The organism is Pseudomonas sp. CF161 (genome assembly GCF_000416215.1).
GTDB lineage: Bacteria > Pseudomonadota > Gammaproteobacteria > Pseudomonadales > Pseudomonadaceae > Aquipseudomonas.
Map to the genome: position 1 here is coordinate 1 of NZ_ATLP01000043.1, position 98750 is coordinate 98750.

The window sequence follows — 98750 nt, forward strand, 5'->3', positions numbered from 1 at the left end:
CTTCAACTGCACCTGAGCCAGGACCCGCCCCAGGTGGGCCAGGCGCGCCTTGGGCAGCCAGGCAATCTGCACCAGGCCATTGCTCTCGCGGGGGCCGTGGGCCACATGCATCTCCTGCAGCGGCCCGAGGATCAGCGCCTGGGCCGCGCAATTCACCGCCGCCGCGACCTTGGCCGCCGGCAACAGCGGCAATTCCAGGCTGGTCAGCAGGCTGTCCTGGGGGTGCAGGAAGCACTCCAGCGCCAGCGCCTTGTGCGCCAACCCCAGCTGCGCCAGGCTGCCCTGGCCCTCACGGCTGACCTGCCCGGCGCGGTCCAGCCAGGCAAACTGCACCAGGCTGTCGGCGCTCAGGTGTTCCAGGGCCGGCAAGGCGACCCGCAACCGGCTCATGCCCCCACCCGCGACCAGATCACCCGTGGCAGGCGGTCTTCGGGCCGATTCAACAGCGCCTGAAGATGCAGCCGGCGCTGCTCGCGGCGAACCTGGCCCTGCAGCTGAAACCACTCGCTGGTGATCCCCACCTGGACCTGGTCCAGGGCCAGCCCCTGCACACGCAGGCGGTTGAAAAAGTCCCCGCGGTTGATAAACCAGCGACCGCCGTCACGCTCGGCCACCAGGGCCCGCGCCTGGGGCAACCCGAGGCCCGGCACCACCGCGCTGAGCACCTCGGCACTGGCGGTGTTGCCGTTGACCCAGGTGTTGCTCGGCAACAGGCTGATATAGGCCGCCAGTCGCTTCAGCCGGGGTTCGTCCAGCCCTTCCAGGCCTCGCAGGTCATCCAGGCTGCGCAGCATCGGCTGCCTGGCCGGCAGCACGCGTGCGGCACTGCCCGGTGAGGTTTCACGGCCGCTGTCGAAGCCGTTCTTCAGCGGCACGGGCGCCAGCCGCTCAGGCAGCAGGTCATAGGAGGCGATCACCCGCTGGCTGATGCGCCGGCCAAGGCTGGCGTCGATGCCGAGCAGCGCGCACAGGCGCTGGAAGTTCTGCAACTGGGCGGCGTCCGGCTGCTGATTGAGCACCAGGTTGCGCAGGTTGAACTTGCCCTGCTCATCCTCCAGCCGCCCCTCGAACACGCCGCCAAGGTTGCTCGCCTGGATCCCACCCAGGGGTTGGGCCCACGCCTGGTCGAGGCGGGTCAGGACCTCATGCTGGCGCGCCTCCCACAGCAGTTGGCGGCTCAGCTCCAGGCTGCCCTGCAACTGCCAGTGGCCCTGGATCCGCAGTTGCTCGGCCTCCAAGGTGCGGGTGAACAGGGTCTGCCGGGTGAGCATGCCACCGGCAATGACCGCGACCACGGCAGCAATCAGCAAGGCACTGATAATCGCCATGCCGCGCTGCTTCGCCGGCTTCGGCGAATGGGCTTTCATGGTCGCCCTTACAGCTGCCAGGAGCCGATATCGGCATTCACGCCGTCACCATCGGGTTGCCCGTCGGCGCCCAGGGAAAACACATCGACCTCGCCGTTGGCGCCCGGGTTGAGGTAGTGATAAGGCCGGCCCCAGGGGTCGTTGGGCAGGCGCTCCAGGTAAGAACGCCAGTTGCTGTTCTTGGCCTCGGCCGGGCGCTCTGCCAGCACCTTCAGGCCCTGGGTCATGTTCGGGTAGCTGCCGTGGTCGAGGCGGTAGAGTTTCAGCGCCTGCATCAGCCCGCCAATGTCCTGCTTGGCCGCCGTGGCCCGCGCCTGGTCCGGTCGATCAAGGACCTTGGGCACCACCATGGCCGCCAGGATCCCGAGAATGACCACCACCACCATGATCTCGATCAGGGTGAAGCCACGCTGGCCGCGAGGGCCTCGGGGCGGGGACGTGAAGTGCGCGATATCCATCTCGACATTCCTTGGCTTGATTGCGATTCGTCGCGCAGTGTTGCAAGAAGATATGTCAGTGGTATTGAAAATCCTCGGGTGTTTCGGTCGCCAATCGGTCAAGCCCGAAGGCTAGTCTGCGGGCCTGTTTCCCGGCCCGAGCACGCCATGCCACGCCTGCGTAATGAGCAAGGTTTTACCCTGATCGAAGTGCTGGTGGCGCTGGCGATCATCGCCGTGGCCATGTCGGCGGCGGTGCGCGTGGCCGGGGTCATGACCCAGAGCAACGGCCTGTTGCGGGACAAATCCATCGCCATGCTGGCCGCCCAGAGCCGCCTGGCCGAGGTGCGCCTGGAGGGCCGCCCGAGCCTGGGCAGCCAGGTGTTCGAGTGCGACCAGGGCCGCCTGCAATTGCGTTGCGAACAGGTCATCAGCCAAGGGCCGCAGGCGCGGCTGTTCAAGGTCAGCGTGCAGGTGCTGGATCGGCGCCACGAAGGACCGCCCCTGGCGCGCCTGGAAACCCTGGTGGGCCGCGCCCTGCTGAAGAAGTTGCCCTAGGCCGCTCTAGGGCCGGGTGAGGATCGGCAAGGCCGGCGGCGCCGCTTGCCTGGGCAGGCTCAGGCGCGTGGTTTCGCCGCCCCGCTCGATCAGCACCGCATCGCCTTCGATCGCCGCCAGGCGCACGCCCTGGCTCAGGCGTTCGCCCTGCATGAAACTGCGCGGCGGGCCGTCGTTGAGGCTGAGGATCGCCACCGCGCCGTGGGCCCCGCTGAGTACCCCGGAGACCTTGATCTGCACCGGCGCCGGGCGATTGGAAAACCACTGCAGCGCCGGGTTGTCGTTGCGCGCCGCCAGCACCTGGGGCGCCATGGGCGGGGTGTGGGACTCGGCGGCGGTGAGCAGCACTGATGACCAGGTCGCAACCCCGGCCAGGGCGGCCAGCAAGGCCAGGGCCTGGACCGCGTGCGCAGCTGAAATACGATGGGCGAATGCCATGGATGGGACCTCCTGATTGTCCGTGCCGACAGCCTACAGGCCAATTCTCACGTTTTTATTTCACACGCCCATCATCTTCGCCGTGCAGCATCGGATCGACGCAAAGGAGCGCGAACATGAACAGCCTCAAGCAACAGGGCTTCACCCTGATCGAGCTGATGGTGGTGCTGGTGATCATCGGCATCGCCAGTGCGGCCATCGGCCTGAGTATCAAGCCCGACCCGCTGCAATCGCTGCGCAAGGATGCCGAGCGCTTGAGCCAGTTGCTGCAAATGGCCCAGGCCGAGGCGCGGGTCGATGGCCGTCCGATCACCTGGCGCGCGGACGCCAAGGGCTATGGCTTCAGCCGGCGCAGCGCCGATGGCCAGGGGCTGGAGCACTTCGAGGGCGACCCGCAATTGCATGCACGGCCCTGGGACAGCACGCCGCTGCAGGTGCGCATCGAGCCCCGGCAAACCCTGGTGCTGGACGCCGAGTGGATCAACCCGCCGTTGCGCCTGGTGCTGTCCGACGGGCAGCGCAGCCTCGGTCTGCAGCGCGATGCGGATGGCCGGTTGCGGCTGGTGAACCAGCCATGAAGCGGGCACAGCAGGGCTTTACCCTGATCGAAGTGATGGTGGCGATCATGCTCATGGCGCTGGTCAGCCTGATTGCCTGGCGCGGGCTGGACAGCGTGACCCGCGCCGACCGGCATCTGCAGGCCAGCACCGAGCAGACCGAAGCCTTGCTGCGCGCCTTGAATCAGTTGCAGCGCGACATCAGCCTGCGGGCCGGGATCGAACTGGCGGAACCCGAACAGGCCTCGGCCGAACCTCGGGAAGACCCGCCACGGACCGCCGCGCCACCGGCCCTGAGTGTGCGCAGCTCGGACAGCAAGGGTTTTCGCCTGGACCTGATCCGCAGCGCGGCGGTCCCGGGTGCCGGCCTGCAACGCGTGCGCTGGTGGCTCAAGGGCGACACCCTGTACCGCGCCGCCGCCCCCGCCGGCGACCGCTACCCCCTGCCCGCGCCGAAACAGGCGGTGGCAGTGCTGAGCCAGGTCAGCGACCTGCAACTGCGGGTCTGGGACCCCGACAAAGGCTGGCGGCAACTCAGCGGCAATCGCCAGGACAACCCACCCGGCCTGGAAATCAGCCTGGTGCGCCAGACACCCCAAGGCGTGGAACGCTACCGACAAGTGCTCGGCCCCCTGCAATAACAACTTGTAGCCGCTGCCGCCAGGCTGCGCTGGCCGGTATTGTCGCCGGAGTACAACCGGGAGGAATGCGTGAGGTTTTAGGGCGAGCCTCCAAACACGGCCCGAGCCTGCGGCAGCCGCTACGGACTTAACTGAGCAGGACCACGCCGCCGGGGAGTTCGGTGCATTTGGCGCCGTAGGCGTCGCGGATCAGCAGGGCCACGCCGGCCAGCTGGTTGAGGCTGAAGCGCGCCTGAACCTTGCGTTTGCCCAGCTCGGCGTTGAGCAGCACCAGCATCCCCGGGCGATAGCGGTTGATCTCGTCGATCACGGTGTTGAGGCTGGCGTTGTCGAACACCAGGACCTGCTCGCGCCAGGCAACCACCGCCTGGGTGTCCACCACCTGTGGTTGGCCGATGCCCCGGGCGTCGTAGATCAGCTGGCGGCCCGCCTCCAACGCCATACTGCGCCCACCCACCGCCACCGACAGCGAGCCCTCGATGCAAGTCACGCAGACCCGGCTGTCGGTGTTGCGCACGTTGAACCGCGCCCGGGTCGCACTCAGCCAGCCGGCGCCAGCCTGGACCTGGAGCGGCCGAGCGGCCTGGGCCAGAACCTCGACTTCGCCCTGCAGCAACTCGATGCCCTGCTCGCCCTCGGCCAATGCCCGGCGGTTGATGCGGGTCTGGGTGTTGAGTTCGAGGCTGACGCCCGCGGCCAGTTCGACTCGCCGTTGCTCACCGACCTCGGTGCGGTAGTCGGCGGTCAATCCGGCAAAGCCGCCGGGCACCGTGAGCCGCACCATAAACAAGGCCGCCGAGGCGGCAATCGCCCCACCCAGGAACGCCCGCCGCCCGAAACGCCGGGGTTGCGTCGCCTGCTGCCAGTGCTCGGCGGCGGGCGCCAACTGCTGCCACAGGGCCTTGGCCTGCTCGAAGGCCCGGGCGTGCTCCGGGCTCTGTGCGCACCATTGGCGCAAGGCCCTGGCATCGGCCACGGTGGCCTGGCCCGAGGTCAGGAGCAGCAGCCAGTCGCGGGCCTCGCTGTGCAGTTGGCTGTCTGGCGTATCCCGAGCAGTGGAAATGCTAAAAATGTTCAAGCGCGCAAATACTCACGGATTAATCAGGGACTCGTTGACTAAGACGGTTTTCCGGCCCCGGGACCGAACCGCTGGATGACTTTTCTTTCCAGGCGCAAGGCGCAGTGCCCCAGGGCGGCCTTGAGTTCCTTCTCTACCATGCGCGTGGAAATGCCGAAGCGCTGGGAGATTTCCAGGTGCGGCGCCTCTTCCAGGCGCGCCGCGATAAAAATCTTGCGCCGCCGTGCCGGCAGTTCGTAGAGGGCCTTGAGCAGGGTCTGGATTTCTTTCTGGCCGCCCACCACCCGCGACGGGTCCTGGGCTTCATCGGCGACCTGCAACAGTTCTTCGACTTCGCTGCCGGTCAGCAGCCGGGCATCGGACTGGCGCCGGTCGGCGGCAATGTTCAGGGCCATGCGGTACAGGTAGGCATTGGGTTGCAGCAGGTTCGGCGGGACCTCCATGCGGTCGACCCGCAGGTAGGTTTCGTGGAGGACATCGTTGGCCAGGTCCTCCGAGCCCAGGCGCCGGCGCAGACGCACCTTGAAATCCTCATAGGAGGTCAGGAACAACCTGACCATCGGACTGTGCCCGGTATTTTTCATACCCCGGAAGCTCCTTCCCGTGCTGTGCATTCCATGCGTGTTCCTGTGGTGTCCGGCATCAAAAGTAAGGTCAGCGGCTGGCGCAACGAACTCGGCGCCAGGCGTTCGACCCGGGTACTGCCCAGGCTGCGGACCAGCGCTTCATCGCGCTGGGCATCACCCGTGGAACTGACCAGACGGCTGTGCTCAATGCTGCCGTCAGGGCCGATCCAGACCTGCACCAGCGCCCGGAAACTGCCCGGACGGGTCAATGGCGAGCGGCACAAACTGCGCTCGATCGCCTGCTGCAACGCCGTGGCGTAGCTGCTGTTGATCCGTGCCGCCGCGCGTGGCCCCTTGGGTGACAGCGGCTGGCTGGCCTCGGGCACTTGCAGGGTGAACGCATCGCTGCGGGCATAACGCGCCACCAGGCCGCTGCCGGTGAGCAACAGGCCCAAGGCTTCGCGCGCGCTGTAACGACCGTGCACCCCAATCGAGCGCCGGCTCCGGGTCAACTCACGGTCCACCAGCACCGCCATCCCGGTCGAACGACTGAAAGCTTCCAGGGCGTCCGCCAGGTTTTGTGCCGGCAGGTCCAGCGCCAGCAATTGCGGCGAGTCGATCTGCGGCGGCCCCGATGGCTCGGCCCGCAGCAGGCCGGGCATGGCCAGGCCCAGCAGCAACGCCAGGCAACAGCCCGCAAAACGTGGGTGCACCCAAGACCGCCGCTCGACCTCTGCTCTGCATTGCTGCACGGCTGACGCGTCCCTGAAAACCGTCATCCTGAGGCCAGTTTATGAATCTGATGTTACGGTGATAGCAAAAAAAACATCACCTTTGGCCCAGGGCCCCTGCACTACACTCAGGCCCCATACCGGCCCATTCCTTCGGGCCCGCCAGGAGGCCCAGATGAAGCTGTTTCCGACCCTCGCCAGCCTGTTGCTGTGCGCCGCCCTGCCTCTCGCCGCCCAGGCCGAAGAGCCCGCCACCGGCTGCGTCGACGTCAGCGTCGGCGGTTACAAGGCGCCGGACTACGGCTGCCTGAGCCAGCAGATGGGCAGCAACCCGGACGCCGCCAAAGCCGCGCAGCACAACCAGCAGGCACAGACAGTGCCGGTCGAGAAACGCCCGCCGAACCAGGTCGGCCTGTCGACCCCGGCCGCCACCAGCGTGCGCATGGGCAATACCTTCGGCACCTCGGTGAAGCCGCAACGGCCATAAGACACGGCACAATGCCATCGCCGCGAGCGTCAGGCTGCCAGCGGCGCTACACCCGCTGCGGGCATGGGAGTAACCTTGCGACCATTGCCTTGCTCAGGATGTATCGATGGAACTGCATGTCGTCATCAACGGCCGCAAGGACCTGGCCGACCAGCTCTACCAGCAATTGCGCAGCGCCATCGAATCCGGGCGCCTGGCCGCCGGGGCGCAGTTGCCGCCCAGCCGCCTGTTGGCGCAACAACTGGGCATTTCGCGCAAGACCGTGTCCGACACCTATGCCCTGCTGACCTACGACAACCTGCTGATCGGCAAGATCGGCCGTGGCACCTTCGTCAATGCCCGGGCGGTCAAGGCCGAACGCAAACAGGCGGCCCAGGACCTGGCCTGCGCCGCCAACCTGGAGAAATGGCAGAACCTGCCCTGGCCCCTGCGCCACCCCTCCCTGGAAAGCACCGCGCGCTATGAATTCATCGGCGGCGCGACCCGGCGCAATCAGTTCCCCCAGGAAGAATGGCGGCGCTGCACCCAGGAAGCCCTGCGGCGCATGGCCGAACACGGCGGGTTCTACAGCCAGCCGGAAGGCCTGCCGGCCCTGCGCAGTGCCATCGCCGGGCACGTGGCGTTTTCCCGGGGGGTGGTCTGCACTGAGCACGACATTGTGATTTGCAACGGCGCGCAACAGGCCCTGGACCTGATCGCCCGGGTGGTGCTCGAACCCGGCAGCCTGGTGGCCATGGAAGACCCCGGCTACAGCCCGGCGCGCATGCTGTTCAGTGCCCAGGGCGCAACGGTGATCGGGGTCCCGGTGGATGAACAGGGGTTGCAGGTGGCGTTGATCCCCGATGGCGTGCGGCTAATTTACGTCACCCCGTCGCACCAGTTCCCCCTGGGCATGCCCATGAGCCAGGCACGGCGCGAGGCCTTGTTGCAGCGGGCGCAGCAATTGGGGGCGATTGTCATCGAGGACGATTACGACTGCGAGTTTCGCTACGAAGGACGGCCCACCGACTCGCTGCAAAGCCTGGACAGCCATGGGGTGGTGGCCTACGTCGGGACCTTTTCCAAGACCATGCTGCCGCAGCTGCGCCTGGGCTATGGGGTGCTGCCGCCGGCGATCATCGGCGCGGTGGTGCGAGCCAAGCACCTGACCGACTGCCACACCTCGACCCTGGCGCAGTGGGCCCTGGCCAAGTTCATCAGCGACGGCTGCCTGCTCAAGCATATCCGCCGCTGCCACACGGTCTATGCCGGGCGCCGCGAGCGTATCCTGCAGCGCCTGGACGGCGACCTTTCGCCCTGGCTGCAAGCCATCCCCTCCACCGCCGGCTTCCATATGGCGGCCCTGTGCAAGGTGCCGGTGAACCTGCCGTTGTTGCTGGAGCGGGCGAAACAGGCCGGGATCGGGCTGTACTCCCTGGACGGTTTCTTCAACGACACGCCGGTCAGAAGCGGGTTGTTCATCGGCTTCGGCGCCATTGAAACCCTGGACATCGATCCGGCCCTGGACCAGGTGCGCGACATCCTGCGGCAGATCGCCTGAGCAGTGGTCTGCCCTTCTTTGCCGGGATTGGCCATAGGTCGGGGCGCTGAGCGGGATTAGTCTGGGTCGGTCTTTTCATTGAGCACGAGAACCCGACCATGACCCCATTGAACGCTGCCCTCGCCGCCCTGGCGCTGCTGACCTCCCTGGGCGCCGCCGCCCATGAACCGGTGTACGGCCAGGAAAAACTGGCGATTCTCCAGGAACAGGCCCTGAGCAATCTCCCCGGAAAAAAAGCCCTGATGCTGACCGTCGACTACGCCCCGGGCCAGGCCACCGTGCCCCATCGGCATGCCGGCGCGGCCATGGCTTATGTGCTGCAGGGCGCGATCACCTCGCGGGTCAATGACCAGCCAGCGATAACCTACAAGGCCGGGCAGTCCTGGTTCGAGCCCGCCGGCTCGCGGCACCCGGTGTCGAGCAATGCCAGCCAGACCGAGCCGGCGAAGCTCTTGGTGTTCATGCTGATGGATGAGCAGGACGCGGTGTTGACGCCGCTGGAGAAGTAGCGAGGGGGATGGTGAGGTTGGGCGCTGCCATTACTGGGTGCAATAAAAAAGCCCCGTATCTCGCGATACGGGGCTTTTGGGGTTAACGCTCGATCAGGCCGTTACAGGCTCGATTGACCGCTCAGTGCCAGGTCCAGCAGTTCACGGTTGGCCACCGCGTACATGGCGTAGTCAGTGCCGACTGCGGCACGGATTTCCACCATCATGGCGCGCCAGCGATCGGCCATGCTCGCGTTCTGCTCCAGCCACAGGGCCACGCGGGCTTCCATGTCGTCCGGCGCATCGGCCATCTGCAGCACCTTGATGGTGATCGCCCGTTGCTGCCAGTCCACGTCGTCGCGGAAGGCTTCGCGGGCCTGGGCCTGCCAGTTGTTGCCCACGGGCAGATCGCTGATCTGCTGCAGGTACCACGGCAGGTCCAGGGCGCTGCCCACGGCGAAGTAGGCCTTGGCCACATCGGCCGCGCTCTGGCCGGTGACGTCAGCGGCTTCGATGATCGGCAGCAGGGTATACAGGTGGGTGGTGCCTGCAACCATGCGCGCCAGCAACTCCGGCACACCGGCTTCGACATACGCTTGATAACGGTTCTGCCAGCCTTCGCGGGTCGGGCCTTCCAGCAGTTCGTCGAGCTTGAGGCCCAACGCCGCCAGGTGCGGACCGAAGTGGGCGACGTCGCGCGCTGCATCCTGCTCGTTGCGACGGCTGCGCAGGAACCAGCGCGTGGCACGACGGCCCAGGCGCATCAGCTCATCCATCAACGCCAACTGCACTTCAGCCGAAACCTGGTGGTCCAGGGCTTCGATCTGACGGAACCAGTGCGGGAGGTGGAAGATGTCACGCACGATCACATAAGCACCGGCCACGTTCGCCGGGCTCATGCCGGTGGACTCCTTCAGGCGTTGCACGAAGGTGATGCCCATGTGGTTGACCAGGTCGTTGGCGATCTGGGTGCTGACGATTTCGCGCTTCAGGCGGTGACGACGCATGGCCTCGGAGAACTTGGCCACCAGGCTTGGCGGGAACGCGGTCTCCATGTCACGGGTCAGGTAGTCGTCATCCGGCACCAGGGACTTGAGCAGGGCTTCCTTGAGGTCGATCTTGCTGTAGGAAATCAGCACCGACAGCTCTGGACGAGTCAGGCCCTTGCCCGTCGCGGCGCGCTCGGTAAGCTGCTCCTCGGTCGGCAGGTACTCGATGGCGCGGTCCAGCTTGCCCCGGCCTTCCAGGTCGCTCATCAGGCGCTTGTACTCGGCAGCACGCTCGTAGGCACGGCGCGCGGCCAGGGACAGGGCCTGGGTCTGCTTGTAGTTGTTGCCCAACACCAGGCTGCCGACTTCGTCGGTCATGCTCGCCAGCAGCTGGTTGCGCTGCTTGTCGGTCATGTCGCCGGCCTGCACCACTTCGTTGAGCAGGATCTTGATGTTCACTTCGTGGTCGGAGCAGTCCACGCCACCGGCGTTGTCGATGAAGTCGGTGTTGGAACCGCCGCCACTGAGGCCGAATTCCACACGACCCAGCTGGGTCATGCCGAGGTTGCCGCCCTCGCCCACCACCTTGCAGCGCAGCTCGTTACCGTTGACCCGCAGTGCATCGTTGGCCTTGTCGCCGACATCGGCGTGGCTTTCGGTGCTGGCCTTGACGTAGGTGCCGATACCGCCGTTCCACAACAGGTCCACCGGTGCCTTGAGCAAGGCATTGAGCAGTTCGGTCGGGGTCAGCTTGTCGGCCTGGATGTCGAAGCGTTCTTTCATCTGTGGCGAGATGGCAATGCTCTTCGCGCTGCGCGAGAAGATACCGCCGCCTTCGGACATGATGCTGGTGTCGTAGTCGGTCCAGGCCGAACGCGGCAGGTCGAACAGGCGCTGGCGCTCGACGAAGCTGTTGGCCGGGGTCGGGTTCGGGTCGATAAAGATGTGCAGGTGGTTGAAGGCGGCCACCAGCTGCAGCTTGTCGGACATCAGCAAGCCGTTGCCGAACACGTCGCCGGCCATGTCGCCGACACCGACCACGGTGATGCTGTCTTGCTGGACGTTGATGCCGCGCTCGCGGAAGTGGCGCTGCACGCCGACCCACGCGCCCTTGGCGGTGATGCCCATTTTCTTGTGGTCGTAACCGGCCGAACCACCGGAAGCGAACGCATCACCCAGCCAGAAGCCGTAGTCGATGGCGATGCCGTTGGCGATGTCGGAGAAGGTTGCGGTGCCTTTGTCGGCCGCGACCACCAGGTACGGGTCATCGTTGTCGTGACGCACCACGTTGGCCGGTGGCACCAGGGCGCCGTCTTTCAGGTTGTCGGTGATGTCCAGCAGGCCGGAAATGAAGATGCGGTAGCAGGCGATGCCCTCGGCCGCGATCTCGTCCCGGCTGCCGCCCAATGGCAGGCGACGCGGCAGGAAGCCGCCCTTGGCGCCCACCGGCACGATCACCGAGTTCTTCACTTGCTGGGCTTTTACCAGGCCCAGGACTTCGGTACGGAAGTCTTCTTCACGGTCGGACCAGCGCAGGCCGCCACGGGCCACATTGCCGAAGCGCAGGTGCACGCCTTCAACCCGTGGCGAGTAGACGAAGATCTCGAACTTGGGCACCGGTTTCGGCAGCTCGGGAATCGCGTGCGGGTTGAACTTGAAGCTGAAGTACGACTTGTTCTGGCCGTTGGCGTCGGTCTGGTAGAAGTTGGTGCGCAGGGTGGCCTTGATCAGGTCCAGGTAGCGACGCAGGATGCGGTCTTCGTTGAGCACCTGGACGTCGTCCAGGGCGGTGAGGATCGCTTGTTCCAGGCGCTGCTGCTTGTCTTCCAGGTCGTCGCTGGTGAGCTTGCGCGCCAGGTAGAAACGGGTCTTGAACAACCGGGTCAACTCGCGGGCGATGTCGGTGTGGTTGTTCAGGGTGCTGGCGATGTAACCCAGGTCGAAGCCCAGGCGGATCTGCTTCAGGTAACGGGCGTAGGCACGCAGCAGCGCGACGTCGCGCCATGGCAGGCCGGCCGTCAGCACCAGGCGGTTGAAGGCATCGTTCTCGGCATCGCCACGCACGATGTGGACGAAGGCGTCCTGCAGCGTGTCGTTGAGCTGCTGGATATCCAGGTCCAGGCCTTCGGCAGCGGTGAAGGCGAAGTCGTGGATCCAGAACTCACGGCCGTTGTTGTGACGCAGGCGATACGGGAACTCGCCCAGCACACGCAGGCCGAGGTTTTCCAGGATCGGCAGCACGTCGGACAACGCCAGCGGGGTGTCGGCGTGGTACAGCTTGCAGTGCAGCTCGCGCTGGCCCGAAACCTGGCCCAGGGGCTGGTAGAAGCTCATCACCAGCGGGTTGGCTTCGGTCAGGCTCAGCAGGTGCTGCATGTCGACCACGGCCGAGTGCGCAGCGAAGCGCTCGCGGTAGCCGGCAGGGAAGCCTTTCGGGAAGTCCGCCAGCACGTTGGTGCCGTGGGCCTCGCCGAAGCTTTCGACCACCAGGCTGGCGTAGTCGTCCTGCCAGCTGCGGCAGGCCTGGACCACTTCTTTTTCCAGCAGCAGCGGGTCGATGTCGATGCGGTTCTTCGGGTCGACCCGCAGAATCAGTTGGACGCGGGCCAGTACCGACTCGGAGAAGAAGGTCCAGAACTCGCAATCCGACGCTTGCAGGCGATCCATCAGCACTTGCTGGATCTTCTGCCGCACTTCGGTGGAATAGATGTCGCGCGGCACGTAGGCCAGGCAGTAGCAGAAACGACCGTAGGGGTCTTTGCGCAGGAACACGCGGATCTTGTTGCGTTCCTGGATCTGCACGATGGACATCACGGTGCTGAACAGCTCATCCACCGGGGTCTGGAACAGATCGTCACGGGGCAGCACCTCGAGGACCTGGGCCAGTTCCTTGCCCAGGTGCGCCTTGGCCTGGAAGCCCGAGCGCTGCTCGACGATTTCCACCTTGCGCCGGATGTACGGGATGACCCGCACGCTTTCGCCGTACACCGACGAGGTGTACAGGCCCATGAAGCGGCATTCCTTGATCACTTTGCCGTCGGCATCGATCTGGCGGATCGACACGTAGTCCGGGTAGGCCGGACGGTGCACGCGGCTTGGGTGCGCGGCCTTGGCGAACGACAGCGGAGTCGGTTCGCGCAGGTAGTTGACGGCGTAGTCTTCGATGCGCAGGTCGTCGGCGGTGAGGCCGGCGCGCAGCAGCTTGGTCAGGCCGAGGAACGAGTTGGGGTCATATTCGATATGCCCGCCGTCCTGCTCTTCGCGAACCACAAATTCTTCATAGCCGAGGAAGGTGAAGTGGTTGCCCACCAGCCATTCCAGGAAGCTCTTGATTTCGGTCTTTTCATCCGCCGCGATGGCGAACTGGCTGTTGTCGATGCCGTCGATCAGTTCCTGGACCTTGACCTTCATCGGTTCAAAGTCGGCCACTGCGACGCGCACTTCACCCAGCACCTGCTCCAGTTCCTTGCTCAGTACACTGAGCTCGGCGGCATTGGAGCAACGGTCGATTTCCAGGTACATCAGCGATTCTTGCTGGATGCCTTCGCCGTGGGTGCCCTTGGGCAGGATTTCCAGCAACTCGCCCTTGCTGCCGCGACGCACGCTGAGCACGGTGGTTTGCAGGGTGTGGATGCTGTAGCCGCGACGGTTGAGCTCGGTGCGCACCGAGTCGACCAGGAACGGCAGGTCATGGTGCAGAACCTCGACCGCGGTGTGGGTCGACTGCCAGCCGTGGCGTTCGTAGTCGGGGTTGTAGACGCGCACTTGCGGTTGCGCGTGATCGAAGCGCTCAAGCAGGCGCCAGGCAGACAAGGTGCAGCCCGCCAGGTCGGACAACCGACGCTGGGTGAGTTCGTCCAGGGAAATGATGCCGAAGAATTGTTCAGCGAACAGCGCCACTTGTGGCAGTGCCTGTTCACTGATGTGCTGCGCCAGTGCCGCTTGCAGTTGGTGCTGGAAGTCGGCTTTGCTGGCTGCGGTGAAGAACGCCATCTGTGGTACTCCGCTTGGGCTTGTTATTGATGGAAGCGTCGCGTGCAATCCCCTTGCGGGGTCAAGCGTCACCCTGCTCCTGATCTCGGGCAGAGGTTGCAGGATGACAAGGTGGTGAAGCTGGACGGGACACTCGGGTCACATTCACCTTCGCTGCGATGGGCATCTGCAAAAACGACTGACGCATCACGCGCACAATGCCTTTACAGGTGTCCATCCGTTGCGCAGCTTAACGAGTGCGGCAAGGCCGCTGCTTGCGATGCTGCGACATATTCGGTCATTGGCACGCACCCGGCGCGCCGCCCCCCGCACAACACTAGCAGGCAGCGGGCCGAACCGTGGCCCGAACCGTGGTTTTCGGGGTACTGGCGTACCAGAAATGACCCGCTGGGGCGACTGCGGTCACGACCTGTTCTCTGACACACAAACCAGCAGAAATTCCCCAGGGCTGGCAGAATTGCGCTTTGCCTGCCCCGCTGTGGGTCCGTGCAGCCACTCTCCAGGAACCGCCCGATGCAACTGACCACCGCCCATTTGATCGCCAACCCCTGCGATGACGAAGAAGACAACATGGCCATGCTCTGCTGCCACAGCAACCAGGGCGAGATGTTCCTGATGAGCCGCTACCCGGATGAGGACGAGCTGGAAATCACCCTCGACGGCGAGCCTTCGACCCTGGACGGGGTGAAAGTCACCCTGAGCCCGACCCGCCTGCTGATCGAAATCGCCGCGGCCGACGCCGACGCCCTCAACGGCGACGACCACCTGGAAATCCACCACGCCACCGCCGCCAGCGACCTCGCCGAAGTCGAACTGACCCTGCAAAACATCCTCAAGGGCACCGGCACCTATATAAGCCAGCTGTAACCCGTAGCCCTGTAAGCCTGTAGCCGCTGCCGAGTTGCACGAGGCTGCGCTGGCCCTCAAGACCGCCGCAAGGGTGTCAGACACACCCCCACCGCCCAAACAGGCCTGCGGCAGCGGCTACAGCGCTACGAGCCGATTTTTTCGACTAAATCGGCAATTCCGGATTTCCCCGTTAGTCGGCACCCCCTGCTATGGATTAAAGTATCGCCCCCAGCCCCGGCGTTACTCGAACACCCGGGCTCCCCCTCTCCAGGAACAGTCATCGATGGAACATCGTGAAGCGCTGCTTGCGCTGCGAACCTTTCTTTCAACGCAGATTCTCGGCCAGGAAAAACTCATCGAGCGCCTGCTCATCGCCCTGCTCGCCGACGGTCACATGTTGGTCGAAGGCGCGCCGGGCCTGGCCAAGACCAAGGCCATCAAAGAGTTGGCCGAAGGCATTGAAGCGCAGTTCCATCGCATCCAGTTCACCCCCGACCTGTTGCCGGCCGACATCACCGGCACCGAGATCTACCGCCCGGAAACCGGCAGCTTCGTGTTCCAGCAGGGCCCGATCTTCCACAACCTGGTGCTGGCCGACGAAATCAACCGCGCCCCGGCCAAGGTCCAGTCGGCCCTGCTGGAGGCCATGGCCGAGCGTCAGGTCAGTGTCGGGCGCAGCACCTATGAACTGTCGCCACTGTTTCTGGTGATGGCGACCCAGAACCCCATCGAGCAGGAAGGCACCTACCCCCTGCCCGAAGCCCAGCTCGACCGCTTCCTGATGCACGTGAAAATCGGCTTTCCCGACGCCGCCGTCGAACGCCGCATCCTGCAACAGGCCCGTGGCGAAGCCTTGAACGGCGAAACCAAGCCCGAACGCCGGGTCAGCCAGCAGGCGATCTTCGCCGCGCGCAAGGAAATCCTCGGCCTGTACATGGCCGACGCCGTGGAGGAATACCTGGTGCAACTGGTCATGGCCACCCGCACCCCGGCCAAGTTCGACCCGGAGATGGCCGAGTGGATCGCCTACGGCGCCAGCCCCCGGGGCTCGATTGCCCTCGACCGCTGCGCCCGAGCCCACGCCTGGCTGGCCGGGCGCGATTTCGTCAGCCCGGAAGATATCCAGGCCGTGCTGTTCGACGTATTGCGCCACCGCATCATCCTGTCCTTTGAAGCCGAAGCCGCAGGCATCGACCAGGACCGGGTGGTCCAGCGCATTCTCGACGTCGTTGCCGTCGCTTGACCCCCATGAGCCCGAGCCCCAAGACCGCCGAACCCGGCATCCGCATCAGCCTCGCCGAGCTGATCGAGATGCGCCATCGGGTGCGCGAAGTGCAGCTGTTCTCGACCCCGAGCCAGCGCAGCCCGCTGATCGGCCTGCACCACTCGAAACTCCGCGGACGCGGGGTCGACTTCGATCAGGTGCGGGTCTACCAGGCCGGCGACGACGTGCGCACCATCGACTGGCGCGTGACGGCGCGCACCCAGGAACCGCACACCAAGCTGTTCCATGAAGAACGCGAACGGCCGATTTTCATCATGGTCGAGCAAAGTCGCCGGCTGTTTTTCGGCTCCGGGCTGATGTTCAAATCGGTGCTCGCCGCCCAGGCCGCGAGCCTGATCGGCTGGGCCGCGTTGGGTCACAACGACCGGGTCGGCGGCTTGGTGTTCGGCGATGACGAGCACTACGAAATCAAGCCGCGCCGCAGCAAACAGAGCCTGTTGCAGTTGCTCAACCGCCTGGTGCGGGTCAACCAGTCGCTGCACACCGAGACCGAACCCGAGCGCGACGCCCTGGGCACCGCCCTGCGCCGGGGCCGCGAAGTGCTGCGCCCGGGCAGCCTGGTGATCGTGATCTGCGACGAGCGCGCCCTGTCTGACGCCGCCGAGCAACAGCTGAGCCTGCTTTCACGCCATTGCGACCTGCTGCTGATGCCGCTGTCCGATCCCCTCGACCACGCCCTGCCCGCCGCCGGCCTGCTGCGCTTTGCCGAGCGTGGCGCGCAGCTGGAGCTCGACACCCTGAATTACGACCTGCGCCAGGCCTACCGTGCCATGAGTGAGGCACGCATTGCCCGTTGGGAACTGCTGGCGCAGAAGCTGCGGGTACTGCTGATGCCCCTGAGCACCCAGAGCGAGATGGTCGAACAACTGCGCGAATACCTGAACCCGCAACGCCCGGGTAAATCCCGATGAGCAGCCTCGAACAACTGCAACCCTTGATGGCCCCGCCCGCCATCGGCTTCTGGCCGCCCGCCCCGGGCTGGTGGCTGCTGCTGGTGTTGCTGCCGTTGCTGGGCTTGGGCCTGTGGCGGCTCAAACGCTGGTGGCCGCGCAAGCGCCCCATCGTGCGCGCCGAACTGCCCCTGGACCCGGTGCGCCTGGCGGCCCTGGCCGAACTGGCGCTGCTGCCCAAGCCCTATGACGGCGCGCCGGCCGGGGCCTGGCTGCAACAGCTCAATGCGCTGCTCAAGCGCCTGTGCCGCAACCACTACCCCTACAGCCAGAGCCATACCCTGAACGGCCGCAAATGGCTGGCGTTTCTCGACAACCGCTGCCCGGCTGCGGGGCTGACGCGCTGGATGGTGCTGGTGGAAGGCGCCTACAAGCCCGAGTGCAAGCTCGACGACAAAGCCATCGCCGGCCTGACCCAGGCGGTCGACACCTGGATCCGCAAACATGTTTGAGTTCGCCTGGCCCTGGGTCTTTGCCCTGTTGCCACTGCCGTGGCTGCTGCGGGTGCTGCTGCCGGTGGCCGACAGCGGCGAGCCGGCGCTGAAGATCAGCTTCCTCACCGAACTCGAAGGCCTGGCGCGGCGCCGGGCCCGGGCCAACCTGCCGGCCTGGCGCCAGCAGGCACCGTTCATCCTGCTATGGCTGTTGCTGCTGCTGGCGGCGGCCCGTCCCCAATGGCTGGGCGAACCCCTGCCCGTGGCGGCCAGCGGTCGCGACCTGCTGGTGGCGGTGGACGTGTCCGGCTCCATGGACTTCCCCGATATGCAATGGCTGGACGAAGACGTCAGCCGCCTGAGCCTGGTGCAGCACCTGCTGGGGGACTTTCTCGAAGGCCGCGAAGGCGACCGCGTGGGCCTGATCCTGTTTGGCAGCAAGGCTTACCTGCAGGCGCCGCTGACCTTCGACCGCCGCACGGTGCGCATCTGGCTGGATGAAGCGAAGATCGGCATCGCCGGTAAAAACACCGCCATCGGCGATGCCATCGGCCTGGCCCTGAAACGCCTGCGCCAACGCCCGGCGCAAAGCCGGGTGCTGATCCTGGTGACCGACGGCGCCAACAACGGCGGCGAAATCGACCCGCTGACCGCTGCGCGCCTGGCCGCTGAAGAAGGGGTGAAAATCTACCCGATCGGCATCGGCGCCGACCCCGAGCAAAGCGGCACCCAGGGCCTGCTGGGGCTGAACCCGAGCCTCGACCTGGACGAGCCGGCCCTCAAGGAAATCGCCTCAGTCACCGGCGGCCGCTACTTCCGCGCCCGCGACGGCCAGGAGCTGCAAGCCATCAAGGAAACCCTCGACCAACTGGAGCCCGTGGCCCAGCAGCCGACCCAGGCGCGCCCGGCCCAGGCACTCTATAGCTGGCCGCTGGCCCTGGCGCTGATGTTCAGCATGCTGCTGGTGGTGCGCGAACGCTGGCCGGAGAACCCGCTGCAACGGTTCTTCACCAAGGCGCACTTCCTGCAACCGGCCCATGACTGGCGCGAGCGTCTCAAACGCCTGCGTCTGCGGAGGCGTCGATGATCGCCGCGCTCTGGCCGCACTGGTTTCGCCCCGCCTGGCTGCTGCTGTTGCTGCCCCTCGGCTGGCTGCTGTGGCACCTCTGGCACCGGCAAAAACGCGCCGGGCGCTGGCAGATGATCCTGCCACCGGCCTTCCATGCCGCCCTGCTCAGCGGCGGCAACGGCCGCGAAAGCAAAATGCCCTGGGTGGTGCTCGGCCTGGCGTGGCTGATCGCGGTCCTGGCACTGCTCGGCCCCAGCTGGCAGCGCGTAGAACAAATCAGCCAGAAGCCCGCCGACCCGCTGGTGGTGCTGCTGGAACTGACGCCGCAAATGCTTGCCAGCGACGTGCCGCCCAACCGCCTCGAACAGGCGCGGCGCAAGCTGCTGGACCTGCTGCAACTGCGCAGCGACGCGCAGACCGCCATCGTGGTCTACGCCGGCAGTGCCCACACCCTGGTGCCGCTGTCGGACGACCTGGCCACCAGCCGCAACCTGCTCGAAGCGCTCAAGCCGTCGATCATGCCCGAGGCCGGCCAGCGCGCCGACCTGGCGGTGCACAAGGCCTTGCAACTGCTGGACCAGGGCGCCCTGGGCCAGGGCCGGATCCTGCTGATCGCCTCGTCCCTCAGCGAACAGGAACGCCAAGGCATCCGCCAGGCCCTGGGCGGCCGCGCACCGCAACTGTTGATGCTGGGGATCGGCAGCCGTGACGGGGCGCCGGTGACCCAGGAAAACGGCAGCCTGCTCAAGGATGACCAGGGTGCGATCCTGGTGTCGCGCCTCGACAGCCCGAGCCTGAAAAGCTTCCTCGGCGACCTCGGCGGGCGCTATCGCCAGGTGCGCCTGGATGACAATGACCTGCGCGGCCTGGGCCTGCTGGGTGGCCCGCGCAACCTGCGCGACGACGGCCAGACCCTGCAACTCGACACCTGGGCCGACCAGGGTTACTGGCTGCTGTTGCCGCTGTTGCTGCTGGCGGCCTGCGCCGGGCGCCGTGGCTGGCTGTTCTGCCTGCCCCTGCTGTTTATGCTGCCGCAGCCCAGCTACGCCTTCGAGTTCAACGACCTGTGGCTGCGGCCCGACCAGCAAGGCCAGCGCCTGTTGCAACAGCAGCGCCCCGCCGACGCCGCGCGGCACTTCCAGGACTTGCAATGGCAGGGCGTGGCCCTGTATGAGGCCGGCGACTACGCCGCTGCCGCTCAGCGCTTTGCCGAAGGCAGCGACGCCCGCGCCCACTACAATCGTGGCAACGCCCTGGCCCGCAGCGGTGAGCTGGAAGCCGCGGTGGACGCCTACGAACAGGCCCTGGAGTTGCAGCCCGACCTGCAACCGGCGCTGCAGAACAAGGCTCTGGTCGAAAGCCTGCTGCAAGAACAGCAAGTGACCACGCCCGAGGTCCCGGACCAGGAACAGCCTGGCGACAGCAACGAAACCGACAGCTCGGCGCAATCGGGCGCCGCCAACCAGGGCTCCCAGGCACCCGGCGAGCACGACAACCAGGACCAGAACCCGCCAGCGGGCAATGGCCAGGGGGACGAGGAGCCACCTGCGGACACCCAGGCGCAGTCCGGGCAGTCCGATGTGCCGGGGTCCGAATTGGGTGACGAGCGCACCACCACCCCGCCCCTGCGCTCTGGCGCAGAGACCCTGGACGGCGAGCGGCGGCAGGCATTGGAGCAATGGCTGCGCAAGATTCCGGACGACCCCGGCGAATTGCTGCGGCGCAAATTCTGGTACGAACAGCAACAACATCAGGATCAGGGAAAAACTCGATGACCCGCTTCACCGCCCTCTTGCTCACATTCCTTCTCTGGACCTCCCTGGCCCAGGGCGCCGGGCTGGTCGCCAGTGTCGACCGCAGCCGGGTGAACTCCGGAGAAACCGTGGAGCTGACCCTGGAATCCAACGACGTCACCCTGTTCGGCAAACCCGACCTGGCGCCGCTGGAGCCGTCGTTCGAGGTGCGCGGCACGCGCCAGGTCAACCAGTTGACCACCCTGAGCGATGAAAGCCGCGCCACCACGCGCTGGATCATCACCCTGCTGCCACGCCAGACCGGCGCGGTGCTGATCCCGGCCCTGCAGCTGGGCGAGGTGCAGAGCCAGCCGATCACCCTGCAGGTGATCGAGAGCGCCGCGCAACTGCCCGACAGCCGCATGGAGCCGGTGTTCATCGACGTCAGCCTCGACCAGGACAGCGTCTACGTGCAGGCCCAGGCCCTGTTGACCCTGCACATCTACCATTCGGTGGCGCTGTACGACGACAGCAGCCTGACCCCATTGCAGATCGGCGACGCCCGGGTCGAACAGCTCGGCGAGCAGCGCACCTTCGAGAAGGTCATCAACGGCGTGCGCCACGGCGTGATCGAGATGCGCTACGCCATCTACCCGCAACACAGCGGCGCACTGCTGATCCCGGCGCAGACCTTCAGCGCGACCATGGTCGACGTCAAGCCAAGCCAGGAGCCCGCGCCCCTGGGGCCCAAGCCGGGCAAGCTGATCCACGTCAGCTCCGCCGAAATGCCGCTGTCGGTCAAGGCCAAGCCCGCCGCCTACCCGGCCGACGCTCCCTGGCTGCCGGCCCGCAGCCTGAGCCTGAGCGAAAGCTGGAACCCGGAGCCGGACAATCTGCAGGTCGGCGACTCCGTAACCCGCAGCCTGACCCTGCGCGCCGAAGGCCTGTCCAGCTCGCAGCTGCCGCCCCTGCCCAGCAGCGAAGTCAGCGGCCTGCGCAGCTACCCGGACCAGCCGCAGCTGAGCAACCAGAACAGCGAGCGCGGGCTGATCGGCATTCGCGAGGACAGCCAGGCCCTGGTGCCCAACCGCAGCGGCAGCATTGAACTGCCGGCAGTGGAAGTGGTGTGGTGGAACACCTTCGAAGACCACCTGGAACGCAGCACCCTGCCCGCCCGTACCCTGCAGGTGGCGAACAACCCGAGCCTGGTGGTCGACACCCCGGCCGGCAACCCGACACCGAGCAGCAGCGTCGACAACTCCAGCCTCTGGGCCTGGCAACTGAGCACGCTGCTGCTGGCCTGCACCACCCTGATCGGCTTCGGCCTGTGGTGGCGCGCGCGCTGGCAACCGGCGATCCTGCGGGCGGCGCAAACCGGGCCCAGCCCGCGCACGCTGCTCGACGACCTGAAACGCGCGAGCCTGGCCAACGACCCCCAGGCCACCCGCCAGGCCCTGGATGCCTGGGCTCGCCAGCAACCGGAAACCCTGGCCGACATGGCCGCCCGCTTCGTGCCGCTGTCCGATGCCCTCGACGGTCTCAACGGCGCGCTCTACAGCGAAACCGGCCAATACTGGCAAGGCGAAGAACTGTGGCGCGCGATTCGCACCATCCCCATCAATGAGCGGGTCCAGGCCCCGGTGGCCGACACCAGCAGCCTGCCGCCCCTTTACCCTAAGTAGGGCAGCGGCAAGCTTCAGGCTTTTAGCCAGAAGCTTGCCGCTGCTTTCTGGAGCTTATTTTGCGCCTGTTCCACACCTCCGACTGGCACCTTGGGCAGAACCTCCACGGCCAGGAACGCGACTTCGAACATTCCAGCTTTCTCGACTGGCTGCTGCGCCAGCTCAAGCAGGAGCAGCCCGATGTGCTGCTGATCGCCGGCGATATCTTCGACACCGTCAACCCGCCGGTCAAAGCCCAGGAAGCCCTGTACGACTTTATCGTCAGCGCCCACGAGCAGCAGCCGCTGCTGACCATCGTGATGATCGCCGGCAACCACGACTCCGGGGCTCGCATCGAGCTGCCCGCGCCCTTGATGCGGCGCCTGCGCACCCACGCCCTGGGCCGGGTGCTGTGGCTGGATGACGGCCAGCTCGACGCCGAACGCCTGCTGCTGCCATTGCCCAACGCCAGCGGCGCGATTGGCGGCTGGTGCCTGGCGCTGCCCTTTTTGCGCCCGGCCGAAGTCACCGGCGCGCAACTGGGCGACGACTACCTCAAGGGCATCGGCCAGGTGCATGAACGCCTGATCGCCGCCGCCGAGGCCAAGCGCGAGCCGGGCCAGGCCCTGATCGCCATCAGCCACGCGCACATGGCCGGCGGCTCGATCTCGGAAGACTCCGAGCGCAGCCTGATCATCGGCAACGCCGAAGCCCTGCCTGCCAGCCTGTTCGGCCCAAGCATCAGTTACGTCGCCCTCGGCCATTTGCACAAGCCGCAGAAGGTCAATGGCGAGGAGCGCATCCGCTACAGCGGTTCGCCGATCCCGCTGTCGTTCTCGGAGATCGACTACAAGCACCAGATCCTCGATGTGCGCCTGGACGGCGAGACCCTGATCAGCGTTGAACCCAGGCTGATTCCCCGCGCGGTGCACCTGCAACGCCTGGGCCCGGCGCCACTGGCCGAGATCCTGCTGCAACTGAGGCAACTGCCGGACATCGACCTGCTGGCCGACGAACAGCGCCAGCCCTGGCTGGAAGTACGGGTCCGGCTCGATGAACCCCAGCCCGACCTGCGCCAGCAAGTGGAAACCGCCCTGCAGAACAAAGCCGTGCGCCTGGTGCGGATCGCCGCCGAATACGCCGGCAACCGTACTGGCGACAACAGCGAGGACGGCGCGCAACTGATCGAACTCGACCAGCTCAGCCCCCAGGAGCTGTTCAGCCGCGCCTGGCACGACAACTACGGCAGCGAGGTCGACGAACAGACCCTCAAGGACTTCGCGGTGCTGCTGCAGGACGTGCAGATGGAGACCGAACAAGCATGAAGATTCTTGCCATCCGCCTGAAAAACCTGGCCTCCCTGGCCGGCCCGTTCGAGATCGACTTCACTGCCGAGCCCCTGGCCAGCGCCGGCCTGTTCGCCATCACCGGCCCTACCGGCGCCGGCAAGAGCACCCTGCTCGACGCCCTGTGCCTGGCCCTGTTCGGCGCCGTGCCGCGGCTGAGCAATATCGGGCGCGAGACCAAGGTCCCGGAGGTCGACAGCGAGATCCTCACCAGCGACCCGCGTACCCTGCTGCGCCGTGGCACCGGCAGCGGTTATGCCGAGGTCGACTTTGTCGGCATCGACGGCCGGCGCTACCGCGCGCGCTGGGAAGCCAACCGCGCCCGGGACAAGGCCAACGGCAAGTTGCAGGGCAGCCGCCAGAGCCTGACGGACCTGGACCAGGAACAGCTGCTGAGCAACCAGAGCAAAAGCGAATACAAGCAACTGATCGAAGCCAAGCTCGGGCTCAACTTCGAGCAGTTCACCCGCGCGGTGATGCTGGCCCAGAGCGAGTTCAGCGCCTTCCTCAAGGCCGATGACAAGGACCGCAGCGAACTGCTGGAGAAGCTCACCAACACCGCGATCTACAGCCAACTGGGGCGGCGCGCCTACAGCAAGAGCAAAGAAGCTGAAGAGCTGCACAAGGCGCTCAAGGCCCAGGCCAGTGGCATCGTTCCCCTGGAGCCCGAGGCCCGGGCCGAACTGGGTCAGCGCTTCAACGAGGCCCAGCAGCAGCTCAAGACCCAGCAGGCCCAACTCAAGCAGCTCGAACAGCAGAACACCTGGCTCAAGGAACTGCGCCAGTGGCAAGAGGCGCAGCACAGCGCCAGCGAGCAGTTGCACGCCGCCGAGCACGAGGGGCAAACCCTGGCCCCGGAACGCCTGCGCCTGCAACGCCTGGAACAACTGGCACCGCAGCGGCATCAGTTCCTGCGCCAGGTTGAACTGAGCCAAGCCCTGGAACCGCTGCGCCAGCAGATCGGGCAACAGGCCGCGCAGCAGATCGACCTGCAACAGCGCCACGAACAGCTGCAACAGCAGCTGCTGGATGCCGGCGCCGCCCTGACCCAGGCCCAGAGCCAGCACAGCGACAGCGTGCCGTTGCTGCGCGAAGCCTTTGCCGAACAAGGCAACCTGAGCCGCCTGAGCCAGAGCCTGGAGGATGCCGGGCAGCAGCAAAGCCGCGCCGAAACGGCAAGCGTTGAGGGCCAGCAAAGCATTGCGCAGCTGCTGGAACAGCAGCGCCTGGTGGGCGAGCGCCTGGAGCGAATCGCCGGGCAACTGGCGCAAAGCGCCGCCCTCGCGCCCCTGGGCGAGGCCTGGAATGTCTACCGCGAACGCTTGCAGCAGCTGATGCTGATCGGCAATCGCCTGAACCAGGGTCAAGCAGAACTGCCGGCCCTGGAACAGCAATCCAGTGCCGCCGCCCAGCAATTGAGCGAGCAGCGTGCGCACCTGGAATTGCTCTACCGCGAAGCCGGTGCCGAACCCCAGGCAGTGGCCGAGCAGATCGAACTGCTGGACGGCCTGCTCAAGGACAACCGCAAGCAGCAGCGCGCCATCGAGGACCTGGCACGGCTCTGGGCCCAGCAGCAGGAACTGGACCAGCGCGCCCAGGCCCTGCTGGACAAGCAGCAGGCGGTGGCCACCCAGCGCGAAGAACTGAACAAGGTCGGCATGCAGGCCAAGGCCGACCTGACGGTGGCCGAGCAGACCCTGAGCGTCACCCAGGCCCTGCTCGAGCGCCAGCGGCTGGCCCGCAGCGCCAGTGTCGAAGAGCTGCGCGGGCAGTTGCAGGATGACCAGCCGTGCCCGGTGTGCGGCAGCGCCGAACACCCCTATCACCAGCCCGAAGCCCTGTTGCAGAGCCTCGGTCGCCACGACGAAAGCGAAGAGGCCAACGCGCGCAAGACCGTGGACGGCCTCAAGGAGCAACTCAACGAACTGCGGGCCCAGGTCCAGGGCCTGATCGCCCAGCAGAAGGAGTTTCTGCAGCAGCAGGAGCAACTGGCGGTCCAGCAACAGGCCCTGGCCCCAAGCTTGCAAGCCCACCCGCAGAGCGCCGCCCTGCTGGACCAGGACCCGGCCAGACGGGACGCCTGGCTGCACCAGCAACTGGAGCAGTTGCAGCAGAGCATCACCCAGGATGAAAGCCGTCAGGGTGCCCTGCTGACCCTGCAAAAAGACGCCGCACGCCTGCAACAGCAATTGCAGCACGCCGTCGAAGCCAGCCAGCAGGCGACCCAGCACCTGCACAAACAGCAGGAGCAACTGGGCGCCGACCAGCAGCGCCTGGAAGAAGAACTGGCCAGTTTCACCCAGCTGCTGCCGGCCGAGGTCCTCGACGGCCTGCGCCGCGACCCGGCCAACACCTTTGTGCAGCTGGACCAGCAGGTGCTGCAACGCATCGAGCAGTTGCGCGAGCACAAGGACGAAGCCGAGGAACAGCAACAGCGCCAACTGACCCTGGAGAAAGAACAGGACCGCCAGCTGACCCGTCAGCAGCAACTGGCAGACGCCCAGCAGCAGTTCGCCGGGCTCAGCGCGCAACAGCAGGCCTGCCAGCACAAGCTTGGCGAGCTGCTGGGGCAACACAGCAGCGCCGAGCACTGGCAACAACAGGTGGATCAGGCCGTGGAGCAGGCGCGCAGCGCCCAGGCCACAGCCCAGCAGCAACTCCAGGACCTGCATCAGCAACTGATCCAGCTCGGCGCCGAACTCAAGGCCCGGGAGGAACGGCGGCTGGCCCTGGAGGATGGACACCAGCAACTGGCCGCCAGCATCCAACACTGGCGCGCCGGGCACCCCGAACTCGATGACGACGGGTTACAGCAACTGCTGGCCCTGGATGAGCCACAGGTCCAGCAGTTGCGCCAGCGCCTGCAAGCCAATGACAAGGCCATCGAGCAGGCCAGGGTTCTGCTGCAGGAACGTCAGCAGCGCCTGGAACAGCATCAGGCCCAGCACAACGGCAATCTCGCGGCCGAGGAACTGACCCAGGCCCTGGAGGCCTTGCAGCAGCAGGCCCTGGCCAGCGAGCAGCAGGTGGCGGAACTGCGCGCGCAACAGAGCGAAGACCAGCGCCGCCAGGACGCCAACCAGGCCCTGGGCCAGCGCATCAGCGACGCCTACAACGAATGGCAGCGCTGGGCGCGCCTCAACGCCCTGATCGGCTCGGCCACCGGCGACACCTTCCGCAAGATCGCCCAGGCCTACAACCTCGACCTGCTGGTGCACCACGCCAACGCCCAGTTGCGGCAACTGGTGCGCCGCTACCGCCTGAAACGCGGCGGCAGCATGCTCGGCCTGCTGGTGCTGGACACGGAAATGGGCGATGAACTGCGCTCGGTGCACTCGCTCTCCGGTGGCGAGACCTTCCTCGTGTCCCTGGCCCTGGCCCTGGGCCTGGCGTCCATGGCGTCGAGCACGTTGAAGATTGAATCGCTGTTTATCGACGAGGGCTTCGGCAGCCTCGACCCGGAATCCCTGCAATTGGCGATGGATGCCCTGGATGGCTTGCAGGCCCAGGGGCGCAAGGTGGCGGTGATTTCCCACGTGCAGGAAATGCACGAACGGATTCCGGTGCAGATCCAGGTCCGCCGACAAGGCAACGGCCTGAGCACCCTGGAGGTCAAATGAGCCACGCCGCCGCGACCCTCTACTCCTTCCGCCGCTGCCCCTACGCCATGCGCGCCCGCCTGGCGCTGCGTTACTGCGCGGTGGCCGTGGACATCGTCGAAGTCAGCCTCAAGGCCAAGCCGGCGCAGATGCTCGCGCTGTCGAGCAAAGGCACGGTGCCGGTGCTGGAGGTGCAAGGCCAGGTGATCGATGAAAGCCTGGACATCATGCGCTGGGCCCTGGCCCGGCACGACCCGCAGGATTGGTTGCTGCGCCAGGACCCGGCGGCACAGGAGGCCATGGCGGCGCTGATCAGCGACAACGATCAGGGCTTCAAGCAGTGGCTCAATCGCTACAAATACCCCGAGCGCCATCCGCAGCAGCCCATGGCGCACTACCGCGCCCAGGGCGAACTGTTTTTGCAGCGGCTGGAAGGGTTATTGAGCGAGCGCGATTACCTGCTGGCCGGGCACATGAGCCTGGCGGACGCAGCCCTGGTGCCTTTTGTGCGCCAGTTCGCCCATGTCGACCGCAAATGGTTCGCCCAGGCGCCCTACCCGCGCCTGCAAGATTGGCTGCGGCGGATCCTGGACTCGGAACTGTTCGTGACGGTGATGGCCAAGCCAAGCTGATCGCCCCTCGGCGCCCGTGATATCACTGGGGGCCTTGGCGGATCCGGCGCGGACTCAGTCCTGCAACAGACTCAGCATGCGCTCGCGCGAAGCTTCGGGTTCGCCTTCGACCGGCTGCGCCGCCGAGACGATCGGGGTGGAATAGAGAAACAGAAGTACCACTGCCAGACGCATGACCATGCTGTCGATCCTTTGCTGGGAAAGAGTCAAAAAGTTAGCGTCAAATTTAAACATATGGCGATATGACATTACCAAGACTATTTCCCGGCATCCGCCCTACGCGTCGCAAATACGTGATGCAGGAGCGACATCACTGCTGACCCCGCCGAGTGATCGAGGGGGGAGCCAATGACTTCGCTCCTGCATACGTTGGGTCAAAACAGGGCTGGTTGAACGCTCAGTGCTGGGTCTTGTGGTCCAGGGCGGCGTAGAAGTTGGCGCTCTGTTGCAGGTATTTCTGGGTGTAGGTGTTGGTGCGCGACTGTTTGCTGCTGACCTCGGTGCTGGCGCTGGCAGGCAAGGCCACGGTGGCGGAGATGGCGGAAGCGGCGATCACGGAGAAGAGATTGAAGTTCATGGCGGTAACCCTCGGATGCAGTTGCTTGACTTCCCGTATGGCGGTTGTGCCCGGGCGGTGAAGCAAAACTACGCCCGAGGGTGGGCGCGTTGAAATTCATTGCACAAGTAGCGGATATCAGCCGGATTAATACAAGGAGGCAGGCCCCGTAAACCGGGGCCTGCGGCCTATTGACGCAGCAGGAACTTGAGGTCGCTGGGGGCATCGAACGCCAGTTTCTGCACGGTTTTACCCAGCAGGCCGGTGTTCGGGTCGCGCTCGACGACCACGATCTGGTTGCTTTTCTGGTTGGCGATCAGGACGAACTTGCCGCTGGGGTCGAGGCTGAACTCCCGTGGATGATCGCCCTCGACCGAGCGCCGTTGCAGCTCCTTGAGCTGGCCGCTGGCCGGGTCGATGGCAAATACCAGCAACTCGTTGGCGGTGCCGCGATTGCTGACATACAGGAACTTGCCATCCGCCGAGGCATGCAGGGCCGCACCGGCGCGTTTCTCTGGCGGCTGGTCGGCGGCCAGGTCGACCAGCTGGCGCTGGGTCAATTGCCCGGCCTGGTAATCGAACACCGCGACCTGGGCGCTCATTTCCATGCTCAGGTAAGCGTGCTTGCCGTCGGCGCTGAACAGCAGATGGCGCGGGCCGCTGCCCGGCGGCAGGCTGACGAAGGCCGGCTTGGCAGCGGTCAGCGGCAGCTCGGGGTTGGCCTTGGGGTCGTAGCGGTAGACGAAGATCTTGTCGGCACCCAGGTCATTGGCAAAGACAAATTGCCCGTCAGGGGCTGACACCACGGAATGCACGTGGGCCGACGCCTGGCGCTCCGGATTGACCCGGCTCGCAGGGTGGCTGCTCAGTTGCACCGGCGGCGACAGCTTGCCCTCGGGGCTGACCGGCAATACCGCCAGGCTGCCACCCGGGTCTTCGCTCACCGAGTAGTTGCCGACGAACAGATAACGGCCATCGGCGCTGAGGCTGGAATGGGTGGGTTCATTGCCCAGGCTTTGCACCTGATTGATCAGGTGCAGCTGGTGGCTCTTGGGGTCGAGGCGAAAGCTGCTGACCCGGCCCACCGGATCGGCCTGGCCGGGGCCGTTTTCATTGACCGCAAACAGCAGCTTCTGGTCCCGGGACAGTGTCAGCCAGGACGGGTTGGCGCTCTTCACCACTTGCAGCGCCTTGGCCGCGATCTGCCCGGTGCGGCTGTCGAACTGCAGACGGTAGATGCCTTCGCTGGAGCCCTGGGTGTAGGAACCGACCAACAGTTCGTGGCTGTCCACAGGCGCTGCCTGGACGCCCATGGCGCCGACACTGCCGGCCATCAGCAGAGGCCAGAAATTACGCATCTTCATCGTGCTCATCCTCATCGTCGCGGGCAGTGAACGCGCTCATGCACACCAGGCGGTGCTCGCCGGAATCGCCAAGGATGGTCCAGCTTTGCAGGGTCTCGTCGAAGGTGGCGGCCTGCACCTGGGCCAGGCTGAAATTCCAGCGCTTGGCCGCCCGGCCGTCCATGCATTCGATCAGCAACTGCTGGTCGTCGAGGGAGAAATCAAAGGCATGCAGGCCGTCGATCTCCAGCATGTCGCAGGTTTCAAGGGCGGTGAGCAAGGTAGCGGTCATGGCAGTCAATCATCAAAGGGAAAGCCGCAATGATAGCCGCTCAGCCCCCGACCGACCTAAAAGACTCGCGCAAAACCCGCAGCCGCTGCCGAGCCTGCGCGGTTGCGCTGGCCGGAATGAACGCCGTGGGGGTGTCCGGTTGACTTGGGGTGTATTCGAGGGCCAGCGCAGCCTTCGGCAGCGGCTACGCTGGCCGCACGAGGGGCATAAAAAAGCCGCAACCTGGGTTGCGGCTTGTTGGACGGCGAGCCGTCAGTGGGCGAACAGCGAGTTGCCCTTCTGCCCGGCCAGTTTCTCCGGTTTGATCAGGAAGCGTGCCAGCGCCGGCAGCAGCCACAGCGCGCCGAACATGTTCCACAGCAGCATGAAGGTCAGCATCAGGCCCATGTCGGCCTGGAACTTGATCGCCGAGAAGATCCAGGTCGCCACGCCGATGGCCAGGCACAGGCCGGTGAAGAGCACGGCCTTGCCGGTGGATTTCAGCGTCTGGTAGTAGGCCTCTTGCAGCGGCAGGCCGGCGCGCAGGAAGCTTTCCAGGCGGCTGTAGATATAGATGCCGTAGTCGACTCCGATCCCCACCCCGAGCGCCACCACCGGCAGGGTCGCCACCTTGACCCCGATGCCCATGAACGCCATCAGCGCGTTGCCCAGCACCGAGGTCAGCACCAGCGGCAGCACGATGCACAGGGTCGCCGCCCAGGAACGGAAGGTGATCATGCACATGGTGGCGACGCAGATGTACACCAGGATCAGGATGGTCAGCTCCGACTCCTTGATCACTTCGTTGGTCGCGGCTTCGATCCCGGCGTTACCCGCGGCCAGCAGGAACTCCAGGCCGTCCTTGTTGTGCTCGTTGGCAAATTCCTGCACCGCATGCACCGCCCGGTCGAGGGTCGCGGCCTTGTGGTCATTGAGGAAGATCAGCACCGGCGCCAGGGAGCAATTGTTGTTGTACAGGCCATCGGCGCGGGAGATGGAGTTGTTGAGTACGTCCGGGTTGCGCGACAGGGTTTCCCATTTCAGGTTGCCTTCGTTCATGCCCTTGATCATCTGCTTGGACACGGTCACCAGGGAGATCGCCGACTGCACGCCCTCGGTGTTCTGCATCTTCCACATCAGCTCGTCGATCGGCGCCATGGCCTCGTAGCGCGAACAGCCTTCGGCGGCGGTCTTGACCATCACCACCAGCACGTCGGAGCTGGTGGAGTAGTTATTGATGATGAAGCTGTTGTCCTTGTTGTAGCGCGAGTCCGGACGCAGTTCCGGCGCGCCCTGGTCGAGGTCGCCGATCTTCAGGTTCTGGCTGTACCAGAGGCCGCCACCGAAAGCCACCAGGGCCAGGGCGATGGACACCGGTGCGACTTTCGGGCTGGCGAAGTTCGACAGCAGGCGCCAGAACGAATGCTCGCGGGTCGCGTCTTTCTTGCTGCGCTCGATCGCCCGCTTGCTGATCCCGACATAGGAAATCGCCACCGGCAACAGAATCAGGTTGGTGAACACAATTACCGCCACGCCGATCGACGCACCGATGGCCAGCTCGCGGATCACCCCGATATCGATGATCAGCAAGGTGATAAAGCCCACGGCGTCGGCCAGGATCGCGATCATCCCCGGCAGGAACAGTTGGCGGAACGTTCGTCTGGCCGCCGTCAGGGCGTTATCCGCGCCGCTGGATTGCAGGGCAATGCCGTTGATCTTCTGCACCCCGTGGGAAATGCCGATGGCGAAGATCAGGAACGGCACCAGCATCGAATACGGGTCCAGCCCGAAACCGAAAGCGTGCATCAGCCCCAACTGCCAGACCACCGCCACCAGGGTGGTGATCAGTACCGCGATGGTGCTGCGGATGCACCAGGTGAACCAGTACAGCAGCACCAGGGTGATGACGAAGGCGATGCCGAAGAACATCACCACCATGATCAGGCCATCGATCAGGTCGCCGACTTTCTTGGCGAAACCGACGATGTGGATCTTCACATTGGGGTTCTGCGCCTCGAACTTGTTGCGGATCTTGTCTTCCAGCTCGTGGGAGAACTTCTGGTAGTCCAGGGCCAGTAACTTGCCCTGGTCCTGCGGGTCCGGGTAGGACTCCAGCAGCGGAATGTCGACGATGCTCGACTTGAAGTCGTTGGACACCAGACGCCCGACCTGGCCCGACTTGAGGACGTTATTGCGCAACTGCTCCAGGCTGTCGGTCGAACCGTTGTAGCTCTGCGGGATCACCTCACCGCCGGCAAACCCCTCTTCGGTGACTTCGGTCCAGCGCACGCTGGGGCTCCACAGCGACTTGAGGCCCGAGCGATCGACGCCGGAGATGTAGAACACCTCGTCGTTGATCTGGCGCAGGGTCTCCATGTACTCCTTGCTGAAGATGTCGCCGTCCTTGGCCTCCACCGAAATGCGTACGGTGTTGCCCAGGTTCGCCAGGTCGTTGCGGTGCTCCATCATTTTTTCAATGAAGGGATGCTTGAGCGGGATCATTTTTTCAAAGCTGGTGGACGGCCGGATCAGCGTCGCCTGCCAGAACAGGAAAATACTCACCACCAGGCAAATCAGGATCACTGCCGGGCGGTTGTTGAAAATCAGGCGCTCGAGAAACGTCGCCTTGTCTTGATGATGACTGCTCATGATGTCCCCGCCTTCTTATTATGTGCCCGGCTCATTTGCTCAGCTCAGCGCCTGTCGGCGAGCTCGTGCGTACGCCCCCCTGCCCCACCAGAATCAGATTGCCGTCGCCCGCGGCCGTCACCGCCGACAAGGAGATGCGGTCGGGACGGTTGAAGACGCTGAAGGTCAGGCCATGGTCATGGCTTTGCACCACACTGCCGCCGTTGCCGACGATCACCAGGGTGCCGTCGTCGAGCAGGGTCGCGCCCGACAGGCCGAACTCCAGGGCGCCACGGGCGGCGTTGAGCTCGACCTGGTCCCAGGTGCTGCCGAAGTCGGTGGAACGGTACAGGTTGCCGCGCAAGCCGTAGATCAGCAGGGTGTTGGCTTCGGCGGTGCCGATCACGCCGAACAGCGAACCGTGGTACGGGCCTTCGAGGCGCTCCCAGGTCTGGCCCCAGTCGGCGGAGCGAAACAGGCTGCCCTGCTCGCCGACAATCACCAGCCCGGCGTCCTTGACCGCGGCAATCGCGTTGAGGTGGTACTGGTCTTCGTTGTCCAGGCGGTCGCTGGCGTCTTCCCAGTGCTGGCCGCCGTCGGTGGTTTCCAGCAAGGCGCCGTAGGCACCCACGGCAAAGCCGGTGCTGGCGTCCTTGAACCAGACGTCGAGCAACGGCGCTTCACGCTTGAGGTCTTCGAATTGCTTGGTCCAGGTAGCGCCACCGTCAGTGCTGGCGAGGATCTGCGCATCGTGGCCGACGGCCCAGCCCAGCTTGTCGTCGACGAAATACACCGCCGTCAGCAACTGCCGGGTTGGCACCTTGGCCTGGGTCCAGGTCTGGCCCTGGTCGTCGGAATAGAGAATGTGCCCACGGTCGCCGACCGTCACCAGGCGCTTGCCGGCGTGCACGACGTCGAGCATCAGGCTTTTGGCAGCCTTGGCTGATTCAGTGGAATAGACCGCGGCAGCGGCGGCATCGGTTGTCGCAGCAGCGACTGCCGCCGTATCGGCGGCCTGGACGGGGACCGACAACGCGGCAACCCCCAACAGCGAGAGCGCTGTAGCCAGCAACGCGAATCTGCGTAAGGCCGGCGGGCGGCAACAACCCACACCCATGACAGGCTCACTCATAGACCTTTCCCCCATTATTATTGTTAGGTCATTCAACCTTTAAGGGCGCCGCGCAGGGCGTGCCTGGTGATTGACTGATCCCGGATACCGTCCTGAAACCTGCAATCTAGAGCCCCTTCGGAAGCAGATCTATCCTATCGGGCTTTGGAAAGGTCTGACAATCGACACCGCGTTATCTTTTGTTAACTCGAGGCGATGAGACGATAGCTGAATGGCCTGCCATTCGGCGTCCTGATAAACAAAAGTCGCCGGATAAATTGCTGGGGTTACCTGCAGCCGCTGCCGCCAGGTTCGGCAGCGGCGACGGCGGGCATGGATCTTCCGGCATAAAAAAGCCCCGCCCGGGGCTAGCGGACGGGGCTTGGTGGGGCAGCCGATCAGGCCAGGCTTTTGCTCACGACTTCAAACACGTCGCTGGACAGTTCGCCCGAGGCGCGGATGCGCTCCAGTTCGGCTTTCATCAGTGCCTGGCGGGCACTGTCGTATTTGCGCCAGCGGGTCAGCGGCGCCAGTTGGCGCGAGGCGATCTGCGGGTTGAAGGCGTTGAGCTCGATCACCAGGTCCGCCAGGAAGCGGTAGCCGGAGCCATCCGCCGCATGGAAGTTGATCAGGTTCTGCCCGGCGAAGGCACCGATCAGCGCCCGCACCTTGTTCGGGTTCTTGATGTTGAACGCCGGGTGCTGCATCAGCGCCTTGACCCGCGCCAGGCCGCCCGGCAGACCGCTGGCAGCCTGGACGCTGAACCACTGATCCATGACCAGCGGGTTGTCCTTGAAGTTCTCGGCGAACAGTTCCAGGGCCCAGGCCTTCTCTTCCTCGTAAGGGGAATTGACCAGCACCGCCAGGGCGGTCAGGCGTTCGGTCATGTTGTCGGCGTGCTCGAATTGCTCCTTGGCCGCCGCCGGCACCAGGAACTCCGGCTTGCGGCTGACCATCACGTACGACAGGGCAATGTTCTGCAAGGCACGCCGAGCGAAATGTTCAGCCTCGGCCACATAAGGCGTGCGCTTGGACACCTCGCGGTTGGCCTGATAACGCTGCCACAAAGGCTCGAACAGCTCGTCGGCCAACTGCCGGCGGGCAAATTCGCGGGCGGCGTGGATGGCCTCGACATCGGCCACTTCGCTGATTTCGGTGAGGTAGGCCTCGCCCGGCAGCGAAAGCATTTCCGCGACCATGGCCTGATCCAGGCTGTCGTCGGTCAACACGCTGCGCAGCGCCGTGACCAGCCGCGGGTCCATCGCCAGGGCCTCGCCCTTCTGCTGCTGGCCGATCAATTCCTGCAACACCTGAACCGACAATTGCTGGCCGGCGTCCCAACGGTTGAAACCGTCGCTGTCGTGCTGCATGAGGAACATCAACTGGTCGCGGCTGTAGGGGAAGCTCAGCTTCACCGGGGCCGAGAAGCCCCGCAGCAGCGACGGCAACGGCTGTTCGGCGATGTCGACGAAGGTGAAGGTCTGCTCGGCCTCGGTCACCGACAACACGCGGGACGTGCCCTGGGCGGTGGCTTCACCGGCCAGGCGCAGGGCGATATCGGCACCGTTGCTGTCGAGCAGGCCCAGGGCCACCGGAATCACGAACGGCAGCTTCTCGACCTTGTCCGGCGTCGCCGGGCAGCTCTGGCGGAAGGTCAGGCTGTAGGTCCTGGCCGCCGGGTCATAGGCCTCGCTGACCGCCAGGCGTGGCGTACCGGCCTGGCTGTACCAGCGCTTGAACTGGGTCAGGTCGACGCCGTTGGCATCTTCCATCGCCTTGATGAAGTCATCGCAGGTCACGGCCTGGCCGTCGTGGCGCTCGAAATACAGGTCGCTGCCCTTACGAAAGCCCGCGGCGCCCACCAGGGTGCGGATCATGCCGACGACTTCCGAGCCCTTCTCGTACACGGTCAGGGTGTAGAAGTTGGAAATCTCGATAAAGCTTTCCGGGCGCACGGCATGGGCCATGGGGCCGCCGTCTTCGGCGAACTGGTGGGTCCGCAGGTACGCCACATCCTGGATGCGCTTGACCGTCGGCGAGTTCATGTCCGAGGAGAACCCGGCATCGCGGAACACGGTAAAACCTTCCTTGAGCGACAGCTGGAACCAGTCGCGGCAGGTCACGCGGTTGCCCGACCAGTTGTGGAAGTATTCGTGGGCGACGATCGCCTCGACCCGCTGGTGCGCAGCGTCGGTCGCGGTTTCGGCGCGGGCCAGCACGGCGCTGGAGTTGAAGATATTGAGGCCCTTGTTCTCCATGGCGCCCATGTTGAAGTCGTTGACCGCCACGATCATGAAGATGTCGAGGTCGTACTCGCGACCGTAGGTCTGTTCATCCCAGCGCATGGATTTCTTCAGGCTGTTCATGGCGTGCTGGCACTTGTCGATGTTTTCCGGCTCGACATAAATGCGCAGCGCCACGTTGCGCTGGTTCATGGTGGTGAAGCTGTCTTCGACGCACCACAGGTCACCGGCCACCAGGGCGAACAGGTAGGCCGGCTTCATGAACGGGTCTTCCCAGGTCGCCCAGTGCCGGCCGTCTTCGCCGGGGCCACTGGCAATCGGGTTGCCGTTGGACAGCAGCACCGGGTAGCGGTGCTGCTCGGCCGACACCGTGGTGGTGAACGTGCTCATCACGTCCGGGCGGTCGAGGTAATAGGTGATCTTGCGAAAGCCTTCGGCCTCGCACTGGGTGCAGAACATGCCGCTGGATTTGTACAGGCCTTCCAGGGCGGTGTTGGTTTCCGGATGAATGCGCACGCTGGTGTCGACGGTGAAACGCTCGGCCGTCGGTTGCAGGGTCAGGTGGCTGTCGTCGAGCTGGTAGTCGGCGGCGCTCAGTTCGCGATCGCCCAGGCTGACCGACAGCAACTCCAGCAACTGACCGTCCAGCACCAGCGGCGGCAGGCCGGCGCCGCGTGCCGGGTTGCGACGCATCACCAGTTGCGCATGGACCAGGCTGTGGTCCTCGAACAACTCGAAGGTCAGGTGCGTCTCGTCGATCAGGTACTCGGGCGCCTGATAGTCCTTCAGGTAAATCATCTTCGGTTGATCGGTGCGCATGGTTCGAATCCTTCTACTGATGCACGGCGAGCTGATAGGCCGTGTATTTACGAATATTGATCACGCCCGTGTCAAAGATCAGGTATTGGCCCTTGATCCCCAGCAACGTGCCTTCGGCAATCGGGTTCTTGTCCAGGTTGAAGCTGACGATCTTGGCCGGGTACTGCTCGACCGGGTAACGGATTTCCAACGGCTGTACATCGCTCAGCGCTTGGATCGCCTGCAGCCCGAAGCGTTCCTGCAAACCTTGCAGGCCCTCGGCGCAGGAGGCGAACAACTGTTCACGCACGGCCACCAGGTCGACGGCAGGTGCGTCGCCCTTGAGCAGGGCGCGCCAGTTGGTCTTGTCGGCCACCTGGCTGCGCAGCAGGTCTTCGACGAAGCCCGATTGCTGGCGGGTGGCGACGCGCATGATCGGCAACGCCTGGCTCGCGCCCTGGTCCAGCCAGCGGGTCGGTAGCTGGGTGGCGCGGGTGATGCCGACCTTGACCCCCGAGGAGTTGGCCAGATAGACCACGTGGTCGGTCATGCAGAACTGCTCGCCCCAGGACGGATCGCGGCACGTGCCGGCGTCGTAGTGGCAACGCTCCGGGCTCATGATGCACAGGTCGCACTGGGCCAGCTTGGTCATGCACGGGTAGCAGTAACCCTGGCTGAAACTGGTCTTGGTCTTGCGTCCGCAATGGGAGCAGTGGATCGCCCCGAGGAACTCCAGGCGGACCTGGGTGCCGATCATCGGGTTGACCGGCACCTCCTGCTCGTCCAGGCGAAAGGCGTATTGAACGTTCGGCCCGTCAAGGCGCGCCGACATCTTGCTGATTGCACCGCGGCCAATCTCAATCAATGGATGGCATCCGACTTGAACAGGATGTTCGGCACCGGCGCCGACTTCGAGGAGCATTCCTGCGGACCCATGTAGCCGGTGCGTTCTTCTTCGGGCAGGTTCTGCATTTCCCAGGCGATGACCGCCTGCAACGACAGTTCACGCTGCTCGGCGGTGAGCTTGCGGCCGTCGGACCATTTGCCGATTTCCACCGCGAGCTTGAGGCTCTGGTAGATCTCCGGGGTGATGTTTTCGATCATTTCTACAAAAGAGGACATGCAACGGTCTCCAGCATTAAAGGGCCAGTTTACGGCGGCCATACACGCCACCCAACAAACCGGTGAGGCATCCGACGAGCAACCCGCCGACGTGGGCGGCATTGGCGATTTCCCCGAAACCGATCATCGAGACCAGCCCGGACAGGCACAGCAGCAACCACACCAGCATCATCACCAGCACGCCGCGCGGCAGGCGATAGATTGGGTTGGGCGCCAGCAATTGATAGATCCAGCAATGCCCGAGCAGGCCGTACAAGACCCCGGACAAACCGCCGAACAGGGTCGGGCCGCTGAAATAGTATTGGGCGAAGTTCGACACCAGGCTGAACAGCAGGGTCAGGCCCAGCAGGTTGATGCTGCCCTGGCGCAACTCGATGCGCCGCCCCAGCTCCCAGTACCACATGCCGTTCATGGCGATGTGCAGGAAACCGAAGTGGATCAGCATCGGCGTCACCAGGCGCCACCACTGCCCCGCCGCCAGGCTGTCGGCCAGGGGCGTGAACTGGATGTAGTCGCCGACTACGCGAAACTCGAGAAAAGTCAGCCAGCGCAGGGTGTCCAGGTTGTCGCCCAACAGGGTCACCGCGCACACGATCAAGCTCGCCAGCAGCACCAGGGCGGTCATCGGGCTGCGGCGCAGTTGTTCCTTGAAGCCAGGGCGCGCGCCCGCGGTCGGCACCTGCGGCAGGTCCAGCTGCTGCTCGGGGTCGCCGCCGGGGAAGCGCTCGTACAATGCACGCACATCGGCGCTGATCGACTCTGGCACCCACAGCACCTGCTCGCCCGCCTCTTCGCTGACCCGGTGCGGCACCTGCATCCGCTGAAGCAAGGTGACAAAACCGCTCAAATCCACCGCCAGCGGCAGACGCAATACTGCAACAGCACTCATCCCAGAGCCTCCGGCCGTTCAACATCGACCCAGACGAATTTATGTGGATCCAGGCGGGTTTCCTGGTCCAGGCGATAGGCCACCAGCTTGCCGTAGAGCACGGCACTGTAGTCGAGGCACGCCAGGTTGGCGCGCAACGGCGCCGGTTTGCCGCTGCGCCAGTAGTGGCCGACGAACAGCAACGGCTCATCGCTGGCGTAGCGCAGCAGGTTGCTTTTTTCACTGGAGGACAGCGGCATGCAGGCCACTGGCTCCGGCAAGGCATCGGGCTGGAACACGATGTCGCCGTAGGTCTGCGGGTCGTCTTCCCAGAACTTGGTGCGGAAGAACGAACGGGTCAGGCCGTCGCCGCTGGTCATGGTCTGGCCATGGGGCAGGCGCATGTCGGTGCCGCGCAGCAGGCGGTCGAACGCCAGGCTGGCGAAGCTGTCGGGGATCGCCGAGGCCTGGAGGAACACCTCGTCGATGCAGCCGTTGGGGTACTGCGCGCGCAGGGGGGCAATCAGCCCCGCATCCCAGCAGGCGTGCACCACGCGAAAACGCCCGGCATCGACGAACAGCGGCAGCTTGTAAAACCAACCGAGGAAGTCATGCCAGTCGCCGGGGTGCTGTTCGAACTGGTTCAGGGTCTCGCTGAGCAGGCGCGCGTGGCGCGGCGTGTGCTCGCGCACGAACTGCTTGCCGCTGCCCGCCGGCGCCGGGGTGCTCCAGCCCAGGGCGTTGAATTCATGGTTACCCATGATGCACAGCGCCTGGCCGGCCTCGACCATGTCGTGGACGATGTGCAGCGCTTCGCGGATTCGCGGGCCGCGGTCGATGATGTCGCCGAGGAACACCGCCATGCGTGACGGGTGCCGCCAGACGCCACCCTGCCTGTGGTAACCGAGGCGGTCGAGCAAGTGCTCAAGGGTCAGGGCGCAACCATGCACGTCGCCGATCAGGTCGTAACTTCGCGCGGGATCGAGCATCAGTCGCCTCCACCACCCAGCCGGCTGCCCCAGCCGAGTTTGGTCCGGCAAACCTCGTAGTAGTTGTGGTCCAGCGGATGGATCAGGCGCAGCTTCTGCGCCTTCTTGCTGACCGTGACGGTGTCGCCGGGCGCACAGGTAAAGTGGTTCTGCCCGTCACAGGAGACCTGCGGATAGATCTGCATATCTTTGGACACGACGATTTTCAGCTCACTGTTGCCATCGACCACAATTGGCCGGCCTGACAAGGTATGGGGGTACATCGGCACAATCACAATGGCATCGAGCTTGGGATGCATGATCGGCCCGCCGGCGGACAGCGCATAGGCCGTGGAGCCGGTGGGCGTGGCGACGATCAGGCCGTCGGCCTTCTGGCTACAGACGAACTGGCCATCGATGTAGATTTCGAATTCGATCATCCGCGTCGACTTGCCCGGGTGCAGCACCACATCATTCAGCGCGTCGCCCTGGCCAATAGCCTCGGCGTGACGGCGGACTTCGGCCTGGAGCAGGAAGCGGTTCTCCACCAGGTAGTGGCCGTCCAGCACCTCGGCGACCTTGATCTCCAGCTCGTCCGGGCGAATATCGGTCAAGAAGCCCAGGCTGCCACGGTTGATCCCCAGCACCGGCGTGTTGTGCCGGGCCAGGGCGCGGGCGGCGCCCAGCAGGCTGCCGTCGCCGCCGACCACGATCACCATGTCGCAGACTTCACCGAGCATTTTGCGCGACGAGGTCTGCAGGCCGTGGCCTGGCAGCACGTCGGCGATGGTGTCCTCGAGGATCACGTGCAGGTGGCGTTCGAGCAGAAACCTTTTCAGTCGGCGAACTGTGTCAAGCACCTGCGAACTGCCCAGGCGACCGATAATGCCGATATTGCGAAATTGCTCCATGGGGCTCCTGCAGGGTTCTGGGGCGGGCAAAAGAGGGATTATGGGCGAAAGCCGGCCATAGACAAAATCCTTTCAGCCACCCGCCGAGGAGCTATGCTCGCAGAATGATCCTGTTTCCCGGCTTGCTCGACCTCCCCCGCCAGTTGCGCCACCCCGCGGTGCGCGACCTGGCCTGGGTCATCCTCGCCCCGCCCATGCTTGAACACACGCCCTGGCCCCAGCGTCATCCCCTGGCCGGCAGCGACTGGGTGCAGGCGCCCGAACTGCTGGCCCACTGGCTGCGCCAACTCGACCAGGACCACCGCGCCCTGGAGCATTGGCTGGCCCTGGCCACCACCCGGCGCCTGGGCCTGTACTACGAACGCTTGTGGCAATTCGCGGTGCGCCATGCCCCGGGGGTCGAGCTGCTCGCGGCCAACCTGCCGATCCGCCGTGCCGGGCACACCCTGGGTGAGCTGGATATGCTGCTGCGCGACCGCGACGGCGTGCATCACCTGGAACTGGCGATCAAGCTCTACCTCGGGCCGCAGGCCGGCAACGGCGAAGACAGCGCCCAGTGGCTGGGCCCGGGCTGCCATGACCGCCTGGACCGCAAACTGGCCCATTTGAGCGAACACCAGCTGCCGATTTCCGCCCGCCCGGAAAGCCTCGAAGTACTGACCGCCCTGGACATCACCCATTTCAGCGCCCACCTGTGGCTGGGCGGCTACCTGCTCTACCCCTGGCCCGGCCATGCCCATCCCCCGCTGGGCGCCCACCCCCGGCACCTGCACGGGCGCTGGCTGCACCAGCATGACTGGCCGGCGTTCCTGGCCCAGAGCCCACCCGGTCGCTGGCAGCCCTTGCCGCGCCATGCCTGGCTGGCGCCGGCCCATTACCCCGACGAGCAGACCTGGAGCCCGGCCCAGCTCGAACACTGGCTGGCCGAGCTCGATCCCCATGCTCCGGCGCAACTGCTGGTGCGCCTGACGCAAAAAGCCCCGGCCCACTGGGAAGAAGCCGAGCGCCTGTTCCTGGTGGCCGACCTGTGGCCCAACGTGCCGGGTACGGGCTGAACCTGAACGGCGCGCCCTGCAACAGCCGGCCAGCTGCGCTCAGCCCAGCGACAAGCGCAGGGCCAGCGCCGCCAGGGTCAGCAGCAACACCGGCAAGGTCAGGACGATGCCGACCTTGAAGTAATAACCCCAGCCGATATGGATGCCCTTGCGGTCCAGCACGTGCAGCCAGAGCAAGGTGGCCAGGCTGCCGATCGGAGTGATTTTCGGCCCCAGGTCGCTGCCGATCACGTTGGCGTAGACCATGGCTTCCTTGACCACTCCCTGCGCCTGGCTGGCATCGATCGACAGCGCGCCGATCAGCACGGTCGGCAGGTTGTTCATGATCGAAGACAGCAAGGCACTCAACAGCCCGGTGCCCATGGCCGCGCCCCAGATGCCCCAGGTCGCGAAGCCGTCCAGCCAGCCGGCCAGGTACTGGGTCAGCCCGGCATTGCGCAGGCCGTAGACCACCAGGTACATGCCCAGGGAGAAAATCACGATCTGCCAGGGCGCGTCCTTGAGCACCTTGCGCGTGGAAATCCGATGCCCGCGGGCAGCCACCGCGAGCAGCAAGGCGGCACACACCGCCGAGATGGCGCTGATGGGGATGCCCAGGGGTTCCAGGGCAAAACAGCCGAGCAACAGGATCAGCAGCACGCACCAGCCGGCGATAAAGGTCGGTTTATCGTGGATCGCACTGTGGGCCGGCTCCAACTGTTCCGGGTCGTAGGCACGGGGGATGTCGCGGCGGAAAAACCACATCAGCACCCCCAGGGTCGCCGCCACGCTGACCAGGTTGACCGGCACCATCACCGCCGCGTAACGGTTGAAACCGATCTTGAAAAAGTCCGCCGAGACGATGTTCACCAGGTTCGAGACCACCAACGGCAGGCTGGCGGTGTCGGCGATAAAGCCCGCGCCCATGACAAAGGCCAGGGTCGCGGCCTTGGAAAAACGCAGGGCCAGGAGCATGGAAATCACGATCGGGGTCAGGATCAACGCCGCCCCGTCATTGGCGAACAGCGCCGACACCAGTGCCCCCAGCAGCACCATAAAGGCGAACAGGCGCCGCCCACTGCCCCGCCCCCAGCGCGCCACATGCAGCGCGGCCCAGGCAAAAAAGCCGGCTTCGTCCAGCAGCAGGCTGATGATAATCAGCGCGACAAAGGTGCCGGTGGCGTTCCAGATGATCTGCCACACCAGCGGGATATCACTCAGGTGCACCACCCCGAGCAATAGGGCCAGGACCGCGCCCAGCACCGCGCTCCAGCCGACGCCCAGGCCCTTGGGTTGCCAGATCACCAGGGTAATGGTCAGCAGAAAAATCAATCCAGCAGTCAACATGGGCAACAGCCTTGAGTGGGCCCGACAGCTAGACGGACCCAGGGAATGGGGAGATCAGGGGGTCGATCGGTTCAGCGAAGATGATGCGCATAAGCCCCGCGTGCCGACTTCCGTGGAAGCCGGCGACTGCGGGTCAGGCTTTTTTGTGCTGCTCGACCCACTGCGCGTAGGCATTGATAAAGCTCTGCAGGAATGGCCGGGTGGCCTCGGACAGCTTGCCGTTGTCATCGAACGCCGACCCCGCGCCGCCCAGGTAGGCTTCCGGCTGTTGCATGCAGGGCACGTTGAGAAACACCAGGGACTGGCGCAGGTGGTGGTTGGCGCCGAAGCCGCCGATGGCACCGGGGGAAACACTGATCACCGCACCCGGCTTGCCGCTCCAGGCGCTCTGGCCATATGGCCGCGAACCGACGTCAATCGCATTCTTCAAGGGCGCGGGCACCGAGCGGTTGTATTCCGGGGTCACGAACAGCACCGCGTCGGATGCGCTCACTTGTTGCCGAAAAGTACTGTAGGCTGCCGGCGGTGCAACATCGATGTCTTCGTTATAGAGCGGCAGGTCGCCGATCTCGACGATGTTCAATTTGAGGTTGGCAGGCGCCAGTTCAGCCAGCGCCAGTGCCACTTTGCGGTTGATAGAGGCTTTTCTCAAACTACCGACCAGCACTGCAATCGTGTAAACGTTGCTCATGGTTGCTTCCTGACTATCTGGTTGAACAAGACGCTAGTTATAGATGACCGCGGGTCGATCCTGCCACCCCGTTCGCACAAATTGATGGTGCCCCGGAGCCTGTTTCAGCGCTGCCCGGCACCGCCCGTTGCGGCGGTGGACTATTTTTTTACCGGTACAAAACTTACCTCGCCCAAGCACGGTCTACAGAACCGCAAATTGAGTGATTTATCTCCAGAGGCTCTAAAAGATGGCAGCAGTACTCGTCGGACAGTTTCATGCAAGAGACGCAGAAGGCCGCGTCTATTCGGTGCATGAATTCCAGGAATCCACCCCGTCGGCAGACGGCCTCACCGGCTCCGAGCCTGTGACCACCTACCGCCTGGCCATTGGCGACCGCGTCAAAAAACTCGACGACAACCAGTTTCTGCTGATTCAGTCGGACATCACCATCATTCGCGAACCCGAGACTTTCATTGCCTCATAACCCGGTGTCATGAGCAGAAGTCATATGCGCGGACTTGAGTTAGGATTCAAGCGATTGAATCCCTCACTGCCTGGACATGGACTTCAAGCATGCGTTTACGTCATATCGAAGTGATTCAGGCGCTCCTGCAAACCGGGCACCTGGGCACCGCCGCCGAGCTGTTGCAATTGTCGGTGGCCGAGGTCGAGGCGCTTTTGCGCGATGCCGAAAGCCAGCTGGGCTTCATGCTCTTCGCCAGCGTCCGCGGACGTCTGCAGGCCACTCGCGAAGCCCGTGAGTTGCAGGCCGGGATCAGCGGCATCTACGACGCCTTCGAACCCGTGCAACGTCTGGCTGCCAGCCTCAAGCAGTATCAAGCGCCCCCGCTGCGGGTCGACGGCACCCCGCCCCTGGCCCAGCAACTGCTGCCGCAAAGCATCGCCGCCCTGCGCCGGCGCTTCCCCGACACCCCCTGCAGCCTGGCCAGCCACGGCACCCGCGAGATCGTCAAACGCCTGTTGCTGCGCGACTGCGACCTGGGCCTGAGCCTGCACAACCCCGAACACCGCGATATCCACTGCCAACCCCTGGCCCAGGGCAAGCTGCAATTGCTCGCGCCCCACGGCTGGCTGCAACCCAAGCAGAAGTACATCGCCCTGCAAGACCTCGCCGGCCAGGCGATGGTTGGCCTGGAAGGCCAGGACCCGCTCAGCGTGACCCTGGACAGCAAGCTGCAGAATATTCGCCCCAGCCCGGTAATTCAGACCCGGGTCCAGACCTACCAAATGATGCGCAGCATGGTCGAAGCCGGCGAAGGCCTGGCGATTGTCGACCCCTTCACCGCCCTCGGCGCACGCAGTGGCGGCCTCGACGTGTGCCCGCTATCGCCACCGATCAGCGTGACGCTGTATGCCTTGAGCCTGCACCAAAGCGAGCCGTCCAGCGTGATCAGCGCCCTGCTCGAACTGCTGACGGAGAAGGCCGAAGCCTTGCTCGCCGGCTAACCCTGGGCGGCGAACTCGTCGGCGAACAGTCGGTACCAGAAAATCGCCACTTCCGAAGTCTGCGGATCGATACCGCGATAACGCAGGTGATCGACCCCGCCAATCACGTAACCGCAGCGTTCATACAGGCGGCAGGCACCGATATTGTTGTTCTGGGTTTCGAGCATGATGCCCGGGAGTTTTTTCTTGCGGCTCCAGAACTGCGCCACATCCAGCAACGCCTTGGCCACCCCGTGGCGCCGCGCCGGTGCATGCACTGCCAGCTCGTCGATATGGGCGTAACCGTTCCAGTTGGTGCTGACCACCACATGCCCCACCGGCTGATCGTCGAGGTAGGCCATGAAAATCGCGCTGTCGGCCGCGTCGCGGTAGCTGCTGAACTCCTCCGGGTCGATGCCGTAGCACTTGCGGTACGGCTCGATGGACGTGAGCGGCCACTGCGCCACTGCCTTGCCGGTTTCAGCCTGGGCGTAGGCCGTGACTTCGAAACTGAAATCACTGCCCCAGACATAGGCGGGAAACCCGTCGTCGGCGACCCGCACCGACAGGCCGGGGTACTTGGGATTCATGGCTGGCTGCATAGCGGGGAACGTCCTCAAACCTTGATGCAATCGACAGTGTAGTGCCGCCCATTGCCCTGATCTTCATGTTGCAAGCCGTGCACGTCGGCGACGAAGCCAGGGAAGCTGCTGTCGAACGTACGGGCGAACGCCAGGTAATCGATGATCGACCGGGTCTGCTCGGTAAACCGCTCGCCGGGCATGATCAGCGGAATCCCCGGCGGGTACGGCACCAGCATCACAGCGGCGACCCGTCCCTGCAGGGCGTCGATCGACACCGCCTCGACTTCGCCACGCACCAGGTGGTCATAGGCGTCGGCCGGTTTCAGCGCCACTTCGGGCAGCACGGTGTACATGCGCTTGAGGTGCTTGGCCGTGGCGTTGCTGCGGTAACAGGCATGGAGCTGGTCGCACAGGTCGCGCAGGCCCATGCCCTGGTAACGCGCCGGGTTGATCTGCGCCACGCTCGGCAGGCAGTGGCCGAGGCTGACGTTGGCGTCGTAATTGCGCTTGAACTCCAGCAGTTCGGTGAGCAAGGTGCTCCACTTGCCCTTGGTGATGCCCATGGAGAACAGCACCAGGAACGAATAGAGCCCGGTCTTCTCGACCACCAGGCCACGCTCCCAGAGAAACTTGCTGACCACCGCCGCCGGGATCCCCTTGTCGCTCAGGGCACCGCCCGCCGTCAGGCCGGGCATGACCAGGGTGACCTTGATCGGGTCCAGCAGCACATAGTCGTCGGTGACCCCGGCAAAGCCGTGCCACTCGCCTTCGGGCTCCAGCAGCCAGTCCTGGGTGTGGACCTGGTCGATGCCCTCGACCCGGGGCGGCTGCCAGATGGAAAACCACCAGTCATCGGCGGCGATGTGCAGCCGCAGGTTGGCCAGGGCGCGGCGAAAGCTCAGGGCTTCGTCGAACATCTCCTGCAACAGCGAGCGCCCGGCCGGGCCTTCCATCATGGCCGAGGCCACATCCAGCGAGGCGATGATGCTGTACTGCGGCGAGGTGGAGATGTGCATCATAAAGGCTTCGTTGAAGCGGTCGCGATCCAGTTGCCGGGCGCCGCCGTCCTGCACGTGGATCATCGAAGCCTGGCTGAAGGCCGCCAGCAACTTGTGGGTCGAGTGGGTGGTGAACACCAGCGGGCTGTCGGCCGAACGCGTGGTGCCCATGCCGTAGCGCCCGGCGAAGAATTCGTGGAACGCCGCGTAGGCGTACCAGGCCTCGTCGAAATGCAGGACCTCGACGCTGTTGCCCAGGCTCTGCTTGATCAGCTCGGCGTTGTAGCACAGGCCGTCATAGGTCGAGTTGGTGATCACCGCCAGCTTGACCTTGGGCGGCCGGCCCCGGGTCAAGGGGCTGGCATCGATCTTGGCCTGGATCGACTCGCGGCTGAACTCGCTCAGGGGAATCGGCCCGATAATCCCCAGCTCGTTGCGCTCCGGGCACAGGTACAGGGGGATGGCCCCGGTCATGATGATCGAGTGCAACACCGACTTGTGGCAGTTGCGGTCGACCAGCACCAGGTCATCGCGACCGACCATGGAGTGCCAGACAATCTTGTTTGCGGTGGAGGTGCCATTGATCACGAAAAACGTGTGATCGGCGCCGAAGTTGCGCGCAGCGCGGGCTTCGGCTTCGGCCAGGGGCCCGGTGTGATCCAGCAGGGAACCCAGCTCCGGAACCGAGACCGACAAGTCCGAGCGCAAGGTGTTTTCGCCAAAGAACTGATGAAACGCCTGCCCCACCGGGCTCTTGCGATAAGCCACGCCGCCGCCATGGCCCGGGGTGTGCCAGGAGTAGTTGGAATCGGCGGTGTGCTGCACCAGGGCCTTGAAAAACGGTGGCAGCAGGCCATCCAGGTAATTGCGCGCGGCGCGGGCCACCTGTCGGGCGAGGAAAGGCACGGTGTCTTCAAACAGGTAAAGGATGCCCCGCAACTGGTTGAGTTCGCTCATGGCGTCGGCCGGGGCGTTCTCCAGAGTCACCTGCTCGCCCAGGGCGAAGATCGGCAGATGGGGCGCACGTACCCGGGCCAGGCGAATCAGCTCGACCATGTTCTGCAACAGGTGGGTGTTTTCCCCGGCGCCTTCGGCAGCGATCAACATGCAGGCCAGGCCGTGATGGGTCGAGGCCACCAGGCGGCCTTCGGCGTAGTCCACGGCGGAAAAGATACTGAAGCCTTCCTGCTCCAGCTCCCGGGCGATACCGCGAACCCGATCACCGGCAACGGTGTCGGCCTTGATGTCGCGGTGCACGATCAGCACCGGGAATTTCAGGTCTTTGTACATGGGGCGGGGTGTCCTGAGGCGGCGGACCTTGGCCCGCCAATCACCTCAGGGTAGAGGCTTGAGCCGCTGGGTGTAAGCCCCGCTGCGACCTTCGACAATAAAAGGTCGCGCGAGCACAACTACTGCTGCTGGGCCTTGGCCTCGGCCAGCTGGGTCCAGAGTGCCGGCGCGCCGGCGGATTTGGCGATGATTTCCAGGCGCACCTGGTGCTCGGCAAGCTCGGCTTCGCTGGCCCGAATGATTCGCGCCGGCTGGCGGTCTGCCGGCAAGCGGCGGATTTCACTGGCGCGGTTGCCCGAACCTTCGCCGGAGCCGTTGCCGTCCGAGGCGTTGCCCGCCAGGGACAGGCTGGTCTGGCCGCCGGTCATGGTCAGGTAGACGTCGGCGAGAATCTCCGAGTCGAGCAAGGCGCCGTGCAATTCACGGCCGGAGTTGTCGACGCCGTAGCGTTTGCACAGGGCATCCAGGCTGTTGCGCTGCCCCGGGTGACGCTCACGGGCCATCATCAGGGTGTCGAGGATGGTGCAGTGCTGGGTGATGTCAGCCCGTTCGTGCTGGCCCATCAAGGCGAATTCGTTGTTGATGAAACCAACGTCGAACGCCGCGTTGTGGATGATCAGCTGTGCGCCCTTGATGAACTCGAAGAACTCGTCGGCGACCTCGGCAAAACGCGGCTTGCCCACCAGGAATTCGTTGGTGATGCCGTGGACGCCGATGGCGCCTTCGTCACTCTCGCGATCCGGTTGCAGGTACACGTGGAAGTGACGCCCGGTCAGGCGTCGACCCATCAACTCGACGCAGCCGATTTCAATGATCCGGTGGCCGTCGGTCACCGGCATGCCGGTGGTTTCGGTATCGAGTACAACAGATCTGTTGGCCATCAGTGCTCAGGTCTCAATGTTTCAAAGGGCGCGATTTTAGCATGCTCGGGGCGGATGACGCGCGTGAGGGGATCAGGACTGTTTGTAGCCGCGCACTTCATCGACGCCACGGTTGGCCAGTTGGTCGGCCCGTTCGTTGCCAGGGTGGCCGATATGCCCGCGGACCCATTTCCAGGTCACGGTGTGGCGGCTGACTTGCTCGTCCAGGAGTTTCCACAGGTCGGCGTTTTTCACCGGTTCCTTGGCTGCGGTTTTCCAGCCGCGCTTCTTCCAGTTGACCATCCACTCGGTGATGCCTTTCATCACGTACTGCGAGTCGGTCACCAGGGTCACTTCGCAGGGCCGCTTGAGTTCCTCAAGGCCACGGATGGCGCCCAGCAGTTCCATGCGATTGTTGGTGGTATTGGCTTCGCCGCCCCACAACTCCTTTTCAACGCCCTTGCACACCAGCAACGCGCCCCAGCCGCCAGGGCCCGGGTTGCCCTTGCAGGCGCCATCGGTAAAGAGTTCTACGCTATCGCTCATTTACAACCTATCCATCAAGAGTGCCGTGCGGTCTGGCGCTGATCGGGCGACGCAGTCCGCGACCGGAAAGCCCGGCCTGCAATAAAAAGAAAGTTTCAGGGTTCGACGTTACGGCGGTTGACCTTGGCCATCGGCATTGGCACCAGCTTGCCCATCGGCTCGCGCCGCACCTGGCGCACCGGGCGCAGGCCGACCACGATCTTGCGCGCCACCAGCAGATAGAAGCCGCCGCCCGACAGTTGCCAGTCACCGGCCTTGCGTTCCCAGCCGGCCAGGCGGGCCTGCCACGTCGGGGAAGCAAGCGGCGGACGATAGCACCCGAAGCAGCGTTTCTCCAGCGCGAAGCCCAGCAGGTTCAGCCAGTCGCCAACCCGCGACGGGGAAATGCAGCGCGCCTGGCGCAAAGCGTCATGGGCAAAGACATGGCGCAAGCCCCAACTGCTCCAGGGGTTGATCCCGACAATCAGCAAATGGCCACCCGGGCGCACCGCGCTGGCCGCCTCGCGCAGCAGGCCGTGGGGCGACAGGCAGAAATCCAGGCCGTGCTGCAACACCACCACGTCGGCGGCATGCTCGCTCAGGGGCCAGGCCTGCTCTTCGCAGACAATCTCCACTCCCGGCAGGGGCGCGCCCAGGCGCACGTTGCGCTGCACCTGGGGGGCCGCAGGCGGGGTTTGCGCCGAAGGCCCGTAATGCACCAGGTAACCGCCAAAAAAACGCCCCAGCTCGTCTTCGAGCATGCGCCGTTCTTCATCGAGCAAAAATTGGCCCAGGGGGCCGGACAGCCAGTCACGGGCCGCGCTGATCAACGCCAGCCAGTCAGGATCGGCCTGAGCGAACGCTTTATCGGTCATTGCATTCTCCAACCCGCCAAGAAGTTCTAAGATGCGCCATTGTTTTCCGCTTGGCGAATCCGACGATGATACAGATCAGTGCCCTGCCCGCCTTCACCGATAACTACATCTGGTTGTTACAGGATCAGCACCACCAACGTTGCGCGGTGGTCGATCCGGGTGATGCGGCGCCTGTGGTGGCCTGGCTGCAACAGCACCCAGGCTGGGTCCTCAGCGATATCCTGATCACCCATCACCATCACGATCACGTCGGCGGCGTGGAGCAGCTCAAGCAATTGAGCGGCGCCACGGTCTACGGCCCGGCCCGGGAGAACATCCCCGGGCGCGACGTGGCGCTCGATGACCAGGACCAAGTCAGCGTACTGGGCTGCGAATTTCGGGTCATGAGCGTACCCGGGCACACCCTGGGGCATATCGCCTATTACCACGACGGCCTGCTGTTCTGCGGCGATACCCTGTTCGCCGCCGGCTGCGGGCGGTTGTTCGAAGGCACCCCGGAGCAGATGCACCAGTCCCTCGACAGCCTGGCCGCGCTGCCGGCCGAGACCCGGGTGTACTGCACCCATGAGTACACCCTGAGCAACCTCAAGTTCGCCCAGGCCGTGGAGCCGCATAACCCGGACATCGCCGAGCGCCTGGCGACGGTCATCCAACTGCGTGAGGACGGGCGCATGACCCTGCCCTCGACCCTGGCCCTGGAAAAACTCACCAACCCTTTTCTACGCACCGCGGAAACATCCGTTAAACAAAAAGCGGACGAACGGAATGGCCTGGATAACCTGTCGCAGAGTGCGGTTTTTGCGGCCTTGAGGGCTTGGAAAGATAAGTTCTAAGACCCCCGCTGCCTGGTACAAAAATTCTGAATGGTTGACCGAACCTCGGGCGGTTCCTAGAATCGCCCGACATTTTTGCCCGGAACTTACTTCCAGCCAATGTCGTCATCTATTCGTAAAACCATCAATTCAGACGCATTGACGCGATTGGCTCAAGCTATCGCGGTGGCTGTGTCCGCCACCCTGGCGGGCTGCCAAAGCACCAGCCACGTCCCCCAGACCGAAGCCAGCCATACCCAGAATTTCAACGCCCGGATCAAGCAAAAGCCGATCTGGCTCAGTGAAAAACCCAGCCCGCAAGTGCCCCAGGATGTCTGGGAACGCATGCGCCAGGGCTTCCAGCTGCAGGACGGCCTGGGCGTCAACCCTCGCATTGAACAACAGCGCCTGTGGTTTGCCAGTAACCCATCGTTCCTGGAAAACGCCGGCGAGCGCGGCAGCCTCTACATCCACTACATCGTCGAGCGCCTTGAAGAGCGCAACATGCCGCTGGAACTGGCCCTGCTGCCCGTGATTGAAAGCGCCTACAACCCCATGGCCTATTCCCGGGCCGATGCGGTGGGCTTGTGGCAGTTCATTCCTTCCACCGGTCGCTACTTCAACCTGCGCCAGACCCGTTTCTACGATGGCCGGCGCGATATCACCGCCTCGACCACCGCGGCCATGGACTACCTGACCCGCCTGCACGACATGTTCAACGGCGACTGGCTGCTGGCCCTGGCCGCCTACAACGCCGGCGAAGGCACGGTCAGCCGGGCCATCGAGCGCAATGAAAAGCTCGGCCTGCCCACCGATTACTGGAACCTGCCGCTGCCGGCAGAAACCCAGGCCTACGTGCCCAAGCTGCTGGCCCTGTCCCAGGTGGTGCTGTCGCCCGAGGCGTACGGGGTCAACCTCAACCCGATCGCCAACGAACCGTACTTCCAGGTGGTCGAGATCAACCAGCGCATGGACCTGTCCAAGGTCGCAGCGGTGGCCAATATCGACGAGGACGAACTGTTCCAGCTCAACCCGGCATTCAAGCAGCGCACCACCATCGACGGCCCGCAGCACCTGCTGGTGCCAACGTCCAAGGCACAGTTGCTGACCACCAGCCTGTCGACCATGCGCCCTGAAGAGCTGATCAGCCAGCGTCCGCTCAAGCCGGTGTTCGAAGGCGCAACCCGCGCCGAGATCGCCGGCGTCAAGCGCACCTATCGGGTCAAGCGCGGCGACAACCTGGGCACCATCGCCAAGGCCAACAAGGTCGAGGTCAAGGACCTGCAACGCTGGAACCAGCTGACCGGCAAGAACCTCAAGGTCGGCCAGACCCTGGTCATGCAGGACAAGACCCGGCGTACTGCAGGCCGCACCACCACGGTGGTCGCAGCCAACAACAAGAAGTCGACCCAGTACAAGGTCAAGCAAGGCGACTCGCTGTACATGGTCGCCAAGCGTTTCAACGTCGAGATGCAGCACCTCAAGCGCTGGAACCCGCGCGCCGGCCAGGCCCTCAAGCCCGGGCAGATGCTGACGGTTTACCTGCCGCACTGATAGATGACGCTCAAAGGGCTTGCGCTGAGCAGCAAGCCCGCCGTGGCGAGGGAGCTTGCTCCCGCTCCAGTGCGTAGCGCTGGCAAGCCCTTTCCTTGATCTTGTCTGTCTGAGGTTGCACGGCGCTCATGGTGACCAGCGCAGCCATTCTTTGGCCACGGAAACCCTCACTCGCTCCATACCCCTGTCCAAGCCTTGGAAAGCCCGCTACAACGGCCTTTTTCCTGCTGATACAAGCTGTTACTGTACCGAGCACTAAGCCCAAGCCGCCTGGATCGGATCTCTGACTTGATGCGTCCCCTCCTCCTGTTCCTAATCAGTCTGGCCTTGAGCTTTCCCGCAAGCGCAACGATCACCGAAAGTCATGGTTATGCGCAGTTCGGCACGCTCAAGTACCCAGCCAAGTTCACCCATTACGATTGGGTGAACCCCGCAGCGCCCAAAGGCGGCACCTTGCGGGTCATGGCCTTTGGCACCTTCGACACCCTCAACCCCTATACCTTCAAGGGCACCAGCCCAGTCACCACCCCCAACTTCCTGCAATACGGGGTCAACGAGCTGAATGAGCCGTTGATGGTCGGCACCGGCCTGTATGCCCCGTCCGGCGACGAACCCACTTCCAGCTACGGCCTGATCGCGCGCTCCGTCGAATACAGCGAGGACCGCAGCTGGGTGGTGTTCAACCTGCGGCCCGAAGCGCGCTTCCACGATGGCACGCCGATCACCGCCCGGGACGTGGCGTTTTCCTATCGGGTCCTGCTCAAGGAAGGCCATCCGCAATACCGCACCAACCTGCAGGAAGTGCAACGGGTCGACATCCTCGGCCCGCTGCGGATCCGTTTTGTGTTCAAGCGTGCCGGCAACCCGCTGCTGATCCTGCGCATGGGCGAGCTGCCGGTGCTGCCCCAGCACTACTGGAAGGATCGAGACTTCAAGGCCACCACCTTCGAGCCGCCCCTGGGCAGCGGGCCGTACCGCATCACCCGGGTCCAGCCCGGCCGCCAACTGGTGTTCGAGCGGGTCAAGGACTACTGGGGCGAGAACCTGCCGGTGAACCGGGGTTTCAATAATTTCGACCGGGTCGAAGTCGAGTTCTACCGCGACAGCGACGTGGCCTTCGAAGCCTTCAAGGCTGGCGAGTTCGACATCTACATCGAGCACCAGGCCAAGAACTGGGCCAACGGCTACAACTTCCCGGCGGTCAATCGCGGCGATGTGATCAAGGCCCAGGTTGCGCACCAGATTCCGACCCAGACCCAGGGCCTGTTCATGAACACCCGGCGCGCGACCTTTGCCGAGGTCAAGGTGCGCGAAGCCCTGGGGCTGATGTTCGACTTCGAATGGACCAACCGCACCCTGTTCAGCGGCGCCTACAAGCGCGCCATGAGCTACTACCCCAACAGCGAGTTCTCGGCCAGCGGCCTGCCGGTCGGCCATGAGTGGCTGATGCTGTCGCCGTACCGCGAGCAATTGCCGGCCAAGCTCTTCACCCAGCCCTTCAGCCTGCCCCAGACCGACGGCCGCGGCATTCCCCGGGACACCCTGCGCCGCGCCCTGGGCCTGCTCGGCGACGCCGGCTGGAAGCTCAATGGCCAGCGCCTGGTCAACAGCCAGGGCGAGCCGCTGCGTTTCGAGTTGCTGCTGGTCAATCCGAACCTGGAGCGAATCCTGCAGCCCTATATCGAAAACCTCGCCAGTATCGGCATCGATGCACGCCTGCGCACGGTGGATCGGGCGCAGTACAAGCAGCGCCTGGACCAGTTCGATTTCGACATGATCCTCATGACCCTCAACCAGACCCTGAGCCCCGGCCTTGAGCAGTGGCAGTACTTCCATTCGAGCCAGGTCGGAGTCAAGGGCAGCAAGAACTACGCGGGCATCGCCAATCCAATCGTCGATCACCTGCTGGAACAACTGCTCGCCGCCCAGACCCGCGACGAGCAACTGGCCGCCGGCCGGGCCCTGGATCGGGTGCTGCTGTGGCAGCACTACATCATTCCCAACTGGTACCTCAATTATCATCGCCTGGCGTACCGCAACCGGTTCGCCTTCGTCACCACGCCGCCCTACCAATTGGGCCTGAGCGCGTGGTGGCTGAAGTCTTCGGAGAAAGCCCAATGATGACCATGCGCGCACTGCTGCAGGCCAGCGGCCTGCTGCTTTCGACTCTGGCCTGCCTGGCCCAGGCCGCCCCGCAACATGCCCTGACCCTGTACAACGAACCGCCGAAATACCCCGCCGACTTCAAGCACTTCGACTTCGTCAACCCGGATGCGCCCAAGGGCGGTACGTTCCGCGAAGCCGGCTTCGGCGCGTTCGACAGCCTCAACCCGTTTATCAACAAAGGCGTGCCGGCGGACAATATCGGCCTGATCTACGACACCCTGATGCGCCAGAGCCTGGATGAGCCCTTCACCGAGTACGGGCTGATCGCCGGCAAGATCGAAAAGGCCCCGGACAACAGCTGGGTGCGCTTCTACCTGCGCCCCGAAGCGCGCTTCCATGACGGCCACCCGGTGCGTGCCGAGGACGTGGTGTTCACCTTCCAGACCCTGATCAAATCCGGCGCGCCGCTGTACCGGGGCTATTACGCCGACGTCGCCGACGTGGTGGCCGAAGACCCGCTGCGGGTGCTGTTCACGTTCAAGCACAACAACAACCGCGAGTTGCCGCTGATCCTCGGCCAGTTGCCCGTGCTGCCCAAGCACTGGTGGGAAAACCGCGATTTCGCCAAGGGCAACCTGGAGATCCCCCTGGGCAGCGGCCCGTACAAGGTGTCCGAGGTCAAGGCCGGGCGCTCGATCCGCTACGAGCGGGTCAAGGATTACTGGGGCAAGGACCTGCCGATCAACCGGGGCTTCTACAACTTCGATGTCATGGCCACCGACTACTACCGCGACAACACCGTGGCCCTGGAAGCGCTCAAGGCCGGGCAATTCGACTTCTGGCTGGAGATGAGCGCGAAGAACTGGGCCACCGCCTACAACACCCCCGCCGTCGCTGCCGGGCGGCTGATCAAGGAGCAGATCGCCAACGGCAACCCCACCGGCATGCAGGGTTTTGTCTACAACATCCGCCGCCCGGTGTTCCAGGACGTACGGGTGCGCCAGGCCCTGAGCCTGCTGCTGGATTTTGAATGGACCAACAAGCAGCTGTTCAACGGCGCCTACACCCGCACCCGCAGCTACTTTGAAAACTCCGAGATGGCGGCCACCGGCTTGCCCGATGCCGCAGAGCTGAAAGTCCTCGGCCCGCTGCGCAGCAAACTGCCGGCCCAGGTCTTCAGCGAAGCCTTCGAGCCGTCGGTGTGCGATGGCAGCGGCATGATCCGCGCCCAGCAACGCCAGGCCTACCAACTGCTGCAGGAAGCCGGCTGGCGCATCGTCGACGACAAGATGGTCGACGCCCAGGGCAAGCCGGTGGTGATCGAGTTCCTGCTGGCACAGACCGAATTCGAACGGGTGCTGCTGCCGTTCAAGCGCAACCTCAGCGACCTGGGGATTGACCTGGTGATCCGCCGGGTCGACGTGTCCCAGTACATCACCCGCCTGCGCTCGCGAGATTTCGACATGGTGGTCGGCAGCTTCCCCCAGTCCAACTCGCCGGGTAACGAGCAGCGCGAGTTCTGGCAGTCCTCCAGCGCCGACAAGCCGGGCAGCCGCAATTTCATCGGCCTCAAGGACCCGACCATCGACGCCCTGGTCGAAGACCTGATCAACGCCGACTCGCGCCAGAGCCTGGTGGCCCATGCCCGCGCCCTGGACCGGGTGTTGCAATGGGGCTACTACGTGATCCCCAACTGGCATATCAAGACCTGGCGCGTGGCCTACTGGGACCATGTCGGCCACCCCAAGGTCTCGCCCAAGTACGACATCGGCACCGCCACCTGGTGGATCAAGCCCGACGCCAAGCCCGCCGTGACCTCAAGCAGCCAGGACCCGGCCCAACCGGCCGGCGTGGAGCAATAAGATGCTGGCCTACATTGTTCGTCGACTGCTGCTGATCATCCCCACCCTGCTGGGTATCCTGCTGATCAACTTCGTCATCATCCAGGCCGCGCCCGGCGGGCCGGTGGAGCAGATGATCGCCAAGCTCGAAGGTTTCGAAGGCGCCACCAGCCGCATTGCCGGCGGCGGCGCCGAAGTCTCGGTGGCCGGTTCCAGCTACCGTGGCGCCCAGGGCCTGGACCCGGCCCTGGTCAAGGAAATCGAGAAGATGTACGGCTTCGACAAATCGGCGCCGGAACGCCTGTGGATCATGATCAAGAACTACGCGACCCTGGATTTCGGCGACAGCTTCTTTCGCGATGCCAAGGTGGTGGACCTGATCAAGGAGAAGATGCCGGTGTCCATCTCCCTCGGGCTCTGGAGCACCCTGATCATGTACCTGGTGTCGATCCCCCTGGGGATCGCCAAGGCCACCCGCCACGGTAGCCACTTCGATGTCTGGACCAGCTCGGCGATCATCGTCGGCTACGCGATCCCGGCGTTCCTGTTCGCGATCCTGCTGATCGTGGTGTTCGCTGGCGGCAGTTACTTCGACTGGTTCCCCTTGCGCGGGCTGACCTCCAACAATTTCGAACAGTTGAGCTGGGGCGGCAAGATCCTCGACTACTTCTGGCACCTGGCCCTGCCGGTGACGGCCCTGGTGATCGGCAACTTCGCAACCATGACCCTGCTCACCAAGAACAGCTTCCTCGACGAGATCAACAAGCAGTACGTGATCACCGCCAAGGCCAAGGGCCTGACCCAGCGCAAAGTCCTGTACGGCCACGTGTTCCGCAACGCCATGCTGCTGGTGATCGCCGGCTTCCCCTCGGCTTTTATCGGGATTTTCTTCACCGGTTCGTTGCTGGTGGAAGTGATCTTCTCCCTCGACGGCCTGGGCCTGATGAGTTTTGAAGCGGCGATCAACCGCGATTACCCGGTGGTGTTCGGCACCCTGTTCATCTTCACCCTGCTGGGGCTGGTGGTGAAACTGATCGGCGACCTCACCTACACCCTGGTCGATCCGCGCATCGACTTCGAAAGCCGGGAGCATTGAGATGAAACTGTCCCCCCTCAATCGTCGGCGCTTCGAGCGCTTCAAGGCCAACAAGCGTGGCTGGTGGTCGCTGTGGCTGTTCCTGATCCTGTTTGGCGCGAGCCTGGGCGCCGAGCTGATCGCCAACGACAAGCCGCTGGTGGTGCATTACGACGACAGCTGGTACTTCCCGGCGCTCAAGCGCTACCCGGAAACCACCTTCGGCGGCGAATTCCCCCTGGAGGCCAACTACAAGAGCCCGTATATCCGCGAGCTGCTGGCGGCCAAGGACGCCTGGGTGCTCTGGGCGCCGATCCCGTTCAGCTACCAGAGCATCAACTACGACCTGCGGGTCCCGGCCCCGGCGCCGCCCTCGGCGGATAACCTGCTGGGCACCGATGACCAGGGCCGCGACGTGCTGGCCCGGGTGATCTACGGCTTCCGGATTTCGGTGCTGTTCGCCCTGACCCTGACTGTGCTCAGTTCCATCATTGGCGTGATCGCCGGCGCCCTGCAGGGCTTCTACGGCGGCTGGGTCGACCTGGTGGGGCAACGCTTCCTGGAGATCTGGTCCGGGCTGCCAGTGCTGTACCTGCTGATCATCCTGGCCAGTTTCGTGCAGCCCAACTTCTGGTGGCTGCTGGGGATCATGCTGCTGTTTTCCTGGATGAGCCTGGTGGACGTGGTGCGCGCCGAGTTCCTGCGCGGGCGCAACCTGGAATACGTGCGCGCGGCCAGGGCCCTGGGCATGCAGAACGGCGCGATCATGTTCCGCCATATCCTGCCCAACGCCATGGTCTCGACCATGACCTTCATGCCGTTCATCCTCACCGGCGCCATCGGCACCCTGACCGCCCTCGACTTCCTCGGCTTCGGCCTGCCCCCGGGCGCACCGTCCCTGGGCGAGCTGGTGGCCCAGGGCAAATCCAACCTGCAGGCTCCGTGGCTGGGCATCAGTGCCTTTGCCGTGCTGGCAATCATGCTCAGCCTGCTGGTGTTTATCGGCGAGTCCGCTCGCGACGCCTTCGACCCGAGGAAATGAGATGAATCAGGACAATCTGATCGAAGTCCGCGACCTCGCCGTCGAATTTGTGGTCGGCGAGCAACAGCAACGGGTGGTCGAAGGCATCAGCTTCGACATCAAGCGCGGCGAAACCCTGGCCCTGGTGGGCGAAAGCGGCTCCGGCAAGTCGGTGACCGCGCACTCGATCCTGCGCCTGCTGCCCTACCCCCTGGCGCGCCACCCCTCCGGCACCATCATTTATTCCGGCCAGGACCTGCTGACCCTGAAAGAGAAGACCATCCGCCATATCCGCGGCAACCGGATCGCGATGATCTTCCAGGAGCCCATGACCTCCCTCAACCCGCTGCACAGCATCGAGAAGCAGATCAATGAAGTGCTCGGTCTGCACAAGGGCCTGAGCGGCAAGGTCGCGACCCGACGCACCCTGGAGTTGCTGGAGCTGGTGGGCATCCCCGAACCGCACAAGCGGCTCAAGGCCCTGCCCCACGAACTGTCCGGCGGCCAACGGCAACGGGTGATGATCGCCATGGCCCTGGCCAACGAGCCGGAGCTGCTGATCGCCGACGAGCCGACCACCGCGCTGGACGTCACCGTGCAGTTGAAGATCCTCGAACTGCTCAAGGAGCTGCAGGCGCGCCTGGGCATGGCGTTGCTGCTGATCAGCCACGACTTGAACCTGGTGCGGCGCATCGCCCACCGGGTGTGCGTGATGCAGCGCGGGCGGATTGTCGAGCAGGCGTCGTGCGCCGAGCTGTTCCGCGCGCCGCAGCACCCTTACACCCAGGAGTTGCTGGCGGCGGAACCCAGCGGCATCCCGGCCAGCAACGAAGTCGGCCCGCCACTGCTGGAGGTCGACGACCTGAAAGTCTGGTTCCCGATCAAGAAGGGCTTTTTGCGCAACACCGTGGACTACGTCAAGGCCGTGGACGGCATCAATTTCAGCCTGCCCCAGGGCCAGACCCTGGGCATCGTCGGCGAAAGCGGCTCGGGCAAATCGACCCTGGGCCTGGCCATCCTGCGGCTGATCGGCAGCAAGGGCGGGATTCGCTTCGAAGGCCAGGCCCTGGACAGCCTGTCGCAGCAACAGGTGCGGCCGCTGCGTCGGGAAATGCAGGTGGTGTTCCAGGACCCGTTCGGCAGCCTCAGCCCGCGCATGAGCGTCAGCCAGATCGTTGGCGAAGGCCTGCGCATCCACAAGATCGGCACCGAAGCCGAGCAGGAACAGGCGATTATCGACGCCCTCAAGGAAGTCGGCCTCGACCCCGAGACCCGCAACCGCTACCCCCACGAGTTCTCCGGTGGCCAGCGCCAGCGCATCGCCATTGCCCGGGCCCTGGTGCTCAAGCCACGGCTGATCCTGCTCGACGAACCGACCTCGGCCCTGGACCGCACCGTGCAACGCCAGGTGGTGGAGCTGCTGCGCAAGCTGCAAAGCAAGTACAACCTGACCTACCTGTTCATCAGCCACGACCTGGCAGTGGTCAAGGCCCTGAGCCATCAACTGATGGTGATCAAGCACGGCCAGGTGGTGGAACAGGGCGACGCCAGGGACATCTTCGCCGCGCCGCAACACCCCTACACCCGGCAGTTGCTGGAAGCCGCGTTCCTGGTGCCCGAGGGAGCCGAGTAAGGCCCAGCGTTGAGGGAAGCCAGCCAGTGGGCGGCGCAATGCCGCCCTTTTGTGGCGAGGGAGCTTGCTCCCGCTGGCCCGCGCAGCGGGCCCAACCCCAGCCACCTCGGTTTATCTGACCCAGGGCAGTGCAGCCCCTTACGACCGCTACGCGGCCGAACGGGAGCAAGCTCCCTCGCCACAGGGGGGCTATTCACCTAGCGCCGGGGCTGTCCAATACAAAACAACGCCACTGCCGCCTCGCTGCCCGTGAGGCCCAGGGTGGTGTTCAGCGACAGGTCATCGAAGCCCATCACCACCACCGCGCCCAATCCGGCGGCCGTCACGGCCAGGTACATGTTCTGGGTCACCGCGCCGGCCTCGAAATCCACGTAGCGCGCACCCCGAAGACCATCGGCCTGCTGCTCGGCAAAATGCCGGATCGCCAACTCGCGGTCAGCGATGATCACCACCACGGCGGCGGCCTGCTCCAGCCAGGTTTCATCGCCCAGGGCCGCGGCGTTGAGGCTGCCCGGGCTCAAGGCCGGGCCGACCTGATGCAGGGTGGCCGAGGCACTGTCGAAATCGTGGACACCGGAGGCAAGGCCCTCCACGCGCCGGGCAATCACCCGCAGGCGCAGAGGGTGCAAGGCATGCGCCGAAGGTGCGCCACGCTTGCCGTCGGGCGAGGTGTGGCCCTGGCCGGCCAGCAGGATCGCGTTCAGCTGTGCCAGGGCCAGGCCCTGGTCACTGAAATCGCGCTGGCTGCGCCGGTTCGACAACAGGCTGTGCAGCAGGTCACTGGCGCGGGCATCCATGGGGCGTCTTCCAGACTGAAAAAGAGCCTGACGTTAACAGCTTCGCCAAGGCCCCGATCAAGGTTTTTTGCGCAGCGCCTGCTTGTGCACGTACATCGCCTTGTCCGCCTCGGCCAGCAGGTCTTCGACGCTCTGCTGGCTCTCGGGGGCGTACTCCACCAGGCCGACGCTGAAGCGCAAGTCGTAGCCCCGCTGCAGGGTCGTGTTGCGCTCGTCGAGGATTTCTTGCAGGCGGCCCATGATGGCCGAGGTCTCGATATGGTTGGAGCCGGTCAGCAGCGCCACGAACTCGTCGCCCCCCAGGCGGCCGATCACGTCGCTTTCGCGAAAGGCGATGCGCAGCACATCGGCGAAGGTCTTGAGTGCCGTGTCGCCTTCGGCATGGCCGTAGGTGTCGTTGATCTGCTTGAAGTCGTTGAGGTCGAAAAACAGCAGGGTCGCGGGTTTGTCCAGGCGCTGGCATGCCGCCAGGCCATAACGGGCCAGGGCCACGAAGCCGCGGCGGTTGGACAGCAGGGTCAGCTCATCCATGCTCGCCATCTGCACCGCCGCCAGTTCCTGCTCGGCCATGCGCCCCAGGTCGCGCAGCAGCCCGCGCTCCTCGTCATCGAGATCCCGTGGCTTGACGTCGATCAGGCACAGGGTGCCGAGCTTGCTGCCATCGGCCACGGTCAGCGGACAGCCGGCGTAGAAACGAATCCCCGGCTCGCCGACCACCAGCGGGTTGTCAAAAAAACGGTCGTCGAGCTCGGCATCGCTGACCAGGAGGATCTGCTCACCGAGAATCGCATGCCCGCAGAAGGAGATATCCCGCGAGGTTTCGCTGGCCTCCAGGCCCATGCAGGACTTGAACCACTGGCGTTCGCCGTCCACCAGGCTGACCAGGGCGATGGGCACGCCGAACAGGCGCTTGGCCAGGCGGGTCAGCCGGTCGAAACGTTCTTCGGCCTCGGTGTCGAGCAGCTTCAGTGCATGTAGGGTCTTCACCCGCGCAGCTTCATTGGCGGGCTTGGCTGGGGACAACATCGCGAACTCCATTAGGCGGCTAACTTTTTTTGCTTAGAGTAGACCACTGCCCCCCTTCACCCCCAGCCGTTTTACCGATCCGCCGCCGAGGTCCGCCCTCCAGGCACTTCAATGCTCAAAGCCGGGGCTTGAGCAGCAAGCCGCTGTAACTCAGCAGAAACAAGGCCAGGGCCGCGCACCACAAGGCCGCCGACACCCCCAGCGCCCAGCCGTTGAACGGCACCAGCAGCACCCGGCACAAGGCTGCCAGCAGCATCAGGCCAAAACCGATCACCACCGTTATCGGCGCGCGCAGGGGCCGCCCGGTATGCCCCAGGCTGACCCGGGCGATCATCGCCAGCACCAGACCACCCAACCCGCCCACCGCCAGAGCGTGGCTGGCCAGGCTCTGGTACGGCAATACACCCAGGTGCCAGAACACCATCGCCAGCGCCGCCAGGGCCAGCCAGGCGTAGGCCAGGTACAGCGACCACAACAGCGGCACGCGCCACAGGCCGAGGTCATGCCAACGCCACAGCCGCCGCACCTGCAAGACCAGGAGCACACCATAGGGCAGCGCCAGCCACGGCGTCGGCAGCTCCCCCAGGCCCAGGCCGATGGACAGCGCCAGCAGCAAGGTGGTGATCAACAGCAAGCGCGTGGTCCAGGGGCGATCCGCCGGGCTGGCCGGGCGGTTCAGGCCGCGCTGGATAAAGAACGGAATCACCCGCCCGCCAATCACGCTGAGCAGCGCCGCCACCAGCCACAGGGCCGCCAGCACGCCGCGCCGTTGATAGGCCAGGTCATTCTCGGCGATGCCCCACAGGGTCAGGCCCTGGCACAGCGCCAACAACCCCAGCACCGCGACAATCGGGTAATTGTCGCGCTTGCCGGCGGCCACCAGTTCACGGCCCAGGACCCAAGCCAGCAGCGGCAAAAACACCCCCTGCAGCCCGAGCAGCAGCGGCACCGGCAACGGCAGCCACCACGCCAGGCGCGCCACCAGCCAGACCAGCCACAACCCGAGCAACGGCCCGCCACTGATGCCGGGGCGCCCGGTCCAGTTCGGCACCGCGGTCAGCAGAAAACCGGCAATGATCGCCGTGGCGAAACCAAAGGGCATCTCATGCCGATGCCAGGCCAGCATCCCGCCCACCGGCTGCGCGCCGGGCAAGCGCCCGTACAGCCACATCCCCCAGAGCGCCAGGGCGATACAGCCGAAGCCGGCCCCGGCGAGAAAAAACGGGCGAAAGCCCAGGCTCCACAAGGGCCGACCGGTCCACTTCAGGTAAGACTTATGCCATGGCACAGGCCGCACTCCCCTGCTCTGCGCACAACCGACGCTGGGCCAATAAACGCATGACATAACCGACCTTGAGCAAGGTCGGCCCGAGAATCACCAGGGTGTGCAGGGACACCAATGCGCCAAGCGGCACCGGCCCCGAGTAGAAATAGGCGCCATACACGCCCACCGCCAATAACAACGCGCCCAGGGCCAGCACCTTGCTCGACAGTTGCAGGACCTGCTGCGGTGAACTGTAGTCACGGATCATCATGGATACTCCTCGACAGAGGTTCGGATACAGCCTTGTAGTATCAGTATTCATGCCAACCAATAAGCCCTTTAAATTCAGATAGATATAATCATAAGAGTCATAATGACATCGATGTTTATGGGTCATTATGACTATCTACGCAGTCATAATGACCCATAAAGCCAGGCTGCCTTTTTCAGCGCCAAAGGCGTAGATTTGCCCGGTTCGCGCCCGCCCCCTTGGGCGCTGTCCCCTCTTGCGCACAAGGATGCTCCTGGTGGCTAACCGTCCCGTCCCCGTCAGCGCCGAAAAAAGCCTGGGCCGCCTGCTGCTGGAACTGCTCTGGCAAATGCTGGCGCTGCTGCTGCCGATCTTTTTCGTCACCCTGCTGCCGCCACCCCTGGCGTTGCTGGTGGTCGCCAGCTGCGCGCTACTGGCCTGGCTCAGCGCGCGCCTGGGCTGGAGCACCCTGGCCCGGGGCTGGATCCGCCTGCTGATCAGCGCGGTGTTCGGCCTGGGGTTCAGCCTGGGCCGGGCGCTGCCGGCGTACTGGGACATTGCCGCGGCGTTTGTCAGCATCGTTGCCGGGATGGCCGCTATCAGCAGCCTGGAGCGGCGCCTGGGCCTGGTCCGCGTCACCCAGGGCGGCTCCGGCCCCAGCGCCTGGGGCGGCAACGAACCGCAAGTGACCCCGGAAGGCGAGCCGATCCGGGTGTTCAACCAGGGTGAAATCGCCATGGGCGGCCCGACCTATTGCGACTACCTGTTCCCCGATGGCGTGCTGCTGGAGGGCCTGGGCGCCTCGGCGCGCTTCAGCGAGGACGGTCGCTACTTCGCCGCCCCGGTGCCGTCGCGCCAGAGCTGGGGGCTGGTGATACTCGACCGCCAGCAGCGCCGGGTGTATCACTGCGCCCACAGCGAGTTCTGGGAACTGGACCGCTTCGATGCAGCGGGTCTCGGCGGGCGCTACAGCCCGCTGGTGGACAACGGCACGCGCCAGGACCCGCTGCAAGAATTGCTGCAGGGCGCCCGGGCGGTGGACCTGGTGCCGATCGCCGACCTGTGGCTGGAGCCCGGCGCCTGGCAGCAGGCCGTGGCCCGGGTCGGGCTGGAGGAACACAGCCCCGAGGGCCAGCACTGCCTGACCGGGCAGATCGCCCTGCCTGCAAGCCTGCGCACGCTGGAGCAACCCCTGGAGCCGTTGCGCAGCCCGCGCTATCACCTGAGCCTCGACGGCCAGCCTTCCGGCCTGCTGCTGGGGGCCGACAGCCCGCGGGTGTGGAGCGCGAACGGCGACGGATTTGCCTGCCTGGCCGACGACTCGGCCAGCGACACCCGCGGCTATTGGCTGTGGCAACTCGACCAGGGCTGGCGGGCGCTGCCCGAGCCATGGCAGGCCAGCCCGCAGGAGCCGTCCTTCTATTGGTACAGCCTGCCGGCCCTGGACCATCAGCACCTGCGCTTCGACGCCTACCTCGACTGCGCCCAGCCGGACTGCGGAACTTACGGCTACCGCCTGCAGAGCATCCACGGCGACACCCAGACCCAGGTCGGCCATGACGCCCAGGGCCGGGTCCAGGTCGCCGACCTGCCCCTGGCGCGGATCCGCCTGGTGCTGGCGCTGGACAGCCAGGGCCAGCGCGGCATTGCCCAGATCGAATCCCAACCCTTGCTCGACGAGGTGCGAGCGCGCTTCAGTTGGCTCAGCGACAACCCGGACGGCCTCGGCGGCTACCAGTGCCAGATCGGCGACTGGAGCCTGCCGGGCCGCTGGCTGCTCGACCACCGGGTTTCCACCTGTCAGCGCTACCTGGCCCTGCTGCCCTTTACCCAGGCCCCAGCGGTGGCCGGCCAGGTGCTGGTGGCGGATGTGCAACAGCGTCGGTTGCTGCCAGGCCCGCCCATGCTCGCGGCGCGGATCCTCGATTTTCGCGATGCCCGCCTGAGCCTGGCGTTGATCGCCGGGCGCCTTGACCCGTCGCTGCACAGCCAGCCGTTGCAGCGTTACAACCAGCCGGCGGGCCCTGCGGAAACCGCCGCGCCGTTCTGCCGTTACCGCGAAGACTCACGCCTGTACTACCAGGTCGCGACCTTGCAGATCGAGGCTGGACAGCTGCGACGCCTGCCGGACTGGCGCCGGGTGCAGCGCCCGCAAGCCGCCGTGGCCGACGGCGATTTCATCCAGCCCAGCCCAAACGGCGAGGATGCCGCCTGGCTGTTCGGCTGCGAGACCGAGTACGCCGACAGCTGGCTGCGGCCGAGCATGCCGCGCCTCGGCGGGCACCTGCTGACAGCCTCGGGTTGCGCGCTGAAGGACCTGGCGCCGTCGATGATCTGGTCCGGAGACGGGCGTTACCTGGCACTGACCCGCCTGTTGAGCGAAACCCAGGGCCGCGATCAAAACGGCCGGGGCTGGCAGTTGTTGCTGCTGGATGTGCGCGAGCGCAGCCTGCGCATCGCGGCGCAGCCGTTGCACAACCGGCCGCAGTTCGAAGCGTTTGTCGGCAACCGCTTGAGTGTTCGCCTGTTTGAACGGGACTGGCAGCCCGAGCGCGATGGCGATTCCGGCCACCTGCTGAAACTGGACCTGGCCCAGTTGCTGAGCCTGCCCGCCGAGCCGCTGATCGAGCACCACGGCCTGTGGTTGCGCGCCGCCGACCAGGCTGACCTTGAGGCCTGGCAAGCGTTGCCGCGCCCGGACTGCATCGAGTTTAGCCGGCCCGCCGCTCGGCACTGAGGCCGCTTGCTCAGCCTTCGGTCAACGGTCGGCGCGCGGCCTGCACACGCTGCGCGGTGTCGATCACGAACTGAGGAATCTGCGCCGCCGGCAAGGCCTTGCTGAAGTACCAGCCCTGGATGATCAGCTCCGAGCTGGACTGTAGAAAATCCAGCTGCTCGCGGGTTTCGACGCCTTCGACCACCACCCCCAGGTCCAGGGTCTCGCAGAACCGCAGCAGGCCATTGAGCACCTGGGCGCCCTTGGCTTCGTGCTGGGCGAGGACAAAACTGCGGTCGATCTTGATGCTGTCCACGGCAAACTGATGCAGGTAACTCAAGGCGGAAAAGCCGGTGCCGAAATCGTCGATGTAAAACCGCGCGCCCATGGCATGCAGCTTGCCGATCAGGCGTTGGGTGATCAGCACGTCGCCCACCAGCGCATCTTCGGTGACCTCCACCGAGACCCGACCCTGGGCCCGGGCGAGGATTTCCAGGAGGCGTTCGCTGTGCTCGGCGCTGGCCAGGGTCGCGCCGGAAATATTGATCGTGATCGGCAATTCGAAACCGCTTTTTTGCCAACTCAGGTGCTGGCGCACCGCCTGGGAGGCGACCCAGAAGTCCACATCCGCCATCAGCTTGGCCTGCCCCAGCCACTGCAACAGCTCCCAGGGCGACTGCTCGCTGCCGCCGCGATCCCGCGCCCGCAGCAGCGCCTCGCAGCCGGTGCAGAGCCCCGTGCGCTGGGACACCTGGGGCTGGTACTCGAGGTGGAACTCGTACTCGCTGAGCTGCTGCACCCGGGAGAACGCATGGGCACGCAGGGCCGCGGCCTTATAGGAGGCCACCACCGGATCGAGCTCGAACAGCCGGCCCTTTTCCTCCAGGCCGTGAAAGGTGGTGTCGAAGGTCCTCAGGTAGACCTTGGCGTTGTCCGCGCTCTGGCGCTGGATCGCGCGCACATAGGGCACGTAAATCACCGTGCCCAGGCCCAGCAGCACCACCTGCAGCAACACCGCGCCCCAGTCGCCCTGGGTACTGAGGTAGGCATTGAGCAGCACCGGTGCGGTGAACGGCACCGTGGCCACCGATGGCGCCACCCAGCCCAGTTGCACCGCGCCCAGTGCCAGGGTGACGTTGATCATCGGCACCAGCACAAAGGGCACCAGCAGGCGCGGATTGAGGATGATCGGCAAGCCGAACAGCAGCAGTTCGTTGACGTTGAACAGCGACAGCGGCAGGCTCGCCACCGCCAGCAGGCGCATCGACTGATTGCGCGAAAACAGCAGGATCGCCAGCACCAGGGCCAGCGATCCGCCCGAGCCCCCGATAAAGGCGAAGCAGCCCAGCAGGCCGCTGTTGAGGGCAAAGCGCACCGGTTGCCCGGCGGCCAGGTCGTGGGCATTCATCGCCACAGCCTGGTCCATCACGTCGAACAACGGCTGCATGGCGTAAGAGCCATGAATCCCGAAAAACCACAGGATCGAATTGGCCGAGGTCAGCAAGGCCGCGCTGCGGTAGGGGCTGTCCAGCGAGCCGATGCTCATTGGCTGCTGCATGTAGGCGATCTGCGGAATCTGCAGCAGCAATTGCAGCACGCACACCAGCAGCAGCACGGTCACCGCCCCCGGCAGCACCATGTTGATGGTGCCCTTGAGGTTGTAGCCCACCAGGTCTTCGTGCACCAGGCGGGTCCAGCGCCGACGGTGCAGCCAGGCAATGATCGGCACCGTGACCAGGGGCGAAGCGATGGCGATGAACAGGACGAAGGTCGCCGCCGCCAACGGGTAATCACGCAACAGGTAGCTGGCGATCACCACATGGGCCAGGCACAGCAGGGCCACGGGCAATTGCGGCAGGCGGTAGCGGATGGCCAACATGTAGCCGATGGAGGTCGCCACCAGCAGCGGCAGCACCGAGTTGATCTGGGTGTGCAGGCCGGCGAACATCTCCGACACCTGCACCGGCAGGCCCAGGGCGCGGGCACATTGGGCCAGGATCAGAAAGCTGGCCGAGACCAGCAGGCAAGGCAGCAACCACAGCAACCCTTCACGAATCGCCCGCAACGACTCGGCGCCCGCCAGGGCCGCCAGGCGATGGGTGAAGAACAGCCTGAACAGGGCTTTCGGCATCTGGTGACCCCTCCCTCGCGACTCCCGGACAAGCGCTGGCCTGCTCGAAAGCTGCCGAGGGTGAAGCTAACACTGAAGAAACACCGGCCCGCAAGGGCTAATGCCACTCAGTTAAGGGCAAGCACTGTCATGGTGGCGAGGGAACTTGCTCCCGCTGGGCCGCGCAGCGGCCGCAAAAAGGCGACGGCTACGCCCCGGAGCGCCGGCTGGCCCCACGGCAGCAAGCGCCCTCGCCACAGGTTATGTTTTTTCGTTCGCTCTAGCGCTTAACTGATCGGCATGACCCACAAGGGCTATTTTATTCGTGGCTCAAGGCTGCTTGACGTAGGTCCCGCGCAAGTCGCGGTACTCGTAGTTGCCCGACATCAGCAGCGCCCCCTTGAGCAACTGCAAGCGGTAGCCGCGCCGGGTTTTCGGGTCCCAGACTATAGCCAGGTTGCCGACGGTCAGCGGCACCCGTTGCTGCATCAGCAGCGGCGCCACGCCGGGGCGCTCAAGGCGCATGCTCACATCGACACTGCCCAGGGCATGGGGCTCGGTGCCGGGCACCAGGGTCAGGATCAGCTCGGCGCTGCGCTGCTCGGCATCGTCACGCATCAGGTAGCGCCCATCGCGTTGCTCATCGGCCACCGGCCCGAGCTTGTTCTCGGCGACCTTGGCCGAAGTTTCCTGCAGCATCCCGTTAAAGCGCTTCGAACCCTGGACCCAGACCGCCTCACGCTTGCCCTGCGGGTTGTTTTCGGTCTGCACATACCAGGTGCCGGTGATCTCGCCGTGGCTGCCGGACTCTACCAGGGTCACGCTGCCGGTCTCGTAGTCGCCCCCCACCAGGAGGATCGGCTGGCCGCTGCCGCCCCTGGGATAACGTACTTCGCCCACCAGCACTTCGCCCTGGCGCTGCCACCAGAGCTCGACCGGGATCTTGCCCTCGAGGGTGCCCCTGAACACTTCCGGTGCCTCGCTGACCGGGCTCTCGAGTCGTGAATGCTCCTGCCACTGACCGTCGACCAGGGCACGGTAGGTGACGTTGAAATAACCCCGGGGCATGAAGCCCTCCTCGGGCGCTGGGGTGTAGCCCTCCTCGATCCGCTCCTCGACCATCAGCGGCAGGTTGTTTTCCACCTTCCAGCTGGCGTCCTGATGCCAGCAGCAGCCGCTTTTGGACCAGGTGTGCAGGCGCCGGGCCTGGCGATCGGTGTCGAACATGCCCAACTGGCCGTTACGGGTCAGGTCGGAAAACGCCGGGCTCAGTTGCAGGCGCCGGGTGCCGGGGTCGAACAGGTAGACATCGTAGGACGGCCCGCCATAACCGCCCTCGCTGCCATTGCGCAGGGCCAGGTCCTGTTCGCCATCAAAGTTGAAGTCATCGAAAAACAGCGCGCTCTGGTCGCCGTACATCGGCGCCTGCCCGGTGGACAGGCTGCCGTCCTGCTTGAGGGTGGCATAAGCGGCAGGCGATTCCAGGGTTTGCAGGAGTTCGCCACTGGCCTTGTCACGCAGGCTGACGGTGGCCGGGGCGGATTCGTAGCTGTCGGCCGGGGGCTGGGCGAAGCGCAGTTCGACGCGGTATTTCTGCGCCGGGTCAGTCAACTGATACACCAGCGGCTCGGCGGTGGCCGCGGTGGCCAGCAGCAGGCCAGTAACCACCAGCACGGGGCGGATAGACATGGGGAGCGGCATCCTTGCAAGACAATCGGAGGCGCGCAGTTTAACGGCAAGCACCGGTTACCGAAACGCACCCAATGCAAAAGCAAACCAATATCATTTGCGCCAGACTGACCCTTTTGCTTAAATCGCGATCAATTCCTATTTGCACCCAAGGCGCCCCCGCGCCGGATGGACATCGTGCTTTCACCCCTGCCCCCCGATACCGCCCTGGTCCAGACCCTTTACAGCAACCACCACCGCTGGTTGTACGAGTTGCTGCGCCGTCGCCTGAGCAACGCCTGCGATGCCGCCGACCTGGCCCACGACATTTTCGTCCGGGTGCTCAAGCGCCCGCCGGTACTGGCCTGCGTGGTGCACCAGCGTTCGTACCTGGCCACCATTGCCCGTGGCCTGTGCATCGATCACTGGCGCCGCCGGCAACTGGAACAGGCCTGGTTGCAGGCCCTTGCCGCGCGCCCCGAACCGCTGCAACCGTCGCCGGAGCAGCGGGCGATCATCATCGAGACCCTGTACGAAGTGGATGCGATGCTCGCGCGCCTGCCGCAGCGGGTCAGCGCCGCCTTTGTCCTGGCGCAACTGCACGGCATGCCCTACAAAGCCATCGCCGTGGAGATCGGCGTCAGCGAACGCATGGTCAAGAAATACCTGGCCCAGGCCCTGATGCACTGCGCGATGCTCGAAGCCGAGCTCGACGGCCTGCTGGTGCAATGACCCATGGCCAATGAAGCCAGCCGCGGCACCCTCAGCCACGCCAGCCTGCAACAGGCCGCGCAATGGTTCGTGCAACTGCACGACCCGCAGGCCACCGAGCACGAGCGCCAGCGCTGGCAGCAGTGGATCGAACAGCACCCGGAGCACCAGCAGGCCTGGTGTTACGTGGAGCGGGTCAGCCAGCGTTTTGCGCCCTTGCAGGTTGCCGGCGAACAACAGGCCGCCAGCCAGGCCCTGCGCCACGGCGCGCGCGCGGGGCTGTCACGCCGGCAGAGTATGCGTGGCCTGCTCTTGCTCGGCGGCGCCAGCCTGCTGGGCTGGGGCGCCTGGCGCGGCACTGCGCTGCCCGACGCCCTGAGCCGCTGGAGTTCGGACTACGCCACCGGCACCGGCGAAACCCGCGAAGCGCTGCTCAGCGACGGCAGCCGGATCTGGCTCAATGCCTTGAGCGCCCTGGACGTGCGCTACGACCCGCAGCAACGCCTGCTGCGCCTGCACCTGGGTGAAGTGCTGATCGACACCGCCCGGGATGCACTGCAACGGCCCTTCCTGGTGCACAGCGAACACGGGCAGATGCGCGCGCTGGGTACGCGCTTCAGCGTGCGCCGGGAGCCGCAACGCACCCTGCTCAATGTGTATGCCGGGGCGGTCGAGGTGCGCACCGCCGACGGTGGCCAGGTGCAGGTGGTCGAGGCCGGCCGACAACTGGCCTTCGACCGCTACAGCCTGGGCCCGAGCCAGCATGCCAGCGCCGCCCGCGAAGCCTGGAGCCGAGGCCTGCTGCTGGCCGACAACCTGGCCCTGGGGCAACTGGTGCAAGAGCTGGGGCATTACCGCAGCGGGCACCTGGGCTGCGACCCGGCCATTGCGCACCTGGCGGTGATGGGCTCGTTCCCGCTGCACGACAGCGACCAGGCCCTGCGTCTGCTGGAGGCGGCGCTGCCGGTGCGGGTCCGGCGCCTGGCGCCCTGGTGGGTCAGCCTCGAAGCCAGGGTGTGAGCCCCTGAAGATTTTTTTTGAGCTGCGGTTCCCTTTTCGATCTTTCCTTCGGTTAACCCCTTAGCAGCACTCACATTGCCGATCGATTTGATCCAAAGGGACCCCCATGCCGTCACCCACCACCCTGCGTTTGCGCTTCCCGTTGCGCCCCCTGGCCCTGGCCATTCCCGCCGCCCTGCTGTGCCTGGCGCCCCTGCCGGCCCAGGCCGCCGAAGCCCCGGCCAGTGAACACCAGACCCGCGCCTTCAACATTGCCCCGGGCTCACTGGTGACGGCACTCAACAGCTTCTGCGAACAGGCCGGGATCTTCCTCGCCGGGCAGAACGAGCTGGCACAGGGCAAGCGCAGCGCCGGGCTCAGCGGCAACTACAGCGTCGCCGAAGGCTTGCAGCGCCTGCTCCAGGGTTCGGGGCTGCAGGCCCAGCCCCTGAGCAACGGCGGCTATGTACTGCAGAGCCTGCCCGAGGGCAGTGGCCACGTGGAGCTGGGGGCCACCACCATCTCGGCCCAGGGCCTGGGCGCCACCACCGAAGGCACCCAGTCCTACACCACCGGCGCCACATCGTCGGCCACCGGCCTGGCCCTGTCCTTGCGCGAAACGCCGCAGTCGGTGACCGTGATCACCCGCCAGCAAATGGATGACCAGGGCGCCACCAGCATTGCCGACACGCTGCGTCGCGCCCCCGGGGTCAGCGTGCAGAACTACGACAGCGAGCGCTGGGAGTTCTCGACCCGGGGCATGCCCATCACCAACTTCCAGTACGACGGGGTCAACTCGACCTACGACGGGGTCTACGACTACGGCACCACCAGCACCGACATGGCGACCTTCGACCGGGTCGAAATCATCAAGGGCGCCAGCGGCCTGATGACCGGTTCGGGCGACCCGTCGGCCACCGTCAACCTGATCCGCAAACGCCCGACTCGGGACTTCAAGGCCTCGGTCACCGGCACCGTCGGCTCCTGGGACAACTACCGCAGCGAGGGCGATATCTCCGGCCCGCTGACCGAAAGCGGTAACGTGCGCGGGCGCTTTGTCGGGGTCTATCAGGAACGCCAATCCCACCTCGACCACTACCAGAACACCAAGGACATCGCCTACGGCATCCTGGAAATGGACCTGACCCCCGACACCCTGCTGACCTTCGGCATGGACCAGCAGAACACCCGCTCTCGCGGGGCCAGCTGGACCGGCTTCCCGATGTACAACAGCGACGGTTCGCGGACCCGTTTCTCGCGCTCCTTCAACCCCGGCACCGACTGGAGCCGCCGCGACTTCCAGACCCAGACCCTGTTCGCATCCCTGGAACAGAAGCTGGCCAACGACTGGAAACTCAAAGTCAGCTACGACCGCAAGCATCGCGAGCACGACACCCTGCTCGGCTCGGCCAGCGGCGGCAATCCGGATGCGGCGACCGGTAACGGCATGTTCATGTACATGGGCAAGTTCGTCGGCGACCAGACCCAGGACAATATCGACATCAACCTCAGCGGCCCCTTCACCCTGCTCGGCCGCGAACATGAGCTGATCGCCGGTTTCACCTCGATGAACGCGCGCCAGAACGACCCGGTCTACGGTTCGGTGTACCCGCTGCTCGGCAGCAGCATTTACGACTGGAACGGCAAGTTCGCCAAGCCGAATATTCCCCGCGCCGGCAGCGACAAGATTACCGAGCGCCAGACCGGTGCCTACCTCGCCACCCGGCTGAAACCCACCGACGACCTGTCGCTGATCCTGGGCGGGCGGGTCAGTGATTTCAAAGCCTCGGACTTCACCGACTTCGCCGACCCGACCCAGGCCGACATGCGCACCGGCTACCACCAGACCGGGGTGGTGACGCCTTACGCGGGTGTGGTCTATGCCCTCAACGACACGTACTCGGTGTACACCAGCTACACCAATATCTATCAACCGCAAATGAGCAAGGACGCCAATGGGCAGGTCCTCGACCCCGTCGAAGGCGACAGCTACGAGGCGGGGATCAAGGCCGAGTACCTGGACGGCCGGGTCAACGCCAGCTTCGCCGTGTTCAGGATCGAACAGGACAACGTGGCGCAGATCATCAGCGGCTACGGCACCGACGCCATCTACCGCGCCGCCGAAGGCGCCACCACCAAGGGCTTCGAACTGGAATTGGCCGGCGAGCTGCTTGAAGGCTGGAACCTCAGCGCCGGCTACAGCTACAACCACACCCGCGACGTCAACAACGACTATGTCTATGGCTCGGTCCTGCGCAGCACCGCGCCGCAGCAGGTAGCCCGACTGTTCAGCAGCTACCGGCTGCCCGGCGCCCTGCAGAAGCTCACCGTGGGCGGCGGCGTCAACTGGCAGAGTGAGTTCTACGGCAATGTGCTCCAGCCCGACCCGAGCGACACGGTCAACGGCGGCCATGACTCACGCCTTGCCCAGGACGGCTACTTCCTGGTCGACGCCATGGCCCGCTACCAGTTCAATCAGCACCTGAGTTCGACCCTCAACGTGAAGAACCTCTTCGACAAGAAGTACTACACCGGCATTGGCAACTTCAGCACCGGCTTCTATGGCGAACCCCGCAGCCTGCAACTGACCACCAAATGGGATTTCTGACCTGACCCGTAGCCGCTGCCGAGGAACGAGGCAGCGGCAGGTTTGAAAACACTTGATCCGGCCGGGCCGGCGCCTGACACTCGTTCACCCCGGCCCGCCCCAAGGAAGCCCCGCGATGAAGCCGTCAGGCGCTAAGCACTTCGACCAGGCACCCCGTTTCTGGCGCGATGCAGCCTTGCCTTTTATCGAGGCCCGGGCCATCGCCGATGGTCGCAAGGCCTGCTATGCCCGGCACTCCCACGAACAGTTCTCCCTCGGCACCATCACCGCCGGGCAAAGCACCTATGTGCATGAGCACCGCACCTTTCACGTCAGCACCGGCAGCGTGGTGCTGATCAACCCGGGCGTGGTGCATGCCTGCAACCCGATCGCAGACCAGCCCTGGTCGTACCGCATGCTGTATGTCGACACCCCCTGGCTGACGGCCTTGCAGCAACAGGCAGGGTTCAGCCAGGGCCCGGGTTTCCAGCCCTATTCCACGCCGTTGAGCAACGACCCGCAGCTGTTTGCCCGGGTCAACCAGCTCTACGCCGTGCTGTTGGATGAGCAGCTGTCGAGCCTGGACAAACAGCAGCAGGTCGCGGACTTTTTCCGCGCCCTGCACCAGCACCTCGAACCTGCCAGCCCGCCGTTGCCCGAGCCCAGGCACAAGCTGGAACGCGCCGCCGACTACATCCGCGACAACTGCACCCGCGCCCTGAAAATGCACGATATCTGCCAGGCCGCCGAGCTGTCGGCGTCTTACCTGAACCGTGCGTTCAAGCAGCAGTACGGCATGACGCCCCACGCCTTCCTGGTCAACCAGCGGGTGCAACTCGCCTGCCTGCGACTGCGCCAGGGCGCGGCGATCGCCGAAGTCGCCGCCGAAGCCGGCTTTGCCGATCAGGCCCACCTGCAACGGGCGTTCAAGCAGCACCTGTCGGCGACGCCCGGGCAGTACCGCGCCTGACTCAGGGCAGCAGCAGGTAGCCAGCACTCAGCACCAGCAGCGCGGCCATGCTGCGGTTGAAACGGCGTACGCCCCCGGGGTGTTCCAGGTACTGGCGCAAGAAGGTGCCGGCGTAGGCCCAGCAGGCCACCGATAGGTAGCAGATCACCAGGTACACCGCCGCAAACAGCCACACCAGCCGAGCCTCGCCATTGGCGGCAAAGGCCCCCATCCCGGCCACACAGGCCAGCCAGGCCTTGGGGTTGAGCCACTGCATCAGCGCGCCATACAGCATCGACGGCGCCCGACCGTTGCCCTGGGTGTCGATCTGGCCGCTGTCCCGCGCCAGCTTGTAGGCCATGAACAGCAAAAAGCCCACGCCAAACAGCTGGATCCCCCGGGTCAGCCACGGCCAGCGCAACAACAGCTCATGCAGCCCCAGGCCGATCAGCACCAGCAACAGGATGAAGCCCAGGGTCGCGCCGGTGACATGCCGCAGGCTGGCCCGCAAACCGAACCGGGCGCCGGCACTCAAGGCCACGATATTCACCGGGCCGGGGGTAATCGAACAGGCCAGGGCAAAGGCCGCCATGGAAAAAACAACGCTCATCACCTACCTTCTCCCAATCACACTGTCTGGCCAGCACGGTAGATGCCCGGCCCGGCCCCTGTATTGAAGAAAACTGCCCCCGGCCCCAAGCCGCGCCCATGGAATAAGCCGATGCGCCCCGTCCCGCCGCTGTACACCCCGCGCCTGCTGTTGCGCATGCCGACCCTGGCCGACCTGGATGCGGTCCATTCGATCCATGGCGACCCCGAGACCAACCGCTTCAACCCCAATGGCGCAGCCAGCCGCGACGCCTGCCGGGACAACGTGCAGGGCTGGATCGAACATTGGCGACAACAGGGGTTTGGCTACTGGGCGCTGTGCCGACGCGAACGCCCTGAAGAGATCCTGGGGTTTGGCGGGATCATGGACTCGCGCTTTGGCGAACACACCGGGCTCAACCTGTACTTTCGCCTGGCGGTGCCCGCCTGGGGCCAGGGCTACGCCAACGAGATGGCGAGCGCCGCCCTGGAGCTGGCATTCCACCGCCTGCAACGTCCGGCCGTGATCGGCCTGGTGCGCCCGGACAACCTGCCTTCGCGGCGCGCCCTGGAACGCCTGGGGCTGAGCCTGTACGGCGAACTCGAGGATTTCCCCGACCTCGCGCCCAGCCTGCTGTATCGCCTGGACGCCGAGGACTACCTGGCCCGCCACCCACGGCCCGGTTGCGTCTGATGCCGGCCTTCGAACTCTGCCCGGCCCAGCGCGACGAGCTGGATATCCTCGACCACCTGCTGCAGTTCTACCTCTATGAACTCAGCGCCTGGCTGCCCCTCAAATTCGGGCGCCACGGCCTGTACGAGATCCAGTCCCAGGACGACTACTGGCGCGCGCCCCAGACCCGCCCGTGGCTGATCCGTGTCGATGGCGAGCTGGCCGGGATGGCCTGCGTCGATGACAGGGTGCACGCGGCGAGCACCCGCTACAACCTTGGCTACCTGTTTATCAGCCGCCGGTTTCGCGGCCAGGGCCTGGGCCGCGCGGTCAGCGCCCGCTTGCTCGAGCAACTGCCGGGCGCCTGGCAAATCGTCCATATCGACGCCAACCAGCCGGCACGGATGTTCTGGGCCAGGGTCATGCCCACCCTCAGCGGTGGCACCTTCGATTGCCAGGCCATCAGCGCCGATGGCTACCCCTGCACCCTGTACCGCTTCAATCACCCCTAGACCAAAGAGAGCCTCCCGCATGGACCCGCTGCACATCCTGTCGAGCGAACACTGGCAGGTCAGTTATCGCCGTGACGCCCGCTATCCGGGCAGTTTGATCGTTTCCTCGGTCGCCGAAGCCAGCGACATCGTCGACCTCACACCCCAGGCACTGCTCGCCCTCGGCCCCGTGCTGGCCTGGACCGAGGGCCTGCTGCAGGCGCAATACACGCCCGTTAAGGTGGTGTTCTACAAACTGGGTTTCTCCAAAGGCTTCAGCGTGCACTTTCACGTGTTGCCGGTGACCCAGGCGCTGCTCGCGCACATCAGTGCCCACCCGGACTACCCCGACGAGCCGGACGGCAACGATGCCATCCTGTTTGTCAGCCGGGTCTATGCCGAACGGGCCCTGACCCCGGCCGAGCGGATACTGCAAGCGGACGAGGCGGCGCGCCTGCGACACTGCGCGCGGGACTTGCCGGCGCCTGATGCGAGCGACCGTTAAGGCTCGGATATTTATTTTCCGCACCCTGCATCCAAATCGCCGCCTGGCGGGTAGTACAGACAGCAGCCCCCTGATGCTGCCCGGCTACCCCCCTTTCTGGAGCGCTACCCATGAATGCCAAACACTTGTTCAGCCTTGTCGCCACTCCCCTTGTCGCCAGTGCCTGGCTCCTGGCAATACCCGCCGCCCAGGCCCAGACCGAGCTGCCGGAAAGCGTGCGGGTGCCGGCCGGGCACAGCATCGCCCTGGAAACCGTCGGCGTCGGCGAGATCACCTATGAATGCCGGGACAAGGCCAACGCCGCCGGCCAGACCGAATGGTTTTTCGTCGGCCCCAAGGCGGTGCTCAATGATCGCAGCGGCAAGCCGGTCGGCAGCTATTTCGGCCCACCCGCCACCTGGCAGGCCAAGGACGGCTCAAAAATCACCGGCACCCAGGTGGCGGTCGCCCCCTCCAGCGCCGGCAACCTGCCCTATCAACTGGTCAAGGCCAACCCGGCCGATGGCAAGGGCGCCATGACGGGCGTCAGCTATATCCAGCGGGTGGCGCTCAAGGGCGGCGTAGCGCCGAGCGCGGCCTGCACCAGCGCCAACAAGGGCCAGCGCGAACAGGTGCAATACCAGGCTGACTATATTTTCTGGGCCGCCAAATAAGCGGTAACACAAACAGCGAAATGGCCGGACCTGAACTCGTCTACGCTGCCTTTCGCGAGCCCCGGCTACCCGGCCGGGGCGCTGACCACCTGTAGACGGCCAAAACCTGTGTCCTTGCCCGAGCCGCTGTTCGACTATGAAGCCAGCCTTGCCGCCTGCGCCCGCGGCGAGCGTCAGGCGCTGCACGCGTTGTACCAGCAGGAAGGCCCGCGCCTGCTGGGCGTGGCCAAGCGCCTGGTGCGCGATACCGCGCTGGCCGAAGACATCGTGCACGACGCTTTCATCAAGATCTGGACCGGCGCCGCCAGCTTCGACCCGCGGCGCGGCGATGCCCGGGGCTGGATCTTCAGCATTACCCGGCACCTGGCATTGAATTTCCTGCGGCGCCAGGGCCGCGAAGTGCAGGTCGACGAGGCCGCAGTCGAGGCCCTGCACGCCCTGCATGAGTGGCCGGCCGAGCCCCAGGGCGAACTGCTGGCCCAGGGCGGGCGCATCCTGCACTGCCTGGAGCAACTGGAACCGGCGCGCCGCGAGTGCATTCTCAAGGCCTATGTCGACGGTTACTCCCACGCGCAGATTTCACACAAGCTGGGCACGCCGTTGGGCACGGTCAAAGCCTGGATCAAGCGCAGCCTCACGGCACTGCGGGAGTGCATGGGATGAACCGCGAGCCGACAGACGACAGCCTTGAGCAACTGGCCGGCGAATACGTGCTGGGCACCCTGGAGGGCGAACAGCGCGACGCCCTGCAACGTCGCCTGGCCAGCGAACCCCGGCTGCGCGCCGCGGTGGATGCCTGGGAACAGCGCCTGCACCCCTTGACCCAACTGGCCGCGCCGCACCCACCTTCGACGCAGTTGTGGAGCCGGATCGAACGCAGCCTCGGCGACAGCCAACCCCGAACACACGCCCCTCCCCGCGCCTCGGCATCCGCTTGGTGGAACCTGCTGCCGCTGTGGCGCGGGCTGGCGGCGGCCGGGCTGGCCGCCAGCCTGATTCTGGGCAGCCTGCTGCTGACCCGAGCCGTACCGGTCAGCACGCCGACCTACCTGGTGGTGCTGGTAGCACCGCAAAACCAGGCCCCCGGCTGGGTGGTCCAGGCCAGCAACCCCCGGGAAATCCAGCTGATCCCCCTGGGAATTGCCCAAGTCCCGGCGGACAAGGCCCTGGAATTCTGGACCAAGGGCGACGACTGGCAAGGCCCGGTATCCCTGGGCCTGGTCAAGCCCGGGCAGACCCTGCACGTGCCCCTGGACAAGCTGCCGCCACTGGAAGCCAACCAATTGTTCGAGCTGACCCTGGAACAAAGCACCGGCTCAGCCATCGGCAAACCCACAGGCCCGGTGCAATTCATTGGCCGCGCCGTGAAGGTCATCTAGGCCGCGAACGAGTATTTCCCGCCGTAACAAAATCTCACGCGTGAGCTATTGAGAATCAGCGAATTGATCTGTAGTGTTCTCACGCGTGATACCTGAGACACGGAGACACCCCAATGAAAACCCGCCTCCCCGCAAGCCCGCCCGACGATTCAACGGCGGATTCAGAGAGCCGACCAGGAGAGCCCGCCAAGGCCTCCAGCAAGAAACCATCGAGCTTCTATATGAAGCAGATGCGTGCCGGCCTCAGCGCCGCGGGTTATGTGAAACACGAAACTTGGGTGCTGCCGGAAAACCGCAGCGTGCTCAAGGAACTCGAGAAGAAGCTGCGCCAGCCGCTGATGGCTGGCTCACCGGTATTGGAGAACAACATGATTGCAGGTGAAAACTGGTCCATCGATCGTCTCTTCAGCGCCTTGCAGGCACTCGACGAGGTGACCTCGCGGGAAATCACCCTGACCCTGATGCAAGGCTCCGAGCAGAGCATCAAGTTGCAGATGAACGAATACGGCGGCCTGCCGATTTACATCGCGGTGGTGGGCGAGCAGATCATCGTCGACACCGTGCTGGTGGATCTGGAATCGATCAACGACGTGGTCCGCTTCAACGACGCCGTGCTGCGCAGCCGGGAAATGTTCCCGCTGTCGTCGATCGGCATCGAGTCGATGCCCAATGGCCAGACGGTCTACAACATGTTCGGCGCGCTGAGCTCGGGTTCCAACCTGACCAATGTGGTGACCGAAGTGCGCACCCTGGTCGACAACGTACAACGCGCCACTGAAGCCTTCGAAAGCTTCTTCAACTGATTTTCCCGAACCTGGAGCCTTCACCATGACTCAGTCCATCTGGAACAAACTCTTTACCGCCCTGCGCGGCGGCGCCAACGAAGTCGGCGAAGCCATTGCCGACCAACAGGCCCTGCGTATTCTCGACCAGGAAATCCGCGACGCCGACGGCGCCCTGGCCAACGCCAAGCGCGAGCTGGTGACCATCATGGCCAAGCACAAGCTGTCGTCCGAGCGTGTTGCCGAGTACAACGCCAAGATCGCCGACCTGGAATCCAAGGCCATGGCCGCCTTGCAGGCCAACCGCGAAGACCTGGCCCTGGAAGTGGCTGAAGCCATCTCCGGCCTGACCACCAGCCTCGACGCCGAGCAGAAGCAATCTGCCGAATTCGGCACCTATGCCGAGAAGATGCGCAAGGACATTGCCAAGGCCGAAGCCCGGATCAAGAGCCTGCGCCAGCAAGTGGACATGGCCAAGGCCCGGGAAAGCGTGCAGAAAGCCCAGGTCAGCGCCTCCATCGCGAGCGGCGGTGCCAATGGCAAGCTGGAAACCGCAGTCGGCACCCTGAGCCGCCTGCAAGCCAAGCAGGACCAGCGCGCCGCCGAGCTCGAAGCCCACGAAGAATTGGCCGATTCCGCCAATGGCAACGACCTGGAGCGCCGCCTGCAGGAAGCCAACATCATCCCCAACCAGGGCAGCGCCAATGCGATTCTCGACCGCCTGAAAAAACAGTCGGCCGAGTAATCAGGCCACCTGTAGCCGCTGCCGAAAGGCGTGGGCCGTGTTCGGACGCTGGCCTTTCGGTCCGCTGTCATGCATGCAGATGTATGAGGCGTCATTGAGGGCCAGCGCAGCCTGGCGGCAGCAGCTACAAGGCTAACGGCCTTCAGGAGGGCCAGGATGGATGCAGTAAAAGGCTTCAAGACGCTCGCCGGCCTGGCCTTGCTGATGGTGGCCGTACAGGTGTTCAACAGCGCGCTGGGCTACAGCCTGAATATTTTCGGCCTGATCCCGCGCACCCTGCAGGGGCTGCCGGGCATTGCCTTGTCGCCCTTCCTGCACGGTTCCTTCGGCCACCTGGCGGCCAACCTGGTGCCCTTCCTGCTGCTGGGCGCCCTGGTGATGACCGAAGGCCTGAAGCGCTTTGTCAGCGTCAGCCTGACCATCATCCTGCTCGGTGGCGCCCTGGTCTGGCTGTTCGGTTTCAGGGGTATCCACGTGGGCGCCAGCGGCTGGGTCTTCGGTTTGTGGGCCTACATCCTGGCCCGCGCCTGGTTCCTGCGCAGCTGGGGCAGCCTGCTGGCCGCCAGCGTGGTGATGTTCCTGTATTCGGGGCTGATTTTCGGCTTTATCCCCCGTGCCGGTGTGTCCTTCGAAGGGCATATCGCCGGCGCCTTCGCCGGCTTCGTCGCCGCGAAAAGCCTTTTCTCCCGCTCGCGGGCGATGTCTAATGCGCCCCGGTAACCCCTCGTTCACGCTTGCCGCGCGCCATGCCCGGCAGCGCTGACGCGTTGCATCGCCCCACTCGCCTCAAGGACATCAGCAATGGGATGGTTTAAACAATTCCTCGGTTTTGAAGCCCCGAAAGCCCAGGCGAGCCTGCCCGCCGTCGGCCCCCTGGGCCTGGCCCAAGGGCTGGCCGTCAGCTTCGACCCAACCCTCAAGCTGCTGCTCGACGGCAAGAGCGCGGTGGTGATTCCCGACACCCAGCAGATCTGGAGCCAGGGCGTGGTCGACCTCGGCCAATCCAACTGGCTGTCGCGCTTTTACATGAACGACGAAGACTACTGGCTGCAGATCCACACCAGTGGCGCGGTCGACGGCCAGGTCGAGTCGGTGATCCTGTTCAACTACCTGAGCTACGTGACCATCAACAGCGAAGCCGAGTTGCGCCGCCTGGCCGGCCCCAACAGCCTGATCGGGCTGCCCGGCTACAGCCATGACGGCGCCGACTACAGTCGCGAATGGGGCACCGAAGCCGGCCAGACCGAACTGGTGGCCTTCAGCGAACGGGTCAGCAACCCGGACCAGTCCTACGTCGTCGAACACCGCTCCATGCTCTATGCGCGGGACACCGGCCTCACTGATCGCCGCGAGTTCCTGCTGTTCTCCGTGGAAGAAGACGCCGAAGGCAGCATCAGCCTCAGCACTTCCCTCGGCATCTCGCTGTACATGACCGACTTGCAACCTCTCTGACCAAGGACCAGGCCCATGCTTGAAGCACTTTCGATTTCCCTGAACAAATTCGCCGTGATCGGCTTCGTCACTTACATCCTCGGCGCCGCGGTGCTGTTCGGCCTGTTCCAGTTCGTCTACACCCGCCTGACGCCGCACAAGGAGTTCGAGCTGATCCGCGAAGGCAACGTCGCCGCCGCCATTGCCCTGGGTGGCGCGATCATCGGCTTCGCGATCCCGGCCAGCAATGTCATCGCCTACTCCATCAGCCTGCTGGACTTCGTGGTCTGGGCGCTGATCGCCGCCGTGGTGCAGATGCTCGCCTTCTTCATGACCAGCCTGGTGCTCAAGGGCACCTCAGAACGCATCCGCAGGGGTGAAATCGCCGCCGGCATCTACGTGGCGGCAGTGGCCATCAGCGTCGGCCTGCTCAATGCCGCCTGCATGACCCCTTCCCAGAACTGATGGCCTGAACGGAGCCCGTGATGAAACGAAGTCAATACGTTCAGCTGTCCCTGGCGACCTCGGTGGCCCTGGCGATTTCCGGCTGCAATTCCGAGCCGGATACCATTTCCGTGCAACAGAAATTCAACTTCCAATCGGTGCAGGAATGCGTCGACGGCAAGCTGCCGGTCGACATCTGCTCCGACGCCTACATCAAGGCCATGGCCGAACACCGCAGCCGCGCGCCGGTGTATGACAACCAGGCCGATTGCGATGCCGATTTCGTCGAGAACTGGTGCCAGCAGGAGTCCAACGGCAAGTTCATCCCCAAACTCGGCGGCTTCCAGATCTCCGCCGACGGCACCTTCACCCAGGCCGACCTCGACCGGGCCAAGGCTGCGGGCATGGACGCCGGCAACTCGGGCAATTCCGGCGGTTTCGGAGGCTCGACCAACGGCCTGCTGACCGGGCTGCTGATCGGCAATATGCTCAGCGGCGGCAATCGCAGCTACTACTCCGAACCGGTGTACCGCTACCGCGACGACCGCGGCGGTTACGCCAACTCGACGCTGAACCAACGCATCGACTCCGGCTCGACCTTCAGCCGGTCGCGCCAGGCGCAGACGGGCAACAGCTTCAAGAACACGCGGCCAATCTCCGTCGCCTCCTCCACCTCGCGCGGCGGTTTCGGCAGCCAGGCCAGCGCCCGCAGCGGTTGGGGCGGGTCGAGCAAAAGCTCGGGGCGCTCCAGCAGCTAAGGACACTACGGCGATGCAGAAGATCCCCTTCAAGGAACGCCCGGACTGGCGGCAGACCGCAGAAAAGCTCGGCTTCATGTTCCATACCATCGATGGCGAAGCCTATTGGGACGAGAGCGCCTACTACCAGTTCAGTCTCAAGCAGATCGAAAACGACCTTGAGGACCCGACCACCGAGATCCATGAAATGTGCATGGATCTGGCGAACAAGGTGGCGCGCAGCGAAGAGTTGCTGGAACGCCTGAGCATCCCGCCGGCGTTTCACGACCTGGTGTGCAACTCCTGGCTCGAAGGCCACCCGCACCTGTACGGCCGCCTGGACTTTTCCTACGCCGGCACCGGACCGGCCAAGCTGCTGGAACTGAACTACGACACCCCCACCAGCCTCTATGAAACCGCCGCGTTCCAGTGGGGCTGGCTGGAGCAGAATATCGAGCGTGGCCTGCTGCCGCGGCATGCCGACCAGTTCAACAGCATCGACACCCGCCTGCACCAGGCCTTCGCCCAGCTGGGGATCAAGCGCCCGTTCTACTTCGCCTCGATGAAAGAGTCGGTGGAAGACAAGGCCACCACAGACTACCTGCGGCTGGTGGCGGAACAGGTCGGCATCGAATCACGCCATATCGACATCGAAGACATCGGCCTCAACGCCGAAGGGCGCTTCGTCGACCTGGAAGAACGCTGGATCCCGCACCTGTTCAAGCTGCATGCCTGGGAGTTCATCTTCCACGAACCCTTCGGTGCCGCCATCGCCCAGTGCGACACGCAGTTCTTCGAGCCGGCGTGGAAGGCGATCATCTCCAACAAGGGCATCCTGCCGCTGCTCTGGGAGTTCAACCCGGGCCACCCGAACCTGCTGGAAAGCTACCTCGACCCGCACCCCAACAGTGCGGTGCCCAAAGGCTGGGTGCGCAAGCCGTTTTTCTCCCGCGAGGGGGCCAATATAGAACTGCGCACCGCCGACGATCAGGTGGTCAAGGAAGACGGGCCTTACACCGACGCGCCCTTTATCCTCCAGGCCCTGGCCCCGCTGCCGCGTTTTGACGACAGCTACACCCTGATCGGTTCCTGGGTGATTGGTGACCAGGCCGCCGGCATTGGCGTGCGTGAAGACAACAGCCTGATCACCAAGGACTCCAGCCGGTTCCTGCCGCACCTGATTCTCGACTGACGCCACTCCCCCCTTGTATCCCCCTGCTCCACCCGGAGCAGGCATTCCAGCCAGGAATGCATCCCAGTCGAAACATGAATTTCATTTATCCCAGTAAGGCATTTAAGGTAAGCAGCACCTGAACCCAAGGAGCCGCCCATGCCCAACCCGCCCAATCCTTCCGTGGACAAGTTCGACGCTTCGCGCGCCGATGAATACGCCCAACAGAGCCGCATTGCCCTGGCCGGTTACGACGCCTGCCATGACCTGCTGGCGTGCATGCTGGCGGCGCACCTGGGTTCCGGGCAGCCGGCGCGGATCCTGGTGGTGGGAGCCGGAGGCACCGCCCAGGAGATTCTGGCCTGCGCGGCACTGGAGCCGCTGTGGCAGTTCTGTGCCGTCGACCCGTCGGCGGCGATGCTCGACCTTGCCGTCAGCCAACTCCAGGCCCGCGGCCTGCTGGATCGCACTGAAGTGCACCTGGGCACCCTCGACGACTTGGCCCAGGGCGAAGCCTATGACGCCGCGACGCTGGTCGGGGTCCTCCATCACCTGCCGGGTGAAGCCGCGAAACAGAAGATCCTCGCCCAGCTCGCCCAGCGCCTGAAACCGGGAGCGCCGTTGATTCTGGCCGGCAACCAGCAACCCTACGCCAGCCAGCCTCTGCTGCTCGCCGCCTGGGGCCAGCGCTGGCGGCAACAAGGGGCCAGCGCCGAACAGGTGCAGGCCAAGCTTGGCAAAATCCTCCAGGGCGCCGACCCACCAGCCTCGGAAGCGGCCATCGCCCAACTGCTGGCTGACGCCGGTTTCGGTGCGCCGACGCGGTTTTTCTCGAGCCTGTTCTGGGGGGCCTGGCTGGCCGAGCGCAACGCCGACTGATCAGCCGAGCGCCCCCTTGTAGCCCAGGTTCCAGGAAATCCTCAGGGCCGCCCGGCGCACGGCCTCGACATAGGGCGCGGGCGGCACCCGGGGAATGTGCTGCAAGGTGCCGACCAGCGCCAGGGTTCCGGTCAGCTCATGGGTGGCACCAAAGATCGGCGCCGCCAGGGCGCAGATGCCCAGGGTCTCTTCCTCGATGGCCAGCGCGTAGCCCCGGGCCCGGGCTTCGTGCACCTGGCGCTGGAGCTCGGCGACCTCCACCACCGTGTGCTCGGTGAAGCGCTGCAACGGCGCGCCGTGGACCAGTTGTGCCAGCAACTTGTCCGAGTGCGCCAGCGCCAGCTTGCCCTGGGCATTGCAGTGCATGGACAACTCGGTGCCCGGGCGCACGCCGATCTCCAGCGAGGCCTTGCCCAGGCTGGTGGTGACCACAGTCAGGCGCCCGCCTTCGAGCACCGAGAGCACCACCGACAGCCCCAGCTCCTCGCGCAAATCCCGCATCGCATCGGCCGAAGCACTCAGCAGATCGATGCCCGACGCCGCAGCCTGACCCAGGACATAGGCGCGAATCCCCAGGCGGTAGCGCGACGTCGCCGGGTTCTGGCTCAAGTAACCGCGCTCCACCAGGGTCTTCAGGTGGCGGAACACCGAGCCCTTGGTGGTGGACAGCTTCAGCGCCAGCTCACTGACGCCGATTTCGCCCGACGCCGCAGCGACCTGCTCCAGCACGTCCAGCGCCAATTGCACGGAGCGCACCCCACCCTTGCCTGTTTCGTCGCTCATTACCGCTCCCTGAAAAATCCTGTGGTGGCCCTTGCTGGCAAGTTTCCTGCAACCTGATTCGTTTCGTCAGGCGGTACGCAGGTTTCTTGATCTCGGTTATTTCTCACGCCACAGGATGAAAAGCAAGAGATTGCCGGCCGAACCCACAAGCGCTTGACGCGGACGCCCGTACTGGGCAAGCGCAACGCAGCCAGCCAATGAAATAAGCCATTGATCTGATTGAAAAAGCCCAAAACCGGCTGTAACAGCCATGGAAGAAAACCAAAAAAACGCCCACCCAGAGAAACAGTATTTTTCTGTAAGAAATAAAATATCGTTTGACGCTCAGTATATTTCCTCGTAAATATGAAACCACGTCACGCATACGCTTACGATTCATGCACGAGGAACAGATTATGACGGCGCTCGATTCAGCCCTTGCCCGCAAGGACATCGCCCACCACCTGCACCCCCAGACCAACCTGCGGCTGCACGAACAGGTCGGCCCCCTGGTGATGGAGCGTGGCGAGGGGATCTACGTTTTCGATACCCAGGGCCAACGTTTTATCGAAGGCATGTCGGGCCTGTGGTGCGCGACCCTGGGTTTCAGCCAGCCGCGCCTGGCCCAGGCCGCCTACCAGCAGTTATTGACCCTGCCCTACCAGCAGACCTTCGCCCACCGCACCACCCAACCGGTGATTGACCTGGCCGCGGCGCTGATCGAGCGCGCGCCCTCGACCTTGAGCAAGGTGATCTTCCAGAGCTCGGGCTCGGAAGCCATCGACAGCGCGATCAAGCTGGTGCGCTATTACCACACCGCCATCGGCCAGCCGCAGAAGCACAAGCTGATCGCCCGCCAGCGCGGCTACCACGGCACCACGCTGGCCGCCGCCAGCCTCACCGGCCTGCCGAACATGCATAAAGGCTGGGGCGACCCGCTGGCCGATGTGATCCACGTGCGCTGCCCGCACCTGTATCGCCAGGGTCAGCCCGGGGAGAGTGAAGAAGCCTTCAGCACACGCCTGGCCGCCGAGCTGGAACAGACCATCCTTGAGCACGGCCCGGAAACCATCGGCGCGTTCTTCGCCGAACCGGTGATGGGCACCGGCGGCGTCATCGTCCCGCCCACTGGTTACTTCGCCAAGATCCAGGCCGTGCTGCGCAAGTACGACATCCTGCTGGTGGCCGACGAGGTGATCTGTGGTTTCGGCCGTACCGGGCACTATTGGGGCTCCCAGGCCATGGGCCTGAAACCGGACATGCTGACCTGCGCCAAGGGCCTGTCGGCGGCCTTCCAACCCATTTCTGCTTTACTGATCAGCGACACGATCTACCAGGCCATTGCCGACCAGAGCAACGTCCTCGGCGGCTTCGGCCATGGCTATACCTACGGCGGCCACCCAGTGGCGGCGGCGGTGGCCCTGGAAACCCTGGCCCTGTACGACGAGCTGGACATCCTGGGCAATGTCGCCGCCGTGGCGCCGCGGTTCCAGGCGGGCGTCCGAGCCTTTGCCGACCATCCGCTGATCGGCGAAGCCCGCGGCATCGGCCTGATGGCGGCCCTGGAGTTCGTCGCCGACAAGGACAGCCGCGAACCCTTCCCCGCGCACCTCAAAGTCGCGGCCCGGGTCGCCGAAGCCCTGCAACGGCGCGGTGTGCTGCTGCGAGCCCTGGGCGACACCCTGGTCATGGCGCCACCGCTGATCATCGACGCGGCCCAGGTCGAGGTCATCCTCACGGCCGTGGCCGAGTCCCTGGACGAGGTGTATGCGGAGCTGGCGCAATGAGCGCCGCGCCCCTGCTCAAAGAACCCATCAGACAACGAGCCGAGCCCATGAACGCAGCGTCCCCCCAGGCCTCGACGGCGGCCCCCGCAACGGGCGATACGGCCCTGGTGCGTTTTGAAAACGTGCACAAGACCTACGACGAGCGCAGCTGGGTGGTCAACGACCTGAACCTGCAGATTGCCCAAGGCGAATTTCTCTCGCTGCTGGGCCCCAGCGGCTCGGGCAAGACCACCACGCTGATGATGCTGGCCGGCTTCGACGCACCGGATCGCGGGCGGATCCTCATGGATGGCCAGGACATCAGCCGGCTGCCGGCCTACAAGCGCGACATGGGCGTGGTGTTCCAGAGTTACGCGCTGTTTCCGCACATGACCGTGGAACAGAACGTGGCGTTCCCCCTCAACCTGCGCAATGTCCCGGCCGCCGAGCGTACCCAGCGCGTCGGCGAAGCCCTGGAGCTGGCGCAACTGGGCGGCTTTGCCTCGCGCAGCCCGGCCCAGCTGTCGGGCGGGCAGCAGCAACGGGTGGCGCTGGCCAGGGCCCTGGTCTATCGCCCGCGCATGTTGCTGATGGACGAACCCCTGGGCGCCCTGGACAAGGCCCTGCGCGAGCGCATGCAACTGGAGCTCAAGAGCATCCATCGCCAGCTCGGCATCACTTTTGTCTACGTCACCCATGACCAGGACGAAGCCATGACCCTGTCCGACCGGGTTGCGGTGTTCCATGAAGGCAAAATCGCCCAGATCGACAGGCCGGAAGCGATCTACAACCGCCCCAGCAGCCGCTTCGTGGCCAACTTCCTGGGCGAGACCAACCTCCTCGAGGGCCGGATCAGCCACCTGGGCAACGGCAGCGCCGGCATCCGCCTCAAGGAAGACGGCTCGCTGCACGAGGTGCCGTGTGCCAGCGCGACCCTGGCGGTCGGCGACCCGGCCGCCCTGGCGATTCGCCCGGAAAACGTGCGCCTGGCCAACCCCGGCGAACCGGCCCTGCACGCGCAGCTGGTGGACAGCATCTTCCACGGCGCCCATTGCAGCCTGCACCTGGTGCTGCCCAGCGGCGCACCGCTGATGCTCAAGCTCAACCCCGGCAGCCTGCAGCGCGCCCTGCCCCTGCCGGGCGAGCGCGTAGGGCTGGCGCTGCCACGGGAGCACGCGCTGATCCTGCCCTGAAACACCGGCCTTGCATAACAACAAACAGCTGCATCACGCCTTTCTATTGCTGCCACAAGAACGATTAAAAACCAGCTCTGGAGTCAAATCATGTTCAACCGCAGATCGCTTTTCACCTGTTCCACCCTGCTGTGCCTGGGCCTGGCCTCAGCCGCCGCACAGGCCCGCGACCTGACCGTGGTGTCCTGGGGCGGCAGCTACCAGGACGTGCAACGGCAGATCTTTTTTGCGCCCTACGCCAAGGCCTCGGGCAACAAGGTCCAGGAAGATTCCTGGGACAGCGGCATCGGCATCCTGCGGACCAAGGCCGAAGGCCCGGACAGCGGCTGGGACGTGGTCCAGGTCGAGGGCGAAGACCTGCAACTGGGCTGCAGCGAGGACCTGTTCCTGCCCCTGGACTTTGCACGCATCGGCGGCAAGGACACCTACATCCCCTCGGCGATCAGCGAGTGCGGGGTCGGTGCTGCGGTCTACAACTTTGTCCTGGGGTATGACAAGTCGAAACTGAGCGGCACGCCCCAGGGCTGGAGCGACTTCTTCGACCTGAAGAAGTACCCGGGCAAACGCGCGCTGCGCCAGGGGCCCAAGGGCAATCTGGAAATCGCCCTGATGGCCGACGGCGTGCCGGTGGCCGAGGTCTACCAAGTGCTCAACACCCCGGCCGGGGTCAGCCGCGCCTTCGCCAAGCTGGACCAGATCAAGGACCAGCTGCTGTTCTGGAAATCCGGTGGCCAGCCCATGCAGTTGCTGGCCTCCGGCGAAGTGGCGATGACCACCTCGTACAACGGCCGGGTAACCAATGCCATCAACCAGGACCACAAACCCTTCGGCCTGGTGTGGAACCAGTCGCTGCAGACCATGGACAGCTGGGTGATCCTGCGCAACTCGCCGAACCCGGAAGCCGCCTACGGCCTGCTCAAGGAGATGGGCAACCCCGACCAGCAAAAGCTCTGGCCGGCCCTGCAACCGACCGGTATCACCACGGTCAAGGGCATCGCCCAGGTCGACCCCAAGGTCCTCGCGGACATGCCCAGCGCGCCGCAGAACAGCGCCAACGTGCTGCAGATCGACGACAAGTTCTGGGTCGACCGGGTCGATGAGTTGAATGCCAAGTGGACCGCCTGGTCGGCCAAGTAACTATCCGAGGCCTCGAGATGACCACCTTCGCCGTTGCACTGCCGGTCGTGGCGCGCAGGAATCACCGCGCGCTGTGGCGCGCCTATGCCCTGCTCGCGCCCCTGGTGCTGTTTTTACTGCTGACCTTCGTCGGCCCGATCGCCACCCTGCTGTGGCGGGGCGTGGCCGACAGCGAGCTGCCCGACGCACTGCCGCAAACCGCCCTGGCGCTCAAGCAATGGGATGGCCGCTCGGCGCCGGATGAGCGCCTGCTGCGCCCGTTCAGTGCCGACCTGCAACAGGTGTCGGCCAAGGAACTGGCGGGGCTGGCCCGGCGCCTGTCCTATGAGGCACCGCAATTGCGCGCCATGCTCGCCACCGCCAAGCGCGGCGCCGCCAATCTGGATGGCAGCGCCCAGGGGTTCGCGGCGCTGGACCCGCGCTGGCTGGAAAACGAAACCTGGCAAAGCTTCAAGCGCGCCAGCGGGCCGGTCGGCAGCTACCACCTGCTGTCGGCGCTGGACCTCAAGCGCGACTACAACCAGGGCATCGTCGGCAAGGGTGAAGAAGGCCTGTACCGCTCGATACTGCTGCGCACCTTCGCCATTGCCGCGGCCACCACGCTGATCTGCGTGCTGCTGGCGTTCCCGCTGTGTGCCTACCTCGACCGGCGCACGCCGCGCACGCGCAACCTGTTGCTGCTGTTGATCCTGCTGCCGTTCTGGACCTCGATCCTGGTGCGCACCACGGCCTGGATGGTGCTGTTGCAGGACCAGGGCGTGGTCAATACCTCGCTGCTGTACCTGGGGTTGATCGATAGCCCGCTGCGCCTGCTGTACAACCGCTTCGGGGTGATCCTGGCGCTGGTCCACGTGATGCTGCCGTTCATGGTGTTTCCGTTGCTGGCGGCCATGCAGTCGAGCAATCGGCTGCTGGTCCAGGCCGCCTATTCCATGGGCGCGCGGCCGCTGTTCACCTTCTTCCGGGTGTACCTGCCCCAGGTCCTGCCGGGCCTGGCGGCGGGAGCGCTGATGGTGTTTATCGTGACCCTGGGCTTTTACATCACCCCGGCGCTGATCGGCGGCCCCGGCGACCAGATGATCAGCTACTACATCGCCCAATTCACCACCGGCACCTTGAACTGGGGCCTGGCGTCCGCACTGGGCATCGTCCTGCTGACGGTCACCACCCTGCTCTATCTGATCCAGGCCCGGCTCGCCCGTGGCCGCTCCCAGGGGAGACACTGATGATCAAGAACCCTAACGCCGGCGCCCTGAGCGTGTTCGGCTTTTTCAGCCTGTCCCTGAGCGGCTGGCTGGTGCTGGCTTTCCTGGTGCTGCCGATCCTGATCGTGCTGCCCTTGTCGTTCAGCGACAGCCGCTATATGTCGCTGCCCATCAGCGGCCTGACCCTGCATTGGTACCAGGCGTTCTTCGGTTCCAGCCAATGGCTGGGGGCGTTGTTCAACAGCTTTGCCATCGCCTGCCTCAGCACCTTGCTCGCGGTGGTGCTCGGCGGCCTTGCGGCCCTCGGGCTGAGCCATGACCGGCTGCCGGGGCGACGTTTTATCGAGGTGCTGCTGATCGCGCCGATGATCGTGCCGGCGGTGATTGTCGGGGTCGGGATGTACTTCGTGTTTGCCAGCCTGGGCCTGACCCGGACCTTTACCGGCCTGGTCCTGGCCCACACCACCCTGGCCGTGCCCTTCGTGGTGATCAACGTCGGCTCGGCACTGGTCGGGCTCAACCAGCGCCTGCTCTGGGCAGCGGCCAGCATGGGCGCGACACCCTGGATCTGCCTGCGCAAGATCACCCTGCCGCTGATTGCCCCGGGGCTGATTTCCGGCGGCTTGTTCGCCTTCGCCACGTCCCTGGATGAGGTGGTGGTCACCCTGTTCCTGGCCGGCCCCGACCAGCGCACCCTGCCCCGGGAAATGTTCACCACGGCCCGCGAATCCCTGAGCCCGGTGCTGCTCGCGGCCGCGACCATCATGGTGCTGTTCGCCACCTTGCTGCTGATGCTGTCGCGGCGCCTGAGCCAACCCGCAAAAGGCCCCGCCTGAAACCCGGCCCCGGTTCCAGGCGCGCTCTGTACGAGCCTGGAACCTCGGGCCTAGCGCGCCGGTTTGCGGGTGTAGGTCGCGGCGTGCAGGCGCTCGCTGATTTCTGCGGCGGCGGCCTGCAATTCCTTGAGCATATTGGCCGGGGGCGGCACCGGGATCGCCGAGCTGGGGCCGACGATGCCGATGGTGCCGACAATCACGTCATTCTCGCGAAACAACGGACAGCACAGGGCGTTGATGCCGACGGTGATCTCGCCGTCGGCATCGTCGTACAGCCGTTCGCGAATCAGCGCCAGGCGCTCGGCCAGCGCTTCGGGGTCGCACATGGTGTTCTCGGTCAGGCGCGGCATCTTGCGCCGCATCACCCGCTGCTGGGTCGCCGCATCGGAAAACGCCAGCACTGTGCGGCCCTGGGCCGAGCAGTAGGGCAAGACACGGTTGCCGGGCTTGACCGAGATGCACACATTGGCCTTGGACTCCACGCAGGACACCACCAGCGCCGAATCATGGGTGGCCACCGCCAGCAGCGCGCTCTGCCCGGTGTTGTCACGGATCCGGGTCAGGTAAGGGTCGGCCAGGGCCCGCAGGTCGAACTGTTCGCTGGCCGCTTCGCCGTAGGCCACCAGGCGTGAACCCAGGAGGTATTTTTCAGTGCTGGGGTCCTGCTCCAGAATCCCCAGTTGGCGCATCGAGGCCAGGTGGCGATAGGTGCGCGGCTTGGCGGTCTGCAACAGCTGCGCCAGCTCGGTCACCCCCAGCGGACGCCGGGCAGCGGTCAGTTCGTCGAGCAGGCGGAACACCATTTCCACCGACTCCAGCAGCACCGGGCCACTGCTGGCGCCTTCTTTGCCATCCTTATCTTCTGCCTTCACTGTTCACCTCTGTCTGTGTCGCATGGGGGCAGGAACCCCGTTCCTGCCCCGCTCTTCGCCGAAAAAGCATTTCGCTATTCTTGCCGATTGTATCGCCTGAAGAAACAGCTGATTGCACAACGCACAACACCCGGAGCGCGCTTTCCCTGGGGAAAACGCGCTCCGGGTGTGACCTGGCCGCCGTCGTCGATTCAGACTTTGAGTGGCCTGCCCCCTGGCGCCAGCCGTGCCCCGCTTCGCAGCTGCGGCACGGCGAACATGCTCACCGCCCCCAGCAGGGTAATGGCCGCCAACACATACAGGCCGTATTCCAGGTGCCCGGTGCTGTCCTTGACCCAGCCCATCATGAACGGGCTGGCATAACCGCCGAGGTTGCCGACGGTGGCGATCAGGGCGATCCCGGCCGCAGCGGCGGTGCCGGTCAGCAAGACCCCGGGCAGCGCCCACAGCACGCAGAACGCCGACAAGCCACCGGCCATCGCCAGGCTCAACCCGGCCAGGGACAGGTAGGCGTTGTCATGGAACAGCCCGCTGAAAATCAGCCCGCAGGCCGACGCCACCACGCACAGGGTGCCGTGCCAGCGCCGTTCGCGGGTCTTGTCCGAATGCTTGCTGACCACAATCATGCACACCGAGGCCACGGCAAACGGAATCGCCGCGATCAGGCCGGTATCGAACAGGCTCTGCACCCCCAGGTTCCTGACGATCTGCGGCATCCAGAACGACACGCCATAGGTGCCGCAGAGCAAGGTGAAGTTGGTGATGATCAGGCACCAGATGCCCTTGTTGACGAAGGCCGCGCGAAAACGGTGGTCGGCCCCCTGGCCCTGGTTGCGCTGGCGCTCTTCACGCAATTGCGCCTGCACCCGCAGGTTTTGCGCCGGGCTCAGCCACTTGACTTGGCCGGGCCCGTTATCCAGGTAGAAAAACACCACAAACCCCAGGATCACCGCCGGCAGGCCCTCCAGCAAAAACAGCCATTGCCAGCCGGCCAGCCCCAGGTCGCCGGCAAAGTTCTGCATGATCCAGCCCGACAGCGGGCTGCCCAGCACCCCGGCCATGGCGATGCCCAGGTTGAAATAAGCCATGCCCTGGGAACGTGCGCAGGACGGGAACCAGTAGGTCATGTACAGCACCACCCCGGGGTAGAACCCGGCTTCGGCCATGCCCAGCAAAAAGCGCAGCACGTAGAAGGCGGTGGGGGTCTGGATAAACATCATGGAGATCGACAGCAGCCCCCACACCACCATGATCCGCGCGATCCAGAACCGTGCACCGAGCTTTTGCAGGAGCATGTTGCTGGGGATCTCGCACAGGCAGTAGCCGATGAAAAACACCCCGGCGCCAAAGCCGAACGCCAGGTCGCTGAGGCCGATGTCGGCGGCCATCTGCAACTTGGCGAACCCCACATTGACCCGGTCGAGAAACGCCACCACGTACAACACAAACAGAAACGGCAGGATGCGCCAGGCAATCTTGTTGTACAGCCGCCAGTCGGGCTCGTTGTCGAAGGTGCTGCGCGAAAGTAGGTTCATCGAGGTTCTCTTTATTGTTGTTGTAGAGAATCGGCGCCGCGCCCCGGCATCCCGGGGAATCAGGCGGCCGGGCGCTGCAGGATAAAGTCGGCGCAGCGCTCGCCGATCATGATGCTCGGCGCATTGGTGTTGCCGCTGACGATGCTTGGCATCACCGAGGCATCGGCGACCCGCAGGCCGTCGATGCCGCGCACCCGCAGATCGGCAGCGACCACCGCCTGGGCGTCGCTGCCCATCTTGCAGGTGCCCGCCGGGTGGAACACGGTCTTGGCCACGCTGCGCACATAGTCGGCGTAGTCCTGCTCCGGCACATCGTCACGATCGGCCAGCAGCAACGGGCCGCTGAGCAGGCGCGCCAGGGCCGGCGCACGCATGATCTTCTGCGCCAGCCTGACCCCGGCAATCAGGGTCAGCATGTCATCCGGGTCGCTGAGGTAATTGGCCCGCAGAGACACCGGGTCGAACGGATCGCGGCTGCGCAACAGCAGCCGGCCCCGGGATTTGGGGCGCAGCGCACAGGGGTTGACCGAGATGCCATGGCCCGCCGGCGGCAAGCGATCGACATCCCCGACCAGGGCCGGCACCACGTGGTATTGCACGTCGGGCCGGCCACAGCCACGGGTGTCGACAAAGCCGCCGCTCTCCACCACGTTGGACGCCAGCAGGCCCTGGCGCCGGGCCAGGTACTGCCAGCCGTGGCTCAGCGCCTTGAGCCCCTTGTCGTGGCCCAGCAGGCTGATGGGCTCACGGGTCTGGCCGTAGACCGAGGCGCTCAAGTGGTCCTGGAAGTTGCGCCCCACGCCGTCCAGGTCGAGCACCGGGGGGATGCCCATGTCGTGCAGATGCTGCAACGGACCGATGCCCGACAGCAGGAGGATTTTCGGCGAGGCGATGGCCCCGGCACTGAGGATGACCTCAGCGTTGCAGGCAAACCGCTGCAAGGCGCCCGCCTGGCTGCGGGCTTCGACGCCCACCACCCGCCGCCCTTCCAGCAGCAGGCGGGTGACGTGCATCCCGGTCAGCACCTTGAGCAGCGGGCTGTGGCGCACCGCGCGCAAATAGGTCGCGGCGGAACTGGCCCGGCGCCCGTCGGCGGTGGTGGTCTGATAGAACCCCACCCCCTCCTGTCGCGGCCCATTGAAATCCTGGCTCAGCGGCACCCCGGCCTGCTGCGCGGCGCTGACGAACGCCTCGCTCAAGGGGTGGCGATGGCGCGGGTCGCTGACCTTCAGGGGCCCGCCCTGCCCGTGCAACTCGCCGCCCAGGCGGGCATTGGCCTCGGAGCGGCGAAACACTGGCAACACATCCTGCCAGCCCCAGCCCGGGCACCCGGCGTCGCGCCACTGCTCGTAGTCTTCGGCCTGGCCACGGATGTAGATCATCGCGTTGACCGAGCTGCCGCCCCCCAGGGTTCGCCCCTGGGGAATGTAAACCTGGCGTCCGTTGACGAAAGGCTCGGCCTCGGTCTTGTACATCCAGGTGCGGCACGTGCCGTGGACCCGGACAAAGGTCCCCGGGATGTGGATGTACGGATGGTTGTCCGCCGGGCCGGCCTCCAGCAACAGCACGCGCTTGCCGGCCTGCACCAGCCGGGCCGCCAGCGCGCAGCCGGCCGAGCCCGCGCCGATGACGATAAAGTCATGGGTGTCCATGGCAACACTCCTCAAACGTCGCGACCGGCCTCAGCCGACCTGGCTGACAAACTTGGTGGTCAGGTAGGCGTCCAGGCCTTCGCTGCCACCCTCGCTGCCATAACCGCTGTCCTTGATCCCGCCAAAGGGGGTTTCCGGCGCGGCGATGCCAAAGTGGTTGATCGAGACCATGCCGCTTTGCAGCTCGTCGGCCAGCAGGGTGGCGCGGGCGATCGAGCGGGTGAAGGCAAAGGCGGCGAGGCCGAAGGGCAAGGCGTTGGCCTGGTCGATCACCTGTTGCAGGTCATCGAACGGCACGATCGAGGCAATCGGACCAAAGGGTTCTTCGTGCATCACCCGGGCGTTGTCCGGCACATCCGTCAAGACCGTGGGCGCAAAGTAGAAACCCGGCGCTTCGGACGGGCGCCCGCCTGTGGCCAGGGTCGCGCCCACGGCCAGGGCATCGTCGACATAGGCCTGCATCGCCGCCACCCGGCGCGGATTGGCCAAGGGGCCCATCTGGGTGTCGGCCAGGTTGCCGGCGCCCACCCTCAAGGCCGCGCCGGCCTTGCAGAAGGCGCTGACAAACTGCGGATAGACACTGCGCTGGACAAAAAAACGGGTCGGCGAGGCGCAGATCTGCCCGGCATTGCGAAACTTCAGGCCGGCGCCCAGGGCCGCCACAGCCTCGACATCCACGTCATCGCAGACAATGAACGGCGCATGCCCGCCCAGTTCCAGGGTGCAACGCTTGAGCTGCTGCCCGGCCAGGGCCCCGAGGGCACGACCCACCGGCACCGAGCCGGTGAAGGAGATCTTGCGGATCACCGGCGAGTGGATCAGGTACTCGGAAATCTGCGCTGGCACCCCAAACACCAGGTTCAACACCCCGGGCGGCACCCCGGCATCCTGGAACGCCCGGCACAGCTCGATACAGGACGAAGGGGTTTCTTCCGGGCCCTTGGCGATGATCGAACATCCGGCAGCCAGGGCACCGGCAATCTTGCGCACCAGTTGGCTGACCGGGAAATTCCACGGGCTGAAGGCCGCCACCGGGCCAATCGGCTCGCGCAGCACGATCTGCCGGGCACCGCGCTGGCGCGGCGGAATCACCCGTCCATAGGCCCGGCGCCCTTCTTCCGCGTACCAGTCGATATGGTCGCCGGCACCAAAGGCCTCCATCTGTGCTTCGGCCAGGGGTTTGCCCTGCTCCAGGGTGATCAGTTCGGCAATGGCCTGGGAACGCTCGCGCACCAGGTCGGCGGCCCGGCGCAGGATTTTCGAACGCTCGTAGGCCGAGGTCTTGCGCCAGACCTCAAACCCCCTGGCGGCCGCGGCCAGGGCCAGGTCGAGGTCCGCCGGGCTGGCGAAACCCAGGCTGGCGATCTGCTCGCCGGTGGCCGGATTGAACACGGCGCCCTGTTGTTCATGGCTGCCACTGGACCAGTGGCCGTCGATCAGGATGGATTGGATAACACGCATCGTGGCTCCTCGCGCTGCTGGAAAGGTTTCGCCTTATATTCTTCTGTGCGAAACGATATTTTCTTGAAAGACACAATCCTAGGGCGCAGCTTTTGCCCCTGTCAAGTCATTGCAGCGGGCTTTAAAAGTTATTGGCGGGCAGTTGACGGGGCCGGTTTTTCGGGAGTAGCTTTTATCGACTGAAGAAACACTATTCTTCAGAAAGAAACAAAAACAAAATCGGAAAGCCCGCCTGCGCGGCCCCGAAGACTGAGGAGATGCACCATGAACCTGGCCCAGGCCCTGCTGCACAACTGGAATGACCTGCCCCGCGAAACCGTGCGCAAGGGGGTGGAGCGCGTCGGCTTTCGCGGCGACGACACCCTTTGCGTAATGAACTGGCTGACCCCGGGGATGGACGTGTTCCCCCACAGCCACACCTTCGAGCAACTGGTGATCATCGTGCAGGGTCGGGTGCGCTTTCACCTGGGTGACGAAGTGGTCGAGGGCGGCCCGGGCAGCATGCTGCGCATCCCGCCCCACGTGGTGCATTACGCCGAGCCCCTGGGCGACGAGGTGGTGATGAACCTCGACGTGTTCTCGCCAATGCGTGGCGACTACCAGCACCTGGTGGAGTATCAGGCCGCGGAATTCAGCGCCCCCGCGCCCCGTGAATCCGGTGCCCTATGAGCAGCCCGACCTGGCGTCAGCGGTTGCTCGACGGCGAGCCGTTGCTGAGCAGTTTCATCAAGACCCCGGCCCACGCCGGCATTGAGATTGCCGGGGGCGCCGGCCTCGATGCGGTGGTGCTGGACGCCGAGCATGCGGCCTTCACCGGCAGCAGCCTGGACACCGCCTTGCTGGCCTGCCGGGCCG

At 65.0% G+C, this 98750-nt stretch carries 89 protein-coding genes and 2 pseudogenes; 52 read left to right on the forward strand and 39 right to left on the reverse strand.

Annotated features, from left to right (window positions below; genetic code table 11):
* From CF161_RS32785 to gspG, 3 genes and pseudogenes are all read right to left on the reverse strand, one after another.
* A pseudogene (locus CF161_RS32785) lies at positions 1-390 on the reverse strand (type II secretion system protein GspL); the annotation flags it as partial.
* Positions 387-1367: a type II secretion system minor pseudopilin GspK gene (gene gspK, locus CF161_RS07965; RefSeq protein WP_020296049.1), complete on the reverse strand. Its 981-nt coding sequence runs from the start codon at positions 1365-1367 to the stop codon at positions 387-389. The gene gspK and the pseudogene CF161_RS32785, both read right to left, overlap by 4 nt.
* A gap of 8 nt (positions 1368-1375) precedes the next feature.
* Positions 1376-1825, reverse strand: a complete 450-nt coding sequence (gene gspG, locus CF161_RS07970; RefSeq protein WP_020296050.1) for a type II secretion system major pseudopilin GspG — start codon at positions 1823-1825, stop codon at positions 1376-1378.
* 147 nt (positions 1826-1972) lie between these two features.
* Here gspG and gspI point away from each other — a divergent pair, with 147 nt between their 5' ends.
* Complete coding sequence (gene gspI / locus CF161_RS07975; protein ID WP_020296051.1) at positions 1973-2362, forward strand: type II secretion system minor pseudopilin GspI; 390 nt, start codon at positions 1973-1975, stop codon at positions 2360-2362.
* 6 nt (positions 2363-2368) lie between these two features.
* Here gspI and CF161_RS07980 read toward each other — a convergent pair whose 3' ends face one another.
* Positions 2369-2800: a type II secretion system protein N gene (locus CF161_RS07980; RefSeq protein WP_020296052.1), complete on the reverse strand. Its 432-nt coding sequence runs from the start codon at positions 2798-2800 to the stop codon at positions 2369-2371.
* A gap of 116 nt (positions 2801-2916) precedes the next feature.
* On the opposite strand from CF161_RS07980, the gene gspH reads away from it, so the two are divergent.
* Positions 2917-3378, forward strand: a complete 462-nt coding sequence (gene gspH, locus CF161_RS07985; RefSeq protein WP_020296053.1) for a type II secretion system minor pseudopilin GspH — start codon at positions 2917-2919, stop codon at positions 3376-3378.
* Positions 3375-3998 carry a type II secretion system protein GspJ gene (locus tag CF161_RS07990; protein ID WP_020296054.1) on the forward strand — a complete coding sequence of 208 codons (624 nt, stop codon included), beginning with the start codon at positions 3375-3377 and terminating at the stop codon, positions 3996-3998. The genes gspH and CF161_RS07990 overlap by 4 nt, the downstream gene beginning before the upstream one ends.
* A gap of 127 nt (positions 3999-4125) precedes the next feature.
* On the opposite strand, the gene CF161_RS07995 is transcribed toward CF161_RS07990, so the two are convergent.
* From CF161_RS07995 to CF161_RS08005, 3 genes are read right to left on the reverse strand one after another with little or no spacing between them, the layout of a single operon-like run.
* The gene (locus CF161_RS07995) at positions 4126-5076 is read right to left on the reverse strand and encodes a FecR family protein (RefSeq protein ID WP_020296055.1); all 951 of its coding nucleotides are present in this window, start codon (positions 5074-5076) and stop codon (positions 4126-4128) included.
* 38 nt (positions 5077-5114) lie between these two features.
* Positions 5115-5660 carry a sigma-70 family RNA polymerase sigma factor gene (locus CF161_RS08000; RefSeq protein ID WP_020296056.1) on the reverse strand — a complete coding sequence of 182 codons (546 nt, stop codon included), beginning with the start codon at positions 5658-5660 and terminating at the stop codon, positions 5115-5117.
* Entirely contained in the window at positions 5657-6304 is a 648-nt protein-coding gene (locus tag CF161_RS08005; protein ID WP_052027203.1) for a secretin and TonB N-terminal domain-containing protein, read from the reverse strand. Before CF161_RS08005 ends, CF161_RS08000 begins: the two co-directional genes overlap by 4 nt.
* A 244-nt stretch (positions 6305-6548) precedes the next feature.
* Here CF161_RS08005 and CF161_RS08010 point away from each other — a divergent pair, with 244 nt between their 5' ends.
* From CF161_RS08010 to CF161_RS08020, 3 genes are all read left to right on the forward strand, one after another.
* Positions 6549-6860, forward strand: a complete 312-nt coding sequence (locus CF161_RS08010; protein WP_020296058.1) for a hypothetical protein — start codon at positions 6549-6551, stop codon at positions 6858-6860.
* A 106-nt stretch (positions 6861-6966) separates the two neighbouring features.
* A complete protein-coding gene (locus CF161_RS08015; RefSeq protein ID WP_020296059.1) occupies positions 6967-8400 on the forward strand; it encodes a PLP-dependent aminotransferase family protein in 1434 nt (477 codons plus the stop codon).
* A gap of 98 nt (positions 8401-8498) precedes the next feature.
* On the forward strand, positions 8499-8909 hold the full coding sequence (locus CF161_RS08020; protein ID WP_020296060.1) for a cupin domain-containing protein: 411 nt from the start codon (positions 8499-8501) through the stop codon (positions 8907-8909).
* 101 nt (positions 8910-9010) lie between these two features.
* Here CF161_RS08020 and CF161_RS08025 read toward each other — a convergent pair whose 3' ends face one another.
* Positions 9011-13870 (reverse strand): NAD-glutamate dehydrogenase, encoded by a 4860-nt coding sequence (locus CF161_RS08025; protein ID WP_020296061.1) that lies wholly within the window; start codon positions 13868-13870, stop codon positions 9011-9013.
* A 513-nt stretch (positions 13871-14383) separates the two neighbouring features.
* Between CF161_RS08025 and CF161_RS08030 the strand changes: the two genes are divergently transcribed.
* The 10 genes from CF161_RS08030 (at position 14384) to CF161_RS08075 (ending at position 27428) form a co-directional block, all read left to right on the forward strand.
* On the forward strand, positions 14384-14737 hold the full coding sequence (locus CF161_RS08030; RefSeq protein WP_020296062.1) for a hypothetical protein: 354 nt from the start codon (positions 14384-14386) through the stop codon (positions 14735-14737).
* 265 nt (positions 14738-15002) lie between these two features.
* Entirely contained in the window at positions 15003-15962 is a 960-nt protein-coding gene (locus CF161_RS08035) for a MoxR family ATPase (protein ID WP_003218556.1), read from the forward strand.
* A 5-nt stretch (positions 15963-15967) separates the two neighbouring features.
* Entirely contained in the window at positions 15968-16915 is a 948-nt protein-coding gene (locus CF161_RS08040; protein WP_020296063.1) for a DUF58 domain-containing protein, read from the forward strand.
* The gene (locus CF161_RS08045; protein WP_020296064.1) at positions 16912-17406 is read left to right on the forward strand and encodes a DUF4381 domain-containing protein; all 495 of its coding nucleotides are present in this window, start codon (positions 16912-16914) and stop codon (positions 17404-17406) included. Before CF161_RS08040 ends, CF161_RS08045 begins: the two co-directional genes overlap by 4 nt.
* On the forward strand, positions 17399-18475 hold the full coding sequence (locus CF161_RS08050; RefSeq protein ID WP_020296065.1) for a VWA domain-containing protein: 1077 nt from the start codon (positions 17399-17401) through the stop codon (positions 18473-18475). The genes CF161_RS08045 and CF161_RS08050 overlap by 8 nt, the downstream gene beginning before the upstream one ends.
* On the forward strand, positions 18475-20232 hold the full coding sequence (locus tag CF161_RS08055; protein ID WP_043228897.1) for a VWA domain-containing protein: 1758 nt from the start codon (positions 18475-18477) through the stop codon (positions 20230-20232). Before CF161_RS08050 ends, CF161_RS08055 begins: the two co-directional genes overlap by 1 nt.
* On the forward strand, positions 20229-21872 hold the full coding sequence (locus tag CF161_RS08060) for a BatD family protein (protein WP_020296067.1): 1644 nt from the start codon (positions 20229-20231) through the stop codon (positions 21870-21872). Before CF161_RS08055 ends, CF161_RS08060 begins: the two co-directional genes overlap by 4 nt.
* A gap of 59 nt (positions 21873-21931) precedes the next feature.
* Complete coding sequence (locus CF161_RS08065; RefSeq protein WP_020296068.1) at positions 21932-23176, forward strand: exonuclease SbcCD subunit D C-terminal domain-containing protein; 1245 nt, start codon at positions 21932-21934, stop codon at positions 23174-23176.
* Positions 23173-26817, forward strand: coding sequence for an SbcC/MukB-like Walker B domain-containing protein (locus CF161_RS08070; RefSeq protein ID WP_020296069.1), 3645 nt, complete (start codon positions 23173-23175; stop codon positions 26815-26817). Before CF161_RS08065 ends, CF161_RS08070 begins: the two co-directional genes overlap by 4 nt.
* Complete coding sequence (locus CF161_RS08075) at positions 26814-27428, forward strand: glutathione S-transferase (RefSeq protein WP_020296070.1); 615 nt, start codon at positions 26814-26816, stop codon at positions 27426-27428. The genes CF161_RS08070 and CF161_RS08075 overlap by 4 nt, the downstream gene beginning before the upstream one ends.
* A gap of 54 nt (positions 27429-27482) precedes the next feature.
* Here the strand turns inward: CF161_RS08075 and CF161_RS33370 are convergent, their stop codons facing one another.
* The 12 genes from CF161_RS33370 to CF161_RS08130 all read right to left on the reverse strand — a co-directional run bounded on the left by CF161_RS33370 (position 27483) and on the right by CF161_RS08130 (position 40247).
* Positions 27483-27608 (reverse strand): hypothetical protein, encoded by a 126-nt coding sequence (locus tag CF161_RS33370; protein WP_020296071.1) that lies wholly within the window; start codon positions 27606-27608, stop codon positions 27483-27485.
* A gap of 217 nt (positions 27609-27825) precedes the next feature.
* Complete coding sequence (locus CF161_RS08080; RefSeq protein WP_020296072.1) at positions 27826-28005, reverse strand: hypothetical protein; 180 nt, start codon at positions 28003-28005, stop codon at positions 27826-27828.
* 167 nt (positions 28006-28172) lie between these two features.
* Positions 28173-29348 (reverse strand): lactonase family protein, encoded by a 1176-nt coding sequence (locus CF161_RS08085; RefSeq protein ID WP_020296073.1) that lies wholly within the window; start codon positions 29346-29348, stop codon positions 28173-28175.
* On the reverse strand, positions 29335-29628 hold the full coding sequence (locus CF161_RS08090) for a DUF5629 family protein (protein WP_084471676.1): 294 nt from the start codon (positions 29626-29628) through the stop codon (positions 29335-29337). Before CF161_RS08090 ends, CF161_RS08085 begins: the two co-directional genes overlap by 14 nt.
* A gap of 243 nt (positions 29629-29871) precedes the next feature.
* Positions 29872-32247: an RND family transporter gene (locus CF161_RS08095; RefSeq protein ID WP_020296075.1), complete on the reverse strand. Its 2376-nt coding sequence runs from the start codon at positions 32245-32247 to the stop codon at positions 29872-29874.
* Between the two features lie 31 nt (positions 32248-32278).
* The gene (locus tag CF161_RS08100; RefSeq protein ID WP_043228885.1) at positions 32279-33358 is read right to left on the reverse strand and encodes a YCF48-related protein; all 1080 of its coding nucleotides are present in this window, start codon (positions 33356-33358) and stop codon (positions 32279-32281) included.
* Positions 33359-33735: 377 nt separating this feature from the next.
* On the reverse strand, positions 33736-36399 hold the full coding sequence (gene pepN, locus CF161_RS08105; protein ID WP_020296077.1) for an aminopeptidase N: 2664 nt from the start codon (positions 36397-36399) through the stop codon (positions 33736-33738).
* Positions 36400-36412: 13 nt separating this feature from the next.
* Complete coding sequence (locus CF161_RS08110; RefSeq protein WP_020296078.1) at positions 36413-37243, reverse strand: DUF2797 domain-containing protein; 831 nt, start codon at positions 37241-37243, stop codon at positions 36413-36415.
* Complete coding sequence (locus tag CF161_RS08115) at positions 37240-37500, reverse strand: YeaC family protein (protein WP_020296079.1); 261 nt, start codon at positions 37498-37500, stop codon at positions 37240-37242. Before CF161_RS08115 ends, CF161_RS08110 begins: the two co-directional genes overlap by 4 nt.
* A 16-nt stretch (positions 37501-37516) precedes the next feature.
* Entirely contained in the window at positions 37517-38389 is an 873-nt protein-coding gene (locus CF161_RS08120) for a rhomboid family intramembrane serine protease (protein WP_020296080.1), read from the reverse strand.
* The gene (locus tag CF161_RS08125) at positions 38386-39360 is read right to left on the reverse strand and encodes a metallophosphoesterase (RefSeq protein WP_177326761.1); all 975 of its coding nucleotides are present in this window, start codon (positions 39358-39360) and stop codon (positions 38386-38388) included. The genes CF161_RS08120 and CF161_RS08125 overlap by 4 nt, the downstream gene beginning before the upstream one ends.
* Positions 39357-40247 (reverse strand): NAD(+) kinase, encoded by an 891-nt coding sequence (locus CF161_RS08130; protein ID WP_020296082.1) that lies wholly within the window; start codon positions 40245-40247, stop codon positions 39357-39359. Before CF161_RS08130 ends, CF161_RS08125 begins: the two co-directional genes overlap by 4 nt.
* A gap of 104 nt (positions 40248-40351) precedes the next feature.
* Between CF161_RS08130 and CF161_RS08135 the strand changes: the two genes are divergently transcribed.
* Entirely contained in the window at positions 40352-41302 is a 951-nt protein-coding gene (locus tag CF161_RS08135) for a DUF1853 family protein (RefSeq protein ID WP_020296083.1), read from the forward strand.
* A 39-nt stretch (positions 41303-41341) separates the two neighbouring features.
* On the opposite strand, the gene CF161_RS08140 is transcribed toward CF161_RS08135, so the two are convergent.
* Both CF161_RS08140 and CF161_RS08145 read right to left on the reverse strand, forming a co-directional pair.
* Positions 41342-42628, reverse strand: coding sequence for an arsenic transporter (locus tag CF161_RS08140; protein ID WP_020296084.1), 1287 nt, complete (start codon positions 42626-42628; stop codon positions 41342-41344).
* 133 nt (positions 42629-42761) lie between these two features.
* A complete protein-coding gene (locus CF161_RS08145) occupies positions 42762-43319 on the reverse strand; it encodes an NADPH-dependent FMN reductase (RefSeq protein ID WP_020296085.1) in 558 nt (185 codons plus the stop codon).
* 229 nt (positions 43320-43548) lie between these two features.
* Here CF161_RS08145 and CF161_RS08150 point away from each other — a divergent pair, with 229 nt between their 5' ends.
* Together CF161_RS08150 and CF161_RS08155 are read left to right on the forward strand one after the other, a co-directional pair.
* On the forward strand, positions 43549-43785 hold the full coding sequence (locus CF161_RS08150) for a hypothetical protein (RefSeq protein WP_043228887.1): 237 nt from the start codon (positions 43549-43551) through the stop codon (positions 43783-43785).
* 89 nt (positions 43786-43874) lie between these two features.
* Positions 43875-44768 carry a LysR substrate-binding domain-containing protein gene (locus tag CF161_RS08155; protein ID WP_020296087.1) on the forward strand — a complete coding sequence of 298 codons (894 nt, stop codon included), beginning with the start codon at positions 43875-43877 and terminating at the stop codon, positions 44766-44768.
* On the opposite strand, the gene CF161_RS08160 is transcribed toward CF161_RS08155, so the two are convergent.
* The 5 genes from CF161_RS08160 to CF161_RS08180 form a co-directional block, all read right to left on the reverse strand.
* Positions 44765-45349, reverse strand: coding sequence for a GNAT family N-acetyltransferase (locus tag CF161_RS08160; RefSeq protein WP_020296088.1), 585 nt, complete (start codon positions 45347-45349; stop codon positions 44765-44767). The genes CF161_RS08155 and CF161_RS08160 overlap by 4 nt on opposite strands.
* A gap of 14 nt (positions 45350-45363) precedes the next feature.
* The gene (locus tag CF161_RS08165; protein WP_020296089.1) at positions 45364-47619 is read right to left on the reverse strand and encodes an arginine/lysine/ornithine decarboxylase; all 2256 of its coding nucleotides are present in this window, start codon (positions 47617-47619) and stop codon (positions 45364-45366) included.
* Positions 47620-47738: 119 nt separating this feature from the next.
* A complete protein-coding gene (gene dnaQ, locus CF161_RS08170) occupies positions 47739-48500 on the reverse strand; it encodes a DNA polymerase III subunit epsilon (RefSeq protein WP_020296090.1) in 762 nt (253 codons plus the stop codon).
* Between the two features lie 72 nt (positions 48501-48572).
* Entirely contained in the window at positions 48573-49025 is a 453-nt protein-coding gene (rnhA, locus tag CF161_RS08175; protein ID WP_020296091.1) for a ribonuclease HI, read from the reverse strand.
* A gap of 95 nt (positions 49026-49120) precedes the next feature.
* Positions 49121-49879: a class I SAM-dependent methyltransferase gene (locus CF161_RS08180; protein WP_020296092.1), complete on the reverse strand. Its 759-nt coding sequence runs from the start codon at positions 49877-49879 to the stop codon at positions 49121-49123.
* A gap of 65 nt (positions 49880-49944) precedes the next feature.
* Here CF161_RS08180 and gloB point away from each other — a divergent pair, with 65 nt between their 5' ends.
* From gloB to CF161_RS08215, 7 genes are all read left to right on the forward strand, one after another.
* The gene (gloB, locus tag CF161_RS08185) at positions 49945-50712 is read left to right on the forward strand and encodes a hydroxyacylglutathione hydrolase (protein WP_020296093.1); all 768 of its coding nucleotides are present in this window, start codon (positions 49945-49947) and stop codon (positions 50710-50712) included.
* Positions 50713-50811: 99 nt separating this feature from the next.
* On the forward strand, positions 50812-52245 hold the full coding sequence (locus CF161_RS08190; protein WP_020296094.1) for a transglycosylase SLT domain-containing protein: 1434 nt from the start codon (positions 50812-50814) through the stop codon (positions 52243-52245).
* Between the two features lie 291 nt (positions 52246-52536).
* The gene (locus CF161_RS08195) at positions 52537-54366 is read left to right on the forward strand and encodes an extracellular solute-binding protein (RefSeq protein WP_020296095.1); all 1830 of its coding nucleotides are present in this window, start codon (positions 52537-52539) and stop codon (positions 54364-54366) included.
* On the forward strand, positions 54363-56213 hold the full coding sequence (locus CF161_RS08200) for an extracellular solute-binding protein (RefSeq protein WP_043228889.1): 1851 nt from the start codon (positions 54363-54365) through the stop codon (positions 56211-56213). The genes CF161_RS08195 and CF161_RS08200 overlap by 4 nt, the downstream gene beginning before the upstream one ends.
* 1 nt (position 56214) lies before the next feature.
* A complete protein-coding gene (locus CF161_RS08205; RefSeq protein WP_020296097.1) occupies positions 56215-57288 on the forward strand; it encodes a microcin C ABC transporter permease YejB in 1074 nt (357 codons plus the stop codon).
* Between the two features lies 1 nt (position 57289).
* Positions 57290-58309, forward strand: a complete 1020-nt coding sequence (locus tag CF161_RS08210) for an ABC transporter permease (RefSeq protein ID WP_020296098.1) — start codon at positions 57290-57292, stop codon at positions 58307-58309.
* A 1-nt stretch (position 58310) separates the two neighbouring features.
* Complete coding sequence (locus CF161_RS08215) at positions 58311-59921, forward strand: ABC transporter ATP-binding protein (protein ID WP_020296099.1); 1611 nt, start codon at positions 58311-58313, stop codon at positions 59919-59921.
* A 197-nt stretch (positions 59922-60118) separates the two neighbouring features.
* Here the strand turns inward: CF161_RS08215 and CF161_RS08220 are convergent, their stop codons facing one another.
* The 4 genes from CF161_RS08220 to CF161_RS08235 all read right to left on the reverse strand — a co-directional run bounded on the left by CF161_RS08220 (position 60119) and on the right by CF161_RS08235 (position 63276).
* On the reverse strand, positions 60119-60718 hold the full coding sequence (locus CF161_RS08220; protein WP_020296100.1) for a SagB/ThcOx family dehydrogenase: 600 nt from the start codon (positions 60716-60718) through the stop codon (positions 60119-60121).
* Positions 60719-60775: 57 nt separating this feature from the next.
* Entirely contained in the window at positions 60776-61744 is a 969-nt protein-coding gene (locus CF161_RS08225; protein WP_020296101.1) for a diguanylate cyclase, read from the reverse strand.
* A gap of 115 nt (positions 61745-61859) precedes the next feature.
* Positions 61860-62990, reverse strand: coding sequence for an NnrS family protein (locus tag CF161_RS08230; protein WP_020296102.1), 1131 nt, complete (start codon positions 62988-62990; stop codon positions 61860-61862).
* A 28-nt stretch (positions 62991-63018) separates the two neighbouring features.
* Positions 63019-63276 (reverse strand): hypothetical protein, encoded by a 258-nt coding sequence (locus tag CF161_RS08235; RefSeq protein ID WP_020296103.1) that lies wholly within the window; start codon positions 63274-63276, stop codon positions 63019-63021.
* A 250-nt stretch (positions 63277-63526) separates the two neighbouring features.
* On the opposite strand from CF161_RS08235, the gene CF161_RS08240 reads away from it, so the two are divergent.
* Positions 63527-65995, forward strand: a complete 2469-nt coding sequence (locus CF161_RS08240; protein WP_043228892.1) for a hypothetical protein — start codon at positions 63527-63529, stop codon at positions 65993-65995.
* Between the two features lie 10 nt (positions 65996-66005).
* On the opposite strand, the gene CF161_RS08245 is transcribed toward CF161_RS08240, so the two are convergent.
* Both CF161_RS08245 and CF161_RS08250 read right to left on the reverse strand, forming a co-directional pair.
* On the reverse strand, positions 66006-68105 hold the full coding sequence (locus CF161_RS08245) for an EAL domain-containing protein (RefSeq protein ID WP_020296105.1): 2100 nt from the start codon (positions 68103-68105) through the stop codon (positions 66006-66008).
* Positions 68106-68414: 309 nt separating this feature from the next.
* Entirely contained in the window at positions 68415-69773 is a 1359-nt protein-coding gene (locus tag CF161_RS08250) for a hypothetical protein (protein ID WP_020296106.1), read from the reverse strand.
* A 168-nt stretch (positions 69774-69941) separates the two neighbouring features.
* On the opposite strand from CF161_RS08250, the gene CF161_RS08255 reads away from it, so the two are divergent.
* The 4 genes from CF161_RS08255 to CF161_RS08270 all read left to right on the forward strand — a co-directional run bounded on the left by CF161_RS08255 (position 69942) and on the right by CF161_RS08270 (position 75019).
* Positions 69942-70484 carry a sigma-70 family RNA polymerase sigma factor gene (locus CF161_RS08255; RefSeq protein WP_020296107.1) on the forward strand — a complete coding sequence of 181 codons (543 nt, stop codon included), beginning with the start codon at positions 69942-69944 and terminating at the stop codon, positions 70482-70484.
* A 3-nt stretch (positions 70485-70487) separates the two neighbouring features.
* Positions 70488-71483 (forward strand): FecR domain-containing protein, encoded by a 996-nt coding sequence (locus CF161_RS08260; RefSeq protein WP_020296108.1) that lies wholly within the window; start codon positions 70488-70490, stop codon positions 71481-71483.
* A 106-nt stretch (positions 71484-71589) separates the two neighbouring features.
* On the forward strand, positions 71590-74070 hold the full coding sequence (locus tag CF161_RS08265) for a TonB-dependent siderophore receptor (protein ID WP_020296109.1): 2481 nt from the start codon (positions 71590-71592) through the stop codon (positions 74068-74070).
* 115 nt (positions 74071-74185) lie between these two features.
* Positions 74186-75019 (forward strand): AraC family transcriptional regulator, encoded by an 834-nt coding sequence (locus CF161_RS08270; protein WP_020296110.1) that lies wholly within the window; start codon positions 74186-74188, stop codon positions 75017-75019.
* A gap of 1 nt (position 75020) precedes the next feature.
* Here CF161_RS08270 and CF161_RS08275 read toward each other — a convergent pair whose 3' ends face one another.
* Positions 75021-75608, reverse strand: a complete 588-nt coding sequence (locus tag CF161_RS08275; protein WP_020296111.1) for a LysE family translocator — start codon at positions 75606-75608, stop codon at positions 75021-75023.
* A 111-nt stretch (positions 75609-75719) separates the two neighbouring features.
* On the opposite strand from CF161_RS08275, the gene CF161_RS08280 reads away from it, so the two are divergent.
* The 14 genes from CF161_RS08280 to CF161_RS08345 all read left to right on the forward strand — a co-directional run bounded on the left by CF161_RS08280 (position 75720) and on the right by CF161_RS08345 (position 85476).
* Positions 75720-76280, forward strand: coding sequence for a GNAT family N-acetyltransferase (locus CF161_RS08280; RefSeq protein WP_020296112.1), 561 nt, complete (start codon positions 75720-75722; stop codon positions 76278-76280).
* Positions 76280-76771, forward strand: a complete 492-nt coding sequence (locus CF161_RS08285) for a GNAT family N-acetyltransferase (protein ID WP_020296113.1) — start codon at positions 76280-76282, stop codon at positions 76769-76771. Before CF161_RS08280 ends, CF161_RS08285 begins: the two co-directional genes overlap by 1 nt.
* Before the next feature lie 19 nt (positions 76772-76790).
* A complete protein-coding gene (locus CF161_RS08290; protein WP_020296114.1) occupies positions 76791-77255 on the forward strand; it encodes a hypothetical protein in 465 nt (154 codons plus the stop codon).
* A 110-nt stretch (positions 77256-77365) separates the two neighbouring features.
* Positions 77366-77908: a DUF3455 domain-containing protein gene (locus tag CF161_RS08295; protein WP_020296115.1), complete on the forward strand. Its 543-nt coding sequence runs from the start codon at positions 77366-77368 to the stop codon at positions 77906-77908.
* A 108-nt stretch (positions 77909-78016) separates the two neighbouring features.
* A complete protein-coding gene (locus CF161_RS08300; RefSeq protein ID WP_020296116.1) occupies positions 78017-78571 on the forward strand; it encodes a sigma-70 family RNA polymerase sigma factor in 555 nt (184 codons plus the stop codon).
* Positions 78568-79287 (forward strand): anti-sigma factor domain-containing protein, encoded by a 720-nt coding sequence (locus tag CF161_RS08305; RefSeq protein WP_020296117.1) that lies wholly within the window; start codon positions 78568-78570, stop codon positions 79285-79287. Before CF161_RS08300 ends, CF161_RS08305 begins: the two co-directional genes overlap by 4 nt.
* A 113-nt stretch (positions 79288-79400) precedes the next feature.
* Positions 79401-80090: a YjfI family protein gene (locus CF161_RS08310; protein WP_084471680.1), complete on the forward strand. Its 690-nt coding sequence runs from the start codon at positions 79401-79403 to the stop codon at positions 80088-80090.
* Between the two features lie 25 nt (positions 80091-80115).
* Positions 80116-80814, forward strand: coding sequence for a PspA/IM30 family protein (locus CF161_RS08315; protein ID WP_020296119.1), 699 nt, complete (start codon positions 80116-80118; stop codon positions 80812-80814).
* A gap of 156 nt (positions 80815-80970) precedes the next feature.
* The gene (locus CF161_RS08320; protein WP_020296120.1) at positions 80971-81534 is read left to right on the forward strand and encodes a rhomboid family intramembrane serine protease; all 564 of its coding nucleotides are present in this window, start codon (positions 80971-80973) and stop codon (positions 81532-81534) included.
* 81 nt (positions 81535-81615) lie between these two features.
* Positions 81616-82266: a DUF2491 family protein gene (locus tag CF161_RS08325; RefSeq protein WP_020296121.1), complete on the forward strand. Its 651-nt coding sequence runs from the start codon at positions 81616-81618 to the stop codon at positions 82264-82266.
* A gap of 15 nt (positions 82267-82281) precedes the next feature.
* Entirely contained in the window at positions 82282-82710 is a 429-nt protein-coding gene (locus CF161_RS08330; protein WP_020296122.1) for a DUF350 domain-containing protein, read from the forward strand.
* Between the two features lie 20 nt (positions 82711-82730).
* A complete protein-coding gene (locus CF161_RS08335) occupies positions 82731-83447 on the forward strand; it encodes a DUF1190 domain-containing protein (RefSeq protein WP_020296123.1) in 717 nt (238 codons plus the stop codon).
* 13 nt (positions 83448-83460) lie between these two features.
* On the forward strand, positions 83461-84618 hold the full coding sequence (locus CF161_RS08340) for a glutathionylspermidine synthase family protein (RefSeq protein ID WP_020296124.1): 1158 nt from the start codon (positions 83461-83463) through the stop codon (positions 84616-84618).
* Between the two features lie 138 nt (positions 84619-84756).
* A complete protein-coding gene (locus CF161_RS08345) occupies positions 84757-85476 on the forward strand; it encodes a class I SAM-dependent methyltransferase (RefSeq protein ID WP_020296125.1) in 720 nt (239 codons plus the stop codon).
* On the opposite strand, the gene CF161_RS08350 is transcribed toward CF161_RS08345, so the two are convergent.
* A complete protein-coding gene (locus CF161_RS08350) occupies positions 85477-86259 on the reverse strand; it encodes an IclR family transcriptional regulator (RefSeq protein WP_020296126.1) in 783 nt (260 codons plus the stop codon).
* Positions 86260-86654: 395 nt separating this feature from the next.
* Between CF161_RS08350 and CF161_RS08355 the strand changes: the two genes are divergently transcribed.
* From CF161_RS08355 to CF161_RS08375, 5 genes are all read left to right on the forward strand, one after another.
* Positions 86655-88025, forward strand: coding sequence for an aminotransferase (locus CF161_RS08355; protein ID WP_020296127.1), 1371 nt, complete (start codon positions 86655-86657; stop codon positions 88023-88025).
* A 47-nt stretch (positions 88026-88072) separates the two neighbouring features.
* A complete protein-coding gene (locus CF161_RS08360; protein WP_020296128.1) occupies positions 88073-89197 on the forward strand; it encodes an ABC transporter ATP-binding protein in 1125 nt (374 codons plus the stop codon).
* Between the two features lie 90 nt (positions 89198-89287).
* Entirely contained in the window at positions 89288-90334 is a 1047-nt protein-coding gene (locus CF161_RS08365; protein ID WP_020296129.1) for an ABC transporter substrate-binding protein, read from the forward strand.
* Between the two features lie 17 nt (positions 90335-90351).
* Positions 90352-91560 carry an ABC transporter permease gene (locus CF161_RS08370; protein WP_043228902.1) on the forward strand — a complete coding sequence of 403 codons (1209 nt, stop codon included), beginning with the start codon at positions 90352-90354 and terminating at the stop codon, positions 91558-91560.
* Positions 91560-92375 carry an ABC transporter permease gene (locus CF161_RS08375; protein ID WP_020296131.1) on the forward strand — a complete coding sequence of 272 codons (816 nt, stop codon included), beginning with the start codon at positions 91560-91562 and terminating at the stop codon, positions 92373-92375. The genes CF161_RS08370 and CF161_RS08375 overlap by 1 nt, the downstream gene beginning before the upstream one ends.
* A 50-nt stretch (positions 92376-92425) precedes the next feature.
* Here the strand turns inward: CF161_RS08375 and CF161_RS08380 are convergent, their stop codons facing one another.
* The 4 genes from CF161_RS08380 to CF161_RS08395 form a co-directional block, all read right to left on the reverse strand.
* Positions 92426-93247 (reverse strand): IclR family transcriptional regulator, encoded by an 822-nt coding sequence (locus CF161_RS08380; RefSeq protein ID WP_020296132.1) that lies wholly within the window; start codon positions 93245-93247, stop codon positions 92426-92428.
* A 191-nt stretch (positions 93248-93438) separates the two neighbouring features.
* The gene (locus tag CF161_RS08385; protein WP_020296133.1) at positions 93439-94782 is read right to left on the reverse strand and encodes an MFS transporter; all 1344 of its coding nucleotides are present in this window, start codon (positions 94780-94782) and stop codon (positions 93439-93441) included.
* A gap of 59 nt (positions 94783-94841) precedes the next feature.
* Positions 94842-96434, reverse strand: a complete 1593-nt coding sequence (locus CF161_RS08390; protein WP_020296134.1) for a GMC family oxidoreductase — start codon at positions 96432-96434, stop codon at positions 94842-94844.
* Positions 96435-96464: 30 nt separating this feature from the next.
* Positions 96465-97895 carry an NAD-dependent succinate-semialdehyde dehydrogenase gene (locus tag CF161_RS08395; protein ID WP_020296135.1) on the reverse strand — a complete coding sequence of 477 codons (1431 nt, stop codon included), beginning with the start codon at positions 97893-97895 and terminating at the stop codon, positions 96465-96467.
* Between the two features lie 264 nt (positions 97896-98159).
* On the opposite strand from CF161_RS08395, the gene CF161_RS08400 reads away from it, so the two are divergent.
* Positions 98160-98564, forward strand: coding sequence for a cupin domain-containing protein (locus CF161_RS08400; protein ID WP_020296136.1), 405 nt, complete (start codon positions 98160-98162; stop codon positions 98562-98564).
* Positions 98561-98750, forward strand: a pseudogene (locus tag CF161_RS08405) (aldolase); the annotation flags it as partial. The gene CF161_RS08400 and the pseudogene CF161_RS08405, both read left to right, overlap by 4 nt.

Coding starts and splice junctions, on each gene's coding strand:
- CF161_RS08215 (WP_020296099.1), top strand. CDS start 58,311: ATGAATCAGGACAATCTGATCGAAGTCCGCGACCTCGCCGTCGAATTT.
- CF161_RS07990 (WP_020296054.1), top strand. CDS start 3,375: ATGAAGCGGGCACAGCAGGGCTTTACCCTGATCGAAGTGATGGTGGCG.
- CF161_RS08205 (WP_020296097.1), top strand. CDS start 56,215: ATGCTGGCCTACATTGTTCGTCGACTGCTGCTGATCATCCCCACCCTG.
- CF161_RS08345 (WP_020296125.1), top strand. CDS start 84,757: ATGCCCAACCCGCCCAATCCTTCCGTGGACAAGTTCGACGCTTCGCGC.
- gspH (WP_020296053.1), top strand. CDS start 2,917: ATGAACAGCCTCAAGCAACAGGGCTTCACCCTGATCGAGCTGATGGTG.
- CF161_RS08045 (WP_020296064.1), top strand. CDS start 16,912: ATGAGCAGCCTCGAACAACTGCAACCCTTGATGGCCCCGCCCGCCATC.
- CF161_RS08385 (WP_020296133.1), bottom strand. CDS start 94,782: ATGAACCTACTTTCGCGCAGCACCTTCGACAACGAGCCCGACTGGCGG.
- CF161_RS08350 (WP_020296126.1), bottom strand. CDS start 86,259: ATGAGCGACGAAACAGGCAAGGGTGGGGTGCGCTCCGTGCAATTGGCG.
- CF161_RS08315 (WP_020296119.1), top strand. CDS start 80,116: ATGACTCAGTCCATCTGGAACAAACTCTTTACCGCCCTGCGCGGCGGC.
- CF161_RS08160 (WP_020296088.1), bottom strand. CDS start 45,349: ATGCAGCCAGCCATGAATCCCAAGTACCCCGGCCTGTCGGTGCGGGTC.
- dnaQ (WP_020296090.1), bottom strand. CDS start 48,500: ATGGCCAACAGATCTGTTGTACTCGATACCGAAACCACCGGCATGCCG.
- CF161_RS08180 (WP_020296092.1), bottom strand. CDS start 49,879: ATGACCGATAAAGCGTTCGCTCAGGCCGATCCTGACTGGCTGGCGTTG.
- CF161_RS08210 (WP_020296098.1), top strand. CDS start 57,290: ATGAAACTGTCCCCCCTCAATCGTCGGCGCTTCGAGCGCTTCAAGGCC.
- gspK (WP_020296049.1), bottom strand. CDS start 1,367: ATGAAAGCCCATTCGCCGAAGCCGGCGAAGCAGCGCGGCATGGCGATT.
- CF161_RS08115 (WP_020296079.1), bottom strand. CDS start 37,500: ATGTCCTCTTTTGTAGAAATGATCGAAAACATCACCCCGGAGATCTAC.
- CF161_RS08035 (WP_003218556.1), top strand. CDS start 15,003: ATGGAACATCGTGAAGCGCTGCTTGCGCTGCGAACCTTTCTTTCAACG.
- CF161_RS08165 (WP_020296089.1), bottom strand. CDS start 47,619: ATGTACAAAGACCTGAAATTCCCGGTGCTGATCGTGCACCGCGACATC.
- CF161_RS08320 (WP_020296120.1), top strand. CDS start 80,971: ATGGATGCAGTAAAAGGCTTCAAGACGCTCGCCGGCCTGGCCTTGCTG.
- CF161_RS08355 (WP_020296127.1), top strand. CDS start 86,655: ATGACGGCGCTCGATTCAGCCCTTGCCCGCAAGGACATCGCCCACCAC.
- CF161_RS08060 (WP_020296067.1), top strand. CDS start 20,229: ATGACCCGCTTCACCGCCCTCTTGCTCACATTCCTTCTCTGGACCTCC.
- CF161_RS08395 (WP_020296135.1), bottom strand. CDS start 97,895: ATGCGTGTTATCCAATCCATCCTGATCGACGGCCACTGGTCCAGTGGC.
- CF161_RS08240 (WP_043228892.1), top strand. CDS start 63,527: ATGCTCCTGGTGGCTAACCGTCCCGTCCCCGTCAGCGCCGAAAAAAGC.
- CF161_RS08025 (WP_020296061.1), bottom strand. CDS start 13,870: ATGGCGTTCTTCACCGCAGCCAGCAAAGCCGACTTCCAGCACCAACTG.
- CF161_RS08010 (WP_020296058.1), top strand. CDS start 6,549: ATGAAGCTGTTTCCGACCCTCGCCAGCCTGTTGCTGTGCGCCGCCCTG.
- CF161_RS08095 (WP_020296075.1), bottom strand. CDS start 32,247: ATGAGCAGTCATCATCAAGACAAGGCGACGTTTCTCGAGCGCCTGATT.
- CF161_RS08335 (WP_020296123.1), top strand. CDS start 82,731: ATGAAACGAAGTCAATACGTTCAGCTGTCCCTGGCGACCTCGGTGGCC.
- CF161_RS08030 (WP_020296062.1), top strand. CDS start 14,384: ATGCAACTGACCACCGCCCATTTGATCGCCAACCCCTGCGATGACGAA.
- CF161_RS08260 (WP_020296108.1), top strand. CDS start 70,488: ATGGCCAATGAAGCCAGCCGCGGCACCCTCAGCCACGCCAGCCTGCAA.
- gspG (WP_020296050.1), bottom strand. CDS start 1,825: ATGGATATCGCGCACTTCACGTCCCCGCCCCGAGGCCCTCGCGGCCAG.
- CF161_RS08340 (WP_020296124.1), top strand. CDS start 83,461: ATGCAGAAGATCCCCTTCAAGGAACGCCCGGACTGGCGGCAGACCGCA.
- CF161_RS08235 (WP_020296103.1), bottom strand. CDS start 63,276: ATGATCCGTGACTACAGTTCACCGCAGCAGGTCCTGCAACTGTCGAGC.
- CF161_RS08295 (WP_020296115.1), top strand. CDS start 77,366: ATGAATGCCAAACACTTGTTCAGCCTTGTCGCCACTCCCCTTGTCGCC.
- CF161_RS08285 (WP_020296113.1), top strand. CDS start 76,280: ATGCCGGCCTTCGAACTCTGCCCGGCCCAGCGCGACGAGCTGGATATC.
- rnhA (WP_020296091.1), bottom strand. CDS start 49,025: ATGAGCGATAGCGTAGAACTCTTTACCGATGGCGCCTGCAAGGGCAAC.
- CF161_RS08220 (WP_020296100.1), bottom strand. CDS start 60,718: ATGGATGCCCGCGCCAGTGACCTGCTGCACAGCCTGTTGTCGAACCGG.
- CF161_RS08080 (WP_020296072.1), bottom strand. CDS start 28,005: ATGAACTTCAATCTCTTCTCCGTGATCGCCGCTTCCGCCATCTCCGCC.
- CF161_RS08400 (WP_020296136.1), top strand. CDS start 98,160: ATGAACCTGGCCCAGGCCCTGCTGCACAACTGGAATGACCTGCCCCGC.
- CF161_RS08390 (WP_020296134.1), bottom strand. CDS start 96,434: ATGGACACCCATGACTTTATCGTCATCGGCGCGGGCTCGGCCGGCTGC.
- CF161_RS08290 (WP_020296114.1), top strand. CDS start 76,791: ATGGACCCGCTGCACATCCTGTCGAGCGAACACTGGCAGGTCAGTTAT.
- CF161_RS08100 (WP_043228885.1), bottom strand. CDS start 33,358: ATGAGTGAGCCTGTCATGGGTGTGGGTTGTTGCCGCCCGCCGGCCTTA.
- CF161_RS08120 (WP_020296080.1), bottom strand. CDS start 38,389: ATGAGTGCTGTTGCAGTATTGCGTCTGCCGCTGGCGGTGGATTTGAGC.
- CF161_RS08225 (WP_020296101.1), bottom strand. CDS start 61,744: ATGTTGTCCCCAGCCAAGCCCGCCAATGAAGCTGCGCGGGTGAAGACC.
- CF161_RS08190 (WP_020296094.1), top strand. CDS start 50,812: ATGTCGTCATCTATTCGTAAAACCATCAATTCAGACGCATTGACGCGA.
- CF161_RS08135 (WP_020296083.1), top strand. CDS start 40,352: ATGATCCTGTTTCCCGGCTTGCTCGACCTCCCCCGCCAGTTGCGCCAC.
- CF161_RS08200 (WP_043228889.1), top strand. CDS start 54,363: ATGATGACCATGCGCGCACTGCTGCAGGCCAGCGGCCTGCTGCTTTCG.
- CF161_RS08310 (WP_084471680.1), top strand. CDS start 79,401: ATGAAAACCCGCCTCCCCGCAAGCCCGCCCGACGATTCAACGGCGGAT.
- CF161_RS33370 (WP_020296071.1), bottom strand. CDS start 27,608: ATGGTCATGCGTCTGGCAGTGGTACTTCTGTTTCTCTATTCCACCCCG.
- CF161_RS08085 (WP_020296073.1), bottom strand. CDS start 29,348: ATGAAGATGCGTAATTTCTGGCCTCTGCTGATGGCCGGCAGTGTCGGC.
- CF161_RS08070 (WP_020296069.1), top strand. CDS start 23,173: ATGAAGATTCTTGCCATCCGCCTGAAAAACCTGGCCTCCCTGGCCGGC.
- CF161_RS08325 (WP_020296121.1), top strand. CDS start 81,616: ATGGGATGGTTTAAACAATTCCTCGGTTTTGAAGCCCCGAAAGCCCAG.
- CF161_RS08130 (WP_020296082.1), bottom strand. CDS start 40,247: ATGGAGCAATTTCGCAATATCGGCATTATCGGTCGCCTGGGCAGTTCG.
- CF161_RS08250 (WP_020296106.1), bottom strand. CDS start 69,773: ATGTCTATCCGCCCCGTGCTGGTGGTTACTGGCCTGCTGCTGGCCACC.
- CF161_RS08015 (WP_020296059.1), top strand. CDS start 6,967: ATGGAACTGCATGTCGTCATCAACGGCCGCAAGGACCTGGCCGACCAG.
- CF161_RS08020 (WP_020296060.1), top strand. CDS start 8,499: ATGACCCCATTGAACGCTGCCCTCGCCGCCCTGGCGCTGCTGACCTCC.
- CF161_RS08370 (WP_043228902.1), top strand. CDS start 90,352: ATGACCACCTTCGCCGTTGCACTGCCGGTCGTGGCGCGCAGGAATCAC.
- CF161_RS08265 (WP_020296109.1), top strand. CDS start 71,590: ATGCCGTCACCCACCACCCTGCGTTTGCGCTTCCCGTTGCGCCCCCTG.
- CF161_RS08280 (WP_020296112.1), top strand. CDS start 75,720: ATGCGCCCCGTCCCGCCGCTGTACACCCCGCGCCTGCTGTTGCGCATG.
- pepN (WP_020296077.1), bottom strand. CDS start 36,399: ATGCGCACCGATCAACCGAAGATGATTTACCTGAAGGACTATCAGGCG.
- CF161_RS08150 (WP_043228887.1), top strand. CDS start 43,549: ATGGCAGCAGTACTCGTCGGACAGTTTCATGCAAGAGACGCAGAAGGC.
- CF161_RS08050 (WP_020296065.1), top strand. CDS start 17,399: ATGTTTGAGTTCGCCTGGCCCTGGGTCTTTGCCCTGTTGCCACTGCCG.
- CF161_RS08365 (WP_020296129.1), top strand. CDS start 89,288: ATGTTCAACCGCAGATCGCTTTTCACCTGTTCCACCCTGCTGTGCCTG.
- CF161_RS08040 (WP_020296063.1), top strand. CDS start 15,968: ATGAGCCCGAGCCCCAAGACCGCCGAACCCGGCATCCGCATCAGCCTC.
- gspI (WP_020296051.1), top strand. CDS start 1,973: ATGCCACGCCTGCGTAATGAGCAAGGTTTTACCCTGATCGAAGTGCTG.
- CF161_RS08275 (WP_020296111.1), bottom strand. CDS start 75,608: ATGAGCGTTGTTTTTTCCATGGCGGCCTTTGCCCTGGCCTGTTCGATT.
- CF161_RS08005 (WP_052027203.1), bottom strand. CDS start 6,304: ATGCCCGGCCTGCTGCGGGCCGAGCCATCGGGGCCGCCGCAGATCGAC.
- CF161_RS08330 (WP_020296122.1), top strand. CDS start 82,282: ATGCTTGAAGCACTTTCGATTTCCCTGAACAAATTCGCCGTGATCGGC.
- CF161_RS08245 (WP_020296105.1), bottom strand. CDS start 68,105: ATGCCGAAAGCCCTGTTCAGGCTGTTCTTCACCCATCGCCTGGCGGCC.
- CF161_RS08305 (WP_020296117.1), top strand. CDS start 78,568: ATGAACCGCGAGCCGACAGACGACAGCCTTGAGCAACTGGCCGGCGAA.
- CF161_RS08140 (WP_020296084.1), bottom strand. CDS start 42,628: ATGTTGACTGCTGGATTGATTTTTCTGCTGACCATTACCCTGGTGATC.
- CF161_RS08255 (WP_020296107.1), top strand. CDS start 69,942: ATGGACATCGTGCTTTCACCCCTGCCCCCCGATACCGCCCTGGTCCAG.
- CF161_RS08270 (WP_020296110.1), top strand. CDS start 74,186: ATGAAGCCGTCAGGCGCTAAGCACTTCGACCAGGCACCCCGTTTCTGG.
- CF161_RS08360 (WP_020296128.1), top strand. CDS start 88,073: ATGAACGCAGCGTCCCCCCAGGCCTCGACGGCGGCCCCCGCAACGGGC.
- CF161_RS08075 (WP_020296070.1), top strand. CDS start 26,814: ATGAGCCACGCCGCCGCGACCCTCTACTCCTTCCGCCGCTGCCCCTAC.
- CF161_RS08375 (WP_020296131.1), top strand. CDS start 91,560: ATGATCAAGAACCCTAACGCCGGCGCCCTGAGCGTGTTCGGCTTTTTC.
- CF161_RS08000 (WP_020296056.1), bottom strand. CDS start 5,660: ATGAAAAATACCGGGCACAGTCCGATGGTCAGGTTGTTCCTGACCTCC.
- CF161_RS08145 (WP_020296085.1), bottom strand. CDS start 43,319: ATGAGCAACGTTTACACGATTGCAGTGCTGGTCGGTAGTTTGAGAAAA.
- gloB (WP_020296093.1), top strand. CDS start 49,945: ATGATACAGATCAGTGCCCTGCCCGCCTTCACCGATAACTACATCTGG.
- CF161_RS08195 (WP_020296095.1), top strand. CDS start 52,537: ATGCGTCCCCTCCTCCTGTTCCTAATCAGTCTGGCCTTGAGCTTTCCC.
- CF161_RS08155 (WP_020296087.1), top strand. CDS start 43,875: ATGCGTTTACGTCATATCGAAGTGATTCAGGCGCTCCTGCAAACCGGG.
- CF161_RS07980 (WP_020296052.1), bottom strand. CDS start 2,800: ATGGCATTCGCCCATCGTATTTCAGCTGCGCACGCGGTCCAGGCCCTG.